The 113,144-nt window shown below is 69.0% G+C and carries 104 protein-coding genes, 1 tRNA gene and 1 rRNA gene (1 of these 106 running past the window's edge); 68 read left to right on the top strand and 38 right to left on the bottom strand.

The window, feature by feature from the left end; genetic code table 11:
• Positions 1–1,126, top strand: partial view of a pyrophosphate--fructose-6-phosphate 1-phosphotransferase gene (locus AB0I12_RS30190; RefSeq protein WP_359935845.1) — the 3' portion only. 74 nt of this gene lie to the left of the window's left edge; only the last 1,126 of its 1,200 coding nucleotides appear in the window; its start codon lies beyond the left edge, outside the window; it ends in the stop codon at positions 1,124–1,126.
• Here AB0I12_RS30190 and AB0I12_RS30185 read toward each other — a convergent pair.
• Positions 1,117–1,539, bottom strand: a complete 423-nt coding sequence (locus AB0I12_RS30185) for a low molecular weight protein-tyrosine-phosphatase (RefSeq protein ID WP_359935843.1) — start codon at positions 1,537–1,539, stop codon at positions 1,117–1,119. The genes AB0I12_RS30190 and AB0I12_RS30185 overlap by 10 nt on opposite strands.
• Positions 1,539–1,925 (bottom strand): phage holin family protein, encoded by a 387-nt coding sequence (locus tag AB0I12_RS30180; RefSeq protein WP_359935841.1) that lies wholly within the window; start codon positions 1,923–1,925, stop codon positions 1,539–1,541. Before AB0I12_RS30180 ends, AB0I12_RS30185 begins: the two co-directional genes overlap by 1 nt.
• A gap of 268 nt (positions 1,926–2,193) precedes the next feature.
• Between AB0I12_RS30180 and AB0I12_RS30175 the strand changes: the two genes are divergently transcribed.
• The 8 genes from AB0I12_RS30175 to AB0I12_RS30140 are packed head-to-tail and all read left to right on the top strand — an operon-like array spanning position 2,194 to position 11,026.
• Complete coding sequence (locus tag AB0I12_RS30175) at positions 2,194–3,306, top strand: DUF4185 domain-containing protein (RefSeq protein ID WP_359935839.1); 1,113 nt, start codon at positions 2,194–2,196, stop codon at positions 3,304–3,306.
• Positions 3,303–4,010 (top strand): FCD domain-containing protein, encoded by a 708-nt coding sequence (locus AB0I12_RS30170; protein ID WP_359935837.1) that lies wholly within the window; start codon positions 3,303–3,305, stop codon positions 4,008–4,010. Before AB0I12_RS30175 ends, AB0I12_RS30170 begins: the two co-directional genes overlap by 4 nt.
• Before the next feature lie 18 nt (positions 4,011–4,028).
• On the top strand, positions 4,029–5,303 hold the full coding sequence (locus AB0I12_RS30165; protein ID WP_359935835.1) for an extracellular solute-binding protein: 1,275 nt from the start codon (positions 4,029–4,031) through the stop codon (positions 5,301–5,303).
• Positions 5,300–6,226, top strand: coding sequence for a sugar ABC transporter permease (locus AB0I12_RS30160; RefSeq protein ID WP_359935833.1), 927 nt, complete (start codon positions 5,300–5,302; stop codon positions 6,224–6,226). The genes AB0I12_RS30165 and AB0I12_RS30160 overlap by 4 nt, the downstream gene beginning before the upstream one ends.
• A complete protein-coding gene (locus AB0I12_RS30155) occupies positions 6,213–7,022 on the top strand; it encodes a carbohydrate ABC transporter permease (RefSeq protein WP_359935831.1) in 810 nt (269 codons plus the stop codon). Before AB0I12_RS30160 ends, AB0I12_RS30155 begins: the two co-directional genes overlap by 14 nt.
• Positions 7,023–7,038: 16 nt before the next feature.
• Positions 7,039–7,785 carry an SDR family oxidoreductase gene (locus tag AB0I12_RS30150; RefSeq protein WP_359935829.1) on the top strand — a complete coding sequence of 249 codons (747 nt, stop codon included), beginning with the start codon at positions 7,039–7,041 and terminating at the stop codon, positions 7,783–7,785.
• A complete protein-coding gene (locus AB0I12_RS30145) occupies positions 7,782–8,996 on the top strand; it encodes an enolase C-terminal domain-like protein (RefSeq protein ID WP_359935827.1) in 1,215 nt (404 codons plus the stop codon). The genes AB0I12_RS30150 and AB0I12_RS30145 overlap by 4 nt, the downstream gene beginning before the upstream one ends.
• Entirely contained in the window at positions 8,993–11,026 is a 2,034-nt protein-coding gene (locus tag AB0I12_RS30140; RefSeq protein WP_359935825.1) for a hypothetical protein, read from the top strand. Before AB0I12_RS30145 ends, AB0I12_RS30140 begins: the two co-directional genes overlap by 4 nt.
• Before the next feature lie 3 nt (positions 11,027–11,029).
• On the opposite strand, the gene AB0I12_RS30135 is transcribed toward AB0I12_RS30140, so the two are convergent.
• Complete coding sequence (locus AB0I12_RS30135; protein WP_359935823.1) at positions 11,030–11,698, bottom strand: GntR family transcriptional regulator; 669 nt, start codon at positions 11,696–11,698, stop codon at positions 11,030–11,032.
• Positions 11,699–11,871: 173 nt separating this feature from the next.
• Between AB0I12_RS30135 and AB0I12_RS30130 the strand changes: the two genes are divergently transcribed.
• Together AB0I12_RS30130 and AB0I12_RS30125 are read left to right on the top strand one after the other, a co-directional pair.
• On the top strand, positions 11,872–13,524 hold the full coding sequence (locus AB0I12_RS30130) for a phage tail tip lysozyme (RefSeq protein ID WP_359935821.1): 1,653 nt from the start codon (positions 11,872–11,874) through the stop codon (positions 13,522–13,524).
• Positions 13,525–13,543: 19 nt separating this feature from the next.
• Positions 13,544–14,161: an S-layer protein gene (locus AB0I12_RS30125; RefSeq protein ID WP_359935819.1), complete on the top strand. Its 618-nt coding sequence runs from the start codon at positions 13,544–13,546 to the stop codon at positions 14,159–14,161.
• A gap of 11 nt (positions 14,162–14,172) precedes the next feature.
• Here AB0I12_RS30125 and AB0I12_RS30120 read toward each other — a convergent pair whose 3' ends face one another.
• The gene (locus AB0I12_RS30120; protein WP_359935817.1) at positions 14,173–15,045 is read right to left on the bottom strand and encodes an arginine deiminase family protein; all 873 of its coding nucleotides are present in this window, start codon (positions 15,043–15,045) and stop codon (positions 14,173–14,175) included.
• Positions 15,046–15,201: 156 nt separating this feature from the next.
• Between AB0I12_RS30120 and hisC the strand changes: the two genes are divergently transcribed.
• Positions 15,202–16,281, top strand: coding sequence for a histidinol-phosphate transaminase (gene hisC, locus AB0I12_RS30115; protein WP_359935815.1), 1,080 nt, complete (start codon positions 15,202–15,204; stop codon positions 16,279–16,281).
• Between the two features lie 3 nt (positions 16,282–16,284).
• Positions 16,285–16,995, top strand: coding sequence for an SDR family NAD(P)-dependent oxidoreductase (locus tag AB0I12_RS30110; protein ID WP_359935813.1), 711 nt, complete (start codon positions 16,285–16,287; stop codon positions 16,993–16,995).
• Between the two features lie 127 nt (positions 16,996–17,122).
• On the opposite strand, the gene AB0I12_RS30105 is transcribed toward AB0I12_RS30110, so the two are convergent.
• Together AB0I12_RS30105 and AB0I12_RS30100 are read right to left on the bottom strand one after the other, a co-directional pair.
• Positions 17,123–17,716, bottom strand: coding sequence for a hypothetical protein (locus AB0I12_RS30105; RefSeq protein ID WP_359935811.1), 594 nt, complete (start codon positions 17,714–17,716; stop codon positions 17,123–17,125).
• Positions 17,717–18,195: 479 nt separating this feature from the next.
• Positions 18,196–19,134: an EamA family transporter gene (locus AB0I12_RS30100; RefSeq protein WP_359935810.1), complete on the bottom strand. Its 939-nt coding sequence runs from the start codon at positions 19,132–19,134 to the stop codon at positions 18,196–18,198.
• A gap of 557 nt (positions 19,135–19,691) precedes the next feature.
• Between AB0I12_RS30100 and pdhA the strand changes: the two genes are divergently transcribed.
• The 5 genes from pdhA (at position 19,692) to AB0I12_RS30075 (ending at position 24,660) form a co-directional block, all read left to right on the top strand.
• Positions 19,692–20,753: a pyruvate dehydrogenase (acetyl-transferring) E1 component subunit alpha gene (gene pdhA / locus AB0I12_RS30095; RefSeq protein ID WP_359936180.1), complete on the top strand. Its 1,062-nt coding sequence runs from the start codon at positions 19,692–19,694 to the stop codon at positions 20,751–20,753.
• A 3-nt stretch (positions 20,754–20,756) separates the two neighbouring features.
• On the top strand, positions 20,757–21,734 hold the full coding sequence (locus AB0I12_RS30090) for an alpha-ketoacid dehydrogenase subunit beta (RefSeq protein ID WP_359935808.1): 978 nt from the start codon (positions 20,757–20,759) through the stop codon (positions 21,732–21,734).
• Positions 21,734–23,194, top strand: coding sequence for a dihydrolipoamide acetyltransferase family protein (locus AB0I12_RS30085; protein WP_359935806.1), 1,461 nt, complete (start codon positions 21,734–21,736; stop codon positions 23,192–23,194). The genes AB0I12_RS30090 and AB0I12_RS30085 overlap by 1 nt, the downstream gene beginning before the upstream one ends.
• Positions 23,195–23,278: 84 nt before the next feature.
• Positions 23,279–23,707 carry a MerR family transcriptional regulator gene (locus AB0I12_RS30080; protein ID WP_359935804.1) on the top strand — a complete coding sequence of 143 codons (429 nt, stop codon included), beginning with the start codon at positions 23,279–23,281 and terminating at the stop codon, positions 23,705–23,707.
• Positions 23,704–24,660, top strand: a complete 957-nt coding sequence (locus tag AB0I12_RS30075) for an NAD-dependent epimerase/dehydratase family protein (RefSeq protein WP_359935802.1) — start codon at positions 23,704–23,706, stop codon at positions 24,658–24,660. Before AB0I12_RS30080 ends, AB0I12_RS30075 begins: the two co-directional genes overlap by 4 nt.
• Here AB0I12_RS30075 and AB0I12_RS30070 read toward each other — a convergent pair.
• Positions 24,640–25,599: a hypothetical protein gene (locus tag AB0I12_RS30070; RefSeq protein ID WP_359935800.1), complete on the bottom strand. Its 960-nt coding sequence runs from the start codon at positions 25,597–25,599 to the stop codon at positions 24,640–24,642. The two genes, AB0I12_RS30075 and AB0I12_RS30070, sit on opposite strands and share 21 nt — an antisense overlap.
• 60 nt (positions 25,600–25,659) lie before the next feature.
• On the opposite strand from AB0I12_RS30070, the gene AB0I12_RS30065 reads away from it, so the two are divergent.
• Positions 25,660–26,490, top strand: a complete 831-nt coding sequence (locus AB0I12_RS30065) for an EamA family transporter (RefSeq protein WP_359935798.1) — start codon at positions 25,660–25,662, stop codon at positions 26,488–26,490.
• A gap of 192 nt (positions 26,491–26,682) precedes the next feature.
• Here the strand turns inward: AB0I12_RS30065 and AB0I12_RS30060 are convergent, their stop codons facing one another.
• Positions 26,683–27,453, bottom strand: a complete 771-nt coding sequence (locus AB0I12_RS30060; protein ID WP_359935796.1) for a hypothetical protein — start codon at positions 27,451–27,453, stop codon at positions 26,683–26,685.
• Positions 27,454–27,712: 259 nt separating this feature from the next.
• Between AB0I12_RS30060 and AB0I12_RS30055 the strand changes: the two genes are divergently transcribed.
• From AB0I12_RS30055 to AB0I12_RS30040, 4 genes are all read left to right on the top strand, one after another.
• The gene (locus AB0I12_RS30055; RefSeq protein ID WP_359935794.1) at positions 27,713–27,955 is read left to right on the top strand and encodes a hypothetical protein; all 243 of its coding nucleotides are present in this window, start codon (positions 27,713–27,715) and stop codon (positions 27,953–27,955) included.
• The gene (locus AB0I12_RS30050; protein WP_359936178.1) at positions 27,952–28,488 is read left to right on the top strand and encodes a DUF6879 family protein; all 537 of its coding nucleotides are present in this window, start codon (positions 27,952–27,954) and stop codon (positions 28,486–28,488) included. Before AB0I12_RS30055 ends, AB0I12_RS30050 begins: the two co-directional genes overlap by 4 nt.
• Positions 28,457–29,338 (top strand): helix-turn-helix transcriptional regulator, encoded by an 882-nt coding sequence (locus AB0I12_RS30045; protein ID WP_359935792.1) that lies wholly within the window; start codon positions 28,457–28,459, stop codon positions 29,336–29,338. The genes AB0I12_RS30050 and AB0I12_RS30045 overlap by 32 nt, the downstream gene beginning before the upstream one ends.
• Positions 29,339–29,768: 430 nt before the next feature.
• Positions 29,769–30,719 (top strand): hypothetical protein, encoded by a 951-nt coding sequence (locus AB0I12_RS30040; RefSeq protein WP_359935790.1) that lies wholly within the window; start codon positions 29,769–29,771, stop codon positions 30,717–30,719.
• 758 nt (positions 30,720–31,477) lie between these two features.
• On the opposite strand, the gene AB0I12_RS30035 is transcribed toward AB0I12_RS30040, so the two are convergent.
• Complete coding sequence (locus AB0I12_RS30035; protein ID WP_359935788.1) at positions 31,478–32,881, bottom strand: S8 family serine peptidase; 1,404 nt, start codon at positions 32,879–32,881, stop codon at positions 31,478–31,480.
• Positions 32,882–33,136: 255 nt separating this feature from the next.
• Between AB0I12_RS30035 and AB0I12_RS30030 the strand changes: the two genes are divergently transcribed.
• From AB0I12_RS30030 to AB0I12_RS30010, 5 genes are all read left to right on the top strand, one after another.
• Positions 33,137–33,868: a GntR family transcriptional regulator gene (locus tag AB0I12_RS30030; RefSeq protein WP_359935786.1), complete on the top strand. Its 732-nt coding sequence runs from the start codon at positions 33,137–33,139 to the stop codon at positions 33,866–33,868.
• Complete coding sequence (locus AB0I12_RS30025; RefSeq protein WP_355694128.1) at positions 33,865–35,181, top strand: MFS transporter; 1,317 nt, start codon at positions 33,865–33,867, stop codon at positions 35,179–35,181. The genes AB0I12_RS30030 and AB0I12_RS30025 overlap by 4 nt, the downstream gene beginning before the upstream one ends.
• An 88-nt stretch (positions 35,182–35,269) precedes the next feature.
• Positions 35,270–36,250, top strand: a complete 981-nt coding sequence (locus AB0I12_RS30020) for an ATP-binding cassette domain-containing protein (RefSeq protein ID WP_359935785.1) — start codon at positions 35,270–35,272, stop codon at positions 36,248–36,250.
• Positions 36,247–37,059 (top strand): ABC transporter permease, encoded by an 813-nt coding sequence (locus AB0I12_RS30015; RefSeq protein WP_359935783.1) that lies wholly within the window; start codon positions 36,247–36,249, stop codon positions 37,057–37,059. The genes AB0I12_RS30020 and AB0I12_RS30015 overlap by 4 nt, the downstream gene beginning before the upstream one ends.
• Before the next feature lie 41 nt (positions 37,060–37,100).
• A complete protein-coding gene (locus AB0I12_RS30010; protein WP_359935781.1) occupies positions 37,101–37,544 on the top strand; it encodes a VOC family protein in 444 nt (147 codons plus the stop codon).
• Here the strand turns inward: AB0I12_RS30010 and AB0I12_RS30005 are convergent.
• Positions 37,541–38,893 carry a serine hydrolase domain-containing protein gene (locus tag AB0I12_RS30005; RefSeq protein WP_359935779.1) on the bottom strand — a complete coding sequence of 451 codons (1,353 nt, stop codon included), beginning with the start codon at positions 38,891–38,893 and terminating at the stop codon, positions 37,541–37,543. The genes AB0I12_RS30010 and AB0I12_RS30005 overlap by 4 nt on opposite strands.
• Before the next feature lie 85 nt (positions 38,894–38,978).
• Between AB0I12_RS30005 and AB0I12_RS30000 the strand changes: the two genes are divergently transcribed.
• On the top strand, positions 38,979–42,224 hold the full coding sequence (locus tag AB0I12_RS30000) for a BTAD domain-containing putative transcriptional regulator (protein ID WP_359935777.1): 3,246 nt from the start codon (positions 38,979–38,981) through the stop codon (positions 42,222–42,224).
• On the opposite strand, the gene AB0I12_RS29995 is transcribed toward AB0I12_RS30000, so the two are convergent.
• From AB0I12_RS29995 to paaI, 5 genes are all read right to left on the bottom strand, one after another.
• Entirely contained in the window at positions 42,221–42,847 is a 627-nt protein-coding gene (locus AB0I12_RS29995; RefSeq protein ID WP_359935775.1) for a TetR/AcrR family transcriptional regulator, read from the bottom strand. The two genes, AB0I12_RS30000 and AB0I12_RS29995, sit on opposite strands and share 4 nt — an antisense overlap.
• A 76-nt stretch (positions 42,848–42,923) precedes the next feature.
• Positions 42,924–43,451, bottom strand: a complete 528-nt coding sequence (locus AB0I12_RS29990; RefSeq protein WP_359935773.1) for a DinB family protein — start codon at positions 43,449–43,451, stop codon at positions 42,924–42,926.
• Between the two features lie 113 nt (positions 43,452–43,564).
• Positions 43,565–44,863: a phenylacetate--CoA ligase PaaK gene (gene paaK / locus AB0I12_RS29985; RefSeq protein ID WP_359935771.1), complete on the bottom strand. Its 1,299-nt coding sequence runs from the start codon at positions 44,861–44,863 to the stop codon at positions 43,565–43,567.
• 9 nt (positions 44,864–44,872) lie between these two features.
• Positions 44,873–46,075 (bottom strand): 3-oxoadipyl-CoA thiolase, encoded by a 1,203-nt coding sequence (gene pcaF, locus AB0I12_RS29980; protein WP_359935769.1) that lies wholly within the window; start codon positions 46,073–46,075, stop codon positions 44,873–44,875.
• Entirely contained in the window at positions 46,065–46,496 is a 432-nt protein-coding gene (paaI, locus tag AB0I12_RS29975) for a hydroxyphenylacetyl-CoA thioesterase PaaI (RefSeq protein WP_359935767.1), read from the bottom strand. The genes pcaF and paaI overlap by 11 nt, the downstream gene beginning before the upstream one ends.
• Positions 46,497–46,567: 71 nt before the next feature.
• Here paaI and paaN point away from each other — a divergent pair, with 71 nt between their 5' ends.
• The 12 genes from paaN (at position 46,568) to AB0I12_RS29915 (ending at position 59,681) form a co-directional block, all read left to right on the top strand.
• The gene (paaN, locus tag AB0I12_RS29970) at positions 46,568–48,241 is read left to right on the top strand and encodes a phenylacetic acid degradation protein PaaN (RefSeq protein WP_359935765.1); all 1,674 of its coding nucleotides are present in this window, start codon (positions 46,568–46,570) and stop codon (positions 48,239–48,241) included.
• Between the two features lie 120 nt (positions 48,242–48,361).
• A complete protein-coding gene (locus AB0I12_RS29965; protein WP_359935763.1) occupies positions 48,362–49,732 on the top strand; it encodes a serine hydrolase domain-containing protein in 1,371 nt (456 codons plus the stop codon).
• A complete protein-coding gene (locus AB0I12_RS29960; RefSeq protein ID WP_359935761.1) occupies positions 49,729–50,247 on the top strand; it encodes a flavin reductase family protein in 519 nt (172 codons plus the stop codon). The genes AB0I12_RS29965 and AB0I12_RS29960 overlap by 4 nt, the downstream gene beginning before the upstream one ends.
• 42 nt (positions 50,248–50,289) lie before the next feature.
• Positions 50,290–50,853, top strand: a complete 564-nt coding sequence (locus AB0I12_RS29955) for a WHG domain-containing protein (RefSeq protein WP_359935759.1) — start codon at positions 50,290–50,292, stop codon at positions 50,851–50,853.
• The gene (locus AB0I12_RS29950) at positions 50,850–51,404 is read left to right on the top strand and encodes a hypothetical protein (RefSeq protein WP_359935757.1); all 555 of its coding nucleotides are present in this window, start codon (positions 50,850–50,852) and stop codon (positions 51,402–51,404) included. Before AB0I12_RS29955 ends, AB0I12_RS29950 begins: the two co-directional genes overlap by 4 nt.
• Before the next feature lie 15 nt (positions 51,405–51,419).
• Entirely contained in the window at positions 51,420–52,451 is a 1,032-nt protein-coding gene (locus AB0I12_RS29945) for a zinc-dependent alcohol dehydrogenase family protein (protein ID WP_359935755.1), read from the top strand.
• Between the two features lie 202 nt (positions 52,452–52,653).
• Complete coding sequence (locus AB0I12_RS29940; RefSeq protein ID WP_359935753.1) at positions 52,654–53,934, top strand: ABC transporter substrate-binding protein; 1,281 nt, start codon at positions 52,654–52,656, stop codon at positions 53,932–53,934.
• Between the two features lie 43 nt (positions 53,935–53,977).
• Positions 53,978–54,880, top strand: coding sequence for a sugar ABC transporter permease (locus tag AB0I12_RS29935; protein ID WP_359935751.1), 903 nt, complete (start codon positions 53,978–53,980; stop codon positions 54,878–54,880).
• Positions 54,877–55,770, top strand: a complete 894-nt coding sequence (locus AB0I12_RS29930; RefSeq protein ID WP_359935749.1) for a carbohydrate ABC transporter permease — start codon at positions 54,877–54,879, stop codon at positions 55,768–55,770. The genes AB0I12_RS29935 and AB0I12_RS29930 overlap by 4 nt, the downstream gene beginning before the upstream one ends.
• 142 nt (positions 55,771–55,912) lie before the next feature.
• Positions 55,913–57,547, top strand: coding sequence for a hypothetical protein (locus AB0I12_RS29925; RefSeq protein WP_359935747.1), 1,635 nt, complete (start codon positions 55,913–55,915; stop codon positions 57,545–57,547).
• 42 nt (positions 57,548–57,589) lie between these two features.
• Complete coding sequence (locus AB0I12_RS29920; protein ID WP_359935745.1) at positions 57,590–59,371, top strand: NHL domain-containing thioredoxin family protein; 1,782 nt, start codon at positions 57,590–57,592, stop codon at positions 59,369–59,371.
• A gap of 61 nt (positions 59,372–59,432) precedes the next feature.
• Positions 59,433–59,681 (top strand): DUF6458 family protein, encoded by a 249-nt coding sequence (locus AB0I12_RS29915; protein WP_355694161.1) that lies wholly within the window; start codon positions 59,433–59,435, stop codon positions 59,679–59,681.
• Positions 59,682–59,718: 37 nt separating this feature from the next.
• Here the strand turns inward: AB0I12_RS29915 and AB0I12_RS29910 are convergent, their stop codons facing one another.
• From AB0I12_RS29910 to AB0I12_RS29890, 5 genes are all read right to left on the bottom strand, one after another.
• Positions 59,719–60,489 carry a DUF4097 family beta strand repeat-containing protein gene (locus AB0I12_RS29910; RefSeq protein ID WP_359935742.1) on the bottom strand — a complete coding sequence of 257 codons (771 nt, stop codon included), beginning with the start codon at positions 60,487–60,489 and terminating at the stop codon, positions 59,719–59,721.
• A gap of 117 nt (positions 60,490–60,606) precedes the next feature.
• A complete protein-coding gene (locus AB0I12_RS29905; RefSeq protein ID WP_359935740.1) occupies positions 60,607–61,839 on the bottom strand; it encodes a hypothetical protein in 1,233 nt (410 codons plus the stop codon).
• Positions 61,836–62,483 carry a hypothetical protein gene (locus tag AB0I12_RS29900; protein WP_359935738.1) on the bottom strand — a complete coding sequence of 216 codons (648 nt, stop codon included), beginning with the start codon at positions 62,481–62,483 and terminating at the stop codon, positions 61,836–61,838. The genes AB0I12_RS29905 and AB0I12_RS29900 overlap by 4 nt, the downstream gene beginning before the upstream one ends.
• Entirely contained in the window at positions 62,480–63,712 is a 1,233-nt protein-coding gene (locus tag AB0I12_RS29895; RefSeq protein ID WP_359935736.1) for a hypothetical protein, read from the bottom strand. Before AB0I12_RS29895 ends, AB0I12_RS29900 begins: the two co-directional genes overlap by 4 nt.
• Before the next feature lie 297 nt (positions 63,713–64,009).
• Positions 64,010–65,869 (bottom strand): acyl-CoA dehydrogenase, encoded by a 1,860-nt coding sequence (locus AB0I12_RS29890; RefSeq protein WP_359935734.1) that lies wholly within the window; start codon positions 65,867–65,869, stop codon positions 64,010–64,012.
• Positions 65,870–65,953: 84 nt separating this feature from the next.
• Between AB0I12_RS29890 and AB0I12_RS29885 the strand changes: the two genes are divergently transcribed.
• Complete coding sequence (locus AB0I12_RS29885; protein ID WP_359935732.1) at positions 65,954–66,469, top strand: histidine phosphatase family protein; 516 nt, start codon at positions 65,954–65,956, stop codon at positions 66,467–66,469.
• Positions 66,470–66,492: 23 nt separating this feature from the next.
• Positions 66,493–66,756, top strand: a complete 264-nt coding sequence (locus AB0I12_RS29880; protein ID WP_359935730.1) for a hypothetical protein — start codon at positions 66,493–66,495, stop codon at positions 66,754–66,756.
• A 42-nt stretch (positions 66,757–66,798) separates the two neighbouring features.
• On the opposite strand, the gene AB0I12_RS29875 is transcribed toward AB0I12_RS29880, so the two are convergent.
• Complete coding sequence (locus AB0I12_RS29875) at positions 66,799–67,707, bottom strand: endo-beta-N-acetylglucosaminidase H (protein WP_359935728.1); 909 nt, start codon at positions 67,705–67,707, stop codon at positions 66,799–66,801.
• A gap of 191 nt (positions 67,708–67,898) precedes the next feature.
• Between AB0I12_RS29875 and AB0I12_RS29870 the strand changes: the two genes are divergently transcribed.
• Genes AB0I12_RS29870 through AB0I12_RS29850 form a run of 5 tightly spaced genes read left to right on the top strand, consistent with a single transcriptional unit; the run spans position 67,899 to position 73,083 of the window.
• On the top strand, positions 67,899–69,176 hold the full coding sequence (locus tag AB0I12_RS29870; RefSeq protein WP_359935726.1) for an MFS transporter: 1,278 nt from the start codon (positions 67,899–67,901) through the stop codon (positions 69,174–69,176).
• A 1-nt stretch (position 69,177) separates the two neighbouring features.
• Positions 69,178–70,329 carry an anhydro-N-acetylmuramic acid kinase gene (locus AB0I12_RS29865; RefSeq protein WP_359935724.1) on the top strand — a complete coding sequence of 384 codons (1,152 nt, stop codon included), beginning with the start codon at positions 69,178–69,180 and terminating at the stop codon, positions 70,327–70,329.
• Between the two features lie 15 nt (positions 70,330–70,344).
• Positions 70,345–70,863 carry an AAA family ATPase gene (locus AB0I12_RS29860; RefSeq protein ID WP_359935722.1) on the top strand — a complete coding sequence of 173 codons (519 nt, stop codon included), beginning with the start codon at positions 70,345–70,347 and terminating at the stop codon, positions 70,861–70,863.
• Between the two features lie 34 nt (positions 70,864–70,897).
• Positions 70,898–71,911, top strand: coding sequence for a MerR family transcriptional regulator (locus AB0I12_RS29855; protein ID WP_359935720.1), 1,014 nt, complete (start codon positions 70,898–70,900; stop codon positions 71,909–71,911).
• The gene (locus AB0I12_RS29850; RefSeq protein WP_359935718.1) at positions 71,908–73,083 is read left to right on the top strand and encodes an MFS transporter; all 1,176 of its coding nucleotides are present in this window, start codon (positions 71,908–71,910) and stop codon (positions 73,081–73,083) included. Before AB0I12_RS29855 ends, AB0I12_RS29850 begins: the two co-directional genes overlap by 4 nt.
• Here the strand turns inward: AB0I12_RS29850 and AB0I12_RS29845 are convergent.
• Positions 73,050–73,490 carry a GNAT family N-acetyltransferase gene (locus AB0I12_RS29845; protein WP_359935716.1) on the bottom strand — a complete coding sequence of 147 codons (441 nt, stop codon included), beginning with the start codon at positions 73,488–73,490 and terminating at the stop codon, positions 73,050–73,052. The genes AB0I12_RS29850 and AB0I12_RS29845 overlap by 34 nt on opposite strands.
• A 90-nt stretch (positions 73,491–73,580) precedes the next feature.
• Between AB0I12_RS29845 and AB0I12_RS29840 the strand changes: the two genes are divergently transcribed.
• From AB0I12_RS29840 to AB0I12_RS29825, 4 genes are read left to right on the top strand one after another with little or no spacing between them, the layout of a single operon-like run.
• Positions 73,581–73,814: a hypothetical protein gene (locus AB0I12_RS29840; RefSeq protein WP_359935714.1), complete on the top strand. Its 234-nt coding sequence runs from the start codon at positions 73,581–73,583 to the stop codon at positions 73,812–73,814.
• Positions 73,811–74,200: a type II toxin-antitoxin system VapC family toxin gene (locus AB0I12_RS29835; RefSeq protein ID WP_359935712.1), complete on the top strand. Its 390-nt coding sequence runs from the start codon at positions 73,811–73,813 to the stop codon at positions 74,198–74,200. Before AB0I12_RS29840 ends, AB0I12_RS29835 begins: the two co-directional genes overlap by 4 nt.
• 47 nt (positions 74,201–74,247) lie before the next feature.
• Positions 74,248–74,847 (top strand): DJ-1/PfpI family protein, encoded by a 600-nt coding sequence (locus tag AB0I12_RS29830; protein WP_359935710.1) that lies wholly within the window; start codon positions 74,248–74,250, stop codon positions 74,845–74,847.
• Positions 74,844–75,368 carry a MarR family transcriptional regulator gene (locus AB0I12_RS29825; protein WP_359935708.1) on the top strand — a complete coding sequence of 175 codons (525 nt, stop codon included), beginning with the start codon at positions 74,844–74,846 and terminating at the stop codon, positions 75,366–75,368. Before AB0I12_RS29830 ends, AB0I12_RS29825 begins: the two co-directional genes overlap by 4 nt.
• Here AB0I12_RS29825 and AB0I12_RS29820 read toward each other — a convergent pair.
• Positions 75,346–77,850, bottom strand: coding sequence for a polysaccharide lyase family 8 super-sandwich domain-containing protein (locus AB0I12_RS29820; protein WP_359935706.1), 2,505 nt, complete (start codon positions 77,848–77,850; stop codon positions 75,346–75,348). The genes AB0I12_RS29825 and AB0I12_RS29820 overlap by 23 nt on opposite strands.
• Positions 77,851–77,969: 119 nt before the next feature.
• Between AB0I12_RS29820 and AB0I12_RS29815 the strand changes: the two genes are divergently transcribed.
• The gene (locus tag AB0I12_RS29815; RefSeq protein WP_359935704.1) at positions 77,970–78,443 is read left to right on the top strand and encodes a hypothetical protein; all 474 of its coding nucleotides are present in this window, start codon (positions 77,970–77,972) and stop codon (positions 78,441–78,443) included.
• Here the strand turns inward: AB0I12_RS29815 and AB0I12_RS29810 are convergent.
• Positions 78,416–81,493, bottom strand: coding sequence for a hypothetical protein (locus tag AB0I12_RS29810; RefSeq protein WP_359935702.1), 3,078 nt, complete (start codon positions 81,491–81,493; stop codon positions 78,416–78,418). The genes AB0I12_RS29815 and AB0I12_RS29810 overlap by 28 nt on opposite strands.
• A 171-nt stretch (positions 81,494–81,664) precedes the next feature.
• Here AB0I12_RS29810 and AB0I12_RS29805 point away from each other — a divergent pair, with 171 nt between their 5' ends.
• Both AB0I12_RS29805 and AB0I12_RS29800 read left to right on the top strand, forming a co-directional pair.
• A complete protein-coding gene (locus tag AB0I12_RS29805) occupies positions 81,665–82,375 on the top strand; it encodes a helix-turn-helix domain-containing protein (protein WP_359935700.1) in 711 nt (236 codons plus the stop codon).
• A complete protein-coding gene (locus tag AB0I12_RS29800) occupies positions 82,284–83,045 on the top strand; it encodes a type II CAAX endopeptidase family protein (protein ID WP_359935698.1) in 762 nt (253 codons plus the stop codon). Before AB0I12_RS29805 ends, AB0I12_RS29800 begins: the two co-directional genes overlap by 92 nt.
• Here the strand turns inward: AB0I12_RS29800 and AB0I12_RS29795 are convergent.
• Positions 82,980–83,774 (bottom strand): SDR family oxidoreductase, encoded by a 795-nt coding sequence (locus AB0I12_RS29795; protein ID WP_359935696.1) that lies wholly within the window; start codon positions 83,772–83,774, stop codon positions 82,980–82,982. The two genes, AB0I12_RS29800 and AB0I12_RS29795, sit on opposite strands and share 66 nt — an antisense overlap.
• A 100-nt stretch (positions 83,775–83,874) precedes the next feature.
• On the opposite strand from AB0I12_RS29795, the gene AB0I12_RS29790 reads away from it, so the two are divergent.
• The 4 genes from AB0I12_RS29790 to AB0I12_RS29775 all read left to right on the top strand — a co-directional run bounded on the left by AB0I12_RS29790 (position 83,875) and on the right by AB0I12_RS29775 (position 87,522).
• Entirely contained in the window at positions 83,875–84,648 is a 774-nt protein-coding gene (locus AB0I12_RS29790) for a hypothetical protein (protein WP_359935694.1), read from the top strand.
• Positions 84,645–85,481, top strand: coding sequence for a DUF4097 family beta strand repeat-containing protein (locus tag AB0I12_RS29785; RefSeq protein ID WP_359935692.1), 837 nt, complete (start codon positions 84,645–84,647; stop codon positions 85,479–85,481). Before AB0I12_RS29790 ends, AB0I12_RS29785 begins: the two co-directional genes overlap by 4 nt.
• Positions 85,482–85,586: 105 nt before the next feature.
• On the top strand, positions 85,587–85,832 hold the full coding sequence (locus tag AB0I12_RS29780; protein WP_359935690.1) for a hypothetical protein: 246 nt from the start codon (positions 85,587–85,589) through the stop codon (positions 85,830–85,832).
• Between the two features lie 211 nt (positions 85,833–86,043).
• Positions 86,044–87,522 carry a hypothetical protein gene (locus tag AB0I12_RS29775; RefSeq protein WP_359935688.1) on the top strand — a complete coding sequence of 493 codons (1,479 nt, stop codon included), beginning with the start codon at positions 86,044–86,046 and terminating at the stop codon, positions 87,520–87,522.
• A 50-nt stretch (positions 87,523–87,572) separates the two neighbouring features.
• Here AB0I12_RS29775 and dcd read toward each other — a convergent pair whose 3' ends face one another.
• Together dcd and AB0I12_RS29765 are read right to left on the bottom strand one after the other, a co-directional pair.
• Positions 87,573–88,148, bottom strand: a complete 576-nt coding sequence (dcd, locus tag AB0I12_RS29770; RefSeq protein ID WP_359935686.1) for a dCTP deaminase — start codon at positions 88,146–88,148, stop codon at positions 87,573–87,575.
• Between the two features lie 147 nt (positions 88,149–88,295).
• Complete coding sequence (locus AB0I12_RS29765) at positions 88,296–88,736, bottom strand: MarR family transcriptional regulator (protein WP_359935684.1); 441 nt, start codon at positions 88,734–88,736, stop codon at positions 88,296–88,298.
• A 393-nt stretch (positions 88,737–89,129) separates the two neighbouring features.
• On the opposite strand from AB0I12_RS29765, the gene AB0I12_RS29760 reads away from it, so the two are divergent.
• The 3 genes from AB0I12_RS29760 to AB0I12_RS29750 all read left to right on the top strand — a co-directional run bounded on the left by AB0I12_RS29760 (position 89,130) and on the right by AB0I12_RS29750 (position 90,786).
• Positions 89,130–89,203: transfer RNA gene (locus AB0I12_RS29760), tRNA-Gly, on the top strand.
• A 231-nt stretch (positions 89,204–89,434) separates the two neighbouring features.
• Positions 89,435–90,259, top strand: coding sequence for an SAM-dependent methyltransferase (locus AB0I12_RS29755; RefSeq protein ID WP_359935683.1), 825 nt, complete (start codon positions 89,435–89,437; stop codon positions 90,257–90,259).
• The gene (locus tag AB0I12_RS29750; RefSeq protein ID WP_359935681.1) at positions 90,217–90,786 is read left to right on the top strand and encodes a hypothetical protein; all 570 of its coding nucleotides are present in this window, start codon (positions 90,217–90,219) and stop codon (positions 90,784–90,786) included. Before AB0I12_RS29755 ends, AB0I12_RS29750 begins: the two co-directional genes overlap by 43 nt.
• A 46-nt stretch (positions 90,787–90,832) precedes the next feature.
• Here AB0I12_RS29750 and AB0I12_RS29745 read toward each other — a convergent pair whose 3' ends face one another.
• From AB0I12_RS29745 to AB0I12_RS29730, 4 genes are all read right to left on the bottom strand, one after another.
• Positions 90,833–91,684 (bottom strand): hypothetical protein, encoded by an 852-nt coding sequence (locus AB0I12_RS29745; protein ID WP_359935679.1) that lies wholly within the window; start codon positions 91,682–91,684, stop codon positions 90,833–90,835.
• Complete coding sequence (locus AB0I12_RS29740) at positions 91,681–93,252, bottom strand: alkaline phosphatase D family protein (protein WP_359935677.1); 1,572 nt, start codon at positions 93,250–93,252, stop codon at positions 91,681–91,683. The genes AB0I12_RS29745 and AB0I12_RS29740 overlap by 4 nt, the downstream gene beginning before the upstream one ends.
• Before the next feature lie 99 nt (positions 93,253–93,351).
• Positions 93,352–94,155 (bottom strand): hypothetical protein, encoded by an 804-nt coding sequence (locus AB0I12_RS29735; RefSeq protein ID WP_359935675.1) that lies wholly within the window; start codon positions 94,153–94,155, stop codon positions 93,352–93,354.
• A gap of 86 nt (positions 94,156–94,241) precedes the next feature.
• Complete coding sequence (locus AB0I12_RS29730; protein WP_359935673.1) at positions 94,242–96,395, bottom strand: (Fe-S)-binding protein; 2,154 nt, start codon at positions 96,393–96,395, stop codon at positions 94,242–94,244.
• A 189-nt stretch (positions 96,396–96,584) separates the two neighbouring features.
• On the opposite strand from AB0I12_RS29730, the gene AB0I12_RS29725 reads away from it, so the two are divergent.
• Positions 96,585–97,100: a hypothetical protein gene (locus AB0I12_RS29725; RefSeq protein WP_359935671.1), complete on the top strand. Its 516-nt coding sequence runs from the start codon at positions 96,585–96,587 to the stop codon at positions 97,098–97,100.
• Positions 97,101–97,206: 106 nt separating this feature from the next.
• On the opposite strand, the gene AB0I12_RS29720 is transcribed toward AB0I12_RS29725, so the two are convergent.
• Positions 97,207–98,658 carry a GAF domain-containing protein gene (locus AB0I12_RS29720; protein WP_359935669.1) on the bottom strand — a complete coding sequence of 484 codons (1,452 nt, stop codon included), beginning with the start codon at positions 98,656–98,658 and terminating at the stop codon, positions 97,207–97,209.
• 82 nt (positions 98,659–98,740) lie between these two features.
• Between AB0I12_RS29720 and adh the strand changes: the two genes are divergently transcribed.
• Both adh and AB0I12_RS29710 read left to right on the top strand, forming a co-directional pair.
• Positions 98,741–100,264 (top strand): aldehyde dehydrogenase, encoded by a 1,524-nt coding sequence (adh, locus tag AB0I12_RS29715; RefSeq protein ID WP_359935667.1) that lies wholly within the window; start codon positions 98,741–98,743, stop codon positions 100,262–100,264.
• A gap of 4 nt (positions 100,265–100,268) precedes the next feature.
• Positions 100,269–100,646 carry a DUF779 domain-containing protein gene (locus AB0I12_RS29710; protein ID WP_359935665.1) on the top strand — a complete coding sequence of 126 codons (378 nt, stop codon included), beginning with the start codon at positions 100,269–100,271 and terminating at the stop codon, positions 100,644–100,646.
• Between the two features lie 46 nt (positions 100,647–100,692).
• Here AB0I12_RS29710 and AB0I12_RS29705 read toward each other — a convergent pair whose 3' ends face one another.
• The 6 genes from AB0I12_RS29705 to AB0I12_RS29680 form a co-directional block, all read right to left on the bottom strand.
• Entirely contained in the window at positions 100,693–101,178 is a 486-nt protein-coding gene (locus tag AB0I12_RS29705; protein WP_359935663.1) for a hypothetical protein, read from the bottom strand.
• A 16-nt stretch (positions 101,179–101,194) separates the two neighbouring features.
• Positions 101,195–103,666, bottom strand: a complete 2,472-nt coding sequence (locus tag AB0I12_RS29700) for a GH116 family glycosyl-hydrolase (RefSeq protein WP_359935661.1) — start codon at positions 103,664–103,666, stop codon at positions 101,195–101,197.
• Positions 103,650–104,279 (bottom strand): hypothetical protein, encoded by a 630-nt coding sequence (locus AB0I12_RS29695; RefSeq protein WP_359935659.1) that lies wholly within the window; start codon positions 104,277–104,279, stop codon positions 103,650–103,652. The genes AB0I12_RS29700 and AB0I12_RS29695 overlap by 17 nt, the downstream gene beginning before the upstream one ends.
• Positions 104,276–105,100 carry a carbohydrate ABC transporter permease gene (locus AB0I12_RS29690; protein ID WP_359935657.1) on the bottom strand — a complete coding sequence of 275 codons (825 nt, stop codon included), beginning with the start codon at positions 105,098–105,100 and terminating at the stop codon, positions 104,276–104,278. The genes AB0I12_RS29695 and AB0I12_RS29690 overlap by 4 nt, the downstream gene beginning before the upstream one ends.
• A complete protein-coding gene (locus AB0I12_RS29685; RefSeq protein WP_359935655.1) occupies positions 105,085–105,876 on the bottom strand; it encodes a sugar ABC transporter permease in 792 nt (263 codons plus the stop codon). Before AB0I12_RS29685 ends, AB0I12_RS29690 begins: the two co-directional genes overlap by 16 nt.
• Positions 105,877–105,947: 71 nt before the next feature.
• Entirely contained in the window at positions 105,948–107,246 is a 1,299-nt protein-coding gene (locus tag AB0I12_RS29680) for an extracellular solute-binding protein (protein WP_359935653.1), read from the bottom strand.
• Positions 107,247–107,567: 321 nt separating this feature from the next.
• Here AB0I12_RS29680 and AB0I12_RS29675 point away from each other — a divergent pair, with 321 nt between their 5' ends.
• The 3 genes from AB0I12_RS29675 to AB0I12_RS29665 form a co-directional block, all read left to right on the top strand.
• A complete protein-coding gene (locus AB0I12_RS29675) occupies positions 107,568–108,764 on the top strand; it encodes a hypothetical protein (RefSeq protein ID WP_359935651.1) in 1,197 nt (398 codons plus the stop codon).
• A 272-nt stretch (positions 108,765–109,036) separates the two neighbouring features.
• Positions 109,037–111,889 carry a M36 family metallopeptidase gene (locus AB0I12_RS29670; RefSeq protein WP_359935649.1) on the top strand — a complete coding sequence of 951 codons (2,853 nt, stop codon included), beginning with the start codon at positions 109,037–109,039 and terminating at the stop codon, positions 111,887–111,889.
• A 1,162-nt stretch (positions 111,890–113,051) separates the two neighbouring features.
• A 16S ribosomal RNA gene (locus AB0I12_RS29665) occupies positions 113,052–113,144 on the top strand; the annotation flags it as partial.

Here is a 113,144-nt window from a genome sequence, read left to right as displayed (position 1 = left end):
GATCGAGCGCTACACCGCCGTGGCGCCCGACGTGGAGATCATCGCCTATCTGAACGGGTACCACGGCCTGCTCAGCGGCCAGTTCCTCGCGGTCACGCCGGAGGTCCGGGAGAAGGCGGCGCTGCTGCACAAGTTCGGCGGCAGCCCGATCGGGAACAGCCGGGTGAAGCTGACCAACACCGCGGACCTGGTGAAGCGCGGCCTGATCCAGGACGGGCAGAACGCGCTGCAGGTCGCGGCCGAGCGGCTCGTCGCGGACGGCGTCGACGTCCTGCACACCATCGGCGGTGACGACACCAACACCACCGCCGCCGACCTCGCGGCGTACCTGCAGGAGCACGACTACAACCTGACCGTGGTCGGGCTGCCGAAGACCATCGACAACGACGTGGTCCCGATCCGGCAGAGCCTGGGCGCCTGGACGGCTGCCGAGCAGGGCGCGCTGTTCGCCCGCAACATCATCGCCGAGCACAGCTCGAACCCGCGGATGCTGATCGTCCACGAGGTGATGGGGCGCAACTGCGGGTGGCTGACCGCGGCCACGGCGCAGGCCTACCAGCAGTGGGTCGACGAGCAGGAGTGGAACCCGGGCATCGGCCTGCGCAAGGGCGGCTGGGACGTCGACGCCGTGTACGTGCCGGAGGCAACGATCGACCTGGACGCCGAGGCCGACCGGCTGCGCAAGGTGATGGACGAGGAGGACTGCGTCAACATCTTCCTGTCCGAGGGCGCCGGCGTGGAGTCGATCGTGGCCGAGATGGAGGCGCGCGGCGAGAAGGTCGGCCGGGACCCGTTCGGGCACGTGAAGCTGGACACCATCAACCCGGGCGCCTGGTTCGCGAAGCAGTTCGCGGAGCGGATCGGCGCGGAGAAGACGATGGTGCAGAAGAGCGGGTACTTCAGCCGCTCGGCCGCGGCCAACGACCGCGACCTGGCGCTGATCAAGGAGTGCACCGACTACGCCGTCGACGCCGCGCTGCGCGGTGAGTCCGGCGTCGTCGGCCATGACGAGGAGCGCGGCGACGAGCTGCGCGCGATCGAGTTCCCGCGGATCGCCGGCGGCAAGGCCTTCGACCCGGCCGCCGACTGGTTCGTCGCCCTGAAGGCGGGCATCGGTCAGAGCTGACCGCGGAGGCGGTCGACCCACTGGTCGGCCGCCTTCTCGATCTGGGCGAGGACCTCGTCGAAACCGTCGTCCTCGCCGTAGTACGGATCCGGTACGTCGCCGTGGGCGAACAGCTGCGCCGCGGCGCCGTACCGGGTGAGGGTGTCGAGGTGGCTCGCGTCCATCGCGAGGATCAGGTCGGGTGTCCACGACCGGTCGAACTGGCGGGCCCGGTGCGCGCTGCCGTCGTACCCGCGGCGCCGGAGCGCGGCCGCCGCTCGCGGGTCCATCCGGTCGCCGACGTGCCAGCTGCCGGTGCCCGAGCTGGTCACCTCGACACCGTCGAGGCCGGCCTCGACGAGCTTGGCGCGCAGTACGACCTCGCCCATCGGCGAGCGGCAGATGTTCCCGGTGCAGACGATCTCGACGCGCACTAGTGGACTTCGGCCTTCTCCGGCAGCACGACGTTGATGAGCATGCCGACGACGCTGATGATCAGCGCGCCGAACAGTGCCGACCAGAACCCGTCGACGTGGAACTGGACATCGAGCTTCCCGGTGATCCAGGACGTCAGCCACAGCATCACCGCGTTGATCACGAAGGTCAGCAGGCCGAGGGTGAGGATCAGCAGCGGCAGCGACAGCAGCTTCACCACTGGCTTCACGATCGCGTTCACGACGCCGAAGATCGCGGCGACGATCAGCAGTGTGAGCACCCGCCGGCCGGTGGTCGCGCCCTCGAGCGTGATCCCGGACACGAGCCAGGTCGCCACGCCCAGCGCGATCGCGTTGGCGAGCAGCCTGATGATCAAGTTCTTCATGCCGTCGATCCTCCCACCCGCGCGGTAGCACCACTCCCGGTACACGCCCTGATCCGTCCCCGAAAGGGCGTGTGAGAACTCTGCGCCTACTGCGGGGCACTCGGCACGGCACCTCGCCGCACGGGTGCAAAGGCCACGATGCTCCGCATCGAGACCTTCGCCCCCGCACGCCGATGCACCGCACCGAGCACCTCCTCGCGACGGCGCAGAGTTCTCACACGCCCTTTACTCTTGACAGCGAAAATGACCAAGTGATCTGATCATTTTCATGTCCCGTCCACTGATCGCGGTAGTCGCGCTGTCACTCACGGCAGCGGGCCTCGCTGTCCCCGCTGTCTCCGCCGCCGCGGACCCGTCGAGCTGCAGCGCCGTCAGCACCACCTGGGCCGCTCAGTCATCGCCGCACGCGGCGCCCGAAGGCCTCCTCAACGCCTACAGCGACACCGGGAGGGGCTGGACGGGTGCGGACAGCACCTACTCCGTGCCGCTGCCCGGCGGACGGACGGCGTGGGTCTTCTCCGACACCTTCCTCGGCCCGGTGAACCCGGACGGCAGCCGTCCGACGACCACGCCGTTCATCAACAACTCGTTCGTGATCCAGCAGGGCACGAAACTGAAGACGGTCACCGGCGGTACGGCGACGAGCCCCACCGCGCTCGTCCCGCCGCCGGCCAACGGCTGGTACTGGTTCGGCGCCGCGCAGACCAGCCATGCCGGCCGTGACCTCGACGTGGTCGCGCTGCGCTTCGAGAAGACCGGGACCGGGCAGTGGGACTGGCGCTGGGCCAGCAACTACCTGGCCCGGTTCGACAGCACGACGTACAAGCTGAAGAGCCTCACGCCGATCCCGTCCGGTGCGAACGTGCAGTCGTCCGGCTGGCTGCTCCGCGACAGCGGCTACACCTACGTCTACGGCGTCGAGGACCTTGGCGCCTCGAAGTACCAGCACGTCGCCCGGGTCCGCGGCGACGACCTGACCGCGAAGCCGTGGGAGTACTGGACCGGGTCGGGCTGGTCGGCCGACGAGACCGCCTCGGCCCGAGTGCTGCAGGGCGTCGCGAACGAGCACAGTGTGACCCGTTGGAGCGACGGCTATCTGCTGGTCACGCACGACACCAACGAGCTCTTCAGCAAGCGCGTCGTCGGGTACTTCTCCTGCTCGCCGACCGGTCCGTGGGTGAAGCCGGTCGAGCTGTACCAGACCCCCGAGACGGGCGGGAACATCATCACGTACAACTCCCACGACCACCCCGACCTGCGTCGCGGTACGTCGCTGCTGGTGAGCTACAACGTCAACAGCCTGGTGAGCGACGAGCTGTACGGCGACGTGAGCATCTACCGCCCGCGCTTCGTCTCGGTCACGCTGGCGGCGGCCGGATGAGCGCCACCGGAGGCGTCGTACGGCGCAGTCTGCTGGACGACCTGGCCACGTCGATGCTCGCCCTGATCGCGGAGCGGAAGCTGGCGCCGGGTGACCAGTTCGAGGCGGTGCGATCACTGGCGGAGCGGTTCAAGGTCGCCGTACCGACGGTCCGGGAGGCGCTGCGCCGACTGGAGGCGACCGGAGCTGTGGAGCTACGGCACGGCTCCGGCGTGTACGTCGGGCCGAACGTCGGCCGGCTGGTTCTGGCCAACCCGCTGGCGCTGGCGCCGAGTCCGGACCGGCTGGTGGAGCTGCTACAGGCCCGTGCCCTCATCGAGCCACCTGTTGCCGCGCTGGCCGCACAGACCCGTGGTGAGGCCGCACTGGAGCAGATGGCCAAGGACTTGGAGAGTGCGGCCGAGCTGATCGCTTCCGGCGACCACGCGCAGTTGGCCGAGGTGAACATGGACTTCCACCGCTCACTGGCACAGGCCTCCGGGAACTCGACCCTGGCCGAAGTGGTCGAGTCGGTCACGGTCGTGAACGCCCGGGAGCAGCTGGAGATCCTGCACATCCACGGCGACCGCCAGGCCGACCTCGACGAGCACCGCGCGATCTACGACGCGGTCCACTCCGGTGACGCCGACCTGGCCGAACTCCTCACCCGCGAACACCTCGACGGCGTCCTCGCCGTCATCAACGAACGACTTCAGCATCCCTGAGCTGGAAGGACGCATCACATGCAACGCAACAACCGCAAGGCGCTGGCGGCTCTGGTGATCGCCGGCGCGCTCGCGCTGTCCGCCTGTGGAGGCGGCGGGGCGGCTGCCCCGAAGAAGGGCGAGGACAAGCCGGTCGACTCGCTCAAGTTCTACAACGACAAGGGCGGGTGGAAGGACGCGTTCACCCAGGTCGGCGCGGCCAGCAAGAAGGACGTCGGCGTCGGGATGGAGCCGGTCGGGTACTCCGACTCGAACACCTACACCGCGTTCATCCGGTCCTCGTTCCGGACCAAGGAGAAGGCGGACCTGTTCACCTGGCACACCGGCAAGGAGCTCCAGGACCTGGTGGACCAGAAGCTCGTCGCCGAGACCACCGACCAGTGGACCAAGGCGATTGCTGACGGCAACATCCCCGAGCAGCTCAAGCAGTACTTCACGTTCGGCGACAAGCAGTACTGCGTCCCGCTGAACGCCGGCTACTGGGTGATGTACTACAACAAGGCCGTCTTCAAGAAGGCCGGGATCACCCAGACCCCGAAGACCTGGGCCGAGCTGACGCAGGTGGCCGACAAGGTCAAGGCCGCCGGGGTGAAGCCGTTCTACCAGACCAACATCCTGTTCTCGTTCGTGTGGTTCGAGACGCTGCTGGCCGGCAAGGACCCGGACCTGTACGACGCGCTCGCCGCCGGCAAGGCGAAGTACACCGACCCGGGTGTGGTCGAGGTGATGAACGAGTGGAAGAAGATGATCGACGCCGGGTACTTCAGCGACCCGGGCGCGAAGACCGAGCCGCAGGCGCAGCTGAAGAACGGCGACGTCGCGATGATCAACTTCGGCACCTGGTTCAGCGGCAACCTGAACACGCTGAAGATGAAGGCCGGGACCGACTACGACTTCTTCGTGATCCCGAACGTGAACCCCGACCTGCCGAAGACCTCGATGATCTTCGAGACCGGCCCGGTCTGCTCGGCCGCGGCGTCGGACCACGCGTCGACCGTCAAGAAGTGGACCGACTGGTGGGTCACGCCGCAGGCGCAGACCGCCTGGGCGAACTCCCGCGGTGACCTGTCGTTCAACCCGAAGGCCGAGGTCAAGGACCCGGGTCTGGCGCAGCTGAACAAGGACGTCAACGGCTACCGCCTGATCAACCGGTGGTTCGAGGCGACGCCGGTCCCGGTCGCGAACAAGGCGCTCGAGGTGTTCGGCGCGTTCGTGACCAAGCCGGGTGACCCGATGCCGGGCCTGCAGAAGATCCAGGCCGAGGCGGACGCGTACTGGGCCAAGCAGAAGTGACTGCTGTCACCGAGCGGCCGGTGGAGACCCGCCGGCTGAGCGCCACCCGCGCCGCGCGGACCGGAGCCCGGATGGCACCGCTGTTCGGGCTCCCGGCCGCGGGCGTGGTCGCGCTGCTGCTCTACCTGCCGTTCCTCTGGACGACGTACGTCAGCTTCACCGACTACGACGGGCTGGCCTCGCCGGTGTGGTCCGGGCTGGCCAACTACAAGACGATGTTCAGTGACCCCGACCTGATCGGGGCACTGGTCAACACCCTGCTGTGGGTCGCGGGCATGATCACCCTGCCGGTCGTACTCGGGTTGCTGGTGGCCGTACTGACCTACGGCCACAAGTGGGGCACCTGGCTGCGGCTGCCGTTCCTGCTGCCGTACGCGATCTCCGGTGTGGCCGTCGGCGTCATCTGGGGCTTCGTACTGCAGCCGGACGGCGCACTGGGCCAGGCACTCGGCTTCTTCGGGCTCCCGGGTGCCCACACCGGTTGGCTGCAGTCCGGCCCCGGCAACACCCTGATGATGATCGTGGCAACGACTTGGCAGGCCGCCGGCGTCAACGCCCTCCTGTTCGTGGTGGGCCTCCAGTCCATCCCGACGGAGCCGCTGGAGGCTGCCCGCCTGGACGGGGCCGACGGCTTCAAGCTCTTCCGGTATCACTTGTGGCCGCAGCTCAGAGCCATCACCACAGTCGTCATCGGACTGTCGATCGTCGGCAGCCTGAAGACGTTCGACGTGGTCTGGGTCATGACCCAGGGCGGTCCGGGCACGTCCTCGGAGACCCTGGCGCTGTCGATGTACAAGGAGACGTTCGTGCTGAACGACTACGGCCAGGGCGCGGCGATCGCGCTGTTCCTGAGCCTGGTCACCTTCGCGGCCTCGGTCCTCTACCTGCGCTACCAGTTGGGGGACGCCCGTGAGCAAGCTTAAGACGGGGTTCCTGGTCCTGCTCGGGCTGATCTGGCTGGCGCCGGTCTACCTGCTGATCGTCAACGCGTCCAAGTCCGTCGACGGGTACGACGCCAAGACGGTGTGGAAACCGGCCGGGTTCGACCTGTTCACGAACTTCGGGGACGCATGGAGCAAGGCGGCGCTCGGCGACACGCTGGTGGCGACGACGATGTACAGCGTGGTCGCGCCCGTCCTTGCGGTGCTGATCGGCGCCGCGGCCGGCTACGCGATCGTGGTCCTGCGGCTGAAGCGCGGCTTCCTGTGGTTCGTGTTCATCTTCGGCGGGACGATCTTCCCGCTGCAGATGATCCTGATGCCGTTGTTCTCCGGGTACGCGAACTCCGGGCTGTACGACACCCGGACCGGGATGATCATCGTGTACACCGCGATCAGCGTGCCGTTCTCGGCGTTCGTGATGCGGAACTTCTTCACCGGGATCGCGCGCAGCGTGTTCGAGGCCGCGGTGGTCGACGGCGGCGGGCTGTTCCGCATCTTCCGCAGCATCTACCTGCCGATGGCGGGGTCGGCGCTGGCCGCGATCTTCATCCTGCAGGCGACCTTCGTCTGGAACGACCTGCTGCTCGGCCTGACCCTGAGCCAGTCGGAGTCGGTGCGGCCGATTATGCCGGCGCTGACCGGCCTGCAGAGCACGTACGGCGGCGCGGCGCTGCCGACCGTGCTGGCCGGCGGCCTGCTTGTCTCGCTGCCCACGGTCATCCTCTTCCTCGCCGCCCAACGCTTCTTCTCCCGGGGCCTCGCCCTCGGTCAGTTCTGATTCTCGGAGGACATATATGAGTAGCCGCACAGTCGTCGTGACCGGCGGCGCCGCCGGCATCGGACGAGGTGCCGTGGAACGGTTCCTGGAGGCCGGTGACCGGGTCGTCGTGCTCGACCGCGACATCTCTTCTGTCGGCGACCAGGCAACTGGCGTGCAGGTGGATGTTTCGGACCGGGCCGCGCTCGCCTCCGTCGCGGAGGAGATCGGCGCGGTGGACGTGCTGGTCTGTGCAGCGGGCGTCCAGCGGTACGGAACCGTCGTCGACACGCCCAGCGACGTGTACGACGAGGTGATGGCGATCAATGTCGGCGGCGTGTTCTTCGCCTGCCAGGCGTTCGTGCCGCACCTGCCGCGGGGCGGGAGTGTTGTGGTGGTCGCGTCGGTGCAGGCCTATGCGGCGCAGACGAGCGTCGCGGCGTACAGCATGGGAAAGGGCGCCCTGCTCAGCCTGGTCCGGGCGATGGCGGTCGACCACGCCCCGGACGGGATCCGCGTGAACGCAGTCTGCCCGGGCTCGGTCGACACCCCGATGCTGCGGACGTCGGCCGCTCAGTTCGGCGGTGGGCGCAGTACCGACGAGGTGGTGGCGGAGTGGGGGCGGTCGCATCCGCTCGGACGGGTCGCGACACCAGGAGAAGTTGCCGAGGTCATCTATTTCCTGTCCTCGCCCGCGGCGTCGTTCGTGACGGGAGCCGACGTGAAGGTCGACGGCGGGTTGACCGCCGGGCTCGCCGTCGTACTGCCGGAGGATGCGAAGTGAAGATCGTCGACGTCCGCGCGACCACGGTGACGATGCCGCTGGAGGCGCCGCTACGGCACAGCAACGGGGCGCACTGGGGACGCTTCGTCCGGACCGTGGTGGAGGTCGAGGCCGACAACGGCCTGATCGGTCTCGGCGAGATGGGCGGCGGCGGGCAGAGCGCCGAGGCAGCCGTCACCGGGCTGAAGGAGTATCTGGTCGGCCACGACCCGGCCCGCACCGAGGCGTTGCGCTGGATGCTCGCCAACCCGACCGCGAGCCTTTACAACAACCGGACCCAGTTGCTCGCGGCGATCGAGTTCGCCTGTCTGGACCTGCAGGGCCGCGAGCTCGGCGTCCCGGTGCACGCCCTGCTCGGCGGAAAGGTCCGCGAGCGCGTGCCGTTCGCGAGCTACCTGTTCTTCCGGCATGCCGCGGACGACGGCACCGGTGAGATCCGCACGCCGGACCAACTCGTCGCCCATGCCCGCTCGCTGGTCGACGCGCACGGGTTCAGCGTGCACAAGCTGAAGGGCGGGGTGTTCCCGCCCGACTACGAGCGCGAGTGCTTCCGGGCGCTGGCCGAGGCCTTCCCGGGGCACCGGGTGCGGTTCGACCCGAACGGCGCATTCGGCGTCGAGGAGGCGATCCGTTTCGCCCGCGGCATCGAGGACCTCGACAACGACTACCTCGAGGACCCGACCTGGGGCCTGAACGGGATGCGCCGGGTCCGCGAGAACACGCCGATCCCGCTCGCCACCAACACCGTGGTGGTGAACTTCGAGCAGCTGGCCGCCAACGTCCGCGATCCCGCGGTCGACGTGATCCTGCTGGACACCACGTTCTGGGGCGGCATCCGGCCGTGCGTCAAGGCGGCCGGCGTCTGCGAGACGTTCCAGCTCGGGGTCGCGGTGCACTCCTCCGGCGAGCTCGGCATCCAGCTCGCGACGATGCTCCACCTCGGCGCCGTCGTCCCGAACCTGTCGTTCGCCGCGGACGCGCACTACCACCACCTGCGCGACGACATCATTGCCGGCGGCAAGCTCCCGTACGCCGACGGCGCGATCGCGGTCCCGGACGCGCCCGGCCTGGGCGTGGAGCTGGACCGCGACAAGCTGGCCGAGTACGCCGAGCTGTTCCGCGAGCTCGGCCCGTACCCGTACGACCGCGATCCGGCCCGCCCGGACTGGTACCCCCTGCTACCGAACACCGATTGGGCAGACCCGTCATGAGTATCCCGCGTTCCGCCGACCTGGCGAGCGACGTCCTCACCCACACCTACGACGACATGTTCAACCCGCCCGGGCTGACGAACTTCCTCGGCACGGCACAGGTCGACCACGACGTGATGGCGATCCGGAGCGTGAACTTCCCGCCGTACTCGCACGGCGACACCATCACCGGCCAACTGTACGTCGACGGTCGGCTGGCCCGCTCGTACGGCGGCACGGTCGAGGTGGTGTGGCGGCCGGACTGCGTCGTGCGCTCCACCTCGGTCGACGGCCTCGACCTGCGCACCACGACCGCCTGCGCCCCCGGCCGACCAGCTGTCGTCGTACAGCTGGACGTGTCCGGGCAACCAGGGCGGTCCGTGCGGCTGGGGCTTGCACTGGCCAGTACCGCGACTCGCTCGTCCGCCGGCTGGCTGCGCCCGGAGCCGCCGTCCGAGCCGAACGTCCTGCGGGTTGTCGACAATCGGGTTGTCGGCACCGGCGAGTCCGCCTCAGCCGTCAGTGTGCAAGGTCTTGATGTGCCCGGCACCGTGGACAGGTCCGTGCTCGAGGCAACTGTCGTGCTGGACGAGCATGGGCGCGGCCGGTTGTCGTACGTGCATGTGCTGGCCGGGTCGCTGGAGGAGGCGACGGAGCACTTCGACGTGTGCGTGGCCGACGTACCTGCCGTGATCTCGGTGGCGGAGAGCATGTGGGACGTGGCGATCGCGGACGCCTTCGACCCGGCCAGCGACGGGTTCAGCGGCTCGCTGCCGGTGCTGGAGACGTCGAACGAGGCGCTGCGGAAGCTGTACTGGTGGGGTGTGCTCGGAGTCATCTGGTTCCGGCGGGACAACCCGGCCAGCGTGCTCGGCCGGACCTACGACACCTTGATGCCGCGGTACTGGCAGACCACGACGTTCATCTGGGACTACAGCCTGTCCTCGCTCACGCATGCGTTGCTCGACCCGGAGCCGATGCGGAAACACATCGAGCACTGGATCGACCTGGACACCCACAAGCACTTCGGCACCGAGTGGCTGACCGGGGGACCGGTCGGCTACTGGTACTCGGTCAACGACTTCGCCATGACCCGGCTGGTGCGCGACTACGTGCGCTTCACCGGGGACGACACGTTCCTGGACGCGACCGTCGGGCCGAAGGCAGTCGGCGACCACGTGCACGACTGGGCGACCGCTTGGCGCGGGCTGCGCGGGGACCATGCGCTGGCCGACTACGGCGGCATCGACAACCTGCTGGAGTGTGTCAGCAGCTACGTGCACGAGGTGGCGAGCTTCAACGCGGCCAACGTGTGGTGCATGCGGGTCGCCGCGGAGATCGCGGACCGCTCGGGTGACGCGGACCGTGCTGCTCTCCTGCGCAAGGAGGCCTCAGCACAGGCCGGCCACGTCAACGAGCTGTACGTCGAGGGCAAGGGCTTCTGGCACGCGCGGCAGCCCGACGGGTCGCTCGTCCCGGTCCGGCACTGCTACGACTTCAACATCGTCGGTACGACGATCCCCGACGACCTGTCCGAGTCGCAGTGCGCCGAGATGGTCTCGTTCTTCGAGCGGGAGCTGCAGACGCCCACCTGGATGCGCGCGCTGTCGCCGTACGACGCGGATGCCGCGTTCAGCGTCCGGCCGGACCACCAGTGGAACGGCGCGTACCCGGCGTGGCCGGCGGACGCGGGGCGCGCCCTCTTCGCGCTCGGGCGGGGTGACGTACTGCTGGACTGGCTGCCAGGCCTTGCCCGGACGGCGAACCAGGGGCCGTGCGGGCAGGCGCACTTCGTCGAGGAGGCGCAGCCGGCGATGGCCGGCGGGGCACGGAAGTCGCCGCCGCAGTTCCCGTACCTGATCGACTGGTCCTGCTCGTCGTCCGGCGCCTGGGTCAGCCTGGTGCTGGAGGGCATCTTCGGCATCGAGGTCGCCCTGGACGGCACCGTGACCGCCAGCCCGCAGGTCGCGGCACTCGACCCGGACGCTCGCCTGACCGGTCTCCGAGTCGGTTCGACGACGTACGACGTGACGGCCGACGGACTGGTCTGAGGGTCAGCCCGGAGGCATCGCGATGGCCTCGAGGAGGGACTCCTCGGCGCCGGCGAGGTGATGGCGGAGCTCCTCGACGCACTCGTCGAGCTCCCCGCGCTCGAGCAGCCGGATGAGCTTGCGGTGGGACGCGACCTGCTGGCGCGCGTCCTGCCGCAGCGCGTCCACCCTGGCCAGTGCGAGCCTGGCCTCACCGGTGATCGAGTCGGCGGTCGCGATCAGCCGCTCGCTGCCGGTCAGCGCGACCAGGCTGCGGTGGATGGCCAGGTGGGTCTCGGTCATCGCCTCCGGGTCCGCGCCGTCCTTGGCGGTCGCGGCGAACACCCGCATCGCCTCCCGGACCCGCTCCCGGGCCGCCTCGTCGGCGTCGTACCAGGCCCGGATCCCGGCGGACTCGAGCACGAACCGGGCGCGGCAGATGTCGGCCACCGCCGCGGGGTGCAGGATCGCGACGCTGACCCCCTTGTTCGGCTCCCGGACCGCGAGTCCCTCGGTGACCAGCATGGTCATCGCCTCGCGAATGGTGCTCCGGGCAACCCCGAGCGCCTCGGCGAGCGGCTGCTCGCGCAACGGCGTCCCCGGCTGCAGGTCACCGGCGAACAGGGCGGCCCGCAGCGCGTCGACCACCCGGTCCACCGTGGTCGAGCGGTCCACCCGCAGCCGTTCGTACATACCGCGATTCTCGTCCAGACCCGGTTCGTTGTCGCGCCCGACCCGGCCCCAGACACCTGCCTGTGGATAACTTCCGACCTCATGACCCGGTTTTCGGGCAGCATTTCCCTCTAGTGGCCGCCCCTTCCCGCGGACCGGCGCGGGGAGTCACTCGGAGCAGCGAGGAGCAGAGCGTGGGAAAGATCAGTCCGGCTCAGCTCCTTGGCGCGATCGGGCTGGTGCTGCTGCTGCCGTTGGTCATCGTGCTGCTGATGCTGCTCAGCGTTCTGGGCGGGCTGGACTCGGCCGAGGCGCAGTGCGCGCAGCATGCCCAGGACGAACCCATGATGGGCTGGCCGACCGATCGGCACCAGATCGACGGCGAGTGGTCCTTCTTCCACCAGGGCTACGACTTCAAGGTCGACGAGGACGCCAAGGTCTACGCGTCGCACGACGGCAACGTCGTCGCCGCCTCGGCGCACGAGGTCCGGATCCGGATGGCCTCGAAGAACGGGGACACCGTCACCCTCGAGAGCGTCGAGACGCGGTACAAGTACCTGAAGACCGTGAGCGTCGCCAACGGCGCCCAGGTCAAGCGCGGCGACGTGATCGGCACGGCCGGCGTCGGCAACGAGGGGACCGACGGCCAGGGGGCTCCGGTCGGGCTCGCCGGCGTGCACCTGCATTGGGAGATGTGGGCCGACCAGGAGAACAACAACAAGTGGTCGATCGTCCCGAAGCCGGAAGAGAACCTGTTCGAGGTCGACACCTCGAAGGGCGGCGGCTGCAGCTGCGTCGACGGCAACCTCTCCGGGGCCAACAACCAGCAGAAGGCGTTCAACTTCTTCGTCCAGAACGGCTACTCCAAGGAGCAGGCCGCGGGCATCGTCGGCAACATGATCAGCGAGTCGAGCGTCGAGCCGGGCCGCCTGCAGGGCACGAGCCCGGGCACCGTCAGCATGCCGAACGCGGTGGTCAACTCCTCGCTCGGCTGGGGAATCGTGCAGTGGACACCGGCCGGCAAGATGATCAACCCGTCCCGGGACGCGGGTGTCCCGGACGAGAAGATCGCCTCGCTGGGCTACCAGCTGGAGTTCTTGGTCAAACAGCTCAACGGCGACCCGCCGCTCGCGGAAGCGGCCGCCGGGCGGGCGATCAAGGGCGCGACGTCGGTCGAGGACGCCGCGTACCAGTTCGGGCACATGTTCGAGCGGTTCGCCGGCAGTGAGAACCCGAACCACGAGCGGTACGCCGAGCGCAAGGCGAACGCTCGGCACGTGTTCGACCAGTTCGCCGGCTCGGCACCCGCCGGCGGCGGAGACGCGGCGGCCAGTACCGGGGGCGGTTGCGGCGCCGGCAGCGGCAACATCGCCGAGGTCGCGAAGAACCTCGCCTGGCCGGAGGACGGTCACGACGGTGTGGCCGCGAGCATCGCGAAGAAGGAGTACGTCGACGCGATGGAGAAGTACAACGACGGCTCCAGCGGTATCGACCCGTACAGTGACTGCGGCCGCTTCGTCGCGACCGTGATGCACATGAGCGGCGCCGACAAGGACTACCCGAATGTCGGAACCGACGTCCAGAGGACGTATCTGGAAGGCTCCGGGAAGTACGACTGGTGGCACGGCGAGCCCCCGGGCGGCATGAAACCGGGCGACATCCTGAACGGGCCCGGCCACACCTATCTGTACGTCGGTCCGTGGGGCAAGGAAGGCGGGGGCTACAACTCCGCGTCCGCCTCGCTGCACGGTCACGTTCCGGAGGCAGGCTATCTGTACGACGTCGGCGGAGGCTCCGGCAACTTCACGGTCTACCGGCTGAAGAACGCGCCACAACCGGCGAGCTGAGCAAGGACAGGAGCATCGGATGCTGGACGAGAACCGGCGGCCCTTCATGATCGGCGTCGTGGCGCTGGCCGTCGTGCTGATCGTGATCGGCGGTGTCGTGCTGTTCCGCGGCGGCGGATCGAAGACGACGCTGAGCGTGACGTCGATCCCGAACGACCTGACCCTGACGCTCGACGGTCACCAGATCCCGGCGAACGGCGAGGTCAAGATCAAGGAAGGCGAGCACACCCTGGTGGGCTCGCGGCGCGGCTTCCAGAGCTACACCGAGACGTTCACGTCCGGCAGCGACCCGCTCACGTACAAGATGTACCTGTACGCGAACAGCGCCGAGGGCCGGGAGTGGACGAAGAACAACCCCGAGCAGGAGCGCGAACTCGAGGCCGAAGCCGGCCGCAAGTACGACCAGATCCAGCAGCGCCTCAAGGCGAAGTACCCGATCCTCGGCCAGCTGCCGTACATCGGCCCCGGCTTCCAGGCGACGTACACCCAGTCCAAGTCCGACCCGAAGAACCCCGAAGCCATCTCGATCGTCATCGAGACCTGGACCCCCGAGGCCAAGACCAAGGCCCTCCAATGGATCAAGGGCTACGGCTGGGACCCCGACACCCTCGACATCGTCTGGAAGGCCGACAAGTAACCCAGCCCGACTCAGGCGGGGAGGATGAGTTCGCCGCCTGGGCTGGTGATGGGGGTCAGCGGGAAGTCGAGCGGGTTGGTGAGGCAGCGGGCCGAGCCGCCGCCCTTGTGGAACTCGGACAGGTCCAGGACGACGACGCGCAACCCGAGCCCGGTGAAGATCTCGTGCAGCCGCGGTGAGCAGGCCGGCATGATGATCGTCTCGCCGACCACGATCGAGTTCCCGCTGAAGGCGAACGCCTCCTCGTCGGTGAGCACGATCGGGTCCGGGACGATCCCGGACAGCTCGGCCTGACTGGCGGCGTCGAACGCCGGCGGGTAGACCATCGCGTGCGTGCTGTCGACCGGGCAGAACGGCAGGTCGAGGTGGTACATCCCCTCGTGCGCGATGTGCAGCCCGCGCACCCGGATGTTCCACTCGGTCGCGAGCTGCTTGAGCGCCTCGATCTCGGTCCGCGGCCCGTACCCGACGACCAGGCTGTCGCCGAACACGAACGCGTCGCCGGACTCGAGGTGCGCCCCGACGCCCTCACCGCCGGTCCGCTCGAGCCGGAAGCCGTTCCCGGTGAACCAGTCGGCCGCGCTCAGCGACTCCTTCCGGCGCGGCTCGAACCGCATGTGCGAGAGCATCGCGCGCCCGTCCGCGGTGGCCAGCCCAAGGTTCATCGCGTACACCATGTCCGGCGAGTCCTCGCGCTGGTCGAGCACCTCGACCGTGCCGCCGGCGTCCACGATCGCCTGGCGCAGCGACTCCCACTGCTTGAGCGCCAGCGCCAGGTCCGGCTGGTCGTGGGTGGACATGTACGGGTTGATCACGTAGTCGATCCGGAAGTGGTCCGGCCGAACCATCAGATACCGACGACCCCACTCCAGCGGCTGTTCCATGAACACCCTCCCATGACCGTTGAGACCTGATCGCCAGATCCCCTGATTGTCCGACAATCAGTCAGTTTGAGGCTCCACGTACCCGGAGTCAAACCCTCGCGGCCGGTCACTCGGGACAGGGTGGTTCTGGGAATCGGTAAGGACTAACCTGCGGGCATGACCCCTGACAACGAGGTTCGCTTTCGCGCCTGTCTGGACGATGTCGCGGCTTACAAGCCCGGCCGTCCGCCGGAGCGCTCCGACGGCCGCCCGACGTACAAGCTGTCCAGCAACGAGAACCCGTACCCGCCGCTGCCCGGGGTGCTCGCCGCCGCGACCGAGGCCGCGGCGCACATGAACCGGTACCCGGACATGGGCGCGGTCGAGCTGCTCGAGGCGCTGTCCGCCCGGTTCGGCGTACCGGTGAGCGATCTCGCGGTCGGGACCGGATCGGTCGCGCTGCTGTACCACCTGCTGCAGGCGACGGTCGCCGACGGTGACGAGGTGATCTACGCCTGGCGCTCGTTCGAGGCGTACCCGATCGCGGTGCAGCTGACCGGCGCGACGTCGGTCAAGGTCCCGCTGACCGCCGAGGCCCGCCACGACTTCAAGGCGATGGAGGCCGCGATCACCGACCGTACCAAGGTCGTGCTGGTCTGTACGCCGAACAACCCGACCGGCCCGGTGGTACGCCGCGACGAGCTGGTCGCGTTCCTCGACGCCGTGCCGTCGAACGTGCTGGTCGTGATCGACGAGGCGTACCGCGAATTCGTCCGGGAGACCGACGTCGTGGACGGTGTCGAGCTGTACCGCGACCGGCCGAACGTGCTCGTCCTGCGGACGTTCTCGAAGGCGTACGGGCTGGCCGGGTTCCGGGTCGGGTACGCGATCGGTCACCCGGACGTCGTCGCCGCGATCCGGAAGTGCGCGCTGCCGTTCGGCGTCAGCTACGTGGCCCAGGCCGCCGCGATCGCGTCCCTGGGTGTCGAGGACGAGTTGCTGGAGCGCGTCGACGCCCTGGTCGAGGAGCGGCAGCGGGTCATGGCCGCGCTCCGGGCCGCCGGCTGGGACGTGCCGGAGTCGGAGACGAACTTCGTCTGGCTCGACCTGGGCGAGGACACGGTCAGGTTCGCCGAGGCGGTCCAGGCCGAGGGGGTCTCGGTCCGCCCGTTCCCCGGCGAAGGCGTCCGCGTCACGATCGGCGAACGCGAGGCCAACGATCTGTTCCTGCAGGTCGCCCGCGCCTGGCGCCAGTGACCGTTGAGTAGTCTCGTCTGGATTTCCGGGGCCTCTGCCGGGATCGGTGCCGCGCTGGTCGCTGCGGTGCCTTTCCCGGACGCCCGGATCATCGACATCTCCCGTGGCGGGGGCGCGGCCGAACACTTCACGGCCGACCTCGCGGATCCCGCGGACTGGTCGCGGGTCGCGGCGCAGTTCGCCGACGAGCTGGCGGCGTACGACGGTGAGCGCGTGGTCTTCATCCACAACGCCGGCACGATCACGCCCATCGGCCCGGCGGCCGAGGCGGATCCGGACGCCTACAACCGGGCCGTCCTGCTGAACTCGGCCGCGCCGCAGGTCCTCGGCGCCGCGTTCCTCCGCGCGTCGGCGCACCTCACCTGCGAGCGGCACCTGGTCATGCTTTCCTCCGGCGCCGCGACGACGGCGTACGCCGGTTGGTCGTCGTACAACGCAGGTAAAGCAGCAGTGGAGCACTGGGTCCGGACCGTCGGCCAGGAACAACCCGCCGACGGCTGCCGTGTCATCGCCGTGGCGCCAGGCGTTGTCGACACCGCGATGCAGTCCGAGATCCGCGCGACCGACGAGACCGTCTTCCCGGCCGTGAGCCGCTTCCTCGAACTCGAACGCACCGGCGCCCTGACCACGCCCGAGGCGGCGGCCACCGGCATCTGGTCCCTGCTCACCCGGGATCTCCCCAACGGCTCCTGCGTCGACCTCCGCAAACTCTGAGCCCGGCCGGACACGAAGAAGCGGCGCCGGGAGGAGTGAGGCTTGCTCCCGGCGCCGCGGTGTTGCTCCGAATCAGTCACCCCACCGAGGTGGCTCTTTCGGGTCCTGCATCACTGACCAGGGAGGGTCAGTTGTTCTGCTCGTTGCTCTGCTCGCAGGTCTTCAGCGAGTCGACGGAGTTGCCGTCGTTGTCCAGACCCAGGATGCCGACCGGGTTCGTCAGCGGCACGTTGCCACCGATGCCCGAGCCCGAGATCTCGTTGTGGCAGACCTGCCACGGACCGACCTTGTTGTCGGACACGGACACGACGCCGTTGCCGTCAGCCTTGTACCACTTGCGGTTCTGCTCGTTGTCCTGCTCGCAGGTCTTGACGGCGGTCACGCTGTTGCCGTCGTTGCCCCAGCCGATGATGCCGGTGATGTCCTCGGCCGGCACGTTGCCGCCGATGCCGGTGGCGGAGCCGAAGTTGTGGCAGGCCTGGAACGCACCGAGGTCGTTGCGGTCGATGGCGACCAGCGAGCCGTCCTTGTGCATGCCCCACCAGCGAGCGTGGCCCTCGTCGTAGCCCTTGCTGGCCGAGGAGACCGCGTCGGCCAGGCCCGTGACCTGAGCCTTCTGCTGCGCGTCGTCGAGAACGTTGGCGCTCACGACGGTGGCCAGGCCGAGGGTGGCAACGGTCGCCACTGCCGCGGCGGCGACGATCTTACGAGTTACCTGCATTATGCCAGGTTTCCTTTCGGGTTTTGACGGATTCGTCTTAGTGGTAACGACACCTGGCACTCCTGGTTACAAACTTTTTTGTCAACTATTCCGGCGGCGTCGGAGTGCATAGCCGTGCGGTGATGACTTCCCTGACGGAACAACGAAACCGGCCGCTGACCAGGCAACTTGCTGGTAACGGAGCGGCCGGGAGAGTGAGTGGAAGTTGAGATGAAAAGACCCGTAACCGCGATCCGGGTGCGTCGTTGAGTCAGCGCGGGTGACGGACGCCCGGTGAATCGGAGAGATTGTTTCGGTGGGCTCGGTGGCTGCCGAATTGGCAATAGCACGATTCGTCGGAATATGTTGGAAGCATTGCCGGAGTATCGCGCCGTGTTTTTTCGGGGCAGGGCGCGACCGGCGGCCAGACCCGCTGCCGCGCGCATCGGCAGCGGTGGGAGACCCGGGTCCCTTGGGCCCGGGTCTTTCCTTTTGCCGGTCTACCGGCGCCGGCGCTCCGCGGTGACGACGAGTGCGACGCCGACGATGATCACCGCGCCGCCGAGCAGGATCTGCCAGGTCAGGCTCTCGCTCAGGATCAGCCAGCCGAGGAACACCGCGACCGCCGGGTTCACGTACGCATAGGTGCCGACCAACGAGATCGGCGCGTTCGCCAGCAGATACGAGTACGCCGTGTACGCGAGCAGCGACCCGAACACCACCAGGTACGCGAGCGCGATCCACCCGCTCCCGTGGATCCGGTCGAGGTGCAGCCGCCCCGGCTCGCCCCGCAGTGCGGCGAGCAGCACCATCGCCGTACCGCCGAAGACCATCTCGTAGAGCGCCGTCACCAGCGGGTCCCGCGGCAGCCCGAGCCGCGGCGCGTACCGCGAGCCGATCGCCCAGCAGATCGTGCCGCCCACCAGGATCGCCACCGAGAGCGGCTTCGCGCTCGTGTTGCCACCTGACAACGCGAGCAAGGCCGCCCCGCCGAACCCGATCAGTACGCCGACCCACGTCATCGCCCGCGGGCGCTCACCGCCGCCGACCCGCAGCAGCATCAGCCACAACGGGATCGCCGCGACCAGCAACGCCGCGAGCCCGGACGGCACCGTCTGCTCGGCGACCGCCACCGCACCGTTGCCCAGGGCAAGCAGGAGGACGCCGACCGTGGCCGCTCCGACGGCCTCCCGGCGGGTGATCCGCAGCCGCTGCCAGCCGGACTTCAGGGCCAGCCCTGTCGCCAGCAGCACCGCCGCGGTCAGGAACCGGGCGGCCATTCCGAGCATCGGCGGGATCTCGGCCTCGACCACCACGCGGATCGCCAGGTACGTCGAGCCCCAGACGACGTAGACGACCGCGAGCGCGGTCCAGATCATCGCGCCCGAGGCCGTCCGGGAACCGGTCTCGGCCACTCTGGCCGGAGCGGATGTGGCCATCGTGCGACTCCTCAAAGTGTCAGGGGCGTTCTGCAATAACGATGCTTACGCTACGACCGGGCTGCGACACCCGCAAGGTGATATCCGGCCAGTGGCCAGCGGTATCCCGCCACGCCGCGGAGGCCCGCAACCAAGTTGTGACACTTCTCGTCGAGATGCTCGATCCCTGTCATATGAGCGGGCCGACCGGACCAGTGGATGGACTGGTGTCTCACCGCGAGACCGATTTCGGTACCGCCGTACCTGCCGGAGTCCAGACAGTTAGCGGATCAGGCACCTGGTCGGTACGGTGTCCGGCAAGATGGGAGTGAGACCAGTGAGGAGGTCCACTGCCAGCAGTGCATCAACCCTGGATCCACGCGGACCTGCCTGCGAAAGCCGCACCCGGCAGAGCGGGGGGACCCCGTGCAACGTTGCGGTCGCGGCGATCCCGCGCTCGAACCCGAGGAGTGCATGTGAGTGAGTCTGTGCCGGGCCCTGCCCCGGAAGTGTTCGCGCCCCACGAGGCGCCGGTCAGTCCGCCCCAGGCCTCCGAAGAGGTCGAGTTCGTCCAGCTCCTGACGCCCGAAGGCGAGCGCGTCGAGCACCCGGACTACTCGTTCGACCTGGACGACGAGGCGATCGAGGGCTTCTACCGGGACATGGTCCTGGTCCGCCGGATCGACGCCGAGGCGACCGCCCTGCAACGCCAGGGTGAGCTCGGGCTGTGGGCGTCGCTGCTCGGCCAGGAGGCCGCCCAGATCGGCTCCGGCCGGGCGCTGAACAAGAAGGACATGGTCTTCCCGACGTACCGCGAGCACGGCGTCGCGTTCTGTCAGGGCGTCAACCCGCTGAACCTGCTCGGCCTGTTCCGCGGCGTCGACCAGGGCGCGTGGGACCCCAAGGACAACAACTTCCACCTGTACACGATCGTGATCGGCGCGCAGACCCTGCACGCGACCGGGTACGCGATGGGCCAGCAGCGCGACCACGCGGTCGGCGACCCGGACTCCGGCGAGGCCACGATCGCGTACTTCGGCGACGGCGCCAGCAGCCAGGGCGACGTGAACGAGGCCTTCATCTGGTCCTCGGTGTTCAACGCGCCGGTGGTGTTCTTCTGCCAGAACAACCAGTGGGCGATCTCGGAGCCGATCGACCGGCAGACCCGGATCCCGCTGTACCAGCGCGCCGCCGGCTTCGGCTTCCCCGGCGTCCGCGTCGACGGCAACGACGTGCTCGCGACGTACGCCGTCACGCAGCAGGCCCTGAAGCGCGCCCGCGAGGGCAGCGGGCCGTCGCTGATCGAGGCGTACACGTACCGGATGGGCGCGCACACCACCTCCGACGACCCGACGAAGTACCGGCTGAACGAGGACCTCGAGCACTGGAAGCTCAAGGACCCGATCGAGCGCGTGCACGCCTACCTGACCCGGTACGCCGGAGTCGCCAACGACTTCTTCGACGACGTCGACGCCGAGGCGGACCAGGTCGCCGCCGAACTGCGGGCCGGCTGCCTCGCGCTGCCGGACCCGGTGCTCACCGACTTCTTCCAGAACGTGTACGTCGACGAGACGCCGCAACTGGCCGAGCAGCGGGAGCAGTTCGCCGCGTACGCCGCTTCGTTCGAAGGCGAGGGCTGAGCGATGACCAAGATCACTCTCGGCAAGGCCATCAACGCCGGACTCCGGGCCTCGATGGAGAAGGACCCGAAGGTCCTCGTGATGGGCGAGGACATCGGCAAGCTCGGCGGCGTGTTCCGGGTCACCGAAGGGCTGCAGAAGGACTTCGGCGAGGACCGGGTGATCGACACCCCGCTGGCCGAGTCCGGCATCATCGGCACCGCGGTCGGCCTGGCGCTGCGCGGCTACCGGCCGGTCTGCGAGATTCAGTTCGACGGGTTCGTGTTCCCGGCGTACGACCAGATCATCAACCAGGTCGCCAAGATGCACTACCGGTCGATGGGCAAGATCAGGATGCCGGTCGTCATCCGGATCCCGTACGGCGGTGGCATCGGCGCGGTCGAGCACCACTCGGAGTCGCCGGAGACGCTGTTCGCGCACGTGCCGGGGCTCAAGGTGATCTCCTGCGGCGACCCGGTCGACGCGTACTGGATGATCCAGCAGGCGATCGAGTCCGACGACCCGGTGGTGTTCTTCGAGCCGAAGCGCCGGTACCACGAGAAGGCCGAGCTGGACGAGTCCGTGCCGCCGGCGCTGCCGCTGCACAAGGCGAAGGTGGTCCGCGAGGGCACCGACGCGACACTGCTCTGCTACGGGCCGATGGTGAAGACCTGCCTGCAGGCGGCCGAGGCCGCGGTCGAGGACGGCCGCAACCTCGAGGTCATCGACCTGCGGACGATCGCGCCGTTCGACCTGGCCACGATCTTCGCGTCGGTTCGCAAGACTCGTCGTGCGGTCGTGGTGCACGAGGCGCCGTACTCGTTCGGGCCGGGGTCGGAGATCGCGGCGCGGGTGACCGAGGAGTGCTTCTACCACCTCGAGGCGCCGGTGCTCCGGGTGACCGGGTACGACACGCCGTACCCGCCGTCGCGGATGGAGGACGACTACCTGCCGGACCTCGACCGGGTGCTGGACGGCGTCGACCGGGTGATGGGGTACTGATGGGCGTCCAGCAGTTCCGTCTCCCCGACGTCGGTGAAGGCCTCGTCGAGGCCGAGATCGTCAGCTGGAAGGTCAAGCCCGGCGACACCGTCAAGCTCAACGACACCATCGTCGAGATCGAGACCGCGAAGTCGCTGGTCGAGCTCCCGGTCCCGTTCGCGGGCGTCGTGACCGAGCTCCTCGTACCGGAAGGCGAAACGGTCCCGGTCGGCACGCCGATCATCTCCGTGCAGACCGACTCCGCCGAAGCCGCCGAGGCCCTCGCCGACGACATGGTCCCGTCGGTCCCGGAACCGGAGGAATCCGGCGGCCGTACGGCGGTCCTGGTCGGCTACGGCCCCAAGACCACCGAAGCCAAACGCCGAGCCCGCAAACCCGCGTCCTCGGCCGGCTCGGCTCCGGCCGCGGGCGGGACAACCGCAGCTGCAACAGCACCCGCCGCGCACGCCGGTACCGCCGTCCCCGCGCCGCAGGCCCCGGCCGCCCGGCCGGCACCTGCCGCCGTCGCGGCGGCGCCGTCCACGGGCGCGGCCTCCCTCCCCACCCCGGCGCCGCAGGCGCCGGTCGCCGGGGGCAACGGGTCTGTGCATGTGCTGGCGAAGCCGCCGGTGCGGAAGCTCGCCAAGGACCTGGGGATCGACCTGGCCGCGGTTGCCCCGACCGGGCCGGGTGGTGTGATCACCCGCGCGGACGTGGAGGCCTACGCCGCGGCTCCGGTCGAAGCGCCGGCTGCTGCGACGTACGAACCTGTGGTCAGCGGGCGCGAGGACACGCGCGTACCGGTGAAGGGCGTGCAGAAGGTGATGGCGCAGGCGATGGTCGCCAGCGCGTTCACCGCGCCGCACGTGACCGAGTGGATCACCGTCGACGTCAGCGCCACCATGGAGCTGGTCGAGCGGCTGAAGTCGGACCGTGCGTTCAAGGATCTGCGCGTCTCGCCGTTGCTGATCGTCGCGAAGGCCGTCACGCTGGCGGCCCGCCGTACGCCGATCGTCAACGCGGCCTGGGACGAACAGGCCCAGGAGATCGTCTACAAGGGCGCGGTCAATCTCGGTATCGCCGCGGCCACCCCACGCGGCCTGATCGTCCCGAACATCAAGGGCGCCGACGCGCTCACCCTGCCGGACCTGTGCCGGGCGCTGAACGACCTGGTCGCGACCGCCCGCGAGGGCAAGACCCAACCGGCCGACCAGGCCGGCGGCTCGTTCACGATCACCAACGTCGGCGTGTTCGGCGTCGACGCCGGGACACCGATCATCAACCCGGGCGAGGCCGCGATCCTCGCCTTCGGCGCGGTCCGCAAGCAGCCGTGGGTGGTGGACGACGAGATCGTCCCGCGCTGGATCACCACGCTCGCGCTGTCGTTCGACCACCGCCTGATCGACGGCGAGAAGGGCTCCACCTTCCTCGCCGACGTGGCCGGCATCCTCGAGGATCCGGCCCGCGCACTGATGTTCTGACCGCCGTACGACGGAAGGCCCGGGTGCATCGACCCGGGCCTTTTGTTTGACCTCAAGCGCTTGAAGTGTGTGAGCGTGGACGGCATGACGAGTTTCACCATTCAGGAGGTCGCGCGCCGGAGCGGGCTGAGCGAGCCGACGCTGCGGTACTACGAGGACGTCGGGCTGGTCGGCCCGATCGGCCGGGACGAGAGCAGTGGGCATCGGCGCTACCGCAGTACGGACGTCGACACGCTCGAAGCACTGGCCTGTCTGCGCGCGGCCGGCGTCAGCATCGAGGACATGCGGACATACCTCGCCAACCGCTCGCGGGGACGGGAGGCCGCGGCCGAGCAGCGCGACCTGCTGCTGCGGCACGCCGAGCGGATCGAGGCCGAGATCGCGGCACAGCGCGTCCGGCTCGCGTACCTGCGTGGGAAGGCCGAGCTCTGGGACGCCCGCGATCGCGGTGACGAGGCGGCGGAGGCCGACGCGATCCGCCGGCTCGTGCCCGTGGTGGGTGAGCTGCGATGATCCTGGTCACCGGCGGTTCCGGCTACTTGGCGACCCATCTGATCGCGCGGCTCCTCCGTGACGGGGCTTCGGTCCGTACGACGGTGCGCTCGGCCGCACGCGGCGCCGCGGTTCGCGCCGCCGTACGCCGTGGTGGCGCCGACGACGCGCGCCTCGAGTTCGTGGAGGCGGACCTGATGTCGGACGACGGGTGGAAGGCCGCGGTCGACGGCTGTGCGGAGATCCACCACGTCGCGTCCCCGATTCCTGTCGAGCAACCGGAGGACCCGGACGAGCTGATCGTCCCGGCGCGTGATGGGACGCTGCGAGTCCTGCGGGCGGCGCGGGACGCCGGCGCGCGGCGCGTCGTACTGACGTCGTCCTTCGCCGCGGTCGGGTACACGCCGAAGCCCGGGGCCGAGTTCACCGAGGCGGACTGGACGGATCCCGATACGCCGGGGCTCGCGCCGTACCCGCGCTCGAAGGCGATCGCCGAGCGCGCCGCGTGGGACCTGATGCGTGACAGCTCCACCGAACTGGTCGTCGTCAACCCGACCGGCATCTTCGGACCGACGCTCACCGCCGACCTGCGCTCGTCGACCCAGCTGATCAAGATGATGCTCGACGGGTCACTGGACGTCGCGCCGCGCGCCCGCTTCGGCGTGGTCGACGTCCGCGACGTCGCCGACCTGCACATCCGCGCGATGGCCGCTCCCGACGCCGCAGGCCACCGCTTCCTGGCAGTAGCTGATGGCCCGACCGTCAGCTTCCTCGAGGTCGCGCAGATGCTGCACCGCCGCCTCGGCGTCGTGACTCCTGTCGAGGAAGCGTCAGGCCCGGACCTGCCCCGGCCGATCATCCACAACGACCGCGCCCGTGCTCTCGGCTGGCAGCCCCGCGACGTCGAAACCACTATCACCGAAACCGCCGAGAGCCTGCGCGACCTGGGTCTGCTACCCCCAGGGGTCCTCTGATCTCCAACGCCGGCCAGCCATGGACGGCCGCACGCGACGCCCGACCACCATCGAGTGGAACGTCGCGCGCCACTTTCCGGGTGGCTGCCGAAGCGTCCGCAGTACCTCGGCGGCCAGCCGCTCGGGTTCATTCATCGGGAAGCGGAGGAACACCTGGACCAGTTCTGCCCTGGCATCCAGCGCCACAAGGAACCGTTGGGGATCTCGATGGTCCTGCGCAGCCCAGTTGATGGTCAGGCCGGCTGCGGCGAGGTGGTTGCGGTCGGCGCCTTCGAGCACCAGCCGTGACGCCGTGTCCGCCGGCCGCTGCCAACTGCGATCGGCGCCGATCCGCTCGACCTCTGCGTCGTACGCCGCGGCGTCGAACGAGACTCCATGGCCCAGCGGTACGCCGACCGACCAGTCCCAATGGACTACACCGTCGTCGCGGGTGATCCGGGCCTCGGTCGAACCACAGCCCGTTTCGCCGCAGGAGCACCGGGCAACGATCACGCGTTGCGGCTCGGTGGTCGCCACGAGCCGATTGGCGGGGACGAACAGATTGAACGGATGCATGCCCCTGCCGGCGCCGGCTTCGGTGATCTCCAACCCGTTGACGTGGATCAGCACCTCGAAGCCTTCGGTTCTCGCCGTGATGTGCAGGCGGAGGCGGTCGGTGGGCAGGCGTGCGTACGACGTACCGCTGACGCGTTGACCAGGTGACGTCGGGTCCGGATGTGGAATGGCGAGCTCGTCCAACGCGTCGAGGAGCTGGCGGCGGATCGGCCCGGACCTGGAGGAGCGGGGCGCGCCGGCGAGCTCACGCAGAGCAGGGGAGTCGAGGCCGTCCACGAGGGCCTGGGTAGCAGCCTCGATCGGACGGTCCGAGTCGGCCCAGTGCGGATCCACGGAGCAGCGCGCCGCAGCGTCGTACAGGCGATGCCGGGCTGAGGTCTCCACGTGACCATCATCGCGGTAATCCAGCTGACCTCCCCGAACGCCTGGTGAGAAGGTGTGGGGGTGGTGGTGATCCTGGTGGTGCTCGGGGCGGCGGTTCTGCACGCGACGTGGAACGCGATGGCTCACGGGGCACCGGATCGGGTGGCCGGGCTGGCGCTTTTCGAGCTCGCGGCCGGGGTGATCGGTCTCGTCGCGGTGCTGGTGATGGGATTGCCGCCGGCCGGGACTTGGGGATACATCATCGCGTCAGCGCTGCTGCACGTCGCTTATCTGGGTGGGCTGCTGGCGTCTTACCAGCTGGGGCAGTTCAGCCAGATGTACCCGCTGGCCCGCGGCACGTCGCCGTGGGTCGTCGCTGTGGTGTCGATCGTCGTACTGCACCAGACGCTGGCCGTGCTGGAGTTGGCCGGCGTGCTTCTTGTATCGGCTGGTCTGATCGCGCTCGTCTTCATCGGGCGGCCGGGGCGTGGTCAGGTCCCGGCGTTGTTCGCGGCGATCGGGACGGGGCTGATGATCGCGTCGTACACGGTCGTCGACGGGGTCGCCGTCCACAAGATGCCGGTAGCGACCTACATGGGCTGGGTCTTCATGCTGCAAGGCTTCGCGATCCCGCTCGCCGTCCTGGCCTGGCGCGGCCCGCGAGCCTTCGACCTACCCCGCCCCGCGATCCTCTCCGGCCTCGCCGGCGGCGTCGTCTCGATGGCCGCCTACGGCCTCGTCCTTTGGGCCCAAACCCGCGGCACCCTCGCCACCATCGCCGCCCTCCGCGAGACCAGCATCATCTTCGGCGCCATCATCGGCGCAATCTTCTTCCACGAACGCTTCGGCCCGAAACGAGCCGCCGCCGCAGCAGTAGTGGTAGCCGGCATCATCCTGATCACCACCGGCTGACGCGTGTGTGGCGGTCGTCCCGCTCGTCCGCCCCTTCGTCAACGGGGCGCAGATCTCCGGCCGCCGAGTCGTGGAATGTGGTTGTGATACACCGCCGCGATCCACGACTCGGCGACGGCCATCGGAGCCAATCGCCACGACTCGGCGGGTCCGCGATCATGGAGGCACGCTGACGGCTTCGGGCAAGCGGGTTCAGCGATGCGCCGGACCTGCTTGTAGTGCAGGGCTGATGGCTGGGCGAAGGCGAAGCAGTCCTTCAGGCAGCGTGTCGGCCCATTCGGCCATCTCGGCGGTGACCCGGAACGGTTCGACCATCACGAAGGGCTGAGCTTGTGCGTCGGCGCCGGTGCCGAAGGACTCCAGGCGCCACGCCCGCCAATGGGCATGCAGGACGTCGTAGAGCTCGTCGATCTGCGCGCGGGTGAACCGGCTTGGCACCACGCAGAGCTGATTGGGCAGCTTCGGGGACAATCGCCGGATTGCCTCGTCGACGTCGGTGGCGGCGACGACGAGGACCTCCTGGTCCAGGGACGGACGGAAGATCACCTGGTTGACGATTGCCCCGGACGCTCGCAGGTCGCCGAGATCGAAGTCCAGCTCGAAGGTCACGACGTCGCGACGCCAGCCACCGCGGGGCGGCGGGCAGGGTGGATCCGTCCACTGCGCAAGCGGCTCCGGAGCAGGGATCTCCGTCGTCTGTGCCTCGACCTCGATGATCTGGTCGCGCCAGATCCCGACCACCAAGACGTCGCCCGGGACCCGGTTCGGTGGAGCGTCGCTGAAGACTGCATCGACGTCGACCCCCGTCAGCCGGATCGAACGATCAGACTTCCAGTCAGGCGGTCTGAAGGTCAGATCATGGACGCGAGCCACGTCCAGCCAATCACCATCAGCACGCACCACGAGCCGCCCGCAGGTCCGGACTCGATCGCCGACCGCGAACACCAAATCCTTGGCTGCCATGACTACATGGTCCGCCGGCGTGCCGATTGTGACCCCCCGGCAACTCAACTCGCCCGGAACCGATCACTCACTCGTCCGAGGGTGAACCTCGGCGCCCGTAGCCCTTCACGATGCCCTGATCCCGCGGCTGAGCGCTGTTCTTCGTCTGCGCTCTCACCACGCGGTGCGTGAACTCGCCGGTGATGTTGCGCCGACTGACACGCGGGAGCATCATCGAAACAGACAGATTTCTCCGAGTTTCGAGCAAGGAGGCAACGTCATGCGAGCCCGTTTCCTCGGCAAGGACCCTGAGTCTCAGACGAGTAACTCACCGACGCTGTTCGCGACCGACCGGCCTGACCGGGTGACCTACATAGCCCAGGGCTGGAAGGTCACCGACCCGGATGTGCTGGCCGACGTGAACGCCGTCGCGCCGGTGCCGGACCACGAGACACTGATCGAGATGCCGGAGGATGTCCTGAAGATGTACGCGCTTCGGTACATCGAGGAGCAGGGCCACTGACCAGCGAGCCGGCGCCGTCGCTCTGGGAACTGCTCAACAGCTTTGAGCACACAGCGTTTCGACTCGAGGTGCGCGACCGCTACAACGAGCCCGATGAATCCGAGCCGCTCACCAACTTCCTGGCCGGCGACCGAGACGAACCGGCATGGATGAGTGAGTGGCTTGATCTGGTCCGGGGCGCGACAGCGACCGGGCGGCGGTTCGCCCGGGTCCGGGTCGTGACCGTTCCGCTGACCGACTACAGCCGCTTCGGTCTGTGGTGCTCAGGTTTCACCACCCGGGCCGGAGAAGACATTCGGTACCTGCCGCGCGATCAGGCCGACGCTGCAGGCGTACCCGATCACGACTACTGGCTCTTCGACTCGCGCACCCTGATGCGGATGAACTTCGACGACGAGGAGGCGTTTCTCGGTACCGAGTTGATCAGCGATCCGGCCGAGATCGTGCAGCACAATTACTGGCGAGACGCCGCCTGGCACGAAGCAGTACGACGGGACGACTTTGCCGGCCACCAACACCTCGGACGCGGTTAGCGTCCACGAGGCGCGCACAGCCCTCGGCAAGCGACTCCGCCAACTTCGCCAGTCATCCGGAATGACTGGTCGGCAGTTCGCGGAGTCGCTCGCATGGCCGCCGTCGAAGGTGTCCAAGATCGAGAACGGCCGGCAAACGCCCACCGACGACGACCTTCGCGCCTGGGCGCGCGCCAGCGGTCAGGAATCCGAAATCGACGCGCTGCTCGCTTCTCTGCATACGTTGGAGTTGCAGTACGCCGAGTGGCGTCACCTCATGCGCGCCGGCCATCGGCCACAGCAGGCGCAGCTCATGGAATGGGAGCAGAAGACCCGACTGTTCCGGATCTTCGAGGCGACCGTCGTTCCCGGGCTACTACAGACCGCGGAGTACGGGCGTGCGCGGTTCTACGAATCGGTACGCCGACTCAAGGCGCCCAACGACGCGGACGAGGCCATCGCCGCCCGTCTCCGTCGGCAGGAGATCCTCTACAGGCCAGGGAAACAGTTCCACTTCGTGCTGCCCGAGGCCGCACTCCGGCTGCGTCTGTGCCCGACCGACGCCCTACTCGGCCAGCTCGACCGCCTGGCATCCGCTTCTCACCTGCCCAATGTCCGCCTCGGCATCATCGCAACGAGCACCGAGTACACCATCTCTCCCTGGCACGGATTCTGGATGTACGACGACAAGCGGGTGGTCGTCGAGACCTTCAGCGCCGAACTCGACCTCCGCCAACCACAAGAGATCGAGCTGTACGCCGACGCATTCGAGCAGCTAGCCGCCGTCGCCAGTTACGGCCATGCCGCGCGACAAATCATCGGCCGCGTGATGTCTGAACTCGCCTCCGAGCCAGACAATCGGACCTCCTGATTTCGCTGCCGACCGGTCACTTTCGATCAGTCGAGAAATCCGAAGAAATCCTCACCCGTGCCTTCGCCTCCTCGACCTAGCGTGGTGAACGCCCGAACAGATCCAGTGATGGGGGCGACATGAGCAAGACAGACACGAACGCAGCGAGCTCCGCACGCCCCGACGTCGAGTGGGCAACCCATCCTCGTAACACCGAAACAGGCTGGCCAGAGCTACACCCCGCCGACCTCTGCGACGGCGAGAACCCCATGACCGGCCGCGCCTGCGCACGAGGCCACCACAACGGCTACCACCGCGACCCCAGCGGGGCCGAATGGCTGGATGACTAGCAAGGTGGATGGGCTTGGTGGCCGGCTGCTGCGCCAGGCGCTCTACGCACATGCCGACGCTCGTGCGTGTAAGTCCATCCGCTACCTGCCAGGATTGCCGTGTGGGGAAGCGATGGGATGAGACCTGGCATCGACTCCGCGAGTGGACCTCGGGGCAAAGCCCGGCTGAGCGCCTCGCAGTCCAGATTCTGCTGGCCGAAGGTTTCAATGAGGTCGACCCGAGTCATCCGCTTGGCGGGAAAGACGGCGGTAAGGACGCTGTGTGCGTACGCGATGGTGTGCACCACATCGCGGGGTTCTATTTTCCGCGAGGGCAGCAGTCATTCGCCCACATCAGGGCGAAGTTCACCTCCGACCTCAAAGCTGCTAGAGAGCGCAATGACGCTGAGGCGTTCGTGTTCGTCACGAACCAGGAGCTCCTGCTCGCGGAGCGACCGCTCCTCGAGGCCGCGTGGCCGGATCACGTGACCCTGTATCACCTTGAACGCGTGACCGGAATTCTCGACCAGCCGGCACTAGCGAGCATCCGAGCCCAGTTCCTCAACATCGACGAGGAGCCGAGTGCGAGCGGCGGCGACGGCGGAAGCGGCGCCATCTTCGGTAACCGTGGAACAGTCATCGGAGGCAACGCGGGGCGTGGCGGTATGGGTGGTAGCGGTGGCCGTGGCGGCAGCGGAACGGTATTCGGAGACGACGGCCTAGTGATCGGCGGCGATGGCGGCGACGCGGGCAGTGAAGATGGCCGGGGAGGTCGCGGAGCCCGGGGGCCGACGGAGCGGTACGGGTTTGAGACCTGGAAGTGGGGATTCGGCCGTGGAGGAGGAGGCCCGGACGCCCCCGAGTACACCCGCAGACTGGGGGTCTTGATCCAGATCCGGCAGGAGTACTTGGACAAGTTCGCCGAAGACGCGCCCTACATCCTGGCTGGCATCGACGTGGTTCCGGTCGCATGGTTGAACCAGCGCCTTGACGAGCTAGGTGAAGGCTGGCACGTCGTCTGGGGCAAGGAAGGATACGTACTGCCGCCGCTCCCACGAGGAGTCGCCGACTGACCAGAAGTCTGTTCAGGTGTCGGTGCGGCGGACAGAACTGCCGATGTGTGTGCGATGCCGTTCGCCAGCGCCGCGGGAAGGTTGGGTAGATGGGTTCAGCAGACGCGGGAGGAGGTGCCCAGGTGGTGCGCGCAGAGGCTGATCGCGACCGCTACTGGCGTGATCGCGACTGGCTTACCTACGCGGTGCACGAATTGCCGGCCGGCGTTCTCGGCGGGCCACATGCCGCGACCGCGTCCGAGTGTCACGAGATGTTGGCGGGGTTGGAGGAATTCTCCGGCCTATGCACTCGGCTCGGCTTGGACGGCCACCAAGAATTCATTGAAGGGTGCCGCTGGCACTTCGAGCACTATCCGCACTATCTCAGCCGACGCCGCCACTTCGCGGACTACGAGAAGTACACCCGTGATCGCAGGGGTCCACTACGTGTGGTCGACCCGCCGCCTCCGCCGCGATCGCTCGGACGATCCTGACTCTCTTCGGCTTCCATCGGGGCTCCACCTACGTCCACTCCACGAAGCATCCAGCCGTGCTGCGGGCGATCAGCTGGTAGTCGCTCGCGAGCGCTAGCGAGCAGAAGGCGGGCGGCAGCCCGCAGGTCGTCGGCGGTAGCCGGCAGTAGATGCACCGGCGCTGAGCCGGGGGTGGGTGGGAGCGGCGCGTAGCACGGCGACGGAGGAGTCGTGCGTAGTCGGTGCGTGGGCTGACATCACCTGCTGAATGGAGCGGGGGTCCCGGGCGGGGGACCCCCGCTCGGATCAGGGGGTTACGGCGTCTAGGGCGTCGGCGATGCCTTCGCCGTAGAAGGCGTTGTTGGTGGTGGTGCCGGTGCAGCGGGGGTCGGGGGTGGTGGGGCAGGCGGTGTCGTCGGCTTCCTGGTGGAGGGCGCGTTCGATGTCACGCGGGCCCCACCACGGGTGGGTGGACTTCATCAGGGCCGCCACGCCGGTGACGTGCGGCGAGGCCATCGACGTACCGCTGGCGAGGCCGTAGCGGTTGCCGGGGAGCGTGGAGAGGATCGAGCTGCCGGGGGCGGCGACGTCGATCTTGTTCAGGCCGAAGTTGGAGAAGCTGCTCTTCGCGCGGGCCTGGGTGGTGCTGGCGACGGTGATCACGCCGGGCAGTTCGGTCGGCATGTCGAGGCAGTCGTTGTTGATCGTCCGCGTGACGGGCGTCGTGTCGTTCGGGCTGTTGCGGTCCGTGGTCTTGTTGGACAGGTCGTAGTTCGAGTTGCCCGCGGCCGCGACCGAGAGCGTGCCCTCGTCGGACGCCCACGCGTACGCGCGCCGGACGGCTTCCTGTACGGCGCCCTGGTCGCCGTTGTCCTTGCACCAGAACTCGAACGGGTCGATGAAGTAGCTGTGGTTCGTCACGGCCATGTTGTGCTGCGCGGCCCACACGATCCCGCAGATCGAGTACTCCGGGTAGATGAAGCCGTCGTCGTTCACGACCTTGACGGACGCGATCCGCACGCCGGGCGCGACGCCGACGATGCCGACGCCGTTGCGCGCCGCCGCGACCGTGCCGGCGACGTGGGTGCCGTGCGAGCTGGTCGTCGGCCGCCAGGCGCCTGTGGTGGTGTCCGGTACGCCGTTGTTCACGCAGTTGACCGAGTCGGCGGCGTCGAAGTTCGGCGCGAGATCGGGGTGGGTGTCGTCGACGCCGCTGTCGTTGATGCCGACCAGGACGCTCCGGGAGCCGTCGGTGACCGCGTGCGCCTGGTCCGCCTTGATCTGGACCATGTCCCACTGCTCGCCCTCGCGCGGGTCGAGGACGGGGGTCGCCTCGGCGTCGTCGATGCTGTTCAGCCCGCCGGGGCCTTCGCTGACCGCGGCGGTCCGGGTGGCGCCGACGGACTGCACCTCGCGCCCGTTGTGCGTGGCGCGGATGTCGGTCCGGAAGTTGGGGTTGGTCGATTGCGCGACGACCACACCGAATTGCCGGTACGACGTGAGCACGGTGCCGCCGGCGTCCTTGACCGCGTCTTCGGCCTTGCGGACGTGACCCGGCGTGGCCTTCGTGTTGACCACGTAGTTCATCAGCGGACCGGCGGCGTCGGGCGTGGCGGCGCTGGCTTCGGTCGCGGCGGCGAGGGAGACGCACGCCAGCGCGGCGGCGGACAGGCCGGCCGCCAGCCGGCGGGGACGGGACGTTCGGGACAAGGTGCCTCCTCAGGGCAGCGCCCAGGCGGACGGGCCCAGGCCGATAACCGGAGACTCTAGGACGAATCGCCGACCGGCGGAGTCGTTCATCCACAACGCTAGGGAAACCCTGCATGACGCTCCGTTGCCCACATCCTGTGGATCTGCCTGTGGATAACTCGTGGACAAGCTGGGGAATATCGGCCGCCCGCGGTGGATTACCTGTGTGTGTAAGATAGATACAACACAGATACGAGTCGTATGGGTGGGAGTTCAGTGGCAAGCGGGGAGCCGGTGCAGGCGCCGGACGCGTTGGTGTTGGGTGACGAGACCGCGGAGATCGCCCGCGTGGTCGTCGAGGCGGCGCCGGGGGTGGAGAAGATCCCCGCGGCCGAGCGCGTGTATGCGTACGTGAAGGCCGCGATCCTGGACCGGGCGTATCCCGGGGGCGAGCTGCTCACCGAGGGTGAGCTCGCGACGGCGGTCGGCGTCTCCCGTACGCCGGTGCGCGAGGCGCTGCTGCGCCTGGAGGAGTCCGGCCTCGTCAAGCTGTACCCGAAGAAGGGCGCGCTGGTTCTCCCGGTGCTGCCGCAGGAGATCGAGGACGTCCTCGAGGCCCGCGAGCTGATCGAGACGCACGCCGCCGCCAAGGTGTGGCCGCGCCGCAAGCAGCTGATCGAGACCCTGACGCAGCGCGTCGACGAGATGCGCGCTTGTCGCAAGACCGGGGACGCGAAGAGCTTCCTGGAGGCGGACCGCGCGTTCCACGAGGCCATTGTCGGTGCCGCCGGCAACCAGATCCTCGCCAAGCTCTACAACAGCCTGCGGGACCGGCAGGTCCGGATGGGCGTGCCCGGTATCGAGGTGCAGCCGGCCCGGATGGACAAGTCGATCACCGCGCACCAGGAGATGATCGACGCGCTCGGAGGCAACAGCGTCAAACGCTTCCGCGAGCTCGTCGTCGCTCACATCGCCGAAGCCGCGACAGATCTGCGGGGCACTCGGTGACCGAACTTCTCTTCCCCCTGGGCGGACGGCGAGCCTGGGCGGTGTGGGCCACTGCTGTCCTGACGTACCTCGTGACGGTGCTGCACCGCGGCTCGATGAGCGTCGCCGGACTGCAGGCCGCCGAGCGCTTCGACATCTCCGCATCCGCCCTGGCCAGCTTCACGGTCGTCCAGCTCACGGTGTACGCCGCGATGCAGGTGCCGGTCGGCGTACTGCTCGATCGGTACGGCTCCAAGCGCCTGCTGATCGCTGCGTCCGGTCTGCTCTTCGTAGCGCAGTCAGCCTTCAGCCTGGTCGATTCCTACCCCGCCGCGCTCGCCGCACGCGCCGTACTAGGTGTCGGGGACGCACTGGTCTTCATCAGCGTGCTGCGTGTGGTCATGTCGTGGTTCCCCGCGCTACGCCAGCCGGTGATGTCACAGGCGACCGGAATGCTCGGTGGTCTCGGAGCGATCATGTCGACCGTGCCGATGGCTGCTGCCTTCCACGCCTTCGGCTGGACGCCGACATTCGCTGCTGCGAGCCTGCTGAGCGTGGTGACCGGACTGCTCGTCCTGTTCCTCGTGAAGAACACCCCGTACGACGAGCCGCTCCGCCGCGCCAAGCAGCCGCTGCACGAGGTGAAGCGCAACCTGCGCCGCGCCTGGAAGGAGCCGGGCACGCGGCTCGGCCTGTGGACACACTTCACCACCAGCTTCTCCGGCAGCACGTTCGGCCTGCTCTGGGGCTTCCCGTTCCTGGTGCAGGGTCAAGGACTCGCTCCGACGACCGCTGCGGCCATGCTGATCATTCCGGTGCTGGCCGGCCTCTGCTACGGACCCCTGGTCGGGCGGTACGCCGCCAAGTTCCCATTCTACCGGTCGTGGATCGTGCTGGCGGTGATCGCCGGCTCCGTGGTCATGTGGACCGTCGTACTGCTCTGGCCGGGGCGTGCTCCGCTGCCCGTGCTCCTGCTGCTGATCGTCGTACAGGCTGCCGGTGGACCGGGCTCGATGCTCGGCCTGGACTACGCCCGGACCTTCAACCCGACGACACGGTTCGGCGCGGCCAACGGGATGGTCAACACCGGCGGTTTCATCGCCACGCTGATCTGCATCGGCATGGTCGGCGTCCTGCTCGACGCGTCGTCCGGTGGCGCCCCGCAGTCGATCGACGACTTCAAGTTCGCGCTCGCGTTCCAGTATGTGCTGTGGGCGATCGGCACCCGGCAGATCCTCAAGTACCGGCGGAAGGCCCGCGGTCACCTGGCGCGCTACAACCCGGAGGCGTACCAGGCGCTCCTCGCCAACCAGATCGTCCCGCTGAAAGGCTGAGACAGCGGCCTGACAGCGGAGTGCCAGGCCGGTGCCAGAGCACCGCGGCACGGTAATCCCAGTGAAGTGAGTCAACTGGGAGGAACCGATGACCACAACGAACCAGGTCGCCATCGAGGCGGTCGGCTTGGTCAAGAAATATGGCACTACGACCGCGCTTGCCGGCGTCGACCTGAGCGTGCCGACCGGCACCGTTCTCGGGGTCCTCGGCCCGAACGGCGCCGGCAAGACGACCGCGGTCCGCATCCTCGGCACCCTGCTCCGGCCGGACGGCGGTCACGCCACGGTCGGCGGGTACGACGTCGTCCGGGAGGCCGGCAAGGTCCGCAGCATCATCGGCCTGACCGGGCAGTACGCCTCGGTCGACGAGGACATGTCCGGCCGCCGGAACCTGATCATGATCGGCCGGCTGCTCGGGTACTCGCGGCCGCAGGCCCGCGCCAAGGCGGACGAGCTGCTGGAGCGGTTCGAGCTGACCGACGCCGGTGACCGGATCGCGAAGACGTACTCCGGCGGTATGCGCCGCCGGCTCGACCTGGCCGCGAGTCTGGTCGGCAACCCGAGCATCCTGTACCTGGACGAGCCCACGACCGGTCTGGACCCGCACGCCCGCAACGGCGTCTGGGAGACGGTCCGCAACCTGGTGCTCGACGGGACCACGGTCCTGCTCACCACGCAGTACCTGGAAGAGGCCGATGCGCTGGCCGACTCGATCGTGGTGTTCGACAAGGGCGCCGTGGTCGCGAACGGGCGGCCGGCCGAGCTGAAGGCGCAGGCGGGCAAACAGTCGCTGGACGTCCGTCCGGCGGAGCCCGCGCACCTCGAGCGGGTCGCGGCCATCGTCTCCGAGTCGGTCGGCACCCGGCCGTCCGTGGACGTCGTCAACGCGCTGGTGAGCGTGCCGGTGACGGACGGCTCGTCGATGCCCGTCGTCGTACGGCGGCTGGACGAGGCGGGGATCGCGGTGACCGAGCTGTCGCTACGGCTGCCCAGCCTGGACGAGGTGTTCCTGGCGCTGACCGGGCACACCGCCGAAGAGCAGAAGATCCTGGAAGGAGTGGGCCGATGACCACCGCGACACTCGAGCCGGCGCACGTCGCCAGGCGCGCCAATCCGCTGGCGTGGGTGCAGCAGAGCCTGACGCTGGCCTGGCGGAACGTCGTACGGATCCGGCAGAACCCCGAAGCGCTGGCGGACGTGACGTTCCAGCCGATCATCTTCCTGGTGCTGTTCTTGTTCGTGTTCGGCGGGGCGATCGCGCAGGGCGCCGGCTGGCGTGACTACCTGCCGTTCCTGCTGCCCGGTCTGCTGGTGCAGACGGTCGTGTTCTCCACGATGGGCACCGGGGTCGCGCTGAACGACGACTTCGCGAAGGGCGTGTTCGACCGGTTCCGGTCGCTGCCGATCGCCCGCGTGGCGCCGCTGGTCGGCGCGGTGCTCGGCGACGCGGTCCGGTACACGTTGTCGATCGTGATCCTGATGGGGACCGGGTTCGCGCTCGGCTTCCGGTTCCAGAACGGCGTCGGGTACGGCGTCCTCGCGCTGGTGGTCGTCCTGGCGTTCGCGCTGTCGATGTGCTGGATCTGGGTCTGGCTCGGGCTGTCGCTGAAGACCGCCCAGGGTGTGCAGGGCGTCGCGTTCCTGGTGATGTTCCCGCTCACCTTCGGCAGCAACGTGTTCGTGCAGACCGACACGCTGCCCGGCTTCCTGCAGGCGTTCGTGAAAATCAACCCGGTCAAGTACCTGGTCGACACGATGCGCGGCCTGATGCTCGGCGGCCCGATCGAGAAGCCGCTGCTGATCACGCTGGCCTGGATGGTCGGCCTGGTCGCGGTCTTCGCCCCGCTGGCGATCCGCGCCTACCGCCGCCGTACCTGATATCAGCGAACTTGTCGGTGGTGAGCGCCAGAGTGGTCGGTATGACGACCAACTGGACGCTCACCATCGACTGTGCCGATCCGGCGCTGATCGCGCGCTTCTGGTGTACGGCGCTCGGCTACACGGAGTCCGCTCCGCCGCCGGGCTGGGATACCTGGGAAGCCTGGCTGACCGAACTGGAGGTCCCCGAGGAGGAGTGGGGCGACGGCGCCTCGATCTCCGATCCCGAGGGTGTGCTGCCGTCCATCTCCTTCCTCAAGGTCCCCGAGCCGCGCACGGTCAAGAACCGCCTGCACCTCGACCTCCAGGTGGCCGGCGGCCGCGCGGAACCGCAACACCTCCGCGAGCAACGCATCCGCGCCACCGCCGAAACCCTCACCAAAGCCGGCGCCACCGTGGTCCGGGAAGTCCTGATGGACAACTCCACCGACCTCGACCACCTGTGGATGGCAGACCCTGAAGGCAACGACTTCTGTGTGGTCTAGACGCCGCTGAGTTCGCCGAAGGACAGCGGCTCCCGGGTGCAGAGATAGGTTGCCCAGTGCAACTTTGTGGGATGGCCGGCCGGGTCGCGGGTGATCCGCAGCAGCTCGCCGGTCTCGCGGCCGGAGACGGTGCGGTAGACGTCCTCGGACAGACGCTCGAAGACGGCGGGGGACTGGTACTCGGCGGCGGCCGGGGATTTCGCCTCCAGGACGCCCTGCTTCACCGAGAACACGAACGGCGAGCCCTCGGAGAACCAGGTGCCGAGGACGCCGGACAGCTCGTCGGGAACCGAGGTGCCGGGGACCCAGGCCTCCGGCGGCAGCGGGTCGTCCTCCAGGACTTTGATGATCAGGTCGGTGGCCAGCGCGCTCGGCGCCGGCGACGACGTGGACCCGAAGAGCGCGATCCCCGCCGTACCGGACGCGCGGTCGACGAAGGTCGACGTGATGTGTCCGGGCATCCCGCCGTCGTGGCCGACGAACAGCCGGTCGCCGCGGCGCAGCAGCATGAACCCGAGCCCGAAGGCGAGCTGCCAGCGGTCGACGTCGGCCATGATCTGCACGTGGCACATCTCGTCCAGGGTGTCCTTCGACAGCACCTCGTCGACCGGGCTCGCGACGAACATGGCCCATTTCGCCAGGTCCTCGGCGGTCGACGCGAGCCCGCCGCAGGCGTCCATCGCGCCGATGTCCAGCAACGGCTCGCGGACCGGTACGTCGGACCACGGTGGCACGTAGTACCCGGTCTGCGCCGGCCCGCCGTCCATCCCGACCGTGGTCCGGCGCATCTCCAGCGGGTCCAGGATCCGCGCCTTGACCGCGTCGTACCAGGACCGGCCGTCGAGCCGCGCGACGATCTCGCCGAGCAGCGAGAACACCAGGTTGGAGTAGTGGAAGCGGTGGTGCGGCTTGCCGATCCGCTCCGCCGCGTTCCAGCCCGGCACCAGTTCCTCGCGGGACGGGAACTTCATCAGGTCCCACACGTCGCCGACCGGCTCGCGCTGCATGCCGCTGGCATGGCTGAGCATCTGCCGGACGGTGATGCCCTCGTGCGTGCTGTCCGGGATCAGCTTCTCGATCGTGTCGTCGAGGCTGAGCTTGCCCTCGTCGCGCAGCGCCATGATGGCCACCGCGGTCAGCGTCTTGCTCTGCGACGCGATCAGGAACTGCGTGTCCGCGGTCGGCGGGACGCCGGGCTTCTCCAAGTCCGCCGATCCGATCCCGGCAGACCAGGCCAGCGAACCGGCGCGGGCAACAGCGCCCACCACGCCCGGCACCCGGCCCTTGGCTTGACGTTCAGCGACGATTCTGGAGAGCGCGACCTGGGTCTGCGCGGCGATTTCAGTCACGAACCCCGACCTTAGGCTCCGGGATGACAAAAGGCACGGGTGTTTGGTCGGGAGGATGTGCGAGGCTGGTGGGGTGCGCATAGCGGTGCTTGGGCCTCTCGCGATGTGGGCGGCCGACGGGACTCCGCTCGACATCCGCGGCGTCCGCCTGCGCGGGCTGCTCGCGCGGCTGGCGTTGAGCGCCGGTCGGCCGGTGAGCGTCGAGACCCTGGTCGACGGACTGTGGGGCAGTGAGGCCCCGAGCGCGAACGCTCTGCAGTCCCTCGTGTCGCGCCTGCGGGCGAGTCTGCCGGCCACCGAGTCGAGCGTCTCGGTCCAGTCCGGCCCGGCCGGCTACACCCTGACGCTGGGGCCGGACTGCGTCGACGCCCTCCAGTTCGAAGAGCTGGTACGGCGAGGGCGCGCGCTGCTCACGTCCGACCCGGAGCAGGCGCACGCGCTCCTCACCCAGGCCGAGAAGCTGTGGCGCGGCGAGGCCCTGACCGACCTCCGCGACCTGCCGTTCGCCGCGGTCGAGGCGGACCGGCTCGCGGAGCTGCGCCTGGCCGCGTCGGAGGACCTGGCCGAGGCTGCGGTCAGCTCCGGCCATGCCCGCGACCTGACCAGCGACCTGGAGCGTCTGGCTGTCACCCATCCACTCCGCGAGCGCATCCACGAGCTTCTGATCCGCGCCTTGTACGCCGACGGTCGCCAGGCGGAGGCCCTGGCGGCGTACGAACGTATTCGCACCACCCTGGCCGACGAGCTGGGCGCTGACCCCGGCACACGTCTGCGCGACCTCCACGTCTCTGTACTGCGTGGCGACGCAGTAGACCCGGCCGCGAAGACCGCCGCCGTGCCAGCGCCCGTCGCGCCCCGCAGCAACTTGCGTGCTCCGTTGACCAGCTTTGTCGGCCGCCGGGAGGACGTGGCTGAGCTGACGCGCCTGCTGAGCAACGGGACCCGCTTGGTGACCATGGTCGGACCGGGTGGTGCCGGAAAGACCCGACTGGCCACCGAGACCGGGCGCTCGCTGGTGGGCCAGTCCGGCGACGGCATCTGGTTCGTAGAGCTCGCGCCGCTCGGTGACGCGGCCGATGTGGCGCCCACCGTCCTGTCCACGCTGGGTGCCAGCGAGTACGTCGACATTGCACCGGCGCGCCTTGCGCCCAAGCACATCCCGACCAGCCGCGCAGCGACCCTGCGACTTGTCGAGGTGATCGGTGACCGGCGCATCCTGCTTGTCTTCGACAACTGCGAGCACTTGGTCCAAGAGGTCGCCGGACTTGTCGACTCGCTGCTCGCGTCCTGCCCGCGGCTGCGGGTGCTGACCACGAGCCGTGAGCCGCTGAGCATCCCGGGCGAGCACCTGCATCCGGTCGGTCCCCTCGGGATGCCCCCGGAGCACGCGGCCACCGACGCGTACCCGGCCGTGCAGCTCTTCGTCGACCGCGCCCGCGCCGTACGTCCTGACTTCCAGCTGACCGACACCAACCGGGAGGCGGTCGCGGAGATCTGCCGGCGGCTGGACGGTATGCCGCTGGCGATCGAGCTCGCGGCGGCCCGGCTGCGGGCGCTGACCCCGCCGCAGATCGTGGACCGGCTCGCGGATCGGTTCCGGCTGCTGACCAGTGGCTCCCGGACCGCGCTGCCGCGCCACCAGACCCTGCGCGCGGTGGTGGAGTGGAGCTGGGACCTGCTGGACCCGGACGAGCAGGCGGTCGCCCGGCGACTCTCACTGTTCTCGGGCGGTGCGACGCTCGAGGCCGCGGAGCAGATCTGCAGCGACGAGAGCATCCCCGCCGAGTCCGTGCTCGGGGTCCTCGCGTCCCTGGTGGACAAGTCGCTGGTCGAGGCGGCCGCCGACGAGCGGTCGGTGCGCTATCGGATGCTGGAGACGGTCCGTGCATACGGCGCCGAGCAGCTGAAGGCCTCCGGCGAGTACGAGCGCTTCCGGCACGCGCACCGGACCTACTTCAGCCGCATGCTGCGTAAGGCGCGACCGAAGCTGCGGACCGGTGAGCAGATCGAGTGGATCGCCCGCCTGACCGCCGACAACGAGAACCTGCTCGACGCCCTGCGGACGGCAATTGACGCCGGGTCGGCACGGGTCGCTGTCCAGATGGTCGCCGTCCTGGGTGAGTACTGGACGATGAGCGGTCGCCCCGCCGAAGCGGTGAGCTGGATGCAGGCCGCCCTCGCCGTCCCCGGCCCGACCGTTCCGCTGGACAAGGCCGAGGCGCTGTACCTGCTCGCGCTCGGCCGGATGTCCACCGAGGAGGACCCGGCCACGTCCTTCCAGCAGATGATCCGTGGACTCGCGACGGTCCGCTGGATGACCCGTCGGCACCGGATGCTCGTCGACTCCGGGATCGGCCTGTTCACGAATGCGGTGTGGGCGGCGATCCGGCGGGACAAGGCGACCTGCTTCGCCGAGCTCGAGGCCGCCGGCCGGCACCCGGATCCCTGGATCCGGAACATGGGCGTGATGTGCGGCGCGATGTTCCGCGAGAACGAAGGCGAGATCGAGGAGATGGCGGTCAACCTGACCGTCGCGCTCGACGGCTTCCGCGAGCTCGGCGACCGGTTCGGTATGTCGATGGCGCTGCGCGGCCTCGCGGGCTACCAGTCCGGCCACGGGGAGCACGCCGAGGCGCTCGAGTCGCTGACCGAGGCGCTGCGGCTCGTCGAGGAGCTCGGTACGACGGAAGGCGTTGCCCAACTGCTCGGCAGCAGCGCAATGAGCCGGATCGAGCTGGGCGACCACGACGGCGCCCGGGCCGATCTGGAGCGCGCTATGCGGCTGTCCGAGGAGACCGGCTCGCGCGGCAGCCAGGCGATGGCGCTGATGGGACTCGCGCGACTCGCGCACCGCGCCGGCCGCTTCGAGGAGGCGAAGGAGCTCGCGGAGCGCGGCTACTCGATGCTCGACGCCGCGGCGGAGCGGATCGCACCGCACGGTCAGGCGGCGCTGCTCTCGCAGCTGAGCCGGATCTACGCGTCGACCGGCGACGTCGAGCAGGCGCAACGCTGCGGCCGGGAGGCGGTCCAACTCGCGCTGGGCACGGAGGACATGCCGGTCGCGGCCGCCGTTGTCGAGACGTCGGTGGACTCGTTGGTGCTGGCTGCCCGGACACAGGCCGCCGAGCTGACGGCCGCCGCGCGCACGCTCGGTCTCGCGGCCGCGATCAAGGGCACCCGAGCGATCCCGGACGCCGACGTCCAGCGTCTCGTCGACGGCCTGCGTGATGCCCTGGGCAACGAAGCGTACGAGACGGCGTACGACGAAGGCGCCGCGCTGACCCGCATCGACGCGGTCGCCGAACTCCGCAAGCGCTACGCCACGGATTAGGCCGTAATCAGCTCCACAGCCAGGTCGCGGAGGGAGTTCTGGACCTTCTGCTCCAATGGCCGGGGTTCGGTGAGCATCCAGTCGTGGACGACCGCGTTGACCGCGCCGAAGAACGCCAGCGCGAGGAACCGGAAGTCCTTGCGCTTGATCTCGCCGCGCTCGACCGCGGTGTCGCCGAGGTCCCGGACGTTCCTGATCAGCAGGTCGCGGAACGCGATCCGCTGCTCCTCGACCGCGGGGCTCGCGCCGACCACCTCGACGAACGAGATCCGGGCCCGCCGGAGGTCGGTCATGATGGTCCGCAGGTACGAGTCGACGGCCGCGGTGATTCGCTCCCGAACCGGCCGGTCGGCGGTCCGGCGGAGCGCGTCGCCGGTGCTCCGGACCGCCAGCTCGATCACCTGCGCGTGCACCGCGAGCAGCACGGCTTCCTTGTTCTGGAACTCGTGGTAGAAGTGCCGGGTGGACACTTTCGCCTGTGTGCACAGGCGTTCCACGGATGTCGCCGGATATCCTTCGGTCCCGAAGAGTTCGAGCGCGGCGGCCAGTAGCCGTTCCCGGCGCGCGGCCTTCCACTCCTCGACTGACCGCCCGGAATAACGGCGTACGGAGGGTTCCCTCATCACACCTCTTGTCGCTACCCCGTGCCAGATGCCGGACATCCTATCCACCCCTCGGCGCGGCCGTAACCGGGTTGCGTCACTCCGGTTCGGTGTAGCCCTTCACGCCGTCGATCAGCTCCCGGATGATGTCCAGGTGGCCGACGTGCCGCGCGGTCTCCTCGATCATGTGGCACAGCGCGAACCGCAGGGACGCGGCCTCGCCCTTGGCCGCCCACGGTCCCTTCTCGAGGGTGTCCAGCGGCAGGTCTGCGATCGTCTCGTTGGATCGCGCGCATTCCGCGTCGTACTCGTCGAGCAGTTGGGCGATCGGCACGTCGTCGACGAACATCTCGGCGTCGACGTGTCCGTCCTCGGTCCAGGGCGTCTGGCCGGTGTCGGGAACGCCCATCAGGCCGAGCTGGAACCACGTGTACTCGACCCAGCGCAGGTGGGACACGATCCCGGCCGGGGTCATCAGCGGTGAGGTCGGGAGGACCTTGCGGTGGGCATCTTCTTCACTGAGCCCGGTGCACTTCATCCGGACGAAGGAGCGTTGCAGGTCGAGCCAGCCGATCAGCTGGGTGCGCTCGTCGGCGGTGCGCGGAGGCCGTTGTACTTGAGTCATATGCGCGCACCGTACCGCCGGTCTCGCCCGCCAACCAACCATTTTCCGCGACACATGGCCCCCAGCCCGGGCAGGCCGGCGTACTGCTCTGACTGGCGCCGTGAAACAACCTGCTAGCGGCGGTCGTCCCGGATGCGTTTTGCCTTGCCCAGGGAGCGCTCGAGGGCGTGGGGGGCGACGACCTCGACGGTGGCGGTGATGCCTACTCGGTCCTTGATGCGGCGGGACAGGTTTGCGGCGGCGGTGGTGTGGTCGGTGAGGTCGGGGGCCGCTTCCACCTGGACCGTCAGTTCGTCGAGGCGGTGCGGGCGGGTCAGGACGCAGAGGTAGTGCGGGGTGAGGCCTTCGACCAGGAGGATCTGCTCCTCGATCTGGGTGGGGAAGACGTTCACGCCACGGACGATCATCATGTCGTCGGTACGGCCGGTGATCTTCTCCATCCGGCGCAGCCCGGGGCGCGCGGTGCCGGGAAGCAGGCGGGTGAGGTCGCGGGTGCGGTACCGCAGGACCGGGAAGGCCTCCTTGGTGAGCGTGGTGAAGACCAGTTCGCCCTCGGAGCCGTCCGGGAGCACCTCGCCGGTGACCGGGTCGATGATCTCCGGGTAGAAGTGGTCCTCCCAGATGTGCAGGCCGTCCTTGGTCTCGACGCATTCCTGCGCGACCCCCGGCCCCATCACCTCGGACAGGCCGTAGATGTCGACCGCGTGGATCCCGGTGCGCTCCTCGACCTCCTGACGCATCTGCTCGGTCCACGGCTCGGCGCCGAAGATCCCGATCCGCAGCGACGTGTCGCGGGGATCGAGGCCGCGCTCGGTCATCTCGTCGACGATCGAGAGGAAGTAGGACGGCGTGACCATGATGATCCGCGCCCCGAAGTCCCGGATCAGGTCGACCTGCCGCTCGGTCATCCCGCCGGACACCGGTACGACAGTGCAGCCGAGTCGCTCGGCCCCGTAGTGCGCTCCCAGCCCACCAGTGAACAGCCCGTACCCGTAGGCGACGTGACAGACATCCCCCGCACGCCCGCCGGCGGCGCGGATCGAGCGCGCCATCAGATCGGCCCAGTTGTCCAGGTCCCGCCGCGTGTACCCGACCACCGTCGGCCGCCCGGTCGTGCCCGACGACGCATGGACCCGGACCACCTCGGTCCGGGGCACCGCGAACATCCCGAACGGGTAGTTGTCCCGCAGGTCGTTCTTCGCGGTGAACGGCAGGCGCGACAGATCCTCCAAGGACTCCAGGTCACCGGGCTTGAAGCCGACCGAGTCCAACGCCGCGCGATAGTGCGGGACGTTCTCGTACGCCCGCCGTACGGTTGCCTGCAGCAACGACAACTGGCGGGACCGCAGTTCGTCGACCGACAGCCGTTCACCGGCGTCGCGCAACTCCATCGGGCAGGCATCACCCAGCATGACGACTCCTCAGGGACGGGCGAGCAGGGTCGCGATGCCCTGACCGACGCCGATGCACATGGTGGCCAGGGCGTACCGGGCGTCGCGGTGGCGAAGCTCCAGGGCCGCGGTGAGGGCGAGACGGGCGCCGGACATCCCGAGCGGGTGGCCCAGGGCGATGGCGCCGCCGTTCGGGTTGACGTGGTCGGCGTCGTCGGGCAGGCCGAGTTCCCGCAGTACGGCGAGCGACTGCGACGCGAAGGCCTCGTTCAGCTCGATCACCTCGACATCGGACAGCGCGACGCCGGTGCGGTCGAGCAGCTTCCGCGTCGCGGGCGCCGGCCCGATCCCCATGATCCGAGGCGGTACGCCGGCCGTCGCCGTCCCCACCACGCGGGCAATCGGCGTGACGCCGTGCTCCTCCACGGCCTCCCCGCTCATCACCAGCAAAGCCGCCGCCCCGTCGTTCACCCCGGAGGCGTTCCCGGCCGTCACAGTCCCAGGCGATCGGAAAGGAGTCTTCAGACCAGCCAGGGCTTCGAGCGACGTCTCCCGCGGATGCTCATCGACATCGACAACAGTCACCGCACCTCGCTTCCCCGGCACGTCGACCGCGACGATCTCCTCGGCAAGCCGCCCGTTGGCCTGCGCCTTGGCGGCCCGCTGCTGCGACCGCAGCGCGAAGAGATCCTGATCCTCACGGCTGATCCCGAACTCGGTCGCGACGTTCTCGGCCGTCTCCGGCATCGAGTCGATCCCGTACTGCGCCTTGAGCGCCGGGTTCACGAAGCGCCACCCGATCGTGGTGTCGAACACCTCGGCCTGCCGCGAGAACGCGGTCGTCGCCTTCGGCATCACGAACGGCGCCCGCGACATCGACTCCACCCCGCCGGCCACCACGATGTCGTTGTCCCCGGCAATGATCGACCGGGCGGCGTACGCGACCGCGTCCAGGCCCGATCCGCAGAGCCGGTTGATCGTCGTGCCCGGGACCGAGTCCGGCAGCCCGGCGAGCAGCACCGCCATCCGCGCGACGTTGCGGTTGTCCTCGCCGGCCTGGTTCGCACAGCCGAGGATCACGTCGTCGATCAGCGCCGGGTCCAGCGCGGTCCGGTTCAGCAGCGACGAGATCGCGTGCGCCGCCAGGTCGTCGGGGCGGACCGCCGACAGCGCACCGCCGTACCGTCCGATCGGCGTCCGGACGCCGTCGACGAGAAAAGCCTCATGACTCATGTGCTTCCTCCGAAAGGATCGTTCCGGACAGTTGGCGGCTGCGGCCGCGGAACTCGGCGATCACCTCGTCGCCGCGGGTGACGGTGATGTCGTAGATCCCGTTCCGGCCGAACGCGGTGCGCTCCCGGGCGTCGGCGACGAGCAGGTCGCCGCGGCGGGCCGGGGCCACGAACACGATGTCGCAGGCCTGCGCGACCGTCACCCGGTTGCGGGAGTTGCAGGCGAACGCGAACGCCGAGTCGGCCAGCGTGAACACGAATCCACCATGCGCGATCCCGTGCCCGTTGACCATGTCCTCGCGGACGGTCATCTCGAGCCGCGCGGTGCCCTCGCCGACCGCGACCAGGCGCATCCCCAACCCGGCGCTGGCCGTGTCCTCCGCCCACATCGCCGCGGCCACGCGCGCCGCCAAGTCGTCCATACGCCGCCCAATCGAGAAGAGCCTTGTGACACCCTAGTCCGAATCGCGTCAACGACTGTAACATCGCAGCCATGACCACCGACCTGCTCTCTTCCCACCGCGATCGCCTGAACGGCGCGCTGAAGGCGATCCACGACCGCGGGTACCACTCCGCGTTCCCGGAGTCGCCCAGCCCCCGCGTGTACGGCGAGACCGCGGCGGCCGACGGCAAGGCGGCCTTCGAGGCCCACCTGGGGACGACGTACGCGCTCGACACCCCCGGCGCGCGCGGCACGGTCGTGACCGAGCAGTCGCCGTACGGCATCAGCATGGACGTCTCGTACCCCCGGATGGTCGAGGACGGCCTGGACGAGCTGCTGACCGCGGCGCAGCAGGGTCTCGCGGACTGGCGCCGGGCCGGGATCGACGGGCGGACCGGGGTCACGCTGGAGATCCTCGACCGGCTGCACAAGCGGGTGTTCGAGCTGGCCAACGCGGTTCAGCACACCAGTGGTCAGGCGTTCGTGATGGCGTTCCAGGCCGGCGGCGCGCATGCGCTGGACCGCGCGCTGGAGGCGGTCGCGTACGCGTACGAGGAGATGAGCCGCTACCCGGCCACCGCGACCTGGGAGAAGCCGGCCAAGGGCGACCCGATCCGGATGGAGAAGACGTTCACCGTCACCGGCCGTGGTGTCGCGCTCGTGATCGGCTGCAACACGTTCCCGACCTGGAACTCGTGGCCGGGCCTGTTCGCGTCCCTCGTCACCGGCAACGCGGTCGTCGTGAAGCCGCACCCGCTGGCCGTGCTGCCGCTGGCGATCACCGTCGACGTGTGCCGCGAGGTGCTGGCCGAGGCCGGCTTCGACCCGAACCTGGTCACCCTGGCCGCCGAGCGGGCCGGTGACGGCCTGGCCAAGCCGCTGGCGACCCGGCCCGAGGTGAAGCTGATCGACTTCACCGGCGGCAGCGAGTTCGGCGAATGGCTGGAGCAGAACGCGACCCAGGCGACGGTGTTCACCGAGAAGGCCGGTGTGAACGCGGTCGTCATCGACTCCACCGACTCCTTCAAGGCGCTCTGCAACAACCTCGCCTTCACTCTGAGCCTGTACTCCGGCCAGATGTGCACCACCACCCAGAACCTGTTCGTCCCGGCCGCCGGGATCGAGACCGACGAGGGCCACAAGTCCTTCGAGGAGGTCGGCGCCGGCATCGCGACGGCGATCTCCAAGCTGCTCGGCGACGACGCCCGCGCGGTCGAGATCCTCGGCGGCATCGTGAACCAGGCCGTGATCAGCCGCCTCGAGCTCGCCGACGAGTACGGCGACGTCGTGCTGGCGTCCCGCGCGATCGAGCACCCGGCCTTCCCGGCCGCGGTCGTCCGGACGCCGCTGCTCGTCGCGATCGACGCCAAGGACGCCGAGGTGTACTCCCGCGAGTGCTTCGGCCCGGTGTCCTTCCTGGTCAAGACCGCCGACACCGCGCAGTCGATCGACGTGTTCCGCTCGACCGTCACCGAGGACGGCGCGATGACGGCCGGGATCTACTCGACCGACGAGAAGGTGCTCGAGGAGGCCCGCGAGGCCGCGCTCGACGCCGGTGTCGCCCTCTCGGAGAACCTCACCGGCCAGGTCTTCGTGAACCAGTCGGCCGCCTTCAGCGACTTCCACGGCACCGGCGCGAACCCGGCCGCGAACGCGACCTACACCGACGGCGCCTACGTCGCGGGACGATTCCGCGTCATTCAGTCACGCCGCCACGTTGGGTGAGCGCTTCGCGGGACTCGCGGTCAAGTTGCTGCTGAAGCGTCTTTGAGCTGACCCTGAGGCGGAAGGTATGACTGAACTGTCGTTCTGATCTCCATCCGCCGATCCGTCCAGGAGACCGCCGTGACCCAGAGCTTGACCGAGGTACTCGCCTACTACGACAGCTGGCTGGCGTTCAACCAGCACTACCAGCGGGTCCCCGGGGTCCAGGTCGCGGTGTACGCCGGAGACGCCGTCGCGTTCTCCGGCGCGTACGGTCTCGCCGACGTGGAGAACGACGTACCGCTGACCGATCAGCACCTGTTCCGGATCGCGTCGCACTCCAAGACGTTCACCGGGACGGCCGTGCTGCAACTGGTCGAGCAGGGCCGGCTGCGGCTGGACGACAAGGCGGAGCAGCACGTCACCGAGATCGTCGGTACGCCGCTCGGCCAGCGGACGGTCCGGGAACTGCTCGCGCATGCGGGCGGTGTCACGCGCGACGGCCTGGACGCCGACTGGTGGCAGCTGTCCCGGAGCTTCCCGGACCGCGACCAGCTGCTCGACGTACTGCGGCAGGCGTCGTCGGCCGTGATCCCGGAGAACGACCGCTTCAAGTACTCCAACATCGGCTACGGCCTGCTCGGTCTGGTGATCGAGGCCGCGAGCGGTACGTCGTACAACTCGTATGTCCAGACCGCGATCGTCGACAAGCTCGGGCTGGCGGGCCTCGGCCCGGAGCTGGACCCGTCCCGGCTGGCCGAGTACGCCGCCGGATACAGCGCGCTGTCGTACGCCGACAAGCGCGCCCCGATCGAGCACGTCGACACCCGGGCGCTGGCCTCGGCGACCGGGTTCTTCGGCAACGCGCGGGACCTGGTGACCTACTTCTCCGCGCACCTGCCCGGCGACGACCGGCTGCTGTCGGACAAGTCGAAGCGTGAGATGCAGCACCCGTTGTGGACGACCGGTTCCGACGAGAAGGCGCGGTACGGCCTCGGTCTGTCGGTGACGAAGGTCGGCGAGCGGCCGGTCTTCGGTCACGGCGGCGGGTACCCGGGCCACATCACCAGGACCCTCGTCGACCCCGAGCAGCGGATCGTCGTGTCGGTGCTGACGAACGCGATCGACGGGCCCGCGGCGCAGCTGGCGGAGGGCCTCTTCCGGCTCCTCGACCTCGCCGACTCCGAGGACCGCGGCGACGCTGCCGACCTGCAGCGCTTCACCGGCCGCTTCGCGAACCTCTGGGGTGTCACCGACTTCGTGCTCATCGGCGGGCGCCTCTACGCGACCGATCCGTCCGGGGCGAATCCGGCCGACGAGCCGCAGCCGCTCGAGGCCGACGGCGACGCACTCCGCGTCACCGGCGGCAACGGCTACGGCTCGTACGGCGAGTCCTACCGCTTCGAGTTCGACGACAACGGCACGGTCCGAACCGTCCGCGGCTCCAGCGGCCTCAGCCTGCACCCGATCGACCGGTTCGGCCTGGGAGAACGCGTTACCGTGGCTCCGTGACGATCCACGGTGACCACCCGTTCCTGCCGCCCGAGTCGGAGCGGAGTCCGGTACGGCGGTTGCGGGGGCGGCTGGCGTCGCCGGTCGGGCTGTGGACGACGGCGTACGACGGGAAGCGCGCCGGGCTCACCGTGTCGTCGATGCTGGTCGCGGACGGCGAGCCCGGGTACGTGATCGGGCTGCTCGACCCGGACTCCGACCTGTGGGAAACGTTGCGCGAGGCAAGGACCGCCGTGGTGTCGCTGCTCGGCGAACCGCACCGCCAACTGGCCGACGCCTTCGGGTTCGTGGCCCCCGCACCGGGCGGGCCGTTCCGGCTGGCCGACTGGACGGACACCGCCTGGGGGCCCGCGCCGGTCGGTGTCACCACCTGGGCCGGCTGCACGCTGGTGGACCAGGACCCGCCCGAGGTGGGCTGGGGCCTGCAGGTGCAGCTCGAGATCGCCCACGTGGAGTTCGCCGCGGACGACGTACCCGCCTTGGTCCACCGGCGCGGACGGTACGTGACGATCTGACCCTGTTGACGACGACTGGCTAATGGCGTTAGCCTATGGGCTATGGTCATAAAAAAGTCGCTGACGCCTGCTGCCGTGGTCGAGGTGGCGCTGGGCGTCGTCGACGAGCACGGGCCGGAGGGCCTCACGCTCGCCGCCGTCGCGCAGGGCTGCGGGGTCGCCACACCGTCGCTGTACAAGCACGTGGCGAGCCTCGGTGAGCTGAAGGCGCTCGTCGGAGTGCGGGTGCTGGAGGACATGACCGACCAGTTCACGGCCGCTGTCCTGGGCAGGGGTGGTGACGAGGCGGTCACCGCGCTGATGCACGCCTATCGCGCCTACGTCGCAGCGCGTCCGAAGCGGTACGCCGCGATGCCGATGGACCCGCTGCACGATCCGGTGCAGGAGGCTGCTGGCACGAAGCTGGTCGGGGTCATGTACGCCACGCTGCGCGGCTACGGGCTCGAGGGCCCGGCCGCGGTCCATGCGACCCGGCGGCTGCGGGTGCTCGTCCACGGCTTTGCGTCCGTCGAGTCGGCAGGCGGCTTCGGCCTGCCCGAGGAACTCGACGAGACCTACGACCAAATCGTCCGGATGTATCTCGCCAGTCTGAGGAACGAATCATGAGGATCCCACTGTCCGTTGCAGGCGTTCTGTTCCTGCTCTACCCCGCCCTTCGCCCGTGGGAGGACGAGACGACCACGTCCGGCGCCGCGGCCGCGATGGGCTCCACCGCCTGGGTCGTCGCGCACCTGTGCGCGATGCTCGGGTTCATCCTGGTCGCGGTCGCGTTGCTGCAGCTCGACCGCACGGCGGCGATCGTGTTCTGGATCGGCGCCGGTCTGACGCTGCCGTACTACGGGGCGGAGGACTTCGGCCTGCACGCGATGGCCAACCAGCCGAACATCCTCGACCTGGCCGAGTCCGTGCGCTACAACCCCGTCGCGATGACGATGTTCGGCGTCGGACTGCTGACCATGGCCGCGGGCGCGATCGTGGTCGCGGTGCGTCTGAAGACGGTGCCGGCGATCCTGTTCGCGGTCGGGTTCGGGCTGTTCCTGCCGCAGTTCTTCGGACCGCCCGCCCTGCGGATCGGTCACGGTGTGCTGCTCGCGGCCGCCTGCGTCTGGCTGGCCTGGAGTGCCAAGCGGGTCGAGAAGGTCCCCGTTCCGGCCTGATCTACTGTGGGCTCCATGCGAGCTACGGTGATTCACGGAGCATTCGACGTACGGCTGGAAGATCGCCCGGATCCGAAGATCGACGGGCCGGGCGATGCCGTCGTCAAGGTCGTTGCCTCGTGCATCTGCGGGTCCGACCTGTGGCCCTACCGCGGGGAGAACCCGGTCAAGGAGCCGCGGCCGATCGGGCACGAGTTCGTCGGCATCGTCGAGGAGATCGGGTCCGAGGTCCGCACGGTCAAGCCGGGTGACTTCGTGGTGGCGCCGTTCGTGGTCAGCGACGGCACCTGTCCGCACTGCCTGGCCGGCTACCAGACCGCCTGCCAGAACCTGGTGGGCTACGGCAGCGCCAAGGCCGACGGCGGTCAGGGCGAGTACGTGAAGCTCCCGTACGCCGACGGCACGCTGGTCGCGACGCCCGAGGTGCCCGACGACTCGCTGGTTCCGTCGCTGCTGACGCTGTCCGACGTGATGGGCACCGGATGGCACGCGGCCCGGTCGGCGCGGGTGAAAGCAGGTGACACGGTCGTCGTCGTGGGCGACGGCGCGGTCGGGCTCTGCGGGGTCCTCGCGGCCTCGCGGATGGGCGCGGAGCGGGTCGTTGCCCTGTCGCGGCATGAGCCGCGCCAGAAGTTGGCGAAGGAATTCGGTGCCACGGACATCATTTCCGAGCGCGGCGACGCGGCCCGGGACGCCGTCCTCGAGCTGACGAAGGGCGTCGGCGCCGACGCCGTCCTGGAATGTGTCGGCACGAAGCAGTCGATGACGACCGCCTTCGACGTCGCGCGGGCCGGGGCCACGGTCGGTTTCGTCGGCGTACCGCACGGCGTCGAGGTGCCGATCGGGACGATGTTCAGTCGCAACGTCGGCCTGAACGGCGGCGCCGCGCCGTGCCGGGCGTACCTGCCGGACCTGATGGCCGACGTACTCGCCGGGGAGATCGACCCCGGGAAGGTGTTCGACTCCCAGATCCCGCTGAGCGACGTCGTCGACGGGTACGCCGCGATGCACGAGCGGCGCGCGATCAAGGTGCTGCTCCGACCCTGACCTTTTGCGCAACGCGACTGCGCGCAGTACCCACTCGGGCCAGCGATGTGCGCGCTCTCACACTGTCAAGGTGCACGGGGTCACGGCTGCGCAACGCGCCTGCGCGGAACGTTGACACCCGGGCTGCCGCGTGACCACAGTTGGGCCGTCAAGGGGGCATCGTTGTCACAGGCGGCTCCATCAACTGATCGGAGAGTGAATCATGCGTGGTGGTCTGAGCAAGACCCTGGCGCTGGTGGGCGCGGCGGGTCTTCTCGCGGTGAGCGCCTGCGGGAACAGCGACAACAGCAGCGGTGATAGCAACTCGTCGGCGAACAAGGACGTCACCGTCTTCACCTGGTGGGCCGACGGTGGTGAGAAGGCCGGTCTGGACGGCCTGGTCTCGGTGTTCAACACCGAGTGCAAGGACTTCAAGTTCGTGAACTCGGCGGTGGCCGGTGGCGCCGGTGCGAACGCGAAGCAGGTGCTGGCGAACGATCTGCAGGCAGGCAAGCCGCCGTCGACGTTCCAGGCGCATGCCGGTGCGGAGCTGAAGGACTACATCAACGCCGGCCAGGTCGACGACGTCAGCCAGTTGTACAAGGACTTCGGGCTCGACAAGGCGTTCCCGCAGAACCTGCTCGACAACCTGACCGTGGACGGCAAGATCTACTCGATCCCGGCGAACATCCACCGGGCGAACGTGGTCTGGGCCAACCCGACGGTGCTGAAGAAGGCGAACATCGACGCCACCAAGGCCCCGGCCTCCGTGGACGCGTGGATCGCCGACCTGAACAAGCTGAAGGCCGCCGGCGTGAAGGCGCCGCTGGGCCTCTCGAAGGGTTTCGCCCAGGAGATGCTGGTCGAGGCCGTGCTGCTGGCCGAGCTCGGCCCGGAGAAGTTCACCGGGCTGTGGGACGGCAAGACCGACTGGGCCGGTGGCGACGTGACCGCGGCGCTGAACAAGTACAAGACGCTGCTCACCTTCAGCAACAGCGACCGCGAGGCGATCGACTGGGCGGACGCGCTGGGCTACGTCAACAAGGGTCAGGCCGGCTACACGCTGATGGGTGACTGGGTCGCCGCGCAGCAGCTCGCCGACAAGGTCCCGGACACGGCGTACACCTACTGGCCGGCACCGGGCACCGCCGGCAACTTCCAGTTCCTCGCCGACTCCTTCACCCTGCCGACCAACGGACAGAACCCGGACGGCGCGAAGTGCTGGCTGAAGGTCACCGGCTCGGCCGACGGCCAGAAGGCGTTCAACACCAAGAAGGGCTCGATCCCGGCCCGCTCGGACGCCAACCCGGCGGACTACCCGAAGTACCAGCAGAGCGCGATGGCTGACTGGAAGCAGGACAAGATCGTGCCGTCCTGCGCCCACGGTGCGGCCTGCACGGCGGGACAGAACAACGACATCCTGTCCGCGCTCAGCCAGTTCAGCGGGAGCCCGGACGTCGCCAAGCTGCAGACGGCGCTCGGCAACGCGATGAAGACGAGCTGATGCGGAACGAGTTGCGGACCGGTTCCCGGGCGGTGAGCTGAGCATGCACGGAAGAATTCGCACCTGGGGTCCTGGAGCCCTGGTGCTACTGCCGACGGTGCTGCTGCTCGGGTATTTCGTGTACGGGCTGATCGCGTGGACGTTCAACACCTCGCTGACCGATCGGCACACTGCGCGCAGAGGGGGCTCGGTCGACTACGTCGGGTTCGAGAACTACACGAACCTGTTTCACGAGGACCGGTTCCTCAACTCGCTGAAGAACCTCGGCGTGCTCACGGTGCTGTTCATCGTGGGCACGCTGGTCTTCGGTCTGATCTGGGCGCTGCTGCTGGAGAAGGGTGTCAGCGGCGAGGGCGTGTTCCGGTCGATCTTCCTGTTCCCGATGGCGATCTCGATGATCGCCTCGGGTGTCGTCTGGGGCTGGTTGCTGAACCCGTCCCAGGGTGACGACGCCCGCGGCCTGAACCGGTTGTTCGAGCTCCTTCAGCTGCATTTCCTGGAGAACGCCTGGTGGACCGCCGGGAGCAGATGGACGACGATGGCCGCCATCGCCCTGCCGGCGGTCTGGCAGCTGTCCGGGTACATCATGGCGCTGTTCCTGGCCGGGTTCCGGGGGATCCCGCCGGAGCTGCGCGAGGCGGCGCGGGTCGACGGCGCCTCGGAGTTCAAGCTCTACCGGCACGTGCTGTTCCCGCAGCTGTCGCCGATCGCCCTGTCGGCGCTGATCATCCTCGGGCACATGTCGCTGAAGCTGTTCGACCTGATCTACGCGATCACCGGGCCGAACCAGTTCCGTACCGAGGTGCCTTCGATCCTGATGTGGAACACCTTGCTGCGCGGCGACCAGGCCAAGGCGGCCGCGATCGCGATCGTGATGCTCGCGGTCGTCGCTGTCCTCGTCATCCCGTACGTCGCGTACACCGTCCGGCAGGAGAGCAACGAATGACCGCCGTCGATGCCGCCACCGGCACCACCGCGAGCGCGATCCGCCACAAGCCCCGGGCCGGCGCCGACGGGACGACCCGGCTGAGCCGGACGATCAAGTACGTCATCCTGCTGCTGTTCCTGCTTTTCGTGCTGATCCCGGTGTACGTCGTGGTGGTCGGCAGCTTCAAGACGTCCGCCGACACCACGGCCGCCGCGCAGTGGAACCTGCCGGAGGTCTGGACGCTGGAGCCGTGGCGCAAGTCCTGGGACGTGTTGCAGCCGTACATGGTCCGGTCGCTGTCCTTGGCGATCCCGGCCGCGATCATCTCGTCGATGATCGGGTCCGTGAACGGGTTCGTGCTGGCCCGCTGGCGGTTCCCGGGCGCGAACATCGTGTTCGCGTTCATCCTGTTCGGGATGTTCATCCCCTACCAGGCGGTGATGCTGCCGCTGCGGACGACGTTCACCGAGCTGGACGTCACCCGGGGCATCCCGACGCTGATCATCGCGCACTGCATCTACGGCATCCCGATCTGCACGCTGATCTTCCGGAACTACTACGCCACCGTCGTGCCGAACGAGATCATCGAGTCGGCCCGGGTGGACGGCGCCGGGCTGCTCCAGACCTACGCCCGGATCATCCTGCCGATCTCGATCTCCGGGTTCGTGGTGACGCTGATCTGGCAGTTCACCTCGGTCTGGAACGACTTCCTGTTCGCGCTGTTCCTCACCACGCAGCAGAACGGCCCGGTGACCCTGGGCCTGGCCGCACTGGCCGGTGGCCAGAAGGTCGACTACGCCGCCTCGATGGCGGGGGCGTTGATCACGTCGTTCCCGACGCTGCTCGTCTACATCGTGCTCGGCCGCTGGTTCATCGGCGGCCTGATGGCCGGTGCCCTGAAGGGCTGACGCCGCGGTCACCCGCTGACCTGGAGGGTTGCCCACCGGAAATCTCGGTGGGCAACCCTCCGTCCGTGGGGGGCAGCCAGTTATCCACAGGGCGCGCGGACGGGACTGCGGGGGAGTGGGACCGGGCGGTAATCTCACGGAGGTGACCAAGTCTCCGAGCGGACGGGACGGACGACGCAGCCATCTGCGGCTCGTCGGCGCCGAGCCCGGCGAGCCGCACGTGCCCCCGGCGGGTGTCGACGTCGACACCACGCCGAGCGTCGCCGTGCTGGAGACGCTGCTGGAAACGCTGACCCTCGACCTCGCCGCGGCGCCGAGCGCGCTGCACCCGGTGATCGCCGAGGCGTCGGTGGCGCGTTCGGCGGCGATGCTGGCCGATCAGCTGTGGCCGGCCGGGCGCCCGGACGAGATCGGTGAGGTGGAGCGGTTCTTCTGGGCCGACGCGGCCCGGGTGCTCGGCGAGCGCCGTGACCTCGAGTCGTTCGTCCTGCTCACCAGCCTCGCGCGGACGGTCGGCCCGGCCGGGCGGCTGCCGCTGCAACGAGCCCACGTCTCCCGGCTGCGGACCCAGGACGAAGTGCCCGAATGGGTGACCCGGATCGCCGGCTTCCGGCTGACCAGCGCGATCGTGTCCGAGGACATCACCGGTGACGGGCTGAGCGTCGTGCTCGACTACGACGACGAGCAGCATCCGCACACCGTGGTGGTGTTCATCGACAACAATCTCGGAGCGATCATCAAGGACGTCTTCGTCGGCCCGCCGGTCGACCGCGTCCTGGAGGCGTACGAGCGCGGCGGCCGGGTGACGATCCGGACCGTCCGGGCGCCGATCGCGGCCGGCATCATCCTGCAGGCGCTCGGCGAGACCCGGGACTTCGACGACCCGCCGGTCAGTGAGGACTTCGAGTTCTTCACCGGCCTGCTGGTGAACCGGTTGACGCAGATCCCGGAGCGCCCGGTCCGGCCGCCGGTGCGCCCGCTGCTGACGCCGCGGCAGCGTGACCAGCTGGTCGAGGACTTCCTCGACTCGCGGTTCGCCGTGGAGCTGCCGGACGACGCCGGGGACATCGCCCGGCTGTGGATCGACCACGCGGTCGACAGCACCGTCGGCGGCCCGCTGCGGGTCAGCGCCGTCCTGGTCGAGCTGTTCCTCGCGCACTGGCTGCCGCGCAAGGTGCTTGCTGACAGCACCTACTTCGACGCGGTGCCGGTGGTGGTGAAGGCCTGGCTCGAGTTCGCCGGCGACCGGACCCACCTGCCCCTTGACGCGGTCGACGAGGCGGTCGACGCCGTCGACGTCTGGCAGCCCGCCCTGGAGGCCGCCGCGATGATCGACCCGGTCGGCTCGAAGCCGGGCGAGCGGGTCTTCCTCGACGACGCCACCAACGACCTGGAAGACGCTTACCGAGCGCTGGCCGGCCTGGGCTCCCCGCCCCAGCCCGACCTCCGCGGCCTGGACAACCACCAGGCCGCGACCCTCTCGGTCCTGGCGCCGCACGCCTGGCTGATGGCCGGCGAAACCCTCGGCACGTCGTATGCGCCGGACGCCTTCGACATCGCCGAGCGCCTGGTCCGCGACGCCCCCGACCTGCTGGCCAAGGCCCGCCTCTCCACCTGGCCCCGCGCCATCGTCTGGCTCCTCGCCCACCGCCACCGCCTGGTCGGTCCCGGCGAGACCCTGACCCCCTACACCCTCGCCACCGACCTGTCGTCCTCCCCCGCAACCCTCCGAAAGACCGCCAAACTCCTCACCGACACCCTGATCCTGCCGCGCTGACCCGCCCGTCGGGGCGGTTGAGCCGCGACGGACAATGGGGGCATGCATGTGCGTGCGCCGGAGTTGCGGGGTCGTGGGTGGTTGAACACGGGTGGGCGGGAGTTGTCGCTCGCGGACTTCCGGGGGCGGTTTTTGCTGCTCGACTTTTGGACGTTCTGCTGCGTCAACTGCCTGCATGTGCTCGACGAGTTGCGGCCGTTGGAGGAGAAGTACGGGGACGCGTTGGTGATCGTGGGCGTGCATTCGCCGAAGTTCGCGCACGAGGGGGAGGAGGCCGCGGTCCGGGCTGCCGTCGAGCGGTACGAGGTCGGCCATCCGGTGCTGGACGACCCGGAGCTGATCACCTGGCAGAACTACACGGCGCGGGCCTGGCCGACCCTGGTGCTGGTGGACCCGAACGGGTACATCGTCGCGCAGTACTCCGGTGAAGGGCACGCGCACGCCCTGGACGCGCTGCTGGCCGAGCTGGTCGTCGAGCACGAGCAGGCCGGCACGCTCACCCGCGGCCAGTCGCCGTACGTCGCGCCGACGCCCGAGCCGACCGAGCTCCGGTTTCCGGCGAAGGTCGTTGCGCTGGACAACGGGTTCCTGGTGGCGGACGCCGGGAACCACAGCATCGTCGAGCTCGCCGCCGACGCCACCACCGTCGTACGGCGGATCGGAACGGGGCACCGCGGCTTCGCGGACGGCGCGGCCGGCGAGGCGAGCTTCTCCGAGCCGAACGGGCTCGTGGTGCTCCCGCCGGACGTGGCCGGTGAGGTCGGGTACGACGTGGTGGTCGCGGACACCGTCAACCACGCGCTGCGCGGGGTGTCGCTCGCCGACGGTCAGGTGCGCACGCTGGTCGGCACCGGCAAGCAGTGGATGGACGGCGACGGGACCGACGTACTGAGCTCGCCGTGGGACGTCGCCTGGTGGGGCGGCAAGGTGTGGATCGCGATGGCCGGCGTGCACCAGCTGTGGACGTTCGATCCGTTCACCGGGGTGACCGCGGTCGCGGCGGGTACGACGAACGAAGGGCTGAAGGACGGTCCGCTCGACGAGGCGTGGTTCGCGCAGACGAGCGGGCTCGCGGCGGACGGCGAACGGTTGTGGCTGGCCGACTCCGAGATCTCCGCGCTGCGCTGGATCGACACCGACGTCCACACCGCGGTCGGCACCGGTCTGTTCGACTTCGGGCTGCGCGACGGCAAGGCGAGCGAGGCCCTGCTGCAGCATCCGCTCGGCGTGACCGTGCTGCCGGACGGGTCGGTGGCGATCGCGGACACGTACAACGGCGCCGTACGTCGCTATGACCCGCGGACCGAGACGGTCGAGACCATGGCGACAGGCCTTGCCGAGCCGAGCGGTGCTGTTGTCGTGGGCAACGAACTGCTGGTCGTCGAGTCGGCGGCGCATCGCCTGACCCGCGTGCCGCTGGGCGCTTCGGCCACTGCGGACGAGTTCAGCACGCGGACGCAGCGCCCGCCGATGGATGTGGCTGCCGGAGAGGTCACGCTCGAGGTCGTCTTCAACCCACCGCCCGGCCAGAAGCTCGACGACCGCTACGGCCCGTCGACGCGGCTGCTGGTGTCCTCCACGCCCGACAACCTGCTGCGCGAAGGCGCCGGCGACACCACCGACCTCGTACGGCGCCTCGTCATCGACCCGCACGCCGGGTCCGGGGTCCTCCACGTGGCTGTCCAGGCGGCTTCGTGCGACGACTCCGCCGAGGTGGAGTTCCCCGCCTGCCACATGCACCGGCAGGACTGGGGAGTGCCGATTCGCATCACCCCCGACGGCCCGACCAGAATCGAACTGGTTCTTTCCGGCGCGAGCGCGTGAGACTGCGTTTGGTAGCGGGTACCGTCGAAGGAGTAAGGGCTACTCGCTGGGAGGCTCGCTGATGAGCATCGGTGTGGGGATCTTCTTGATGGTGGTCGGCGCCGTGTTGGCGTTCGCCGTCCGCGACACCTGGGACGCCGTGAACCTGCAGGTCGTCGGCTACATTCTGCTGCTCGCCGGCCTGGCCGGCATCCTGCTGTCGTTCTACATCACCAACCGCCGCCGCCGCGTAGAAACCAACGCCATCGACCCCGCGGTGGAAGAGGAATACCGCGTCGTCGAGGAACACCACCGCGACATCACGGAGTAACCACCCTCGCCGAAGCGCGAGCAGGCGTGGGACTTTCTCAGCCGGCGCGGAGTTCGATGTCGCCTGAGGTGGTGGTGGCGGTGAGGGTGTGGGAGGCGGTGGAGTTGTTGCCCAGGTTGTTCTCGACGTCGCCGTGCTTGGATTCGGCGGTGACGTTGTAGTCGCCACTGGGAGCGCTGATCTCGATGTCGCCGCTGGTGCCCTTGGCGTGTACGTCGGCGGATTCGGCGAGGGCCAGTTCGATGTCGCCGGACGTGGTTTCGACGTTCACCGCGCCGCCCTTCAAGCCGGATGCCTCGATGTCGCCGGAGTTGGCCTTGACGTCGAGTTTGCCGGTCAGGTCCCGGACCGAGACGTCGCCGGACGTCACGTCGAGGGTGACGTCGCCCTGGACGTCGCTCAGCTCGACCTTGCCGGAGCGGGATTTCGCGTCGACTCCGGCCACGCCGGCGATCTGGATGTCGCCGCTGCCGTTCTCGCCGGTGACCTTGGTGCCGCGCGGCACGGTCACCTCGAAGTCGGCGGTGCACTGCCAGCCGCAGTCGCCGTCGAGCTTCAGGACGCCGTCCTTCACGGAGTACGCGTCGCCGTGCTTGAAGAACCAGAACTTGCGCTGCTCCTGCACCGACGTCGTGTCGTCGTCGGAGACCTTGATCGTGACGTCGGCGCTGCCGGCGGCGAGCTGGACGGTGGAGATCTTGTCGTCGATCCGGTGCGTGTCGTCGGAGTCCCGGTCCCCGAACTGCCAGAACGCCAGCCCGGCCGCCGCTACCAGCAGGATCACTCCGAGCTGTTTGTTCTCCGCCATCGTCCGCCTCTTCTCGAGCCCACCCACGTTGTCGCAACGACAGTAGGCTCCGGCGTCCGGCTCCAGGATCCGGCAGATCCCCCGACACGTCCCTGAACCACCCTCAGGGAAGCCCTCTCACCGATGCAGCTCGCCGCGCGAGACGGCCCCGGCCAGGTCGTCGCCAGTGGTGCCGAAGAAGGTCCGGGCCCAGAGCGAGTCGTCGTGCCAGTACGGCCCGTCCTTACCGGGCAGCGACGCCGGCGCCGAGTGGCGCTTCAAAGCCTGCCGGCACTCGGCGCACAGCGGCAGCGTGAGCGTCGTCCCGTCGGACTCCACCTTGGTCGGCCGACCGGACGCCCGGCCGTGCAGCGGGTTGAAGGCACACAGGTCCGGTACGGCGTCCACGCGCCGGCCGGCCCCGGCCGCGACCGCAGCGTCGTACTCACGTCGGGCCTTGTCCAGCAGCACCATGGCACCGACGAGGTCGACGAGGTCGGGCGACGAGTCGAGGACCCGCGCCGCGGCGGCGTGCCCGTCGAGCGCGGCCTGCTGGTGCGCCAGCCCGGCGCCTTCGGTCGTCGGCAGCGCTGCCAGCTCCGAACCGAGCGCGGTGAGCTCCGCGTCCGTCTCCCGGGTCAGCCGCCGACGCCGCTCGGCCGCCACCGTCGCGGCGACGTGCGGCGGGATGTGGAACGTCTTCTGCCGCCCCGGCCCCGAACCCCGGGTCCGCCCGATCACGAGACCGAGCCCGATCAGTACGACGAGGCCGCCGACGATCGACACGGCGACGATCCAGCCGTGGCCACCCGGCTCGCCGTAGCCGCGGCGCGACGGCGTACTGCTGCCCGGCCGCTGCGAGGTCTTCGGGATCCCCGGCTGGGCGAGCAGTTCGTACATCCGGGCCAGCACCTCGGTCGGCCCCGCGTCGTACCCCGTGTCGTCGAGTGCACGCTTCCGCGCCGCCTGCAGCTTCTCCTCGCTGACCTGCGACACGTCCCGCACCTCGTACCACGGGAACCGGCTGCCGCCGTCGACCACGACGTACAGCCCCGGCTGCCGCAGCGCATCCATCACGAGGGTGAGCACGGTGCTCTCCTCGCCCTGGAACTCGTCGCTCGGCGTCAGCGGCAGCACCATCGTGTACACCGGGTACCCGAGCGCCTTCGCCTTCGCCCGCACATCCGCCTGCAGGTTGGCGGGCAGCGCGGTCTTGTACGCCGGGTCGATGTACAGCGGGTCCTTGCGCAGCGCGGTCGCGATCTCCCGCGCCCGCTCCGCGGGGGTCCCGGTCGGGCCGGCCTCGGCCGGAGCCGCGACCAGCAGGGTCAGCGCCGCCGCCACAATCGTCAGCAGGAACCGGGTTCTCACGCGCGTCCTTCCCGTCGTCGCGGGCGGGACAGCGCCGCCACGATCAGTACGATTCCACCGAGGATGCCGCCGCCCATCACGCCGAGGACGACGCCGCCGACGCCGTTGCCGATCGCCTTGCCGACGGTGAACTTCTCTTTCGGGTACGTCCGTTCCGGTTCGGGCGGCAGCGGCGCGGTCCGGGCCGGCTTCGGCGTGCTGTACTTCGACGCACGCACCCCGTCGAGGTACTCCGAGAGCTGTTTGCTCAGCGACTCGTCCCGCTCCGCGTAGGTCCAGCTCGGCGCGTACACGCCGAGCTGGTGCGCGGCGCCGTACGACCGGTCGCCGTCCATCACGACGTACAGCCCCGGCTTGCCGTTCGCGGCCGCCATCCGGCCGGCCAGCATCGGGATGTCGCCCTGCTCCGGGAACCACTCGCCGAACGGTACGACGGCCACGTACACCGGCACCTTCGCGCCTGAGATCACCTGGAGCGTCTCGGCGCGGTCGGCGACCGAGCTGTAGTCCGGGTCGACGTACAACGGCTGCGTCGCCCAGGCCGCGACCGCGGCGGTGATCCGCGGGTCCGCCGGCGTGGCCGCTGACGCGGTCCCGGTCAGCAGCCACACAGTTGCCACCAGCAACAGGAGGAGCCGCCTCATCGGACCTCGTCCTTCCGGGCCGTGATCCGCTCGGCCAGGTCGTCGGACAGTGCGCCGAAGCCGGTCGCGACCATCGGGCTGTCCTCCGGGTCGAGTGTCCAGTACGGCACCTGCTTGCGGTCGTGCCCGAGCAGTCCCGACCTGGCCGGCACCTGCAGGCCGCGCGGCGTCTTCCTCCGCCGTACGGCGCTCGCGCACGGCTGGCACGCGGGCACCTCGACCTCGTCCGACCAGTCGACCTTCGCCGTCCCGGGGGCGTGCGTCGGGTCGAAGAAGCACGGCGGCTCGAGGGCCGCACCGGACGCGATCCGCTCGGCCTGCCGGGCCAGCACGAGCGCACCGGCCGCGGCCAGGACGTCGTCGGTCGTGTCCGCGCGCAGCGCCCGGGCCGCGTCGAGCCGGCGGTACGCGTCGTCGCGCCGGTCCAGTTGCTGCGTCGTCTTGTTGCGGCGCCGATCCAGCCGCGCGAGGGCCCGCTCGGCCTGCGTGATCTTCGTGTCCGCCCGCAGCTCCACCCGGTGGGTGTCGACCGCCGGTGCATCGGTCGGCCGGCCCTCGTGGGTGCGCTTCGATCCGCCGCGGCGGCGTAGCCCGATCACCAGTGTCAGCGCCAGCCCGAGCAGCCCGCCGATACCCAGGCCGACGTACACGGCCCGGTCCGACTTGTCGGTGACCGAGAGACCGCGCTTCGGGCGCTCCGGCTCGAGGTCACCCGCCGGGACCGCAGGGAGCGCGCGGCCGTCGAACGCCGTCGACGCCTGCTGGATGGTGCGGACGATCTGCGGCGCCGGACGGTCCGAGACGATGTCGAGGCGCCGCTTGTCGTCGCCCCGGACGCTGGTCAGGTCCCGCCCGCGGAGCCCGGCCTGCCGGTACAGCTCCGCGTTCGTCGACCAGTAGTCGCCGTCCACGACCGCCACCACATACAGCCCGGGGGCTCCGACCCGCGCGTGCAGCAGGGTCGGCAGGTCGTACCTGATCTTCTGCAGGGCCGGCGTCCGCGGCGTGATCGCGACGTACACGGGAACGGCGGCGGTGCGCATCGCGGTCCGGATCCGGTCCACCTCGGTCGCCGGGATCGCGGCCCGCAGCCGCTCGTCGACGAACAGGTGATCGGTGCGCCACGCGGCGGCGATCCGGTCGGGCGGCTCCGGGATCTCCGCAGCGGCCGGGAGGGCCGGGAGGAACGCGAGTGCCGCGAGCAGGGCGGTGAGGAATCGGACGGGCATCGCGGACAGCGTACGACGACCAGGGCTGAACACATTCACACGGACGCAAGGCGACATCGGCTGGTTCCACCCCGGAGGAGTTGGCGCGACCCTGGCCCGGACAGGGGAGACCGAGCCAGGGTCACGGTGTTTCAGGGCAGAAACGTTGCTACACCGGCACGCTCCGCAACAGGGCAGATCGTGGGGCAACCTGGGGCAGATCAGCCGATTTCATGCCCCGGCCCCGCCGCGGTGCTTGCCGACGGCCCCGAACCTCCGGCTCGACCCGCGCAAGTGGCCGAGCCGGAGGAGTACGGGTCAGAACGCGGATTCGGGCAGGTCCATCACGTCGAGGTCGGTGAGCTCGGCCTTGACCCGCTCGGCGCGCACCGACGGCATCGTCGACCGCACGAACCACTGGGCCGCGGCCAGCTTGCCCGCGTAGAAGTCCTGGTCGGCGGGGGACAGCTCGCCGCCCAGCTTCTCCAGCGCGACCTCGGCCTGGCGGAGCATCAGCCACGAGCAGACCACGTCGCCGAGGACGAACAGCAGCCGGGAGGTGTTCAGCCCGACCTTGTAGACGTTCCGCGGGTCGCCGTTCTCGGCCTGCGGGTTGGCGGCCATCAGGGCCTGCCCCATGATGCCCAGGATCTTCTGGGTGTCCTCGAGACCCTGCGCGAGCAGTCCGCGCTCCTCCTTCAGCCGGCCGTTGCCCGCCTCGGAGGCGACGAACGCCTGCACCTGCTCGGCCAGGTGGCCGAGCGCCTTGCCCTGGTCCTTGATGATCTTGCGAAAGAACAGGTCCTGGCCCTGGATCGCGGTCGTGCCCTCGTAGAGGGTGTCGATCTTCGCGTCCCGCACGTACTGCTCGATCGGGTAGTCCTGCAGGAAGCCGGAGCCGCCGAACGTCTGCAGCGACTCGGTGCCGAGCAGCGTCCAGGACTTCTCCGAGCCGTAGCCCTTGACCAGCGGCAGCAGCAGGTCGTTGACCCGCTCGGCCAGGTCGTCATGCTCGCCGGCGTACCGCGCCTGCTCGGCCCGATCCTGGTACGTCGCGGTGAACAGCACGAGCGCCCGCAGCGCCTCGGCGTACGCCTTCTGCGTCATCAGCGAACGCCGTACGTCGGGGTGGTGGGTGATCGTGACCCGCGGCGCGTCCTTGGCCGGCTGCGTCAGGTCGGCGCCCTGCACCCGCTCCTTCGCGTACTCCAGCGCGTTCAGGTAGCCGGTGGACAGCGTCGCGATCGCCTTGGTGCCGACCATCATCCGCGCGTACTCGATCACCTGGAACATCTGCGCGATGCCGTCGTGCACCTCGCCGAGCAGCCAGCCCTTCGCCGGCACGCCGTCGCCGAAGGTGACCTCGCAGGTCGTGGACACCTTGATGCCCATCTTCTTCTCGACGTTCGTGACGAAGGCGCCGTTGCGCTCACCGGTCAGCTCACCGGTCTCGAGGTCGAAGTGGTGCTTCGGGACCACGAACAGGCTGAGACCCTTCGTGCCCGGGCCGCCGACACCCTCGATGCCCTGCGGACGGGCGAGGACCAGGTGGACGATGTTCTCGGTCATGTCGTGCTCGCCCGAGGTGATGAAGCGCTTCACGCCCTCGATGTGCCACGAGCCGTCGTCCTGCAGCGTGGCCTTGGTCCGGCCGGCGCCGACGTCCGAGCCGGCGTCCGGCTCGGTCAGCACCATGGTGGCGCCCCAGCCGCGCTCGATGATGTGGTGCGCGATCAACTTGTCGCGCTCGGTGCCGTTGCGCCACAGCACGTGCGCGAAGTTCGGCCCGGCGGCGTACATGTGGACCGGCGGGTTGGCGCCCAGCACCAGCTCGGCGGCGGCCCAGCGCAGCGACGGCGGCGTCGGCTGGCCGCCCAGCTCGGCCGGCAGCTCGAGCTTGAACCACTCGGCGTCCATGTAGGCGTGGTAGCTCTTCTTGAACGCCTCCGGCATCCGGACCTCGTGGGCCTCGGGGTCGAAGACCGGCGGATTCCGGTCGGCCTCCGCGAAGGACTCGGCCAGCTCGTGCTTGGCGAGCCGGTCCACCTCCGCGAGCACCTCGCGGGCGGTGTCGACGTCCATCTCGGCGTACGGGCCCTGACCGAGCACGTCGCCCCGGCCCAGGACCTCGAGCAGGTTGAACTCGATGTCCCGCAGATTCGACTTGTAGTGGCTCACGGAGACTCCCCACTGGATTTACTCGTCAGTAACTTAAGTATATACCCGCCGGTAACGAGCTCCAAGAGAGATTGACTGTGAGCTATGAAGCTGATTTACGAGACGCATGCGACCACGGTCGACAACGAGAGCGGGATCGCGACCGGCTGGCTGCCGGGTGAGCTGTCCGCGGCCGGGCGGCAGGAGGCGCGGGAGCTCGGTGAGCGGCGGCGGAGTGTCGACGTGGTGTTCAGCTCTGATCTTCGGCGGGCCGTAGAAACGGTGGAACTGGCCGGGCTCGGCGTGCGTCACTTCCTGGACTGGCGGTTGCGGGAGTGCAACTACGGCGCACTGAACGGTGCTCCGCGGGAAGCGCTCGAGCCGAGGGTCGAGCGTGTCGCTACGCCGTTTCCGGACGGACAGTCCTACGGCGACGTGCTCGAGCTGACGCGGTCGTTCGTTGCCGACCTCAAGCGTTGGTACGACGACCGGGTGGTGCTCGTGGTCGCGCACTCGGCGAACCGCTGGTCCCTCGAGCACCTGTTCGGCAGTCGGGCGCCGTTGGAGCAATTGGTTGCCGACGGCGTCAATTGGCAGCCGGGCTGGGTATACGAGGTGTAGACCCTTCGGAAATCTACGATGTCGTGTCAGCGAACACGACGTGGGAGGCGGACATAGTGAAGAAGCCTTGGGGCAACAACAGCGCGCGGGACGACCTTGCCGGGGACGTTGCGGAGACGAAGCAGCGGCAGTGGGGGAAGGTCGTGGACCGGCTCCAGACGGACGGCAAGACCGCGGCGGCCGAGGCCGTCAAGAAGGGCGGCGGCCGGGGCGATTCGCCGGAGGTGCTGCAGAGCCGCATCGACTCGGCCGCGAATCAGCGCAAGGGCCGGGGCCGCGGCGAGTGACCAACGGGGATGGCCGGCCAGGTGCCGGCCATCCCGTTGTTTCTACGGTGTGTAGACCGTCGCCCTGCCGTACAGCTTCTGGGTGAAGGCGGTCATGTAGGACGCGGTGTTGGACTCGGTCAGGTTGTACGTGAGGAAGACGCCGTACCCCTCGTTGACGGTGCGCTGGGCCAGTGACGCCGCCGTACTCGAGCTGGTCGCCGTGTAGGAGACCGCCGCGGGGGAGAGCCGGGCCTTGTCGGTCGGGCCGCTCGGCACCGACCAGGTGCCGTAGTACGGGTTCCAGGCGTAGTCGAAGGTGTTCGCGATGCTCTGGCCGTTGTAGGTCAGGCGGTCGGCCGCCGGGCCGATGTCGTAGAGCGTGATGAGCTTGTTCGGGAGCTTCGCGCGGAGCGCCTGGACCAGGTAGACGAACGAGAAGTCGTTCGGCTGACCGGTGCCGTTGTTGCCGTACTCGGCGTACTCGTCGTCGAAGTCGATGCCGTCCAGGCCGTACTGGTTGACGGCGTCGGCGAGTTGCTGCGCGAACGCGTCGGCGGAGGCCTGGTCGGGGAAGTTCGCGAACCCGGCGCCCTGGTGATTGCCGAGGATCGAGAGCAGGACCTTGATGCCCTTCTGCTGCAGGGGGCGGACCTGCGTGGCGACGTTGTTCAGCACGTTCGTCACCTGGTCGTTGAAGTGCAAGTACGCGTTGGTGCCGTCGTAGTTGATGTTCGCGGCGAAGATCACCGCGACGTCGATCACCTGCGCGCCGCTGTTGGCCAGCGTGTACTTGCCGGCGTTCAGCATGCTGTGGTCGTTGACCTCGATGTACGCGACGGTGACCGGGCCGGTCTTGGCCCGGGGGCGGCGCTTCGCGGCGGCCGCTGTGGCCTCCGCGGGCAGTGCGGCGCCGGTGGCGGCCGCGGCGGTCCCGGCGGCCAGGGCTGACAACAGGGTCCTTCGCTTCATGAGCTGATCGACTCCTCGTCACACAGATGGGCGGGCGCCGAACCGGGTGAGATAAACCGGTTTAGCGGATGCCAAATCATCGATCCCGCGCGGACGTTGTGTCAAGGGTCTGTTACCTGGGGTCGCGCGTTGGTCAGTGATAGACGAAGATGTTGGTGGCGGGTGGGAGAAAGTTACGAAAGAGGGATCCGATGAGTGTCGCTGCCGAGGTCCGGACCCGGCGGTCGCTGGTGGCCGGGACAGTCGGGAACTTCGTCGAGTGGTACGAGTTCGGTGCGTACGGCTTCTTCGCCACCGTGATCGCCGCGAACTTCTTCAGCAGTACGGCGACCAGCGACGCGGAGAGCCTGATCAAGACGTACGCGTCGTTCGCGCTGGCGTTCTTCTTCCGGCCGATCGGGGCCGCGATGTTCGGCCGGGTCGGCGACCGGATCGGCCGGCGTCCGACGCTGATCGTCGTACTCCTGCTGATGACGCTGTCGACCACGCTGATCGGACTGCTGCCCACCTACGCGACCGTCGGCGCGGCCGCACCGTGGTTGCTGACGCTCGTACGGGCTCTGCAGGGATTGTCGGCGGGTGGCGAGTTCGGCGGCGCGGTGTCGATCATGACCGAGTTCGCGCCCCGGACGAAGCGCGGCCTGTACGGTGCCTGGCAGTCGTTCACCGTCGCGCTCGGCCTGCTCGCGGGTGCCGGGCTCGCGGCGATCCTAGCCACCACGTTGAGCAAGGAGGCGTTGTCGGACTGGGGCTGGCGGGTGCCGTTCCTGCTGGCGCTGCCGCTCGGTCTGGTGGCGCTGTGGTTGCGGCTCAAGCTCGACGAGACGCCGAGCTTCGCGCGCGTTCAGGAGCAGCCGCGACCGGCGTCGTCCGGCGAGGTGACGAAGGCGATCGCGCTCGGCATCGGCCGGCTGATGGGCTGGTCCGCGGCGGGCTACACGTTCCTCGTGGTGATGCCGTCGTACCTGCAGGCGACGCTGCACGCGACCTTCCAGCAGGCGCTGGTCGCGACGGTGCTCGCGAACACCGGTTTCGCGCTCTCGATCATCCCGGCCGGGTGGCTGAGCGACCGGATCGGGCGGCGGCCGGTGATGGTGGCCGGCGCGGCGCTGGTCGTCGTACTGGCCTTTCCCCTGATGAACCTGCTGCAGGACAAGGAGTCGGGCAACGCCGCGAAGGGGATCGCGGTGTTCGTGGCGGGCCTCGTCGTCGGCCTGATGGCGGGACCGGGGCCGGCGATGCTGGCGGAGATGTTCCCGACCCGGGCGCGCTACACCGGACTCGGGCTGGCGTACTCGCTGTCGAACGCGGTCTTCTCGGGCTCGGCCGGCCTGATCATCACCGAGTTGATCAAGCGGACCAAGAACGTCGACATCCCGGCCTGGTACGTGGTGGTCACCTGTGCGGTGAGTGTGATCGCATTGCTCACGTTGCGCGGGGACGACCACCGACGGGAGTTGCGGGACTGACATGCGAGTGATCGGGCTGATGTCGGGGACGTCGTACGACGCGATCGACGCCGCTGCCGCGGACCTGCGGCTGAAAGGGGACGAACTGGTCCTGACGCCGCTGGGGATGCTCAGCCAGCCGTATCCGGACGAGCTGCGCGCCGCGGTCGCCGCCGCGCTGCCGCCGGCACCGACCTCGATGGAGGATGTCTGCCGGCTGGACACCGGGATCGGGCAGGCGTTCGCGGCGGTCGCGCGGCAGGCGGTCGAGCAGCTGTGCGGCGGATCCGCGGACCTGGTCGTGTCGCACGGGCAGACGATGTTCCACTGGGTCGACGGCGGGGCAGTGCGCGGGACGTTGCAGCTCGGGCAGCCGGCGTGGATCGCGGAGGCGACCGGCCTCCCCGTGGTGTCGGACCTGCGCGCGCGGGACGTCGCGGCGGGCGGACAGGGCGCGCCGCTGGTCAGCATCATCGACGTGCTGTGGCTGCGCGGGCGTCCCGGCGTACCGGTGGCGCTGAATCTCGGCGGGATCGCCAACATCACCGTCGTGCACGGCGAACCGGTCGCGTTCGACACCGGCCCGGCGAACGCGCTGATCGACGCGGTCGTGACCGAGCTGACCGGGCAGCCGTTCGACGCGGACGGGGTGATGGCGGCGCGTGGGCAGGTCCACGAGGAGCTGCTCGCGCGGCTGCTCGCCGATCCGTACTACGCGCGGCCGGCGCCGAAGTCGACGGGCAAGGAGCTGTTCAACCTCGCGTACGTGGCGCGGGCGATGGAGGGGCTGCCGGTGATCCCGGCGGAGGATCTCGTCGCCACGGTCACCACGCTGACGGCACGGACCGTGGCCGACGCGGTCCGGCGGTACGGCGGGACCGAGGTGGTGGCATCCGGTGGCGGGATCCGGAACCCGGTGCTGATGCATCTGCTCGCCGACGAGCTGGACGTTCCGGTCCGGACCACCGACGAGCTGGGCATGCCGTCGGCGGCGAAGGAGGCGTACGCGTTCGCCGTACTCGGGTTCCTGACCGTGCACGGCCTGGGTGGAACGGTCCCGAGCTGCACCGGCGCCCGGCACTCCAGCATCCTCGGCTCGGTCGCTCCCGGGCCGAGCGGCCTGCCGGTGATTTCGGCCGCGGCACGACCTCCTGTGCGGCTGCTGGTCGAATGACCGCACACTAGATCTGTGACGAGGTTGTTCGTGGTGACCGGGGCGCCCGGGTCAGGGAAGTCCACGGTCGTGCCGGAGCTGGTCCGGCTGAGTCCGGGGAACCTGGTTGTGATGGACATGGACGAGCTGCTGGACGACAACGGCCGGCTGCTCGGGATCGACATCGCGAGCCCGACCGCGGCGCCGATCTGGCCTGCGTACAACGGGCTGTGGCTGCGGATCACCGAGTTGATCCGGCGCTCCGGGATCCCCGTGCTGCTGCTGACGCCGGCGCTGCCGACGGAGCTGCCCGAGGGGCGCTGGCTGCACCTCGACTGCCCGGACGCCATCCGCCGCAAACGCCTCGCACTGCGCGGCTGGGCCGAGGACCAGATCGCCGACGCCCTCGCCGACGCCGCCGAGCTCCGCACCCGGGTGCCGCGCTCCGTGCGCGGCGACATCTCGCCCGAGCGGGTGGCCCGCGGCATCTACGACTGGATCCGCGGCGAACGCTTCGGCAAGACCCTCAGTCTCTGGGGCCGGCTCCGGACTTGACCTTCGAGTTGGTGCAGGGATGAGGGTCGGGCCCATGAGGCTGACGATCAGTGAGTTCGCGCGGCTCGTAGGACTGGCGCCGAGTGCGCTGCGGTTCTACGACGACTGCGGTCTGCTCCCACCCGCCGAGGTCGACGCGACGAACGGCTACCGGTACTACGACAGGTCGCAGGCCGAACGCGCCCGCCTGCTCCGCGACCTCCGCGAGATCGACCTGCCGCTCCCCGATGTCCGGCTCGCCCTGGACGCCGCGCCGGCGGACGTCGCCGAGCTGGTCCGCGCCCACCTCCGTACCGTGGAGGCCAGGTCCACCGCGACCCGCGAAGCTGCCGCCCGCCTCCTCACCCAGCTCCTGGCGGAGCGGACGACCGCCGTACTGGGCGGCCCTGAGCTGGCCAGCGCCATCCGCCAGGTAGCGTCCGCGGCGGCCGCCACCGACGAGTACGCCGGCCTGGACTGTGTGCAGATCCAGCTCGCCCCCGAGGAAGTCACGTTCGTGGCGACGGACCGGTACCGGCTGGCTGTGCGGACCGTTCGGCCGGTGGAGTTCGGCGGGACGGCGGTTCGAGTGCTGGTGCGTGCGGACGAGTTGGCTGCGGTCAGTCGGTGGGCCGCGGCGGGGGACGCCGTGCGGGTGGAGGTGAACGGCGGGCTGGTGCTCGTGCGAGGCGACGAGTCGCGCTCGTTGACCGCGGTGGAGGCGGAGTACCCGGCGTACGAGCAGATCCTGGACGGGCTGACGCCTCCGGTGTGCCGCGTCGTGGTGGATCGGGCCGCGCTGCTGGCGGCGCTCGCCGGCCGGGATGTCGTCACCGTCGACCTCGACCAGGAGAGCCTGCGGATCGGCGACGAGGTGAAGCTCGAGGCGATCGGATCCGGGGCGGTGCGGGTGGGGTTCACCGCGAGCCTGCTGGCGGCGGCGCTCGAGGCGAGTGTCGGGCCGGATGTCCTGCTCGAGATCTGCGAGCCTGCCCGACCGGTCGTCGTACGGTCGGCCGACCAAGGCACGTTCACCACGCTCGTCATGCCTGTCCGGCTGGACGGGTGAACCGGCCGTACTACGGCTGGCTGGCAGGTTCCACTCTCTCGGTCCTCGGTGACGCGGCGCTGTTCTTCGCGCTCGGATGGGCCGCGACGGGGATCGGCGCGCACGTCGCCGCCCTGGTGTTGACCGGATTCACCCTGCCGCGCGCCGTGTTCCTGCTGCTCGGCGGTGTCCTCGGCGACCGGATCGGCCCGCGCCGGCTCCTGCTCGTCTGCACCGCGATCGTAGGTACCTGCTGCGTTCTGCTCGCCGTCTTGGTCGAGATGCGAGGGGTCTCGGCCGGGCTGCTGGTGACGACGGCGGTCGTGGTCGGCACCGTGGACGCGTTCGCGTTACCGGCGGCCGGTGTTCTGCCGCGACTCTTCGTCTCCGACGATCAGTTGCCCCGGGCAATGGCTTTGCGGACGTCGGCCACGCAGCTCGTCACGCTCGCCGGCGGACCGCTCAGCGGCCTGCTCGTCGCGACGATCGGGCTGGTCGGGGCGTTACTGCTCGACGGGCTGACCTTCGCCGTCCAGTTCGCCGTACTTCTCGCGCTCAGGCCGCCGTACGACGTGACGCCGCGGCGCGATCACCCATCGGTGGTCCGCGATGCCGTCGACGGGCTCCGGGTGGCCGTCGGCGATCCCGTGCTGCGGACGATCCTCGCGGTCGTTGCTCTGGTCGCGGCCTTCGTTCTGCCGGTCACGTCCTTGTGTGTCCCGCTGCTCGCCCGTTCGCACGGCTGGGCGGCCGGTCAGGCGGGTCTCGTCGTGGCGGCGAACGTCGCGGGTGGACTAGGCGTGACGATCCTGGTCGGACGCTTCGGGACCTTCGACCGCGCCGAGTTGACCGGCGGTCTCGGTTGCCTGATCGCCGCGCTCGGGATCGCAGGTCTCGCTCTCGCGTCTTCCGTCCCGGCTGCGGTCGGCGCGGCCCTCATCCAAGGCGTCGGCATCGGCCTCTTCACGTCACATCTCGCGCCGCTGTTCGTCCGCAGCACACCAGCGTCGCACCTGACCCGACTCCAGTCCCTGCTCTCCCTGGCCCAGACCGTGCCCCTGATCGGCTCCACGAACCTCCTCGCGACGCTCCCAGTTCGTCACGCGCTGGCGCTCGCCGCTGCTACGACCGCCCTGGCCGGCGTGGGCCTGCTGCGCGGCTACCGCCTGAACTCGATCTCGAAGGTCGGGTAGTCCGGTTGCGGGCACGGTTGCCCGCGGTGTCCCAGCCGCTCATAAAACGGTGCCGCACGCTCGTGATGCGCTTGCCACTCCAGATGCCGCACCCGGGTCGACGCCCACTGAGCCACCGCGTCCATCAAGGCCCGCCCGACTCCGGTACGCCGCCGCTCCGGCAGGACGTACAAGTCGTGCAGCCGCCCGTGGTGCCGCCGTCCCGCCCGCAGGTGCGTGCCGTAGTCCTGCACGACGGCGTACCCGATCAGCCCGCCATCGTCGTACCCCAACGCCACCCAGCGCGGATCACCCACCAGTTCCTCGAAGTACCCCCGACTCGTCTCCTCGTCGAACTCCGTCCCGAAACCCCGCACCAACGGCCACAACTCGACCCAGTCGTCCGTCCCCAGCTCTCGCACGCCCATCCATCCACCTTCCCAGCCGCGCAGGTCCTCGGCAGCCGGATCTCCGGGCGATCTGTGGTGATGTAAGACGTAGCGTCTTACACTGATTGCATGGCTGACACGATCACCATTCGAACGGACGCCGAGACGGAACATGCGCTGGCGATCCTGACCCACGACGGCAGTTCGCGGTCGGTGGTGATCAGGCAGGCTGTGCTCGAAGCGGCCTTGCGCCGCGAACGTGCGGCGGAGTTGCGCCGCGCCGTCCTGCGGATGCCCCTCGGTGATCCCGACGGAATCGATGTCGCGGCCGAACTCTCGCGGGACCGGGACGCCGAGCGGTGATCTATCTCGACTCGGCCGCCATCGTGAAGTTGGTGCATGCCGAGGCCGAATCGCAAGCCCTGCGCGACTGGCTGGACGACCGGGCCGAGGTCGGCTGGACCAGTTCCGTGCTCGCGGAGATCGAGTCGTCCCGGGCTCTGGCGCGGTATGTCCCGCAGGCGGTGCCGAGACTGCACCTGGTGCTCGATCTGATCGACTTGATCGACTTGGACGCGGGTATCCGGATCCTGGCGCAGACTGTGCGGCCGGCGGCGGTCAGAAGTCTGGATGCCATCCACCTTGCCACCGCCCTGCGCGCACAGCCGCTCACCTCGTTCGTCACCTACGACAAACGCCTGGCGGATGCGGCGCGGACGGCCGGCCTGGCGGTCGATGCCCCAGCCTGAGAATGCGACCATTGACAATATGTTGTCGTGATGACAGTATGTTGTCTATGAAGACGGCGTATGTAGCGGTGTACGAGACGTTGGCGGACTGGGAGATCGGGCACCTGGTCGTGGAGTTGCGGACCGGGCGGTTCACCGGGGTGCCTTGGACGGTGGTGACGGTGGGAGAGTCGCTCGAGCCGGTGGTGACGATGGGTGGGCTGCGGGTCGTGCCGGATGTGACGATCGCGGACGTGGTGCCGGACGCGGGCGATCTGCTGGTGCTCGCGGGGTCGGGGCAGTGGGATGTCGGTGGTGGCGAGGCGTTCACGAAGCTTGCGGGGCAGTTCCTCGACGCCGGCGTACCGGTTGCGGCGATCTGCGGCGCGACCGCCGGGCTCGCCCGGGCGGGGCTGCTCGACGAGCGGAAGCACACGAGCGCGGCCAAGGAGTACCTGCAGGCGACCGGCTACCAGGGCACCGAGCGGTACGTCGACGCGCGGGCGGTCGCCGACGGCAACGTGATCACGGCGGGGCCGGACTCGCCGGTGCAGTTCGCGCGGGCCGTGCTGGAGCAGCTCGGGCTCGCGGACGAGCGGAAGCGGGAGGCGTACGAAGGTGTGTTCCACCGCGCCGACCCGGCCGCGTACGCGACGCTGGTCGGATGACTGAGGACACGCGATCGACCGCGCCGGTTGGGGAGACGGATACGGCCGGCGTCCCGCCTCGGGCCGAGTGGCCCGAGGTCGGGAAGCGGTCGGAAGGTGGGGTGGTGTTGACGGATGTCGTGCTGGCCACCTTCCGGCTGAACGCGCGGCTGATGGAGGCCGCGCAGGGCCTGGCCGCGAACGGCGGGATCACCGCGGCCTGGTGGCAGGTGCTCGGCGGCGTCCTCGACCAGCCGCGGTCGGTCGCCGACGCCGGCCGGCTCATGGGTGTCAGCAGGCAGGGCGTGCAGCGGATCGCCGACCTTCTGGTCGAACGCGGCCTCGCCGAGTACCGTCCGAACCCCGCGCATCGCCGCGCAAAACTGCTGGCCTGTACCGAGGCCGGCTACTGGGCGATCCGGCAGATCTCGGTCGCCCAGGGCCCCTGGACCTCCGAGATCGCCCGAGCGGTCGACCTCGAAGACCTCCGGACGACGCTCGCGACGATGGAGGCCCTGATCACCAGGCTGGAAGAAGCCTGATCGCGAGACTCCGCCCGAAGAGGTGCCGGGTGGTGAAGGTCAGCCTCGTCCCGGTGACCGTGCGCGTCACCTGAACGCCGTCGACAGGGGCTGCGGGCTTCAGGTACTGCGCACGCAGGTTGATAGTGATCGTGTCGCGCTGCGTCGTCGGATCGGAGACGGCGACCTGCACGCTCGACGCCTGACGGCGGATGAGCAGCGAGGCCGGACCGTCGATGCTGAGCCCGGGAAGGTTGTGGATGCCGGGGCCGAAGGCGTTGGCGGCGGTGAGTTGCAGGCCCAGGTGGTGGACCGCCTGGAGCCTGGGGGTGTTGGCGAGCAGGGTCAAGCGGCCGTGCTGGTAGGACTTCATCGCGGATTCTGTTGCGTTGGGCACCAATGCGTAGGCGAGGGTGCGCTTGGAGTCCGCTGGTTGGGCGGCGGTGAGGGCGAAGACCTGCTTGGTGACTGCCGTGTCCGGGTTGGACGTCCGTACCACCCGGCGGCTCCGCGTGACTGCCTGCAGACCCACCGACAGTTCGGCCGGCTGCAGAAAGTGATAGCCCACTGAGGCCGAGCCGTTGGTGTAGCGGAGCCAGCGGGGCGTGACAGCGCCGGTGCCTGTCCACGGCGTGCCGTCGTGGCGTGCGCCGGTGATCGTCACGGGCGCGGTGGGCGCTGCGATGCGGGTGTCCAGGGTCGTGGTGACCGGGCGGGTCTCGTCGCCGACACCGGCCGCGAGGACGACGATCTCGTCGTCGAGCAGGAACCACGACTTGGTGGCCGACGCGTTCCGGTACGTGACGAAGTCGTCCGGCAGCGTCTCGCGCGACGCATACGCGAAATCGTCGGACTGCACCCATCCGGCCGCGCCGTACGCGTCGAGCGTCGCGCCGCCGGAGTACGCGTTGGTCCCGACCGGGAAGTAGACGTAGGTGTTCTGCGACTCCGACGAGGCCGTGAAGCCCGCGGCGGCGTTGTCGTAGTACGCCGTCCCGTACAACTCCGGGATCGACTTCCGCGTCTCGACCGGCGCCGTCACGCCGCCCAGCGCGTACGGCGACACGGTGGTGAAGTAGTCGATACCGAACGCCTGCGTCTGGTCCTGACCGGCGAGGTACAGGTAGTGCGCGCCGTCGCCCTGGAACCAGGGCATCAGGTTCTCGCCGCTCATGTACTCGTACTTGCTGATCCGCGACGAGTTCCGCGCCAGCGCGAACGCGTACCCCGGCCGCCGGTGCACGGTGCGGTCCATTGCGTTGAACGCCGTACTCAGCTCCGCCGGGTTGAGATCGGCCGGCACGATCGACGCGTCCCCCTTGAGGTCCGCGAACCGCGCGATGCTGACCGGCGACGCGAAGCTGTTCACGTTGATCGTCGGCCGCGCGGTGAACTTCGCGAACGCCTTCAGCCGGGCGGAATCCGCCGCGGTCGCGTAGTCCGCGAGATCGACGATCGCCTCCACGATCACCGCGACGTCGTCGTACCCGGTCCCGGTCCGGGAGACCGCGCGGCCCTTGACGATCTCCATCATCCAGCCCTCGAAGATCAGCGGCGCGAACCCGTGCTCGACCCAGCCCTGCACCACGCCGACCAGGTCGTCGCTCTGCGCGTACTCCGTGCCGGCGAGCACCTTGATGGTCTGCACCACCCTGCTGAGCAGGCCCTTTCCGTACGAGCCGGTGTAGGCGACCGAGGCGTGCTGGATGAACGAGCCGTCGGCGTAGTACCCGTCGGTGACGCCGTGCTGCAGGTTGTACGGGTCAACGGTCGCGAACACCGTGAACTGGTCCTGCAGCGCCTTCCGGATCCGCGCATCGTCGTTCAGCAGGGCGCCCTGGAGGACGCGGTTCGCGGTGATGTCGACGAGGTTGGCGCCGGTGTGGAAGCGCGAGTCGAGGTCGACGTCGCCGTCCTTCCCGTTGCGCAGGTACGCGTCCATCGAGGCGACGTACCGCGTGACCAGGTCCGCCGGGGCGTCGATCAGCGCGAGCGTCTTCGACACGTACGTCGAGATGCCGATCTCCCAGGTGAACCAGTTGCCGTAGTACCCCTTCGACTGGTCGCCGTAGTAGGTGTCGTGCAGCCAGACCAGCTTGTCGGCGATCCGCGCGCGGAGCTGCTCGTTGCCCTGCAGGTCCGACGCGGGTCCTGGGCGCCGGTACGCGAGGGCCATCTCGTACAGGTGCTGGTACGACGCGCTCAGGTTCGGATCGCTGGTGCCGAGCGGGAGGCCGGCGAACAGCTCGCCGGCGCCGGCGCGGTCCAGCGCGGACAGCCAGGTGCGGGCGGTGCCGTCCATCGCGGTCAGCTTCGCGGCGACCTCGGGACGCGCGTTCGACGCCGGCGTTCCGGCGTAGATCGCGATCGCGTTGGCCAGCAACTGGCTGGGGTCGGCGGTCATCGCACCCCTGGTGGCATGGGCGGCCGGAGCCGGGTTGACCGCGGTCAGCAGGGCGGTCGCGGGGACGAAGGACAGCAGGCGGCGGCGGGTGAGATCCACTGGTACTCCCGGACGGATGGGAAAACCTAACCACCGCAGTCAACCAGCCGGAACTATTCTTCAGCAACCGCTTACCGCTGAGTTGTCAGGAACCGGGTCCGCTGTGCGATCGTTCCCTCGTGACCCCAGACTCGCCTCCCGCCGGCCCTGACCCTGGCCCTGGCCCGACAGCTCCCGGCCCGGAAGGCCACGGCTCGTCCGGCCCGGCCCCGGCTGCCTCGGTCGCGCCCGACAGCCGGGTGGCCTCGGTCCTCCGCTTCACCACCGAGTTGATCGCCTGGGTCGGCGCGCCCTGGGCGCTCGCCCCGCACTCCGTCCCGCTGGCGATCGGCTCGGTCGTGGTGCTGATCGGCTTGCCGACGATCTTCCAGACACCTGGTGACAAGCCGCACGTCGTCGTACCGGTGCCCGGTGCCGTCACCGTTCTGCTGGTCCTGCTGCAACTGGTCGCTGCCGTGGTGGCTGCGTGGTTCGCTTGGCCGACAGGCGTCGCGATCGTCGTCAGCCTGCTCGCGGCTGCGTGTGTGGTGACGGAGCAGCCACGGTGGCGGTGGCTGCTCTCGCCTCAGGCGCCGCCGGCGCCGACCAGCTGAGGGTCGATCGACAGGACCTGTACGGCGTCGCCGCTGGACTTGGCCGGGATCACAAGCGCGACCTGGTGCAGGTAGTCCTGATGCAGGGTCTGCGTGTACTTGACCATACTGCTGAACGCGGTGGCCTCGCCGCTGGTCCAGTACGCGTTCGAACCCGGTTCTACGCGCTGCAGGTACTGCTCGGTCAGCGACAGGAACACCAGCGCGTCGCCGGACGCCGTGATGAACGTGAGGGGCTTGCCTGACGGCGCGAACGTGTCGGTGACGCTCGCGATGTACGACTCCGCGGTGTCCGCGGCCTTCGACTTCCCGCGCAGGTCGAGCATCTGGGTCAGGACTGGCGACGGCGTGAACAGCTTCGACTGCGGCGCGTTCTTGCCGCCGCTGAGGTACGCCGCGAGGTCCTTCGCCACCGTCTCGGGCTGTCGCTCCAGTTGCTCGAGGTCGGCGGCTTGTGGGGTGCGCATCCCGTCGACAGCTGGCAGCTCGACCGCCTTCGGCGGGTAGACCGAGTGCGTCAGCAGCCACGGGCTGCCGGCGCTCTGGCGCTGCCAGACGCCGAGCTGACGGTTGCCGGGCGCGTCCGAGACTCCCGAGCTGACCACGAACCGCATCGGGTACGACGTGAACTGCGGCGCGCCGATCTCCGGGGCGGTGTAGCTGAACGGCTTCGACACCTCCTTGCCCGCGGCGTCGAGCTTCCGGCCGATCAGGAAACCCGCCTGGGTCTGCGCGAGTGTCGGGTTGCCCTCGATCGTCGCGGCCAGCTTGGCGTCCCGGGTCCGGTTCGCCTGGTTGTTGAGCTGGTTGTACCGCTGGACCACGGCCTGGGCATCGGCGAGCGTGACGGCCGGGCGGGAGTCCGCCGCGGTCAGCGTGTTCTTCGGCGGGACGAGGCTGCAACTCGTCGCCGTCAGCAACAGCGCCCCGCTGGCCAGCAGCGCCGCCGTCCGCCGGACCGCCTCATCGCTCTTCACGAACTCCGGCGAGACCGCCAGCGGAACCGTCTCCGGCGCGACGTCTTCCTCCGGCTCCTCGTACGCCGGCGTTGCGGGCGCCTCGTACCGCTGCGCGGCACCGGCCCCGATCAGCACCGGCGCCTTCGCCCGCGCAACCGCCGCCGCCGACATGAACACCGGCGCCACAGGCACAGCCGGCCGAACCCGAGCCCCCCGACCAGGCACAGCCCGCCCAGCCCCACCCGCCCCCCGCCCCGGCCCCAGACCAGCAGCCGCCCCAGCCGCCGCCCCAGCCGCCGCAGCAGCAGGTCCCGCACCAGCAGCTGCCGCAGCAGCAGTCGCCGCAGGAGCCACCGCCGGCCCAGCCGTCGCCGCAGCAGGTGCCGCGCCGGTCGTTGCCGCGCCAGCTGATGCTGCGCCGACCGTTGCCGCCCCTCCCGTCGCCGCCCCAGCCGTTGCCGCGCCGATCGTTGCCGTGCCAGCCGCCGCAGCCGTCGCCGGGCTGGCCGACGCCGCCGCAGCTGATGCCGCGCCGGAAGTTGCCCCAGCAGCCGTTGCCGAGCCAGCCGTTGCCGAGCCAGCCGTTGCCGAGCCAGCCGTTGCCCAGCCAGCCGTTGCCGTGCCGACCGCCGCCGCAGCTGTCGCCGGGCTGACCGACGCCGGCTCAGCTGATGCCGCGCCAGCCGTTGCCGCTGCAGGACTTGCCGCCGCGACCGTTGCCGAGCCAGCAGTCGCCCCGACGATCGTTGCGGCGCCTGCCGTTCCCGAGGCAGCTGTTGCTGCGCCGGCCGCCCCAGCTGTCGCCGGGCTGGCCGACGCCGTCTGAGCTGATGCCGCGCCGGCAGTTGCCGCTGCAGCCCTGGCCGACGCGACTGTTGCCGAGCCAGCTGTCGCCCCGCCGATCGTTGCGGCGTCTGCCGTTCCCGAGGCAGCTGTTGCCGCGCCGGGCGTTGCCGCAGCAGCCGTTGCCGCGCCAGCTGTTGCCACGCGGGCCGCCGCCGCAGCCGTCGCCGGGCTGGCCGACGCCGGCTCAGCTGATGCCGTGCCAGCAGTTGCCGCCGCAGCCCTGGCCGCCCCGACCGTTGCCGCGCCAGCAGTCGCCTCGCCGAGCGTTGCCGCCCCAGCCGTTGCCGCGCGGGCAGTTGCTGCACAAGCAGCCGTTGCTGCCCCGACCGGTGCGGCGCCGGCGGTTGCCGCGCCGGCCGGTCCCGCCTCGGTAGCTGCGGTCACGGTCGCCGCCGCCGTCGCGGGTGCCGCCGTCCGGGCCGCCGTCGCGGCTGCTGCCGTCTGGGAGGCTGACTTGATGGCTGCCTTGACGGCTGCCGGCTCGGCCGGGGTTGGGGTTGGCGCGAACGGGCTGACGCGGTCGGGTGCGAACGGCGAGACGCGGTACGCGGGTGTGTTCTCCCGCGCGACCCGAGCCGTCGACACCAGCACCGAGATCCGGTCGTTCTTGATCACCGGGATCTCGGTCGTGTCCGCGACCACCACCCGTCGGCGGCGCAGCATCAGCGTCAACCCGATCGCCAGCACCAGAACACCCGCCCCGAGCACCAGCAGGCAGATGCCGAACAGTCGATGCACCTCGATCCCGAACGTGACCTGCCCGCCGACCGCCGGCGTACCGTCCGCGTTCATCACGACGACGTCGTACAGCCCGTCCTGCATCGGCCAGCTGACCGACTGTGACCCGGCCGCGGACTGCGCGACCCACCAGTCGAGCTCGCCCGGCGGCGTCAGCTTCGCGGACGCACCGCGCAGCTCCTGCGTGCCGAACGTGCCCGGCGGGTCGAAGCGGACCAGCTGGGTGTGCGCGGCTCCCGAGAGGTAGTCGCGGACATCCAGGTCGCGTCCGACGCCGACGAACAACGGCTTGTCGCCCGACGCGCTCACGTGCAGCGTCGGACCGTGCCGGTCGAGGAGGGCCGGGGCGGTGACGACCGCGAGGCCCCGGCTGGTGAGCTCACGGCCGGGCGTCGAGATCGTGTTGTCCGGGCCGACCAGCCAGAACGCCGCGATTGCTCCGGCGACGGCGGCCACCAGGCCGGACAGTGACAGCAGTAGACCCAGGGTGATGCGGGCGATGCGCATGAATGAGGCTCCCGTTGGTACGACGAGCCCGGCCACGGACGGATGGGCCGGACGGCGGGATCGCGGGTCCGGACCCCTCGTCCTGCGCCGAAAAGCGGTATCCGGAAGCTCACCCGTTGTCACTGACTAACTGATCCAACAAGGATCTGTTACGATTTCGTGTATTAGCGAATGACGGTTCACAAACTCGGAGGCGGTGACATGGCCCGGCCGCGGCTGGTGAGCGACGACGCGATCCTGGACGCCACCCGCCAGGTCCTGGCCGAGCTCGGGCCGGTGAAACTGACGCTCGCGGCCGTCGGTGCGCGCGTCGGTCTGGCGCCGCCGACGCTGATGCAGCGCTTCGGGTCCAAGCGGGGTCTGCTGCTCGCGTCCGCCGCCCGGTCGCCGCTGATGGTCAAGCTCGCGGCCGACGAGGCCGCCGCCCGGAACACCTCGCCACTCGCCACGCTGCGGGACTTCGCGCTGTCGGCCGTCGCGCACATCAAGCACCGCGAGGAGCTCGGCAACGGTCTCGGCTTCGTCCAGCTCGACGTCGCGGACCCGGAGTTCCGGCAGCACGCGCTGGCGCACTCCGCCGCGATCGTCGACAGCTGCGACACGTTCTACCGGGCCGCGGTGGAGGCCGGTGAGCTCCGAGCGGACACCGACGTCCCGGCGCTGGCCCGGCACACGCTTGTCTGTTTCAACGGCGCGCTCCAGGTCTGGGCGGTGAACGGCTGGGGATCGCTGACCGAGTTCCTGACCGAGCAGCTCGACCTGATGATCGGCCCTTATCTCAGGAGTGACGGTGTTTCTGCGCGTTCTGGTCTTCTACCTGGTCACGATGGTCTTCAGCGGGATCCTGAACGCGCTGCAGACAGCGACCGGGCCGAGTCCTGAGCTGATCCAGCTGGTCCAGTTCGCGCCGGCTCTCGGCGTCGGGGTGATGTTGCTGCTGTTCCGCCGTACCACCCGGGTCGACGCGCGCTTCACGCCGGCGGCCGTCGCGGCGGGGCGGAGCGCGCTCGTGGTCGGCATCGTGATCGCGGCGATGCTCGTGTCCGTGCTGGTGCACGTGGTCGCCGGGCGTGGGTGGCGGGCGGAGAGCCTGCCGTTCCCGTTCGGGGTGCTGGTGCTGACGATGATCGTCGGCGCGGCCGGTGAGGAGCTGGGGTGGCGGGCGTACCTGCAGCCCTACCTGCAGACCCGGTTCTCGGTCCTGCGTTCCTCGCTCGTCGTCGGCGTGCTGTGGGGCTTGTGGCACATCGGCGGATTCGCGCACGGGCTCGTGTACATGGGGCTGTTCGTCGTGATGGCGACCGCGCTGTCGGTGGTGCTCGGCGCGGTCCTGCGGGAGGCGCGCCGGACCAATCTCGTCGTCGCCACCGCGGCGCACGCCGCCGTCAACCTCTCGCTGATCCTGCTGTTCGGCGAGGAGGACGGCGACGTGTTCCCGATGGCGGTGCTGGCCGCCGTGTGGACGGTCGCCGCGGTGGTGGTCAGCTCAGTGCAGGTACGACGCGCCGTTGAAGTCGAGGACCGCGCCGCTGGCCCAGTTCGCGTCGGCTGAGGCGAGCCAGTAGATCGCGTTCCCGACCTCCTCGGCGGTCGCGACCCGGTTGAACGGGCTCTGCGCCCGGATCGCGTCCCCGCCGGGACCCGCGAGGAAGCTTTCGGTCATGTCGGTCGCGATGAACCCGGGCGCGATTGACGTCACGGTGATGTCATGTGGCGCCAGCGATGCCGCCAACGACTGCCCGAGCGAGTGCAGCCCGGCCTTCGAGGCGCCGTACGCCGGCACGTCGGGCTCGCCGCGGAACGCGCCCCGGGAGCCGACGTTGACGATCGCGCCCCGCCGTACGCCGTCCGCGGGATCCTGGTCGAGCATCTGCCGCGCCACGCACCAGGTCACGTGTGCCGCGCCCTCGAGGTTGACCGCGAGGGTACGGCGCCAGGTCGCGACCCACTCGTCGTACGACGTGTCCGCCAGCGGGTGACCGACCCGCCGGGAGCCCGCGACCGGCTCGTCGACGAACATCGCGGCGTTGTTCACCAGCACGTCGATGCGACCGAGCGCGGCGGCCGATTCCGCAACCAGTGAAGGGATTGCGGACGCGTCGCCGAGGTCCGCGGCGATCACCGCGTGCCCCTCGCCGGGCAGTCCGGCGCGAAGCTCCTCGGCGCGGTCGACCGCGCCCCGGCAGTGCAGCACGACCCGGTCGCCGGCCGCCGCGAACGCCCGGGCGGCGGCCGCGCCGACACCCCTGGACGCACCGGTGATCAGTACTCCTCTGGACACATTTCCTCCTGTCGATGACTGCACCACATTGTGCCCTTGCCGCCACCATGACATCAGCAGGGGTTGACAGTGACGTCACCATGACGTCATGCTTGCTGTCATGGAACTTGACCACTACCTCGAGTCGGTCCGGCGGAGCGTCGAGAACGCCACCGCCCTGGCCGACGAGCAAACCCGCTCCGTGGCCCAACGCCTCGGGGCCACGCTGGATGACGCCGGCCGCCTGGCTCTCATCTCAGCCCTGTCCGACGCCGCCGGGGAGATCAGCCGTGAGCTGTCCCCGGGCTCGGTCGAGCTCCGGATGGCCGGCGGCCGCCCGGAGTTCGTGGTCACGCCGGCGCCCAGCCAGCTGACCGGTCCGGACGAGACCGACGAAGACATCGACGACGAGCCCGAGGTCGCGGACGACGAGCAGTTCGTCCCCGACGCCGACGAGCCGACCGCGCGGATCACGCTGCGGCTGCCGATGTCGATCAAGAACAAGGTGGACGAGGCCGCGGCCGCCGAGGGCATCTCCTCGAACGCGTGGCTGATGCGCACCGTGATGACCGAGCTGAGCGAGCGCCGCCGCGGTCCGCGCCCGCCCCGGCCGCCGCGCCCGCCGCGCGGACCGGTGTTCGGCCCGGAGGGCCCGCTGGGTCCGAACGGACCGCTCGGCCCCGACGGCGTCTTCGGCCCGAACGGCGTGTTCGGTCCGAACGGCCCGTTCGGCGAGGAAGGCGTCTTCGGCCCGGACCGGGGCCGCTGGGAGCGCGACCGGCGCCGTGACGATCGGGACCGCCGCCGCGAGGACAAGGACCGGCGGCGCGAGGACAAGGAACGCCGCCGTGGCGGACACGGGCCGGGCCAGCGACTGACGGGATGGGCGGAATGAACGGCTTCAGCCAGCAACTCACCGACGACGAGAACGACCGGATCGAGCGGATCCGGATCGAGATCGGCTCCGGCCTGGTGGAGATCTCCGGCAACGGCGACGTCAAGGGCACCGCGGTGACGGTGGACGTCGACAGCGGGCCGGAGGAGGACGTGACCGTCGAGGTCGTCGACGGCGAACTGATCGTCGAAGGCCCGCGCAACGTCCGCCGGGGCCCCGAGATCCAGGTCCGGATCGCCACCTCGGAGGTGCTCGACGCCCGGGTCAGGACCGGCTCCGGCGACATCACCGCCGACGTGCCGCTCGGCTCGGCGCGGCTCGCGACCGGCTCCGGCGACGTCCGCCTGACCCGGGTCGAGAAGGAGCTCGGCGTCAACACCGGCAGCGGTGACGTCAAGGTCGGGAGCGCCGTCGGCGCGGTCCGCGCCGGCACCGGCTCCGGCTCGATCGACATCGAGGAGGCCGGCGACGCGCTCGGCCTGAGCACCGGCTCCGGTGACGTCACGATCGGCGACGCCGCCGGTCCCACCTCCGTCAAGGTCGGCTCGGGGGACATCACCATCGAGCGGATCCGCGACCACTCGGTCGCCACCTCCGGTTCCGGTGACGTCAAGGTCGAGATCGCCGACGGACCGAGCGTCCAGGCCGAGACGGCCCGCGGCGACGTACAGATCGGGGTCCCGGACGGACTGCCGACGTACCTGGACCTCAAGACCGTCACCGGGCGGATCCGGTGCGACCTCGAGCCCGGCCAGAAGCCGGCCGAGGGGGAGCGCGCCCTGATGCTGCGCGCCCGCACGGTCTCCGGCGACATCACCGTCGTCAAGGTCTGACCCACCACCACACCGCACGAGGTCCCGCCACTGGGGGCGGGACCTGGGCGAAGCATTGCCGAAAACCACCACACAGCACGGGGACAACGCGAGGGGAGCACCATCATGATCAGCGAACACCAGGAAGTCGCCCGCTACCGCGTCGCCGAGCAGTTGCGGGTCGCCGAGGCCCGGGCACGGCTGCAGGAGGACAGGACCCGGACCAGCCCGCGGGAAGGTCTGGCGGGGGCGCTGCGCAAGCTGGCCGACCGGCTGGAGCCGGCCTCCCGCCGTCTGACCGAGCCGGCCACCCGGCCGCTGACCGAGTCACAGCCCCGCCACCGCGGGACCGGGCTCTCGATCGTCCGATGAACGGCGTGCCGCTGAGCGGCGCGGCCGCCGCAATCTGCGCCGTCCTCGAGCGCCTCGGCCTCGTCGGCGCCGGATCGCCGGTCCGCCGCTAGCCCTTGCAGGTTGGTGCAACGCCTGTGGATAACTCCCCGGGCGGACCCGTGAACACTGCTAGCGTTCAGTCGATCATTCTGGGTCGACATGGGGAGAGATACCAACGATGTTGCGTCCGATGGTGGCAACCACAGCTGTCACCGCCGCTCTGATCCTGCTCGCCGGCTGCGGCGGCGACGACAAGAAGTCCGCCTCGGGCTCGGAGAACAACGGCGGTACGACCAGCAGTTCACCGACACCATCCGCCCCGGCCTTCCCGACGTTCGACCCGCCGAAGGCGTTCACGGCATCCGCGGCATACCCGGTGCCCGACTACGACGGACGGGCCATGTTCGACGACCCGCTTGTCGGCATGGTCGGCCAGGTGGCCCTGGTCGCCAACTACCGGGGTATCACCGGCCGCGACGTCGTCGACCCGAGCACAGCCTGGGAGGTCAAGTCGACCGCTGCCGACACCACCACGGTCAGCGATGCGACCAAGCCGATGGCGGTCAAGGTCGACGGCAAGGATGTCGCGGTGATGGCCTACGCGGAGGTCGACAAGGGCAACGGCACCCAGAAGCCTCAGGGCCTGGTGCTCGTCCAGTGGATCGACGTGGCGTCCGGGCAGAAGCTCGCCGAGGTATCGACGCCGGTAAGTACGGTGGATGGGACCTTTGGTAGTCCGGAGCTCAAGAGCGCGCAGTACGATCCGGAGACCGGCCAAGTCGCGATCGGTTTCAGCGCCGGCGACAGACTGATCGTGAAGACGCGGTTCGCGACGGTCTACGCGGACCCCATGACAAAGAAGTCCACTGTCGTGCCGGGCGTCCTGCCGGGCGCCGTCCACAACGGCGTGTTCGCGGGCGCGAAGGCCGAGACCAAGGAGAACGCCAATGACGCCGGGGCCGTGCTGGTCGACGGTGCAAGCGGCAAGGTCACGAAGCAGATCCCGCTGAAGCAGGGCTCGGTGGAGCCGCTCACCGGTGGTGCCAAGCACGCGTTCTTCTACGGCACGCTGTACTCGAGCAACACCATGAAGGACGTCGGCTCGCTCTACTCGGTGGATCTGTCGACCGGCGCTGTGGTGAAGTCGGCGCCAGGGCTGCCGGACGGCGGTGGTTACGACTGCACTTCGGACCAGGCGGGCTCGATCGTCTGTTGGGACAGTGTGCCCACCGGCCACCACGAGATCTTCGGGTTCGACGACAGCACCGGCAAGAAGACCTGGGGCTGGACCACCGAGTCGGGACAGCGTGTCGTACCCCGCGTGACCGCGGCGTCCCACGGAGTCGTGTATGTGCAGACCGAGAAGCAGGCGGTACTGATGGACGCCAAGACCGGTGAGGACCTTCCGGGCGCGTCCCCGTCGGGCACCCCGAGCGGCAGTCCCTCGGCCGGCGAGACCCCCTCGGACAGCGACTCCCCGACGGCGGGTGCCACGCCGTCTGACCAGAAGTCCGCCGGCGGGAGTGACATGAGCCTCTACGACGGCAAGCTGGGATCGCCGGGCGCGGTGTCGCCGTACGGCGGAGTCTATACACAGCTGCCGCAGGGCGGCGGCTTCGGCTCCAGCGACATTCGAGCCGTCCTCGTCTACCTGAAGCCGACCGCCTGACGTACTTGAAACGAGAGGGCCCCGGGGAACCCCGGGGCCCGTTTCGTTGGTCAGACGTCGGTGCGGTGGAAGTTCTTGAAGGAGCGGGACGGGGTCGGGCCGCGCTGGCCCTGGTAGCGGGAGCCGTACTTGGCGGAGCCGTACGGGTGCTCGGCGGGGGAGGACAGCCGGAAGAAACAGAGCTGGCCGATCTTCATCCCGGGCCAGAGCTTGATCGGCAGCGTGGCGACGTTCGAGAGCTCGAGCGTGACGTGGCCGGAGAAGCCGGGGTCGATGAAGCCGGCCGTCGAGTGGGTCAACAGACCGAGCCGGCCGAGCGACGACTTGCCCTCGAGGCGGGCGGCGACGTCGTCGGGGAGCGTGACGAGCTCGTACGTCGATCCCAGGACGAACTCACCGGGATGCAGGATGAACGGCTCGTCCCCTTCGGGCTCGACGAGCCGGGTCAGGTCGGGCTGTTCCTCGGACGGGTCGATATGCGGGTACCTGTGGTTCTCGAAGACCCGGAAGAACCGGTCCAGCCGTACGTCGACACTCGACGGCTGCACCATCGCAGCTTCGAACGGGTCCAGCTGGACCCGCTTCGCGTCGAGCTCGGCCAAGATGTCACGGTCGGAGAGCAGCACGGTCGCACGTTAGCAGCGTGCCGCTCGTCCGCGCAGCACCGGAGGCCGCGGCCGCAGTGCTTCCCCGTGCCTGGTGGTGAGTCGTCCGGAGCCCTCAGCTCCCCGGCGGGAGCACACCACCAGACCGTGGGCCTGAGGCAACTATCGTCAGTTGGCCAGCTTGTTGAACTTCGACACCTGGGTGGCGAAGGTCTTGACCTGCGCCGGGGACCAGTCCTTGAGCAGGTCCTCGATCACCTTGTGCCGCTTCTTCCGGGCCGCCGTCAGCTTGCGCTTGCCGGCCGCGGTCAGGGTCAGCAGGGTCGCACGCGCGTCCGACTTGTCGGCGGCCCGCTTCAGCAGGCCCTCCTCCTCGAGTCGCGCGCAGGCCCGGCTGACCGGTCCCTTGTCCACCTCGAGCGCTGCCACCAGGTCGGCCATCCGCACCGGCGCCAGCTCCTCCACGTGGTTCAGCAACGCGTACTGCGCCGGCTCCAGGTCCGGATGCGCCTCGACGGACAGCGTCCGCTGCAGACCGCGCAGCCGCCGTGCCAACGTGACGAGTTCCTTCTCCAGGTTGTCCACCGCGTCAGTAGTGTCTGTTGCCACCGTTCACCCCTTCATTCCAGTTGCCCCGCAACCATGTCGCCCGGTCCAGGACCGCATCCTCACGTTGCGTTGAATGTTGCCCCCGGCAACGCGTTCTAATCTGCCAGAAGATGACGACCCTGCCCAGTCCTGAACGTGCCCTTTGTGAAAAACTGCCCAAGAACCTCCGGTGCAAACCGTCCGTAACCCCCTTTTCGATGCATTCGGCACCAAGTTCGGCCCCGGGCCGCTGACACCGCAGCAACCGGGCCCGCCGGCACTGGCAACGGGGTGGCCGGCGGGCGGCCCCCGGGATGCCGACCGGGCCCGATCTACGACCCGGCGCGCGGACCCCACGTGGTTGCCGGCCCGCGGATCGGCTATGCTCGTCTCCGCTACCGGGAGACCGGCCGCGCGGGTGTAGTTCAATGGCAGAACATCAGCTTCCCAAGCTGACAGTGCGGGTTCGATTCCCGTCACCCGCTCCATTTGTCGGAACATGTCAGCCCCGGTCCTGTCGGTCCGGGGCTTCCTCATCTGCCCGTCGGTGGTGTGGATCAAACGGTTGACCCAGCCGCGAGAACCGTTGCCCAGGTCAACCGTCTGGGTTCGGCGGATCCAGCGCGGCACAGCAGTTGCGTTCCTGACGGTGCGGACGGAGCCTGGCTCGACATAGAGTGACGGTAGTAGTACGCCAAGGGACTGGAGGGACCGCCGTAATGGCCGACGAAGTAACCCAGGACAGCGAAGAACCCGCGATTCCGGGGATCGACCTGAGCACGCCAAGCATCGCCCGCGCCTATGACTACATGCTCGGTGGTAAGGACAACTTCGCCGTCGACCGTGCGCTCGTCGACCAGATCATGACGCAGATGCCGGGTTCCGACTCGCTCGCGAAGGACAACCGCGCCGTCCTCGTCCGGGCGATCCGCGAGATCGTGCAGACCACACCGGTCCGGCAGTTCCTCGACCTGGGCAGCGGCCTGCCGAGCGCGGAGAACGTCCACCAGATCGCCCAACGCCGTGCGCCCGAGTCCAAGGTGGTCTACGTCGACAACGACCCGATCGTCCTGGCCCACGGCCGCGCTCTGCTGGCCGAGAACGCGAACACGGTTGTCTTCCAGGCCGACCTCCGCGACCCCAAGGCGATCTACGACAGCCCGGACACCCGCGTGCTGATCGACTTCGAGCAACCGGTCGCTGTCATCTTGAGCGCGATCCTGCACCACCTCAACGATGACGAGGACCCGGCCGGTCTGGTCCGCTTCTGGTACGACCGCGTCCCCTCCGGCAGTTATTTCTTCGTCAGCCACTTCCGCAGCGCGGACGACCCTCGCAGCGCCGAGTTGCAGGAGTTCGTCCAGGCGTCGATCGGTCGGGGTCGCTGGCGCTCCGACGAAGAGATCCTGGGGCTCCTCCCGGATGGCGTAACGGTCCTGCCGCCTGGACTGGTCCCTGCCGCCCAGTGGCGGACCGACGTGGAGTCCGAAGACGTGACCCCTTGGGGACGACTGATCGGCGCAGTCCTGGCCGTGAAGCCCTGAGCCCGGCCACCGATTACGCGATCTTTCTGAACGGTGGGTACGGCGTCGGCAAGTCGTCGACGCTCGAGCATGCCGGCGACCTGCTCGCGAACGCGGGCAGGCCGTTCAGCCTGATGGACGTCGACTGGTTCCATCGCTCGTGGCCGCCTGCTGATCAGGACAATGCTTTGATCGAGGCACACAACATCGCCGCGGTCTGGAAGTCCTACCGGTCGGCAGGCCCGCGTCAATTGGTCATGTGTGGGGTGATCAGTGATGCGGATGCTCGGGAGCGTTATGCGGCCGCGCTCGAGCAGCCTGTTCGGATGGTTCGTCTTATCGCCGATGCTGAAATCACCAGGGAACGCTTGCGGGGTCGGTACAGCGCGAGTCAGAAATCGGCTTTGGAATGGCATCTGGAGCGCTGCGACGAGATCGCGGCGCGTCTTGAGGCTGCGGATCTGGACGAATTGGTCATCGACACCAGCTGGCTTGGGCCGCAGGAAGTGGCTGAGCGCACTCTGCGCCACTTCGGTCTCTCAGGCTGAAGCTGCTCGGTGCAGATGTCTTCTGGAGTCGGCATGAGGCAGTCGGTCAGGTTCCGTAGACCTCGAGTTCGACGATGCGGGAGTAGGTGTGGTCATTGCCGTCGAGGCACAGGATGCGGACGGCGTCGGCTTCCACGGGGGTGAACGTCGACGTGACGTGGCCGGCCGTGTTGCCTCGGACCTGGGCCACGGTCTGCCAGGCGCCGGCAACGCGGGCCTGCACGTCCCAGTCGCGCAGGCCGTTCAAACGGGCCGGGTACTTCGCCGAGTCGAGCGTGTACAGCTCCACCCGGTTGACGGTCGCGGACGCGGACAGCGCCACGTCGTACGTGTCGGGGAAGGCGGCGCGGGTGCCGTCGTTCCAACCGGTCAGCGTGTCCCAGTGTTCGGAGTCCTTGTCGCCGTCGACGGCGCCGCAGAGGGTGAAGTTGCCGTGCGTGGAGGACGCGGTCGCCTGTTCGCCGAGCGAGAGGTTGTCGCCCGGACCCTTCGGCGGCAGCGGGTCGACCGTCACCGGAACGCTCACGCGCGACCGGTCGACCTCCACGTCGATCGTGTAGTTGCCGGGCGCGGTGTCCCTTGGGACCCGGACTTCGACCGGCGCGGAGACCGGCTGGTCGGGGTCGACCGCGGGCAGCCAGGACGAGAACAGCGTGCGGGACAGCCGCAGCGGACCGGTCGGCTCGAGCGTCAGGTCGGCGTACCGGTCCTGGGTCCCGGTGTTGGTCATCGTCAGGTTCAGCAGACCCGGGAAGCAGGGCAGGCCGACCACGTTCAGCGTCTCCGGCGCGACGCCGATCGCCACGTCGGAAGTTGCCGAAGGCATCGAGCTGGAGCCGAGCAGGGCGGCGGCGACCAGCGTGCCGGCCGCGACGACGGTCTGTCGGGGGATCCTCATTGCTGTACCTCCGCGATGCCGGGGCGGCCGTCCTCGACGAGGAGTTTGGCGCGCGTGCTCACGGTGCCGCCCTGGACGGACACCTTGTCGACGACGCGGTAGTCGGAGATCCACCGCTGCGGTGTGACGCTGCAGCTCACGTAGCCGCGCTGGAAGTTGCCGAACTTCAGGTGCGGGTTCTCGCGGAGCAAGGTCGCGCCGCCGGCGTCGAGGTCCTCACCGTCCATGCCGGACGTGATCGATGTGCCGACGAACTCGGCGCCGACCGTCGCCGACGCCGGATCGTCGAAGTCGAGCTTCAGGTCCGAGGCCACGCTGCGGTGCAGGTCGCCGGCGATCGAGACCAGGTTGCGGACCTTCCGCTGGACCGCGCCGCCGAGGATCCGGTTCCGGGAGGCCTCGTACCCGTCCCAGGTGTCCATCGGGACCAGGACGCCGGGCCCGTCCTTCGTGTCCAGCCGGGCGATCGCGGTCTGGTGCGCCAACACGTTCCACCGGGTCTGCGACGCGGCCCAGCCGTCGAGCAGCCACTTCTCCTGCGCGTCGCCGGTGATCGTGCGCGCCGGGTCCTTCGTCTCCGGACCGGGTGCCTTCGTGCCGTCGCCGTACGCCTGGTCGGACCGGTACTGGCGGGTGTCGAGCACGCTGAACTCGGCGAGCCGCCCGTACCTGATCCGCCGGTACAGCTGCATGTCCGGCCCCTTGGGCAGTTGCGCGAGCCGCAGCGGCATGTGTTCCCAGTACGCGCGGAACGCGTTGGCGCGGCGGACCCGGAACTGCGCCGGCGGCGCGCTCGGGTGCGCCTCGTCGGCCCAGTTGTCGACCACCTCGTGGTCGTCGAGCGTCACGATCCACGGCGCGTTCGCGTGTGCGCTCTGCAGATCGGGATCCAGCTTGTACGCCGCGTACCGCTGCCGGTACTCGTCCAGCGTCACGGTCTGCTGGGTGATGTACGGCTCGTTCGAGTGCGGCCGGATGCCGCGGTCGATGCCGAACTCGTAGATGTAGTCGCCGAGGAAGAACACCACGTCGTGGTCGCGCCGGGCCATGTCGGCGTACGCCGTGTACCAGCCCTCCCACCAAGCCTGGCAGGACGCAAAGGCCAGCGACAGTTCAGGAACGACGGCGTCGTACGCCGGTGCCGTCTTGGTCCGGCCGACCGGGCTGAGCTGCCCGTTCACGCGGAAGCGGTACCAGTAGTGGCGCCACGGCTGCAGGCCACGGACGTCGACGTGCACCGAATGGCTCGACTCGGGCCCGGTGCGGGCCGTGCCCGAGCGGACGATCCGGTGGAACTGCTCGTCCGCCGCGACCTGCCATTGCACCTCGACCGGCCGCCGATCCATCCCGCCGAACGGCGCGAGCGGATCGGGGGCCAGCCGGGTCCAGATCACCACCGCGTCCGGCAACGGATCGCCGGACGCGACACCGAGCGTGAACGGATCCCGCCGGTCCGGCCGGCCCGTCCACCCTGCGACAGCCGTCCTGATCTCCGGAAGACTGCCGCCCAGCGCGAGCGCCGCCGCGGCTCCGCTGGCGGTGAGGAAGTTGCGTCGTGTAGTCGGCATCGGCACCCACCCACCCGATCATCCTGAGGTGATCACATCCGTAACGGGAGATTACGAGAAGTTCACACAACAGGGTGGGAAAATGACCGATTCCGGCCGTTACTGCGAAACGATCTTGCTCGCCGGCGGTGCGCTGATGTCCACCGGCTTGTTGTAGCTGGTCATGTCCATCACCATCGCCACCGGGCCCATCTCGAAGGTCATGCGGCGGATCAGGTGCGCCTTGTCCATGAACATCGAGTAGGTCAGCGTCGACGGGACGCCGTCGGGCACCTTCTTGCCCTGCGCGGCGAGCGCCTTCGCGGTGTTGACGGTCACGTCGTACCGGTCGAGCTTCTGTCCCTGCACCGTCTGGACGCCGACGTACTTGACGTTGACCATGCTGGAGCCGAAGGACTTGTAGATCTTGGTCGGGTCGCCGCCTTCGACCAGTTCGGAGAGCTGGCTGTCCAGGCCGGACTTGACCTTCACGAACTTCCCGGCCGGCGTCAGCCCGGGCATCGACACGTACGCGGTGCCCTTGACCACGATGACCTGGCCGGTCTTGCCCTGGAGGGCCGCGCCGCTCATCTCCATGGACATCGCGACCGGATCCGTCGTCTGGTAGCCGTCCATCTTCATCGCAGGCGTGCCGTTGACGGTCATCGTGCCGGTGGTGTGCCACGACTTCTGCTTGGCGATCGCCGTCGTCATCGCCGGGACGAACGTCACGCGGTTGAGGCGGGTGACCGGTGCGGGCTTGGCCGGTGCGGTGTTGGTGGCGACCGCCGTCGGTGTGGCCGGCGTCTCGGACGTGCTTGACGGCTTGTCGCCGTTGGCTTCGGGCTTATCGTTGCCGCAGGCGGCGAGGCCGAGGGCCAGCGGCACAGCGGCCGCGGTGGCGATGGCGGCACGGAGCTTCATGATGCGTTTTCCTCCCAGGGGATGCAAACGGTGGATCATATGGTCTGGACCACCTGGGAAGGAAGTGATTTGCAGCTAGTTGCAGGTCAGCTTTCCGAACGCTTTACAGAGGCGAGCAGCAGCTGCGCGACATCCTGGACCTCGACCGCCTCGCGGGCCGAGCCGTCGGCCTGCTTCGCGGTGAGGCCGTCGGACAGCATCACCCGGCAGAACGGGCAGCCGGTGGCGATCTTGTCGGCGCCGGTCTCGACCGCCTCGGTCGTGCGGTTCAGGTTGATGCGGGTGCCGAGCTTCTCCTCCATCCACATCCGCGCGCCGCCCGCGCCGCAGCAGAACGACTTCGTCCGGTTCCGCGGCATCTCGGCGTACTCCGCACCCGGGATGATGTCGAGCAGCTCGCGCGGGGCGTCGTACACCTGGTTGTGGCGGCCGAGGTAGCACGGGTCGTGGTACGTGATCTTCTGGCCGTTGAGTGAGCTGTCGGCCGGCGCGACCGGCGTCAGCTTGCCGTCGCGGACCAGCCGGTTCAGCAGCTGCGTGTGGTGGATGACGTCGAGCTCGACACCGAGCTGCGAGTACTCGTTCTTCAGGGTGTTGAAGCAGTGCGCACAGGTGGAGACGACCTTGCGGACCTTGGTCTCCTTGAAGACCTCGGCGTTCTGCATCGCCAGCTGCTGGAAGACGAACTCGTTGCCGGACCGCCGCGCCGGGTCACCGGTGCAGGTCTCGCCGTCGCCCAGCACGGCGAACGAGACGCCGGCGATGTTCAGCAGCTCGGCGACCGCCTGCGTGGTCTTCTTCGCGCGGTCCTCGAACGCGCCCGCGCAACCGACCCAGAACAGGTAGTCGACCTCGTCCAGCGACTCGACGTCGGCACCGACCTGCTTGACCTCGAACGGCAGGTCCTTGGCCCAGTCCATCCGGCCGGACGGGTTCATGTTCCACGGGTTGCCCTTGTTCTCCAGGCCCTTGAACAGCCCGTTGAGTTCGGACGGGAACGACGACTCGATCAGCACCTGGTACCGGCGCATGTCCATGATCGCGTCGACGTGCTCGATGTCGACCGGGCACTGCTGGACGCACGCACCGCACGAGGTGCAGGCCCACAGCGCCTCCTCGTCGATGACCGCGACGTCCGCGGGCCCGACCAGCGGCTTGTCCTGCTCGGCGAGCACCAGCTCCGGCAGCGACTTCCGCTCCTCGTCCGAGGACGCCAGCAGGTACGGCGCCTTGGCGTACGCGTGCTCGCGCAGGTTCATCATGACGAGCTTCGGCGACAGCGGCTTGTCGGTGTTCCAGGCCGGGCACTGCGACTGGCACCGGCCGCACTCGGTGCAGGTGGTGAAGTCGAGCAGGCCCTTCCAGGTGAAGTCCTCGACCTTGCCGACGCCGAGCGCCGCGTCCTCGTCGAGCTCGTCGATGTTCTCGAAGTCGATCGGGGCGCCGTTGACCATGATCGGCTGCAGCGCGCCCAGCGCCGTACCGCCGTCGGGCTTGCGCTTGAACCAGATGTTCGGCCAGGCGGTGAACCGGTGCCAGGCGACGCCCATCGTGGCGTTCAGCGAGATCGTGATCATCCACGCGAACGAGATCAGGATCTTGATCATCGCGACCAGGTAGATCGCGTTCTCCAGGCCCTGCTCGCTCAGTCCGCCGAAGAGGCCGCTGCCGATGAAGTACGTCATCGGGAAGTGGAACTTCGAGGCGCCGCTCAGCTCGTACTCCAGGCCGCGGAGCAGCAGGATGCAGACCAGCACGCCGAGGATCGTGTACTCGACGTAGTACGCCTGCCACGACGTCGAACCGTAGAACCGGGAGTAGCGACCCTCCGCGCCCTTCGGCAGATGCCGCAGGCGGATCAGGATCAGCCCGACGATCGACACCAGACCCGTCCAGGTGAGCGCCTCGCTGACCCACTCGAACACGAACCAGTGCCCGATGATCGGCAGTGCCCAGTGCGGGGCGAAGAGCTGGCCGAACGCTGTTACCAGGGTGAGGAACAGCCCGATGAACCCGAACGCGACGAACCAGTGCATCACCCCGATGTGGCTCCACTGCAGCATCCGGGTGTGGCCGAGGGTTTCCTTGGCCAGGGTGACGGTCCGCTTGCCCGGCTCGTCGGTCCGGCCGGCGGGCTGACCGAGCTTGATGACGGACACCATGTGCCCGATCGTCTTGCCGAACAGCGCGACGGCGACCAGGGTCACCGCGAGCGAGACGACGATGGCGAGGATCTGCATACCAGCGATGTTATTGGTTGGTTACTCGTCAGTCATGTCTGTGTAGGGCTCGTCACGCCACCAATTGGGCTGTCACCAAACCGACACACAGCGTTACAGAAGACTACTTGCCCTCATCATAGGCCAATTCGTAAGTTTCCAACCACTGCAACCGCAGTACCTGTCAATCGCTTTCGGTGGGAGAGAACGATGCGTCTTCGTCGGGGAATCGCTGCTGGAGTGCTGGTCGCGACCGGTCTGGTGGTGCCTGCCGGTACGGCGGCCGCGGCCAAATGCGACACCAACACCGTCAACTGGTACACCCGCGGCGGTCACGAGGTCTACGTCGGGACGAACCTGTACAGCGACTGGATGGAGGGGCCGGGCCGGATCACCTACCAGAAGACCGCGACGTCGGAGTCGAACTCGTCCTGGTCCGGGGATCTCGGGGTGAGCATCCCGCTGGTGATCGCGGAGATCCAGAACAAGTACTCCAAGACCGTGGGCAAGTCCCATTCGGTGACCGACAGCTGGTCGTACACGGCGGAGGTGCCGGCCGGGAAGGTCCGCCGGCTGCACCAGCTCAAACAGTCCTGGCGGGTGCAGGTCGTGCGCTGGAAGTACACGACCAGCGACTGCAAGAAGACGAAGGAGATCAGCAACCGGACCGCCACGTTCCCGACCAAGAACCGCGACTACATGTGGATCCTCGTCGGCCGCGAGTGAGGGCGGACCTCAGTCACTCACCAACCGGTGGCGTCCGGGCGGGCTCACGCTCACCCGGACACCACCGAGGGCTGTCGGCGGAGGTTGGTGAGTGGTGGGTGTCCGCTCAATCGACGAGCCGCGCCAGTCGGGCCGTGACCGCCGGGCGGCGTGGGTCGTCCGCGGGCAGCGCGCTGTCGAGGGTCTCGAACACCTCGAGATCCTCGGCGCCGGTCGGAGTCTGCGCGAAACGCCACAGGAGTTCGGGGTCGCCGGTGTCGAGGACGGCGCGGCGGAGCGTGGCGTCGAGTTCGTCGCGCTCGGAGCGCAGCGCCGGAGCTTCGGACCGGGCGAGCAGCGGGCCGGCGTACGACGCGAGGGCCTTGTGGAGGTCGCCGTTGCGGAGCGCGGTGTGCACCTCGGTGACGTCGCCGCTGACATCCGCGGCGATGCGGTACGGCTTGGTGTCCAGGACGCCGCCGCCGAGGAGGTTCCGCAGCCGGTGCATCTCGGCGCGGACCGTGGTCGGGTTGCCCTCGTCGCCGTAGAGCTGGAGCATCAGCTGCTCGGCGGTCAGCCCGGTCGGCTGCAGTAACAACAGTGCGAGGACTTCGGCGCGCCGCAACGTGAGCGCGATCTCGCGGCCGCCCACGACCGCGATCGGCTGGCCCGAGCCGAGCAGCTTCAATCGCAAGGACGGCCGCGTACGGCGAACCGGCGTACCGGGCATGCGCAACAGGTAGCCCTCGTCGAGCCGCTCGACCAGGCCCTCGCGCCCGTCGCCGAGATCGATCCGGTCGGCGCCTTCCGGTACGACGAGGCGATCGGGCAACCATTCGAGCGGCTGGACGGCGAGGACGCGGCCGGTCGGGGTCAGCAATGCGCCGGGCGCGTCGCCGAGCGCCATCAGGTGCCGCATGTTGCGCGCCCGCAGCATCTCGTCGGCGGCGGCCATCCGGACCTTCAACTGGCCCTCGGCGAGCTGGGCAGCCGCGGTCACCAGCGCGACCATCGCGGGGTGCACCGTCCGCAGCGGACCGGAGACGTCGACCGCGCCGAGCAGTCTGCCGGTGTCGGGGTCGTGAACCGGCGCGGCCGCACACGTCCATTCGTGAATCCGGCGGACCAGGTGCTCGGCCGAGTGGATCTGGACCGGCTCGCCGACCGCGAGCGCCGTCCCCATCCCGTTGGTGCCGATCTGGTCCTCCGACCACACCGCGCCCTCCGACAGTGCGATCCGGTCGGCCGTCCGCTTGACCTCGGAGGCGCCCTCGCGCCACAGGATCATCCCGTGGGCGTCGGTGACGATCATGATGTGCGACGCCTCGTCGGCGATCGTCGTCAGCGTCTGCCGCAGCACCGGCAGCACGGCGCGCAGCGGATGGTCGGCGCGCAGTTCGGCGACGGTGCCCTCGTCGAGGACCATCGGCGGCGCGTCGAGCTCGGGGTCGACGGCCGCGGCCAGTGAGCGTTCCCAGGACGCGGCGACCAGGGGGCGCGGGTCGGCCGCGGCCCGGCCGCCGCCGAGCACCTCGTCGTACAGCCCGCTCAGCCGGCGGGCCTGCTCCGGTGCGTCCATCCAGCCTCACTCCGCGTTGCAACGTCCGTGCAACGTGCCGGTGCCTAGTGTCCCGTCCAACGTCGGTTCCGAAGGAGGACCCATGACGATCTTCGCAGCTCCTGGGCAGGATGGCAGCCCGGTCACGTACAAATCGCGCTACGAGCACTACATCGGCGGCGAATGGGTGCCGCCGGTCAAAGGCCGGTACTTCGAGAACCCGACGCCGGTCACGGGACAGAACTTCACCGAGATCGCCCGCGGTACGGCGGAGGACGTCGAGGCCGCGCTGGACGCCGCGCACGGCGCCGCGCCGGGCTGGGGCCGGACGTCGCCGGCCGAGCGGGCGAACATCCTGAACAAGATCGCCGACCGGATCGAGGCCAACCTCGAACTGCTCGCGGTCGCCGAGAGCTGGGACAACGGCAAGGCCGTCCGCGAGACGCTGGCCGCCGACCTGCCGCTGGCGATCGACCACTTCCGGTACTTCGCCGGCGCGCTGCGGGCCCAGGAGGGCTCGGTGTCGGTGATCGACGACGACACGATCGCCTACCACTTCCACGAGCCGCTCGGCGTCGTCGCGCAGATCATCCCGTGGAACTTCCCGATCCTGATGGCGGTCTGGAAGCTGGCGCCCGCGCTGGCGGCCGGCAACGCCGTCGTCCTGAAGCCGGCCGAGCAGACCCCGGCCTCCATCCACGTGCTGATGGAGCTGATCCACGACCTGCTGCCGCCGGGTGTGGTGAACATCGTCAACGGGTTCGGCGTCGAGGCCGGCAAACCGCTTGCCTCGAGCAACAGAGTCGCCAAGGTCGCGTTCACTGGTGAGACCACGACCGGCCGGCTGATCATGCAGTACGCGTCCGAGAACATCATCCCGGTGACGCTCGAGCTCGGCGGCAAGAGCCCGAACGTGTTCTTCGCCGACGTCGCGTCCACCCGGGACGACTTCTACGACAAGGCGCTCGAGGGCTTCACGATGTTCGCGCTCAACCAGGGCGAGGTCTGCACCTGCCCGTCGCGGGCGCTGATCCAGTCGTCGATCTACGACTCGTTCCTGACCGACGCTGTCGGGCGCACCCAGGCGATCAAGCTCGGCAACCCGCTCGACACCGACACGATGATGGGCGCGCAGGCGAGCAACGACCAGTACGAGAAGATCCTCGCCTACATCGGGATCGGCAAGGAAGAGGGCGCCCGGGTGCTCATCGGCGGCGGTCCCGCGGAGCTCGGCGGGGACCTGGCCGGCGGGTACTACATCCAGCCGACGGTCTTCGAGGGCGACAACAAGATGCGGATCTTCCAGGAGGAGATCTTCGGCCCGGTCGTCGCGGTGACCAGGTTCGACGACTACGCCGACGCGATGAAGATCGCCAACGACACGCTGTACGGCCTCGGCGCGGGGGTCTGGTCGCGCGACATCAACACGGCGTACCGGGCCGGCCGGGAGATCCAGGCCGGGCGGGTCTGGACGAACAACTACCACGCGTACCCGGCGCACGCGGCGTTCGGCGGGTACAAGAACTCCGGCATCGGCCGCGAGAACCACAAGATGATGCTCGACCACTACCAGCAGACCAAGAACCTGCTGGTCAGCTACAGCCCTTCGAAGCTCGGGTTCTTCTGAGCCCGTGGTGGCGAAGGTACTGCTCACCGACGAGGCGGCGCAGTGGTTGCGCCGCCTGACCGGGATGCACGGTCCGCTGATGTTCCACCAGTCCGGTGGCTGCTGCGACGGCAGCGCGCCGATGTGCTACCCGGACGGGGAATTTCGTACGGGGTCGGCGGACGTGCATCTCGGTGACCTGGTCGTCGACGGCGTGCAGAAGCCGATCGGCTTCTGGATGTCCGCGAACCAGTACGAGTACTGGAAGCACACCCAGCTCACCGTCGACGTGGTGAAAGGCCGAGGCAGCGGCTTCTCGGTGGAGGCCCCCGAAGGCATCCGCTTCCTGATCCGCTCCCGCCTCTTCACCGACCAAGAGTCCGCAGAACTCGGACTCCTCTGAACGAGTGCCGACCGTCCGGTGGCGTTGCCGGACGGCCGGCGCTCCCTCATGCCCCGAGCACGGCGGCGTAGATCGCCGAGCTGTCCCGGTCGGGGTCCGCGTCCTTGCGACGCAGGATCTCCCGCTTCTGGTCGGCGGTCGCGTTCGTCAGCCGCAGCGCCTCCGCGACGTGGGGTCGGGGGACGACATGGAGCCAGAAGGTCAGGTCGATCTTCCAGGTTTCGGTGTGCAGGACTGCGTAGAACCGTTCGTCGGTGAGGGCCGGGGTCGGGCGGCGGTCGGCGCGCTCGTCGCGGAAGTCGACTGCGCGCAGTGGTACTCGACGGTCCAGGGTGATCAGGCCGTTCAGGATGGTTGCGGCGTTCGCGTCGGGGGAATCGAACATGACGTCGAGGTCGCGGTCGACCATCAGGCCGGAGAGGGCGCTGCCGATCAGGACCGGCTGCCAGGGGAAGGCGGTGCCGAGGTCCAGGGCCCGGTAGAGAGCCTGGGCCTCGGCCTGCAGCGCTTCGGCACGGTCGACGAGGGACATGCCTCGACGGTAGGGGTCAGGTTGTCGGGATCACCAAGGGTTTTCCGGGCACGATCGGGGCGTCGATCGGGTAGGCGGCGCTGTCGACCGTGATGGTTCGCAGGTCGAGGTGGCCGGCTTGGCAGGTGACGGTGAGTGCGCCTGAGGCGTAGGTGGCGGTGGCCCAGCCGGTGTTGGTGACGAAGGGGGTGCTCCAGGACTCCGTTGTGCGGGCCAGGTCGAGTGGGGCGAAGGTGATGGTCTTGGTGATTGCGTTGTAGCGGTAGCCGGTCAGGGCTTCCAGGACGGACCAGCCGGCCGCGTTGCGGATGTAGTGGTCGCCGCATTCGATGGGGTTGAACGGGTTGCGGCGGGTGCCGTCGTACCTGGCCCAGAGGCCCTGCAGGATGGACATGCCCTCGTCGGTGAGGCCTTCGTAGAGGCAGTGCGCGGCGACTTGGTACTCCGAGCCGGTCCAGACCTCGTCGCAGTACCGCGTGGGTACGTCGGGGCGACCGCCGTGCGGCCAGGTGCACATCAGGAGGCCGGTGTCGTCGCCGTCGGCGAAGACGCGGTACGGGTGCTCGAAGTCGTGGAACCCGGTCCGCAGGTTGTGCCGGACGACGTTGCGGAGCGCCGTACGGACGTGGTCCTCCGGGAGCAGATGGCCGAGGTCGAGTTGGTGTGCCCACCACTGACCGATCAGCTGGTCCGCCAGGCAGCCGTCGCCCCACTGGAAGTCGCGGGTCTCGTCCGGGTCCAGGATCTGCCGGTAGTACTCGCCGGTGAACAGCAGCTCGTCGTACGCCGTGCTGCCCGCGTCGAACAGGCTGCGGTACTCCTTGGCGTCCTCGCCGAGCAGCACCGCCATCTCCTCAGCAGCACGCAGCGCGGCCAGCCACAGCGTGCCCATGAACGAGTTGACGCCACACAGGTCGATGTCGTGCGTGCTGGGCTGGATGCCACGTAGTACGCCGTCCTGCAGCCACTTGCCGTGGATGTGGTCGAGCAGGCGTACGACGTTGGGCCAGCGACTGCGCAGCCAGCCCAGACCGGCTCCTTGGCGCACCTCACGGTATGTCTTGAGCACGGCGCCGAGCATGCCGTCCAGTGCTGGCTCCTCCGGGCCGCCGATCACCACGTCCCACAGCTGCTTCATGTAGAGCGGTGCGCGAACCCGGTGCGGGATGTAGCCCTCCGGCGCCTGCATGACGTCGTACTCCGTGTCACGCATGTTCTGCTCGAGCGACGGGAAGAGGCGCGAGAGCGTCTGCTCGTAATTCCACACGTGCGTGCAGTTGAGCGGACACGAGCCGCCGTACCGCCCGCCCCACATCGCTGTGGACGCACCGAGCACACCTTCGAAGCCCAGTACGTCGCCGGCCGCGGTCTGGAACACGGTTGGACTCCGTACGTCGGCCACGAGCGCAGCGAGCCGCGGGCCGGTCTCGCCGGGCAGGGTGCTCGACTCGAACGCCTCGGTCCACGCTGTGGTCTGCGCGTGCAGCTCGGACCAGTTGGCGATGAAGGAGTCGGCCGCGGCCACGGCGTCCGGCGTCCGGCGGGTGTACGCGTTGCCCAGCCAGAAGCGACTGTGACCGTACTCCGGGTGCGGGCCGAACTGGTTGAAGTCGACATATCGGTTCGGGAAGTGCCACGCGATCAGGAACCGGACCTGCGTCGTCTCGCCGGGCTGGAGGTTGAACGGGACGGCCAGCCCACCGTTCCAGGTGCTCCCTGGCGCACTGGCACCGGCCGCCGGCGTCACCGGCCCGTTGAGAAAGGCAACCAGCTCCTCGGCCCGAGCCCACTGTGCACACACCAGTCCCGGGCTGTCAGTGGCAAGCACCAGTTGCCCTGATCCGGGGTGGTCGATAGGCAGCGTGGCGTTCTCGAGCACCAGGTAGGTCCAGTTGGCTGCGTGCCGGACGCGGTCCGTGTTACCGCCGTACCCGCTGTTCGCTACCCCGTCGATGGGTGTGACGCCGTCCCAGCCGACCGAGTTCTGCAGCGCGCCGGCCAGCTTGCCGTGGATGGCGATCTCGCCCGGGTTGTGCAGCGTGAACGTGAACCCGACGACGGGCTGCGAGCTGGCCGCGGCGTCGGACGGCACCAGCGGGTTGAAGACGTCCAGGGCGACCTCGATCGGCAGGTCCGTCTCGTAGTCCACATGTGCCTGTGGATACGTCGCGGTGACCTTGGTCGGGCCGATCGGCTGGATCACCTCCTGCAGTCGGCGCTCCGCAGTCGGGACTACGTCGTCGGTGACCAGCTGGGTGTCGGTGGGCTCGGACGGTGGACCTTGGAGGAGGCGGATTGCATCCAGCGGAGGTTCCACGCGGGACAGGCGGAGTGCGAAGAAGCTGTCCGGCACGTGGCCCTCATGGTTGCCGATGTTGTGCAGCTGCCACTGCCGCAGCGCACCGTTGCCGGCCAGCGCGACGGTGCCGGTGCCGAGACCTCCCAGCGGGAGCGCGAAGTGTCGAAGGTTGTCACCGGTGTAGTGCATGTTTCTCCGTCCATGTACCGGCGGAGGCGAACAACGCCACCGGACCGGGGGCGAGCAGAAGTAGTGACGCGGTCACGGAGGTGCCGAGGAGCAAGGCGACAAAGGCCAGTGCGAGTACGCCGAGGGGCACCAGCGGGGCTCGTGCTACCAGGTGCAGCGCCGTAAGCCACAGCGCTTTACCGCGCAGCCCCGTGGTCACGCGCAGGCTAAAGGCGTGACAGGAGCCGAGCACTGCGAGCACAGTCGCGCAACCGCTGACAGCCAGTGGGATCGCGAAGACCGCGCTGGAACTGAGCTGCCAGTTGAGCAGCGCCAGCGCGGCGACGACCGCCGGCACACAGGCGACCTCGAGGCCGGCCAGGACGTGACGCTTGAGGTTCTGGAGTAGGAGCAGGACGCCTCCGCGATCGTCCCGGACGATGGAGTCGGTCGTCGCGGTCACGGCTGCCCACGCCGGTCCGACCAGCAGGGCGCCGAGCAGAAGGCTGATCGGGGACAGGCCGGGGCTGACGAGGACGACGAGGCCGGAGGACAGACAGACCAGGACTCCTGCGGCAACCAGCACCGGGAGCTCGTGCCACAGAGCCTTGAAGGCCCGAGGTAAGTAGGTCATGCGCGCAGGCCAGTCGACGCGATCGACGCGATGAAGGAACGCTGGAAGATCAGGAACAGCACGAGGATCGGCAGGACGACCAGGGTGATGGCGGCGAACAGTACGACGGCTGGGCCGCCGCCGACCGCGCCCTGCAGCGAGACCAGGCCGACCGGAAGGGTCATCTTCTCCGGGGACGACAGGAAGATGTACGGCCAGAAGAAGTTGTTCCACGACGCCTCGAACACGAAGATCCCGAGCGCGGTGAGCCCGGGCCGCGCCAGCGGCAGGATGACGCGGAACAGGATCCAGAAGTGCCCGGCGCCGTCCATGATCGCCGCCTCGTCCAGCTCGCGCGGGATCGACGCGATGTACTGGCGCAGGAAGAAGATCCCGAACACGTTCACCAGCGCCGGCAACCAGATCGCCACAGTCGTGTCCACGAGGTGCAGCCAGCGCATCATGATGAAGATCGGTACGACGGTGAGCTGCACCGGCACCACCAGCGCCGCCAGCAGCACCGAGAAGATCTGGTCCCGCCCGGGGAACCGCAGCCGGTTGAACGCGTACGCCGCCAGCGCGCTGGTCAGCAACGCGCCGGCGGTCGTGAGAACCGCGATCTGCAGGCTGTTCCACGCCATCTGCGCGAACGGGATCAGGTCCGGAACCTGCTCGAAGTTCTGCAGCGTCGGCGGCCGCGGAATCCACCGCGGCGGCAACTGGAACGCGTCGATCGGCTCCGACAACGCGTTCACGACCAGCCACACCAGCGGCGCGATCATCACCACGCCGCCGAGCACCAGCACGAGGTCGAGCAGCTTCCCCTTCACTGGTGTACCCACCGGCGCGACAGGCGGAACTGCAGGCCGGTGACGACCATGATCACCACGAACAGCACGAGCGACAGCGCCGCGGCGTACCCGACCTCGAAGGACTGGAAGCCCTTCTCGTAGGTGTATTGCACGATGCTGCGGGTCGCGCCGTCCGGGCCGCCCTGGGTCATGATCACCATCGGGTCGAAGATCTGGAATGCGCCGATGAAGGTGATCACGGTGGCGAAGAAGATCGTCGGCGACATCACCGGCAGTGTCACGCCCCAGAACCGCCACCACGCGTTCGCGCCGTCCACCCGGGCCGCCTCGTGCAGTTGCGCCGGCACGGTCTGCAGGCCGGCCAGCAGGATGATGAACGTGTACCCGATCGTGTGCCACCAGTCGACGGCGATCAGCGTCGGCAGCGCCCACGTCGGCGAGGCCAGCCAGTTCGTCGTCGACGAGAGGTAGTAGTTCGCCAGTCCGAAGGCCGGGTCCAGGACGTACTTCCAGATCAGTGCGACCGCGGCCCACGACACCAGGAACGGGAAGAAATAGGCGGTTCTGACGAAGTACTTCGTTCCGCGCGTCATCGTCCGGTGGACGCCGAGCGCGAGCAGCATCCCGATCCCGATATGGGTAACCACCGAGGCCAGCGCGAAGACGAACGTGTTGATCACGGCGCGGACAGTGGCGCCGTCGGTCACGAGTTGCTTGAAGTTGTCCAGGCCGGCGAATTCCGGCGTACTCAGCAAATCCCAGTGGAAGAGGCTGAGCGCAAAGGCGGCGACCAGGGGCCCGGCCACGAAGACCACGAACAACAGGACTGCCGGGCTGATGAACAGGTAGCCCGGCAGCCAGTCGCGACGTTGGGGTTTCAGACCAATCCCTCCAGCGTGGTCTGCGCCTTGCCGAGCGCGTCGGCCGGCGCGGCGTTGCCGGTCAGGACCTGCTTCCAGCCGTCCTCGATCGCCCGCTGGATCGCGGCGCCCTTGTCCGGCGACGGGATCGGGGTCGCGTAGCTGAGCGCCCGGTACAGGTACTCGGTCCCCTTCGGCGCGTCGGTGAGGAACGACTGGCTGTTCGCGATCGACTTGCGCGCCGGGACGATGGTGCCCCCGAGCTGGGCGAACGTCGACGACCCTTCCTTGGAGATCAGGAACTTGATGAACGTCCAGGCGTCGTCCTTCTTCTTCGACGCCTTCAGGATCGGGTAGCCGTTCCAGCCGACCGGCGAGCCCTGCCCGACCTTCGTGGGCCACGGAACGATGCCCATCTTCGCGGTCGCCTTCAGGTTCCGGATACTGATGATCGGCCAGCGGCCGCCGCCGAACATCGCCAGCTTGCCCTGCGCCGCCGCGGTGGTCGCGTCGAACGTGCCGCCGGGCGCCGGCGACAGCTTGTCCGCCACCAGCTTCCGGTTGAACTCCGCCGCCTCGATCACCTTCGGGTCGTCGTACGTCGGCGTCGACCAGTCCTCGCTGAAGCTGCTGGTGCCGTTCGTGAGCAGCCACGGCATGATCGCCGCGAAGTACTCCGGCCCGGCGGCGTACCCGAAGGCGCCGGTCTTCGCCTTGATCTGCTCGCACGCGTGCCGGAAGTCGTCCCAGGTCCACTGCGCGCTCGGCTCCGGCACGCCGGCCTTCGCGAACAGCTCCTTCGAGTACCACATGCACATCGTGTTGAACTCGCCCGGCAGGTAGTACGTCTTGCCGTCGGTGGAGGCGTACTTCTTGTCCCACTCGATCAGGTTCGGGTCCATGTCGCCGTAGTACTCGTCGATCGTCGACTGGTCCTTCTTGATGTAGTCGTCGAGCGGCGCGAGCAGGCCCTTGGACGCGAACAGCCGCTGGCCCTCGGTGGCGATCTGGATGACGTCCGGCACCTGGCCGCCGGCGATCCGGGTGGAGAGCTTGTTGAAGAAGTCGCCCCAGTTCGACAGCGGGATGCCCTCGGCCTTGAGCTTGATCTCCGGGTGCTGCTCGGTGAACTTCGCGAACAGCTTGTTCCAGGTCGCCTGCTGCTCGGCCGTGCCCATGTAGACGAACGACAGCTCCTTGGTGGACGAGCCGCCGCCCCCACTGCCGCCACCTCCGCAGGCGGCCAGCGAGGCGGCGAGCGCCGTACCTCCGGTGGCTTGGAGGAACCGTCGCCGACTGAGCGGGGGGTGATCCATGAGCGGACCTCTCTCGCGGGAAATCGATTTCTCCGGAGCATAGTCCTGCGGGGTGAAACGGTGTCAAGGGTCGGGCGCCGGGAAACTCACGGGGAAACCTTCACTGCGGCGCGAACGGTCGCGGGGCCAACGATCAAGCGCGAAAACGGTGTCCGCCGGGGCGGGTGTCATGGATCCGCCCATGACATTTGTCAGCGGTCCGATCGCTGGCATCCGCGGTCCGGCGGGCGCACGATGCGATCACCCCCAATCACGCCGGCCTCCGCCCACCGGCCGCACGGGACCGCGACGCGGAGGCCTGCCGAAACTCGAGGAGTCCAGTTGAGGCAAGGGATTCTCGTGTCCGCCCTGAGCGCCGGTGCACTCGCCGTCGTCGGACTGACCGCAACGGGAGCCGCAGCGGCCCCGACCTCGTACACCGCCGGGAAGCACGCCGCCAAGGTCTGCTCGGCAACCACGGCCGCGCACACCGCGGTCTGCGACGCGATCAAGCTGGTGAACGACAAGGGCGTAGCGCCCGCGTCCACCACACCGCCGTCGACCGGCCTGACGCCGAGCGGCCTGCGGGACGCGTACAAGCTGAACGGCCTGAGCGCCGGCGGCCGGACGGTCGCCATCGTCGACGCGTACGGCTACCCGAACCTGGAGCGCGACCTCGGTGTCTACCGGTCGCAGTTCGGGCTGTCGGCGTGTACGACGGCCAACGGCTGCCTGCGGATCATCAACCAGACCGGCGGGACGTCGCTGCCGCGGTTCAACGCCGGCTGGGCCGGTGAGCAGGCGCTCGACGTCGACGCGGTCTCGGCCGCGGCGCCGGACGCCAAGATCGTCGTCGTCCAGGCCAACTCGGCGAGCTTCGCCGACCTCGGCACCGCGGTCGTGACGGCGTCCAAGCAGCCGGGTGTCGTTGCCATCTCCAACAGCTACGGCGGCGGCGACGCGTCCGACGCGACGTACGGCAGCTACTACAACCACCCGGGCATCGCGGTCACCGCGTCGACCGGTGACAACGGCTACCAGGGCGGCAGCTACCCGGCGTCCTCGTCGTACACCACGGCCGTCGGCGGTACGTCGTTGGTTGCCGCCAGCAACTCTCGCGGCTGGAGCGAGTCCGTGTGGAGCGGCGCCGGGTCGGGCTGCTCGTCGTACAACACCGCGCTCAGCGCCGCGTCGTCGTTCGACACCGGCTGCTCGAAGCGCGCGATGGCCGACGTGTCCGCGGCGGCCGACCCGTCGAAGGGCGGGATGGCGATCTACTACCCGACCAGCAAGACGGCGTCGACCTGGGCGCAGTTCGGCGGGACGAGTGAGGCCGCGCCGATCATCGCGGCGGTCTACGCGCTGTCCGGCAACACGGCCGGGTACGCGAACGCGTTGCCGTACGCCCACCCGGGCTCGCTGTTCGACGTGACGAGTGGCAGCAACGGCTCGTGCCCGACGACCCAGTGGTGCAACGCCCGCACCGGCTGGGACGGCCCGACCGGCCTCGGTACGCCGAACGGCGCCGGAGCCTTCTGACGAACACTGTTGGTGATCGGGTCGTGGCTACGTGCAACGGCCCGATCACTGGCGGTACTGTTCCGAGCACGAAGGACAACCCTCGACTCCACGACAATCCGGTGATTTCCCTTCCCCGGAACCCCCCTCGGAATTAGGGTCAGCCCCCGGGACGGGTCGTGGATGGCGACCCGCAGACACGAACTCCATGGAGATTTGCTGTGACAACATCACGCAGAGGGCGGGGGCTCCTGGCAGTCTCCGCCGTCTCCGCTGCCGCCACTGTGCTGGCGATGACCGCCGCTGGGGCGGACGCCGCACAGACGGCCGGTGCCGAGGGCAAGAAGCCCGCGCAGACCGAGAAGCAGGACGCCGGCAAGGAGCGGAAGGGCAACTACGACGCCCGGACGCCGAACGCCCGCACCACCTATGCCCGTTCCGCCAAGGTCGAGGGCAAGGAGACCGCAGCCGCGAAGAAGTTCCGCGACTCGCTCGGCACCCAGGGTGTCGTCGAGGTCGACCCGAACACCGGCACCCCGGCCCAGGTCACCAAGCTGAACGGCTTCCTCACCGGCAAGAGCGCCAAGAAGGCCACGGACGTTGCCCTCGGCTACGTCAAGGCGCATCCGGAGATCTTCAAGCTCTCCGACGCCGACCTCGGCACGCTGAAGCTGCGCAAGGATTACGTCGACGACCTCGGCACCCACCACATCTTCTGGACCCAGGTGGTCGACGGCGTCGAGGTGTTCGGCAACGGCCTCAAGGCCAACGTCACCAAGACGGGCCAGTTGATCTCCGTGATGGGCTCGCCGGTCTCCGGCCTGACCACCGCCGCGCAGTCCCGGTCCGCCGCGGCCACGCCGAAGGTTTCGGCGGAGGGCGCGCGCAGCGCCGCGGTCAAGGACGTCGGCGGCAGCGCGAAGTCCGCGACCGCGAGCACGTCCGGCGTCAGCACGAAGTTCAGCAACGGCGACACCGCCAAGCAGGTGTGGTTCCACACCGCCGACGGTCTGCGCAAGGGCTGGCTGACCTACACGAACTCCGGCGGCACCAAGATCTACAGCCACGTCGTCGACGCCCAGACCGGCGCCACGCTGTACCGCAAGGACCTGGTCAGCGAGGGCAACGGCGACGCGCTGGTCCAGGACAACTACCCGGGCGCGCCCAAGGGCGGCACCCAGCGGGTCGAGAACCTGATCTACAACAAGTGGCTGCCCAAGAACGCGAAGACCCTCCTCGACGGTACGTCGGTCGCGGCCTGGGCGGACGTCAACGACGACAACCAGCCGAACGGCGGCGAGACGGTCAAGGTGCCCGGCACCAAGACCGGCGCCGAGTACAAGCTGACCCCGTTCCAGAGCGCGTCCTCGTTCTGCTCCACGTCGTACATCTGCACCTGGGACCCGGCGAAGCCGGACTCCTGGAAGACGAACATGAACCAGGACGTCACCAACGCGTTCTACCTGGCCAGCAACTTCCACGACTGGCTGGCGAAGGCGCCGATCAGCTTCACCCCGGCGGCCGGCTCGTTCGACGCCGCGGGCGGTGACCCGGTACTGCTGAACGCGCTGGACGGCGCGGCCACCGCCGCGAACGGCGGCCCGGACGCCAACCACATCGACAACGCGAACATGTCGACCCCGCCGGACGGCACCCCGCCGACCATGCAGATGTACCTGTGGCACCAGCCGGGCGCGACCGACGAGCAGGACCCGTGGGTCCCGTCCAGCGGCGCGAACGACGCCAGCATCCTGTACCACGAGTACACCCACGGTCTGTCGAACCGCCTGGTCGTCGACGCCACCGGCAACTCCACGCTGAACAGCATTCAGGCCGGCTCGATGGGCGAGGCGTGGAGCGACTTCTACGCGATGGACTACCTGGTCTCGCACGGCCTGGAGAAGGACACCACCGCTGCGGGCGAGGTCCTCGAGGGCAAGTACGTGTCGCACGGCGAGCTGTTCCGCACCCAGGCGATCGACTGCCGGGTGAAGGCGGTCAGCCCGAACTGCGTCCAGCCCGACGGTTCGAAGGGCGGCTACACCTACGCCGACTTCCCGACCATCGGCGGCACGCCCGAGGTCCACGCCTCCGGCGAGGTCTGGGCACAGACCCTGTGGGACCTGCGCGAGCGCTTCGGCCGTAGCTACGCGATGAGCATCATCACCCGCGCGATGGAGCTGTCGCCGAACGACCCGACGATGCTCGACATGCGCAACGCGGTCGTCCAGGCCGACCTGGTCGCCAGCGGCGGCAAGAACGCCGACGTCATCTGGACCGTGTTCGCCAACCGCGGCATGGGCTGGTACGCCGGTGTCGTGGACGGCGGCGACGCCTTCCCGGCCGAGGACTTCCACAAGCCGCCGACAGGCGCCACCACGACCCTCAGCGGCACGGTGACCGACAAGGACACCGGCGCTCCGGTGGCCGGCGCGCTCGTCTACGTCGGCGGTCACTCGTCCGGTTACGCCGGCGACTACGCGGGCACCACGGATGCTGCCGGCAACTACAGCATCAGCAACGTGGCACCCGGCACGTACCCGAAGATCGTCGTGTCCGCGCCGGGCTACGAGCTGATCGTCCAGTCCGTCAAGGTCTCCGCGGGCAGCAAGGCGAACTTCGCGCCGCGCCGCAACTGGGCGGCCGCGTCCGGCGGCGGTTCGGTCGTCGACTTCAACGGACCGGACTTCAGCTCCTTCAACTGCGGCCCGGGCGGTGCGATCGACAACGCACAGGGCACCGGCTGGGGCAGCACCACCGGTGACGACAACGGCACCCCGACCAACCAGATGGTGCCGAAGTACGTCGACATCAAGCTGCCGGCGTCGGTCACCGTCAGCGCGTTCAACGTCGACCCGTCCAACACCTGCGGCGACCCGGGCAGTGCCTCGACCGGCCAGTACCGGATCCAGACCTCGGCCGACGGCACCACCTGGGCCACCGCGGCCGAGGGCACCTTCGACGCCACCAACCGCGGCAAGTACAACCTGGTCACGCCGACCGGCAACACCACCGGCGTCCAGTACGTCCGCTTCTGGATGCTCAGCCCGCAGGTCCCGGACTTCCAGAACAACTGCCCGGCCGGCGCCTTCGGCGGCTGCCAGTTCACCGACATGACCGAACTCCAGGTCTTCGGCACCAAGTAACCCGCAACACCCCTCCCGGAAGGCCGGCCGAGCACCCGCTCGACCGGCCTTCCGGCTGCCGCGAGGGTGAACGCTGCAGGCAATCAGCCCACGCGTACTCCGAGCCGCCTACATCATCGCCGCGCTCCTCAGCCCACCTGCTCCTCAGCGGACCTGCTCCGTGCTCTGCGGACCTGTTCCGTGTTCCGTGCACCTGCTCCGTGTTCCGTGAACCTGCTCCGTGAACCTGCTCCGCGCGCATCCACCCACCTCCGCTTAGCGCGGTGCATCTGCTCCCGGCCGGCGCCGGAGAGTTTCGGGCTATCGCCGGAGTGCCGCCGGCGATCTGCAAGCTGGCGCTCGCGAGCGCCTGTCGGCGACCAACCGTCAAGTGGCGTGGCCGAACCCCGTCCTGCGTGCACCTACCCAACCCGGCCGCCGGCCCGGTCACTTCCTGTGGCGCCGAACTGTGCGGGGCTACTCACCGTCGCGCGTTCGCCGCCGCCTCGGTGTACCGATGCTCCCGGGTACCCGGCTGAGGGTCGAGCGCCCTGATCCGCCGACCGATGAGCAGTTGCAGGCGCCGGCTTACTCGCTGGGGCACGGGGATGGCCTTCGTCGTGAAGCCGGCGGCGGACCGGCGCTCCGGCCGTGCGGAGCGGCGTGACCAGAGGGACCCGGACCCCGATTAGGTTCTGAACCCGGAATGCCAGTAGTGTTCTTCCTGTTGGAGCGAAGCGGGACGCGAAAGCGGCCGGTCGCTCCGGCAAACTCCCTGAAGTTCTCGGAAGCTGAAACACGCCTTGGCGGGTTTCGGACGTTGAGTCGTGTAGGGAGACTGGATCGAAAAGAGCCGATTTGACCGGCTCGGACCGGAACAGTAAAGTTTGGCGGGTTGCCCCGGAGCTTCGGACGAGAGTGCGAAGCGCGGTGTGCGTCCGGTTCTTGAGAACTCAACAGCGTGCCGAAAGTCAATGCCGAAAGATGCATTAACCCTGTCCACAGGCGTTGAATGACTCTCCTAGCCCTGGGTCTTTGATCTTGGGGTGTGGGTTGTTGTTTGTCTGTGGATGGATTCCTTTGAAATTATTACGGATGACAAGCCAGTTGATGGTTTTGTTTCTGATTCAAAGGATCGCTTTTCGATTGTCGGCTCTCCAGCTTTGCTGGTTTGTCATATTTTTCAACGGAGAGTTTGATCCTGGCTCAGGACGAACGCTGGCGGCGTGCTTAACACATGCAAGTCGAGCGGTAAGGCCCCTTCGGGGGTACACGA

Source organism: Kribbella sp. NPDC050459, assembly GCF_040655315.1.
In the GTDB taxonomy this organism is placed as follows: Bacteria; Actinomycetota; Actinomycetes; order Propionibacteriales; family Kribbellaceae; genus Kribbella.
Note: the sequence above shows the minus strand (reverse complement) of the source record. Positions and strands in the feature narration are given on the sequence as shown.

Excerpts from the sequence above, each read along its gene's own strand:
- AB0I12_RS29740 (WP_359935677.1), bottom strand. The coding sequence starts at position 93,252 with ATGCCGACTACACGACGCAACTTCCTCACCGCCAGCGGAGCCGCGGCG.
- AB0I12_RS30120 (WP_359935817.1), bottom strand. The coding sequence starts at position 15,045 with ATGGAACAGCCGCTGGAGTGGGGTCGTCGGTATCTGATGGTTCGGCCG.
- AB0I12_RS29670 (WP_359935649.1), top strand. The coding sequence starts at position 109,037 with ATGACCGCCGCTGGGGCGGACGCCGCACAGACGGCCGGTGCCGAGGGC.
- AB0I12_RS29865 (WP_359935724.1), top strand. The coding sequence starts at position 69,178 with ATGCGAGTGATCGGGCTGATGTCGGGGACGTCGTACGACGCGATCGAC.
- pcaF (WP_359935769.1), bottom strand. The coding sequence starts at position 46,075 with ATGAGTCATGAGGCTTTTCTCGTCGACGGCGTCCGGACGCCGATCGGA.
- AB0I12_RS30175 (WP_359935839.1), top strand. The coding sequence starts at position 2,194 with ATGTCCCGTCCACTGATCGCGGTAGTCGCGCTGTCACTCACGGCAGCG.
- AB0I12_RS30105 (WP_359935811.1), bottom strand. The coding sequence starts at position 17,716 with ATGCAGGTAACTCGTAAGATCGTCGCCGCCGCGGCAGTGGCGACCGTT.
- AB0I12_RS30125 (WP_359935819.1), top strand. The coding sequence starts at position 13,544 with ATGCTGGACGAGAACCGGCGGCCCTTCATGATCGGCGTCGTGGCGCTG.
- AB0I12_RS29870 (WP_359935726.1), top strand. The coding sequence starts at position 67,899 with ATGAGTGTCGCTGCCGAGGTCCGGACCCGGCGGTCGCTGGTGGCCGGG.
- AB0I12_RS29790 (WP_359935694.1), top strand. The coding sequence starts at position 83,875 with ATGGAACTTGACCACTACCTCGAGTCGGTCCGGCGGAGCGTCGAGAAC.
- paaN (WP_359935765.1), top strand. The coding sequence starts at position 46,568 with ATGACCACCGACCTGCTCTCTTCCCACCGCGATCGCCTGAACGGCGCG.
- AB0I12_RS30170 (WP_359935837.1), top strand. The coding sequence starts at position 3,303 with ATGAGCGCCACCGGAGGCGTCGTACGGCGCAGTCTGCTGGACGACCTG.
- AB0I12_RS29775 (WP_359935688.1), top strand. The coding sequence starts at position 86,044 with ATGGTGGCAACCACAGCTGTCACCGCCGCTCTGATCCTGCTCGCCGGC.
- AB0I12_RS30010 (WP_359935781.1), top strand. The coding sequence starts at position 37,101 with ATGACGACCAACTGGACGCTCACCATCGACTGTGCCGATCCGGCGCTG.
- AB0I12_RS29935 (WP_359935751.1), top strand. The coding sequence starts at position 53,978 with ATGCACGGAAGAATTCGCACCTGGGGTCCTGGAGCCCTGGTGCTACTG.
- AB0I12_RS30055 (WP_359935794.1), top strand. The coding sequence starts at position 27,713 with ATGCGAGCCCGTTTCCTCGGCAAGGACCCTGAGTCTCAGACGAGTAAC.
- AB0I12_RS29875 (WP_359935728.1), bottom strand. The coding sequence starts at position 67,707 with ATGAAGCGAAGGACCCTGTTGTCAGCCCTGGCCGCCGGGACCGCCGCG.
- AB0I12_RS29700 (WP_359935661.1), bottom strand. The coding sequence starts at position 103,666 with ATGCACTACACCGGTGACAACCTTCGACACTTCGCGCTCCCGCTGGGA.
- AB0I12_RS30135 (WP_359935823.1), bottom strand. The coding sequence starts at position 11,698 with ATGTACGAACGGCTGCGGGTGGACCGCTCGACCACGGTGGACCGGGTG.
- AB0I12_RS29995 (WP_359935775.1), bottom strand. The coding sequence starts at position 42,847 with ATGAGGGAACCCTCCGTACGCCGTTATTCCGGGCGGTCAGTCGAGGAG.
- AB0I12_RS29725 (WP_359935671.1), top strand. The coding sequence starts at position 96,585 with ATGCGTCTTCGTCGGGGAATCGCTGCTGGAGTGCTGGTCGCGACCGGT.
- AB0I12_RS30020 (WP_359935785.1), top strand. The coding sequence starts at position 35,270 with ATGACCACAACGAACCAGGTCGCCATCGAGGCGGTCGGCTTGGTCAAG.
- adh (WP_359935667.1), top strand. The coding sequence starts at position 98,741 with ATGACGATCTTCGCAGCTCCTGGGCAGGATGGCAGCCCGGTCACGTAC.
- AB0I12_RS29735 (WP_359935675.1), bottom strand. The coding sequence starts at position 94,155 with ATGAAGCTCCGTGCCGCCATCGCCACCGCGGCCGCTGTGCCGCTGGCC.
- hisC (WP_359935815.1), top strand. The coding sequence starts at position 15,202 with ATGACCCCTGACAACGAGGTTCGCTTTCGCGCCTGTCTGGACGATGTC.
- AB0I12_RS29950 (WP_359935757.1), top strand. The coding sequence starts at position 50,850 with ATGAGGATCCCACTGTCCGTTGCAGGCGTTCTGTTCCTGCTCTACCCC.
- AB0I12_RS30080 (WP_359935804.1), top strand. The coding sequence starts at position 23,279 with ATGACGAGTTTCACCATTCAGGAGGTCGCGCGCCGGAGCGGGCTGAGC.
- AB0I12_RS29695 (WP_359935659.1), bottom strand. The coding sequence starts at position 104,279 with ATGACCTACTTACCTCGGGCCTTCAAGGCTCTGTGGCACGAGCTCCCG.
- paaK (WP_359935771.1), bottom strand. The coding sequence starts at position 44,863 with ATGCTGGGTGATGCCTGCCCGATGGAGTTGCGCGACGCCGGTGAACGG.
- AB0I12_RS29855 (WP_359935720.1), top strand. The coding sequence starts at position 70,898 with ATGAGGCTGACGATCAGTGAGTTCGCGCGGCTCGTAGGACTGGCGCCG.
- AB0I12_RS29930 (WP_359935749.1), top strand. The coding sequence starts at position 54,877 with ATGACCGCCGTCGATGCCGCCACCGGCACCACCGCGAGCGCGATCCGC.
- AB0I12_RS29805 (WP_359935700.1), top strand. The coding sequence starts at position 81,665 with ATGACGGTTCACAAACTCGGAGGCGGTGACATGGCCCGGCCGCGGCTG.
- AB0I12_RS29810 (WP_359935702.1), bottom strand. The coding sequence starts at position 81,493 with ATGCGCATCGCCCGCATCACCCTGGGTCTACTGCTGTCACTGTCCGGC.
- AB0I12_RS29955 (WP_359935759.1), top strand. The coding sequence starts at position 50,290 with ATGGTCATAAAAAAGTCGCTGACGCCTGCTGCCGTGGTCGAGGTGGCG.
- AB0I12_RS29845 (WP_359935716.1), bottom strand. The coding sequence starts at position 73,490 with ATGGGCGTGCGAGAGCTGGGGACGGACGACTGGGTCGAGTTGTGGCCG.
- AB0I12_RS29830 (WP_359935710.1), top strand. The coding sequence starts at position 74,248 with ATGAAGACGGCGTATGTAGCGGTGTACGAGACGTTGGCGGACTGGGAG.
- AB0I12_RS29945 (WP_359935755.1), top strand. The coding sequence starts at position 51,420 with ATGCGAGCTACGGTGATTCACGGAGCATTCGACGTACGGCTGGAAGAT.
- AB0I12_RS29785 (WP_359935692.1), top strand. The coding sequence starts at position 84,645 with ATGAACGGCTTCAGCCAGCAACTCACCGACGACGAGAACGACCGGATC.
- AB0I12_RS30100 (WP_359935810.1), bottom strand. The coding sequence starts at position 19,134 with ATGGCCACATCCGCTCCGGCCAGAGTGGCCGAGACCGGTTCCCGGACG.
- AB0I12_RS29915 (WP_355694161.1), top strand. The coding sequence starts at position 59,433 with ATGAGCATCGGTGTGGGGATCTTCTTGATGGTGGTCGGCGCCGTGTTG.
- AB0I12_RS29755 (WP_359935683.1), top strand. The coding sequence starts at position 89,435 with ATGGCCGACGAAGTAACCCAGGACAGCGAAGAACCCGCGATTCCGGGG.
- AB0I12_RS29920 (WP_359935745.1), top strand. The coding sequence starts at position 57,590 with ATGCATGTGCGTGCGCCGGAGTTGCGGGGTCGTGGGTGGTTGAACACG.
- AB0I12_RS30180 (WP_359935841.1), bottom strand. The coding sequence starts at position 1,925 with ATGAAGAACTTGATCATCAGGCTGCTCGCCAACGCGATCGCGCTGGGC.
- AB0I12_RS30090 (WP_359935808.1), top strand. The coding sequence starts at position 20,757 with ATGACCAAGATCACTCTCGGCAAGGCCATCAACGCCGGACTCCGGGCC.
- AB0I12_RS30015 (WP_359935783.1), top strand. The coding sequence starts at position 36,247 with ATGACCACCGCGACACTCGAGCCGGCGCACGTCGCCAGGCGCGCCAAT.
- AB0I12_RS30150 (WP_359935829.1), top strand. The coding sequence starts at position 7,039 with ATGAGTAGCCGCACAGTCGTCGTGACCGGCGGCGCCGCCGGCATCGGA.
- AB0I12_RS30165 (WP_359935835.1), top strand. The coding sequence starts at position 4,029 with ATGCAACGCAACAACCGCAAGGCGCTGGCGGCTCTGGTGATCGCCGGC.
- AB0I12_RS30060 (WP_359935796.1), bottom strand. The coding sequence starts at position 27,453 with ATGGCAGCCAAGGATTTGGTGTTCGCGGTCGGCGATCGAGTCCGGACC.
- AB0I12_RS29705 (WP_359935663.1), bottom strand. The coding sequence starts at position 101,178 with ATGTCCCTCGTCGACCGTGCCGAAGCGCTGCAGGCCGAGGCCCAGGCT.
- AB0I12_RS29730 (WP_359935673.1), bottom strand. The coding sequence starts at position 96,395 with ATGCAGATCCTCGCCATCGTCGTCTCGCTCGCGGTGACCCTGGTCGCC.
- AB0I12_RS29900 (WP_359935738.1), bottom strand. The coding sequence starts at position 62,483 with ATGAGGCGGCTCCTCCTGTTGCTGGTGGCAACTGTGTGGCTGCTGACC.
- AB0I12_RS30085 (WP_359935806.1), top strand. The coding sequence starts at position 21,734 with ATGGGCGTCCAGCAGTTCCGTCTCCCCGACGTCGGTGAAGGCCTCGTC.
- AB0I12_RS29840 (WP_359935714.1), top strand. The coding sequence starts at position 73,581 with ATGGCTGACACGATCACCATTCGAACGGACGCCGAGACGGAACATGCG.
- AB0I12_RS29940 (WP_359935753.1), top strand. The coding sequence starts at position 52,654 with ATGCGTGGTGGTCTGAGCAAGACCCTGGCGCTGGTGGGCGCGGCGGGT.
- AB0I12_RS29990 (WP_359935773.1), bottom strand. The coding sequence starts at position 43,451 with ATGACTCAAGTACAACGGCCTCCGCGCACCGCCGACGAGCGCACCCAG.
- AB0I12_RS29910 (WP_359935742.1), bottom strand. The coding sequence starts at position 60,489 with ATGGCGGAGAACAAACAGCTCGGAGTGATCCTGCTGGTAGCGGCGGCC.
- AB0I12_RS29825 (WP_359935708.1), top strand. The coding sequence starts at position 74,844 with ATGACTGAGGACACGCGATCGACCGCGCCGGTTGGGGAGACGGATACG.
- AB0I12_RS29720 (WP_359935669.1), bottom strand. The coding sequence starts at position 98,658 with ATGGACGCACCGGAGCAGGCCCGCCGGCTGAGCGGGCTGTACGACGAG.
- AB0I12_RS30075 (WP_359935802.1), top strand. The coding sequence starts at position 23,704 with ATGATCCTGGTCACCGGCGGTTCCGGCTACTTGGCGACCCATCTGATC.
- paaI (WP_359935767.1), bottom strand. The coding sequence starts at position 46,496 with ATGGACGACTTGGCGGCGCGCGTGGCCGCGGCGATGTGGGCGGAGGAC.
- AB0I12_RS29780 (WP_359935690.1), top strand. The coding sequence starts at position 85,587 with ATGATCAGCGAACACCAGGAAGTCGCCCGCTACCGCGTCGCCGAGCAG.
- AB0I12_RS29745 (WP_359935679.1), bottom strand. The coding sequence starts at position 91,684 with ATGAGGATCCCCCGACAGACCGTCGTCGCGGCCGGCACGCTGGTCGCC.
- AB0I12_RS29680 (WP_359935653.1), bottom strand. The coding sequence starts at position 107,246 with ATGGATCACCCCCCGCTCAGTCGGCGACGGTTCCTCCAAGCCACCGGA.
- AB0I12_RS29885 (WP_359935732.1), top strand. The coding sequence starts at position 65,954 with ATGAAGCTGATTTACGAGACGCATGCGACCACGGTCGACAACGAGAGC.
- AB0I12_RS29895 (WP_359935736.1), bottom strand. The coding sequence starts at position 63,712 with ATGCCCGTCCGATTCCTCACCGCCCTGCTCGCGGCACTCGCGTTCCTC.
- AB0I12_RS30140 (WP_359935825.1), top strand. The coding sequence starts at position 8,993 with ATGAGTATCCCGCGTTCCGCCGACCTGGCGAGCGACGTCCTCACCCAC.